This is a genomic window from Embleya sp. NPDC001921 (assembly GCF_053594475.1).
On the sequence record NZ_JBSFEO010000018.1, the window covers coordinates 57,672 to 172,162 of the forward strand.

The 114,491-nt window shown below is 71.5% G+C and carries 101 protein-coding genes (2 of these 101 cut by a window edge); 39 read left to right on the forward strand and 62 right to left on the reverse strand.

The genetic code is table 11. The features are described 5' to 3' along the window. The 11 genes from ACWCPW_RS21830 to ACWCPW_RS21880 all read right to left on the reverse strand — a co-directional run. Positions 1–1,149 carry the 5' end (the start) of a hypothetical protein gene (locus ACWCPW_RS21830; RefSeq protein WP_449763252.1) on the reverse strand. 2,109 nt of this gene lie to the left of the window's left edge, so only the first 1,149 of its 3,258 coding nucleotides appear in the window; it begins with the start codon at positions 1,147–1,149; its stop codon lies beyond the left edge, outside the window. Then, positions 1,146–2,306 (reverse strand): Kelch repeat-containing protein, encoded by a 1,161-nt coding sequence (locus ACWCPW_RS21835; protein WP_449763253.1) that lies wholly within the window; start codon positions 2,304–2,306, stop codon positions 1,146–1,148. The genes ACWCPW_RS21830 and ACWCPW_RS21835 overlap by 4 nt, the downstream gene beginning before the upstream one ends. A gap of 28 nt (positions 2,307–2,334) precedes the next feature. After that, positions 2,335–6,969 (reverse strand): DUF6603 domain-containing protein, encoded by a 4,635-nt coding sequence (locus ACWCPW_RS21840; RefSeq protein ID WP_449763254.1) that lies wholly within the window; start codon positions 6,967–6,969, stop codon positions 2,335–2,337. 1 nt (position 6,970) lies between these two features. Then, positions 6,971–9,667, reverse strand: a complete 2,697-nt coding sequence (locus ACWCPW_RS21845) for a S8 family serine peptidase (RefSeq protein WP_449763255.1) — start codon at positions 9,665–9,667, stop codon at positions 6,971–6,973. 484 nt (positions 9,668–10,151) lie between these two features. Beyond that, positions 10,152–11,126: an alpha/beta fold hydrolase gene (locus ACWCPW_RS21850; RefSeq protein ID WP_449763256.1), complete on the reverse strand. Its 975-nt coding sequence runs from the start codon at positions 11,124–11,126 to the stop codon at positions 10,152–10,154. A gap of 879 nt (positions 11,127–12,005) precedes the next feature. Next, complete coding sequence (locus ACWCPW_RS21855) at positions 12,006–13,484, reverse strand: beta-N-acetylhexosaminidase (RefSeq protein WP_449763360.1); 1,479 nt, start codon at positions 13,482–13,484, stop codon at positions 12,006–12,008. A 357-nt stretch (positions 13,485–13,841) separates the two neighbouring features. Then, positions 13,842–14,117, reverse strand: a complete 276-nt coding sequence (locus ACWCPW_RS21860) for a DUF4873 domain-containing protein (protein ID WP_449763257.1) — start codon at positions 14,115–14,117, stop codon at positions 13,842–13,844. Continuing rightward, entirely contained in the window at positions 14,114–14,377 is a 264-nt protein-coding gene (locus ACWCPW_RS21865; protein ID WP_449763258.1) for a hypothetical protein, read from the reverse strand. The genes ACWCPW_RS21860 and ACWCPW_RS21865 overlap by 4 nt, the downstream gene beginning before the upstream one ends. Before the next feature lie 526 nt (positions 14,378–14,903). Further along, positions 14,904–15,773 carry an aldo/keto reductase gene (locus ACWCPW_RS21870; protein ID WP_449763259.1) on the reverse strand — a complete coding sequence of 290 codons (870 nt, stop codon included), beginning with the start codon at positions 15,771–15,773 and terminating at the stop codon, positions 14,904–14,906. Positions 15,774–16,006: 233 nt separating this feature from the next. After that, complete coding sequence (locus ACWCPW_RS21875) at positions 16,007–16,975, reverse strand: TauD/TfdA family dioxygenase (RefSeq protein ID WP_449763260.1); 969 nt, start codon at positions 16,973–16,975, stop codon at positions 16,007–16,009. Between the two features lie 135 nt (positions 16,976–17,110). Beyond that, positions 17,111–17,887 (reverse strand): helix-turn-helix domain-containing protein, encoded by a 777-nt coding sequence (locus ACWCPW_RS21880; RefSeq protein ID WP_449763261.1) that lies wholly within the window; start codon positions 17,885–17,887, stop codon positions 17,111–17,113. Positions 17,888–18,365: 478 nt separating this feature from the next. On the opposite strand from ACWCPW_RS21880, the gene ACWCPW_RS21885 reads away from it, so the two are divergent. Both ACWCPW_RS21885 and ACWCPW_RS21890 read left to right on the forward strand, forming a co-directional pair. Continuing rightward, on the forward strand, positions 18,366–19,667 hold the full coding sequence (locus ACWCPW_RS21885) for a phosphatase PAP2 family protein (RefSeq protein WP_449763262.1): 1,302 nt from the start codon (positions 18,366–18,368) through the stop codon (positions 19,665–19,667). A 249-nt stretch (positions 19,668–19,916) separates the two neighbouring features. Further along, a complete protein-coding gene (locus tag ACWCPW_RS21890) occupies positions 19,917–20,429 on the forward strand; it encodes an NUDIX domain-containing protein (RefSeq protein ID WP_449763263.1) in 513 nt (170 codons plus the stop codon). Between the two features lie 120 nt (positions 20,430–20,549). Here ACWCPW_RS21890 and ACWCPW_RS21895 read toward each other — a convergent pair whose 3' ends face one another. Continuing rightward, positions 20,550–20,912: an AQJ64_40280 family protein gene (locus ACWCPW_RS21895; RefSeq protein ID WP_449763264.1), complete on the reverse strand. Its 363-nt coding sequence runs from the start codon at positions 20,910–20,912 to the stop codon at positions 20,550–20,552. 416 nt (positions 20,913–21,328) lie between these two features. Next, positions 21,329–21,628: a putative quinol monooxygenase gene (locus tag ACWCPW_RS21900; RefSeq protein WP_449763265.1), complete on the reverse strand. Its 300-nt coding sequence runs from the start codon at positions 21,626–21,628 to the stop codon at positions 21,329–21,331. A gap of 168 nt (positions 21,629–21,796) precedes the next feature. Between ACWCPW_RS21900 and ACWCPW_RS21905 the strand changes: the two genes are divergently transcribed. Beyond that, complete coding sequence (locus tag ACWCPW_RS21905; RefSeq protein ID WP_449763266.1) at positions 21,797–22,687, forward strand: helix-turn-helix transcriptional regulator; 891 nt, start codon at positions 21,797–21,799, stop codon at positions 22,685–22,687. Positions 22,688–22,891: 204 nt separating this feature from the next. Next, positions 22,892–23,245 (forward strand): VOC family protein, encoded by a 354-nt coding sequence (locus ACWCPW_RS21910; RefSeq protein WP_449763267.1) that lies wholly within the window; start codon positions 22,892–22,894, stop codon positions 23,243–23,245. 146 nt (positions 23,246–23,391) lie between these two features. On the opposite strand, the gene ACWCPW_RS21915 is transcribed toward ACWCPW_RS21910, so the two are convergent. The 4 genes from ACWCPW_RS21915 to ACWCPW_RS21930 all read right to left on the reverse strand — a co-directional run bounded on the left by ACWCPW_RS21915 (position 23,392) and on the right by ACWCPW_RS21930 (position 26,349). Further along, positions 23,392–24,192 (reverse strand): hypothetical protein, encoded by an 801-nt coding sequence (locus tag ACWCPW_RS21915; RefSeq protein ID WP_449763268.1) that lies wholly within the window; start codon positions 24,190–24,192, stop codon positions 23,392–23,394. 136 nt (positions 24,193–24,328) lie between these two features. Next, positions 24,329–24,835 (reverse strand): SigE family RNA polymerase sigma factor, encoded by a 507-nt coding sequence (locus ACWCPW_RS21920; RefSeq protein ID WP_449763269.1) that lies wholly within the window; start codon positions 24,833–24,835, stop codon positions 24,329–24,331. 264 nt (positions 24,836–25,099) lie between these two features. Beyond that, positions 25,100–26,209 carry a hypothetical protein gene (locus tag ACWCPW_RS21925; protein WP_449763270.1) on the reverse strand — a complete coding sequence of 370 codons (1,110 nt, stop codon included), beginning with the start codon at positions 26,207–26,209 and terminating at the stop codon, positions 25,100–25,102. A gap of 17 nt (positions 26,210–26,226) precedes the next feature. Further along, a complete protein-coding gene (locus ACWCPW_RS21930) occupies positions 26,227–26,349 on the reverse strand; it encodes a hypothetical protein (protein WP_331767677.1) in 123 nt (40 codons plus the stop codon). Between the two features lie 286 nt (positions 26,350–26,635). On the opposite strand from ACWCPW_RS21930, the gene ACWCPW_RS21935 reads away from it, so the two are divergent. Both ACWCPW_RS21935 and ACWCPW_RS21940 read left to right on the forward strand, forming a co-directional pair. After that, a complete protein-coding gene (locus tag ACWCPW_RS21935; RefSeq protein ID WP_395872493.1) occupies positions 26,636–27,031 on the forward strand; it encodes a PPOX class F420-dependent oxidoreductase in 396 nt (131 codons plus the stop codon). 352 nt (positions 27,032–27,383) lie between these two features. Beyond that, positions 27,384–28,331 (forward strand): hypothetical protein, encoded by a 948-nt coding sequence (locus tag ACWCPW_RS21940; RefSeq protein ID WP_449763271.1) that lies wholly within the window; start codon positions 27,384–27,386, stop codon positions 28,329–28,331. 88 nt (positions 28,332–28,419) lie between these two features. On the opposite strand, the gene ACWCPW_RS21945 is transcribed toward ACWCPW_RS21940, so the two are convergent. Then, positions 28,420–29,025, reverse strand: a complete 606-nt coding sequence (locus tag ACWCPW_RS21945) for a TetR/AcrR family transcriptional regulator (protein WP_449763272.1) — start codon at positions 29,023–29,025, stop codon at positions 28,420–28,422. Between the two features lie 100 nt (positions 29,026–29,125). On the opposite strand from ACWCPW_RS21945, the gene ACWCPW_RS21950 reads away from it, so the two are divergent. Then, the gene (locus tag ACWCPW_RS21950; RefSeq protein WP_449763273.1) at positions 29,126–29,560 is read left to right on the forward strand and encodes a VOC family protein; all 435 of its coding nucleotides are present in this window, start codon (positions 29,126–29,128) and stop codon (positions 29,558–29,560) included. 428 nt (positions 29,561–29,988) lie between these two features. Here ACWCPW_RS21950 and ACWCPW_RS21955 read toward each other — a convergent pair whose 3' ends face one another. Beyond that, positions 29,989–30,972, reverse strand: coding sequence for a threonine ammonia-lyase (locus ACWCPW_RS21955; RefSeq protein ID WP_449763274.1), 984 nt, complete (start codon positions 30,970–30,972; stop codon positions 29,989–29,991). 97 nt (positions 30,973–31,069) lie between these two features. Here ACWCPW_RS21955 and ACWCPW_RS21960 point away from each other — a divergent pair, with 97 nt between their 5' ends. Next, positions 31,070–31,225, forward strand: coding sequence for a hypothetical protein (locus tag ACWCPW_RS21960; RefSeq protein ID WP_449763275.1), 156 nt, complete (start codon positions 31,070–31,072; stop codon positions 31,223–31,225). Positions 31,226–31,367: 142 nt separating this feature from the next. On the opposite strand, the gene ACWCPW_RS21965 is transcribed toward ACWCPW_RS21960, so the two are convergent. Further along, a complete protein-coding gene (locus tag ACWCPW_RS21965; RefSeq protein WP_449763276.1) occupies positions 31,368–32,474 on the reverse strand; it encodes a hypothetical protein in 1,107 nt (368 codons plus the stop codon). A 2-nt stretch (positions 32,475–32,476) separates the two neighbouring features. Continuing rightward, positions 32,477–33,562: a hypothetical protein gene (locus tag ACWCPW_RS21970; RefSeq protein ID WP_449763277.1), complete on the reverse strand. Its 1,086-nt coding sequence runs from the start codon at positions 33,560–33,562 to the stop codon at positions 32,477–32,479. 581 nt (positions 33,563–34,143) lie between these two features. Between ACWCPW_RS21970 and ACWCPW_RS21975 the strand changes: the two genes are divergently transcribed. From ACWCPW_RS21975 to ACWCPW_RS21990, 4 genes are all read left to right on the forward strand, one after another. Further along, positions 34,144–35,397 (forward strand): methyltransferase domain-containing protein, encoded by a 1,254-nt coding sequence (locus tag ACWCPW_RS21975; RefSeq protein ID WP_449763278.1) that lies wholly within the window; start codon positions 34,144–34,146, stop codon positions 35,395–35,397. Positions 35,398–35,618: 221 nt separating this feature from the next. After that, on the forward strand, positions 35,619–36,374 hold the full coding sequence (locus ACWCPW_RS21980) for a class I SAM-dependent methyltransferase (RefSeq protein ID WP_449763279.1): 756 nt from the start codon (positions 35,619–35,621) through the stop codon (positions 36,372–36,374). Positions 36,375–36,668: 294 nt separating this feature from the next. Continuing rightward, entirely contained in the window at positions 36,669–38,192 is a 1,524-nt protein-coding gene (locus tag ACWCPW_RS21985) for a M1 family metallopeptidase (RefSeq protein ID WP_449763280.1), read from the forward strand. Positions 38,193–38,524: 332 nt separating this feature from the next. Further along, positions 38,525–39,742: a PP2C family protein-serine/threonine phosphatase gene (locus ACWCPW_RS21990; protein ID WP_449763361.1), complete on the forward strand. Its 1,218-nt coding sequence runs from the start codon at positions 38,525–38,527 to the stop codon at positions 39,740–39,742. Between the two features lie 388 nt (positions 39,743–40,130). Here the strand turns inward: ACWCPW_RS21990 and ACWCPW_RS21995 are convergent, their stop codons facing one another. Further along, positions 40,131–40,394: a hypothetical protein gene (locus tag ACWCPW_RS21995; protein ID WP_449763281.1), complete on the reverse strand. Its 264-nt coding sequence runs from the start codon at positions 40,392–40,394 to the stop codon at positions 40,131–40,133. Between the two features lie 243 nt (positions 40,395–40,637). Between ACWCPW_RS21995 and ACWCPW_RS22000 the strand changes: the two genes are divergently transcribed. Both ACWCPW_RS22000 and ACWCPW_RS22005 read left to right on the forward strand, forming a co-directional pair. Further along, the gene (locus ACWCPW_RS22000) at positions 40,638–40,805 is read left to right on the forward strand and encodes a hypothetical protein (RefSeq protein WP_449763282.1); all 168 of its coding nucleotides are present in this window, start codon (positions 40,638–40,640) and stop codon (positions 40,803–40,805) included. Between the two features lie 164 nt (positions 40,806–40,969). Further along, positions 40,970–42,199: an FxsB family cyclophane-forming radical SAM/SPASM peptide maturase gene (locus tag ACWCPW_RS22005; RefSeq protein WP_449763283.1), complete on the forward strand. Its 1,230-nt coding sequence runs from the start codon at positions 40,970–40,972 to the stop codon at positions 42,197–42,199. Positions 42,200–42,213: 14 nt separating this feature from the next. On the opposite strand, the gene ACWCPW_RS22010 is transcribed toward ACWCPW_RS22005, so the two are convergent. Further along, positions 42,214–43,260 carry an AraC family transcriptional regulator gene (locus ACWCPW_RS22010; protein ID WP_449763284.1) on the reverse strand — a complete coding sequence of 349 codons (1,047 nt, stop codon included), beginning with the start codon at positions 43,258–43,260 and terminating at the stop codon, positions 42,214–42,216. Between the two features lie 208 nt (positions 43,261–43,468). Here ACWCPW_RS22010 and ACWCPW_RS22015 point away from each other — a divergent pair, with 208 nt between their 5' ends. Then, on the forward strand, positions 43,469–44,338 hold the full coding sequence (locus ACWCPW_RS22015; RefSeq protein WP_449763285.1) for an aminoglycoside N(3)-acetyltransferase: 870 nt from the start codon (positions 43,469–43,471) through the stop codon (positions 44,336–44,338). A gap of 27 nt (positions 44,339–44,365) precedes the next feature. On the opposite strand, the gene ACWCPW_RS22020 is transcribed toward ACWCPW_RS22015, so the two are convergent. From ACWCPW_RS22020 to ACWCPW_RS22030, 3 genes are all read right to left on the reverse strand, one after another. Continuing rightward, on the reverse strand, positions 44,366–46,069 hold the full coding sequence (locus ACWCPW_RS22020) for a type IV secretory system conjugative DNA transfer family protein (protein ID WP_449763286.1): 1,704 nt from the start codon (positions 46,067–46,069) through the stop codon (positions 44,366–44,368). A 314-nt stretch (positions 46,070–46,383) separates the two neighbouring features. Beyond that, entirely contained in the window at positions 46,384–47,037 is a 654-nt protein-coding gene (locus tag ACWCPW_RS22025; protein WP_449763287.1) for a response regulator, read from the reverse strand. Further along, on the reverse strand, positions 47,034–48,284 hold the full coding sequence (locus ACWCPW_RS22030) for a sensor histidine kinase (protein ID WP_449763288.1): 1,251 nt from the start codon (positions 48,282–48,284) through the stop codon (positions 47,034–47,036). Before ACWCPW_RS22030 ends, ACWCPW_RS22025 begins: the two co-directional genes overlap by 4 nt. A gap of 129 nt (positions 48,285–48,413) precedes the next feature. Here ACWCPW_RS22030 and ACWCPW_RS22035 point away from each other — a divergent pair, with 129 nt between their 5' ends. Continuing rightward, positions 48,414–49,391, forward strand: a complete 978-nt coding sequence (locus ACWCPW_RS22035) for an SDR family NAD(P)-dependent oxidoreductase (protein ID WP_449763289.1) — start codon at positions 48,414–48,416, stop codon at positions 49,389–49,391. A 118-nt stretch (positions 49,392–49,509) separates the two neighbouring features. Here ACWCPW_RS22035 and ACWCPW_RS22040 read toward each other — a convergent pair whose 3' ends face one another. The 16 genes from ACWCPW_RS22040 to ACWCPW_RS22115 all read right to left on the reverse strand — a co-directional run bounded on the left by ACWCPW_RS22040 (position 49,510) and on the right by ACWCPW_RS22115 (position 65,091). After that, positions 49,510–50,559 carry an alpha/beta hydrolase gene (locus ACWCPW_RS22040; protein ID WP_449763290.1) on the reverse strand — a complete coding sequence of 350 codons (1,050 nt, stop codon included), beginning with the start codon at positions 50,557–50,559 and terminating at the stop codon, positions 49,510–49,512. Positions 50,560–50,586: 27 nt separating this feature from the next. After that, on the reverse strand, positions 50,587–51,303 hold the full coding sequence (locus tag ACWCPW_RS22045) for an ABC transporter ATP-binding protein (RefSeq protein WP_449763291.1): 717 nt from the start codon (positions 51,301–51,303) through the stop codon (positions 50,587–50,589). Continuing rightward, entirely contained in the window at positions 51,296–52,051 is a 756-nt protein-coding gene (locus ACWCPW_RS22050) for an ABC transporter ATP-binding protein (RefSeq protein WP_449763292.1), read from the reverse strand. The genes ACWCPW_RS22045 and ACWCPW_RS22050 overlap by 8 nt, the downstream gene beginning before the upstream one ends. Continuing rightward, positions 52,048–53,106 carry a branched-chain amino acid ABC transporter permease gene (locus ACWCPW_RS22055; RefSeq protein WP_449763293.1) on the reverse strand — a complete coding sequence of 353 codons (1,059 nt, stop codon included), beginning with the start codon at positions 53,104–53,106 and terminating at the stop codon, positions 52,048–52,050. The genes ACWCPW_RS22050 and ACWCPW_RS22055 overlap by 4 nt, the downstream gene beginning before the upstream one ends. Beyond that, on the reverse strand, positions 53,103–53,966 hold the full coding sequence (locus tag ACWCPW_RS22060) for a branched-chain amino acid ABC transporter permease (protein ID WP_449763294.1): 864 nt from the start codon (positions 53,964–53,966) through the stop codon (positions 53,103–53,105). Before ACWCPW_RS22060 ends, ACWCPW_RS22055 begins: the two co-directional genes overlap by 4 nt. A 10-nt stretch (positions 53,967–53,976) precedes the next feature. Beyond that, positions 53,977–55,221, reverse strand: a complete 1,245-nt coding sequence (locus ACWCPW_RS22065) for an ABC transporter substrate-binding protein (protein WP_449763295.1) — start codon at positions 55,219–55,221, stop codon at positions 53,977–53,979. Between the two features lie 110 nt (positions 55,222–55,331). Beyond that, the gene (locus ACWCPW_RS22070; RefSeq protein ID WP_449763296.1) at positions 55,332–56,081 is read right to left on the reverse strand and encodes a maleate cis-trans isomerase family protein; all 750 of its coding nucleotides are present in this window, start codon (positions 56,079–56,081) and stop codon (positions 55,332–55,334) included. Positions 56,082–56,099: 18 nt separating this feature from the next. Next, a complete protein-coding gene (locus tag ACWCPW_RS22075) occupies positions 56,100–56,579 on the reverse strand; it encodes a MarR family winged helix-turn-helix transcriptional regulator (protein WP_449763297.1) in 480 nt (159 codons plus the stop codon). 65 nt (positions 56,580–56,644) lie between these two features. Beyond that, positions 56,645–57,487 carry an alpha/beta fold hydrolase gene (locus ACWCPW_RS22080; RefSeq protein WP_449763298.1) on the reverse strand — a complete coding sequence of 281 codons (843 nt, stop codon included), beginning with the start codon at positions 57,485–57,487 and terminating at the stop codon, positions 56,645–56,647. Further along, on the reverse strand, positions 57,484–58,161 hold the full coding sequence (locus tag ACWCPW_RS22085) for an isochorismatase family protein (protein ID WP_449763299.1): 678 nt from the start codon (positions 58,159–58,161) through the stop codon (positions 57,484–57,486). Before ACWCPW_RS22085 ends, ACWCPW_RS22080 begins: the two co-directional genes overlap by 4 nt. After that, on the reverse strand, positions 58,158–58,880 hold the full coding sequence (locus ACWCPW_RS22090) for an SRPBCC family protein (RefSeq protein ID WP_449763300.1): 723 nt from the start codon (positions 58,878–58,880) through the stop codon (positions 58,158–58,160). Before ACWCPW_RS22090 ends, ACWCPW_RS22085 begins: the two co-directional genes overlap by 4 nt. Continuing rightward, the gene (locus tag ACWCPW_RS22095; protein WP_449763301.1) at positions 58,880–59,386 is read right to left on the reverse strand and encodes a (2Fe-2S)-binding protein; all 507 of its coding nucleotides are present in this window, start codon (positions 59,384–59,386) and stop codon (positions 58,880–58,882) included. Before ACWCPW_RS22095 ends, ACWCPW_RS22090 begins: the two co-directional genes overlap by 1 nt. Next, positions 59,383–61,818 carry a xanthine dehydrogenase family protein molybdopterin-binding subunit gene (locus ACWCPW_RS22100; protein WP_449763302.1) on the reverse strand — a complete coding sequence of 812 codons (2,436 nt, stop codon included), beginning with the start codon at positions 61,816–61,818 and terminating at the stop codon, positions 59,383–59,385. The genes ACWCPW_RS22095 and ACWCPW_RS22100 overlap by 4 nt, the downstream gene beginning before the upstream one ends. Then, positions 61,815–62,687, reverse strand: coding sequence for an FAD binding domain-containing protein (locus tag ACWCPW_RS22105; protein WP_449763303.1), 873 nt, complete (start codon positions 62,685–62,687; stop codon positions 61,815–61,817). The genes ACWCPW_RS22100 and ACWCPW_RS22105 overlap by 4 nt, the downstream gene beginning before the upstream one ends. A 40-nt stretch (positions 62,688–62,727) precedes the next feature. After that, a complete protein-coding gene (locus tag ACWCPW_RS22110; protein WP_449763304.1) occupies positions 62,728–64,011 on the reverse strand; it encodes an FAD-dependent monooxygenase in 1,284 nt (427 codons plus the stop codon). A 51-nt stretch (positions 64,012–64,062) separates the two neighbouring features. Beyond that, positions 64,063–65,091, reverse strand: coding sequence for a hypothetical protein (locus ACWCPW_RS22115; protein ID WP_449763305.1), 1,029 nt, complete (start codon positions 65,089–65,091; stop codon positions 64,063–64,065). A gap of 702 nt (positions 65,092–65,793) precedes the next feature. On the opposite strand from ACWCPW_RS22115, the gene ACWCPW_RS22120 reads away from it, so the two are divergent. Further along, positions 65,794–65,928, forward strand: coding sequence for a hypothetical protein (locus tag ACWCPW_RS22120; RefSeq protein ID WP_449763306.1), 135 nt, complete (start codon positions 65,794–65,796; stop codon positions 65,926–65,928). 75 nt (positions 65,929–66,003) lie between these two features. Then, positions 66,004–66,675 carry a FadR/GntR family transcriptional regulator gene (locus tag ACWCPW_RS22125; protein ID WP_449763307.1) on the forward strand — a complete coding sequence of 224 codons (672 nt, stop codon included), beginning with the start codon at positions 66,004–66,006 and terminating at the stop codon, positions 66,673–66,675. 182 nt (positions 66,676–66,857) lie between these two features. Here ACWCPW_RS22125 and ACWCPW_RS22130 read toward each other — a convergent pair whose 3' ends face one another. After that, positions 66,858–67,700, reverse strand: a complete 843-nt coding sequence (locus ACWCPW_RS22130; RefSeq protein ID WP_449763308.1) for a fumarylacetoacetate hydrolase family protein — start codon at positions 67,698–67,700, stop codon at positions 66,858–66,860. Between the two features lie 350 nt (positions 67,701–68,050). Between ACWCPW_RS22130 and ACWCPW_RS22135 the strand changes: the two genes are divergently transcribed. The 3 genes from ACWCPW_RS22135 (at position 68,051) to ACWCPW_RS22145 (ending at position 71,238) form a co-directional block, all read left to right on the forward strand. Then, positions 68,051–69,421, forward strand: coding sequence for an enolase C-terminal domain-like protein (locus ACWCPW_RS22135; RefSeq protein WP_449763362.1), 1,371 nt, complete (start codon positions 68,051–68,053; stop codon positions 69,419–69,421). Beyond that, on the forward strand, positions 69,418–70,191 hold the full coding sequence (locus ACWCPW_RS22140) for an SDR family NAD(P)-dependent oxidoreductase (RefSeq protein ID WP_449763309.1): 774 nt from the start codon (positions 69,418–69,420) through the stop codon (positions 70,189–70,191). Before ACWCPW_RS22135 ends, ACWCPW_RS22140 begins: the two co-directional genes overlap by 4 nt. A 102-nt stretch (positions 70,192–70,293) precedes the next feature. Continuing rightward, positions 70,294–71,238 carry an aldo/keto reductase gene (locus tag ACWCPW_RS22145; protein ID WP_449763310.1) on the forward strand — a complete coding sequence of 315 codons (945 nt, stop codon included), beginning with the start codon at positions 70,294–70,296 and terminating at the stop codon, positions 71,236–71,238. A 206-nt stretch (positions 71,239–71,444) separates the two neighbouring features. On the opposite strand, the gene ACWCPW_RS22150 is transcribed toward ACWCPW_RS22145, so the two are convergent. Next, on the reverse strand, positions 71,445–71,756 hold the full coding sequence (locus tag ACWCPW_RS22150) for an L-rhamnose mutarotase (protein WP_449763311.1): 312 nt from the start codon (positions 71,754–71,756) through the stop codon (positions 71,445–71,447). Positions 71,757–72,087: 331 nt separating this feature from the next. Here ACWCPW_RS22150 and ACWCPW_RS22155 point away from each other — a divergent pair, with 331 nt between their 5' ends. Both ACWCPW_RS22155 and ACWCPW_RS22160 read left to right on the forward strand, forming a co-directional pair. Next, on the forward strand, positions 72,088–73,014 hold the full coding sequence (locus ACWCPW_RS22155) for an amidohydrolase family protein (RefSeq protein WP_449763312.1): 927 nt from the start codon (positions 72,088–72,090) through the stop codon (positions 73,012–73,014). A 245-nt stretch (positions 73,015–73,259) separates the two neighbouring features. Continuing rightward, positions 73,260–73,946: a hypothetical protein gene (locus tag ACWCPW_RS22160; protein WP_449763313.1), complete on the forward strand. Its 687-nt coding sequence runs from the start codon at positions 73,260–73,262 to the stop codon at positions 73,944–73,946. 211 nt (positions 73,947–74,157) lie between these two features. Here ACWCPW_RS22160 and ACWCPW_RS22165 read toward each other — a convergent pair whose 3' ends face one another. The 5 genes from ACWCPW_RS22165 to ACWCPW_RS22185 all read right to left on the reverse strand — a co-directional run bounded on the left by ACWCPW_RS22165 (position 74,158) and on the right by ACWCPW_RS22185 (position 79,019). Continuing rightward, a complete protein-coding gene (locus ACWCPW_RS22165) occupies positions 74,158–75,405 on the reverse strand; it encodes an arginine deiminase (RefSeq protein WP_449763314.1) in 1,248 nt (415 codons plus the stop codon). A gap of 136 nt (positions 75,406–75,541) precedes the next feature. Then, positions 75,542–76,174 carry a hypothetical protein gene (locus ACWCPW_RS22170; RefSeq protein ID WP_449763315.1) on the reverse strand — a complete coding sequence of 211 codons (633 nt, stop codon included), beginning with the start codon at positions 76,172–76,174 and terminating at the stop codon, positions 75,542–75,544. Between the two features lie 338 nt (positions 76,175–76,512). Further along, positions 76,513–77,463 carry a slipin family protein gene (locus ACWCPW_RS22175; protein ID WP_449763316.1) on the reverse strand — a complete coding sequence of 317 codons (951 nt, stop codon included), beginning with the start codon at positions 77,461–77,463 and terminating at the stop codon, positions 76,513–76,515. 322 nt (positions 77,464–77,785) lie between these two features. After that, complete coding sequence (locus tag ACWCPW_RS22180; RefSeq protein WP_449763317.1) at positions 77,786–78,568, reverse strand: hypothetical protein; 783 nt, start codon at positions 78,566–78,568, stop codon at positions 77,786–77,788. A gap of 214 nt (positions 78,569–78,782) precedes the next feature. After that, positions 78,783–79,019 carry a hypothetical protein gene (locus tag ACWCPW_RS22185; protein ID WP_449763318.1) on the reverse strand — a complete coding sequence of 79 codons (237 nt, stop codon included), beginning with the start codon at positions 79,017–79,019 and terminating at the stop codon, positions 78,783–78,785. Positions 79,020–79,133: 114 nt separating this feature from the next. Here ACWCPW_RS22185 and ACWCPW_RS22190 point away from each other — a divergent pair, with 114 nt between their 5' ends. The 5 genes from ACWCPW_RS22190 to ACWCPW_RS22210 all read left to right on the forward strand — a co-directional run bounded on the left by ACWCPW_RS22190 (position 79,134) and on the right by ACWCPW_RS22210 (position 85,841). Then, a complete protein-coding gene (locus tag ACWCPW_RS22190; RefSeq protein WP_449763319.1) occupies positions 79,134–79,973 on the forward strand; it encodes an SDR family oxidoreductase in 840 nt (279 codons plus the stop codon). A 19-nt stretch (positions 79,974–79,992) separates the two neighbouring features. Then, positions 79,993–81,375 carry an NAD(P)/FAD-dependent oxidoreductase gene (locus ACWCPW_RS22195; protein ID WP_449763320.1) on the forward strand — a complete coding sequence of 461 codons (1,383 nt, stop codon included), beginning with the start codon at positions 79,993–79,995 and terminating at the stop codon, positions 81,373–81,375. Beyond that, positions 81,372–82,862 (forward strand): cytochrome ubiquinol oxidase subunit I, encoded by a 1,491-nt coding sequence (locus ACWCPW_RS22200; RefSeq protein WP_449763321.1) that lies wholly within the window; start codon positions 81,372–81,374, stop codon positions 82,860–82,862. Before ACWCPW_RS22195 ends, ACWCPW_RS22200 begins: the two co-directional genes overlap by 4 nt. Then, positions 82,859–83,878 (forward strand): cytochrome d ubiquinol oxidase subunit II, encoded by a 1,020-nt coding sequence (locus ACWCPW_RS22205; RefSeq protein WP_449763322.1) that lies wholly within the window; start codon positions 82,859–82,861, stop codon positions 83,876–83,878. The genes ACWCPW_RS22200 and ACWCPW_RS22205 overlap by 4 nt, the downstream gene beginning before the upstream one ends. A 169-nt stretch (positions 83,879–84,047) precedes the next feature. Then, positions 84,048–85,841, forward strand: a complete 1,794-nt coding sequence (locus tag ACWCPW_RS22210) for a cation:proton antiporter (protein ID WP_449763363.1) — start codon at positions 84,048–84,050, stop codon at positions 85,839–85,841. Between the two features lie 84 nt (positions 85,842–85,925). Here the strand turns inward: ACWCPW_RS22210 and ACWCPW_RS22215 are convergent, their stop codons facing one another. Genes ACWCPW_RS22215 through ACWCPW_RS22225 form a run of 3 tightly spaced genes read right to left on the reverse strand, consistent with a single transcriptional unit; the run spans position 85,926 to position 90,372 of the window. Further along, a complete protein-coding gene (locus tag ACWCPW_RS22215; protein WP_449763323.1) occupies positions 85,926–87,506 on the reverse strand; it encodes a GMC oxidoreductase in 1,581 nt (526 codons plus the stop codon). A gap of 57 nt (positions 87,507–87,563) precedes the next feature. Continuing rightward, entirely contained in the window at positions 87,564–88,535 is a 972-nt protein-coding gene (locus tag ACWCPW_RS22220; RefSeq protein ID WP_449763324.1) for a cyclase family protein, read from the reverse strand. Positions 88,536–88,551: 16 nt separating this feature from the next. Further along, a complete protein-coding gene (locus ACWCPW_RS22225) occupies positions 88,552–90,372 on the reverse strand; it encodes a glycoside hydrolase family 15 protein (RefSeq protein WP_449763325.1) in 1,821 nt (606 codons plus the stop codon). A 239-nt stretch (positions 90,373–90,611) separates the two neighbouring features. Here ACWCPW_RS22225 and ACWCPW_RS22230 point away from each other — a divergent pair, with 239 nt between their 5' ends. The 3 genes from ACWCPW_RS22230 (at position 90,612) to ACWCPW_RS22240 (ending at position 94,222) form a co-directional block, all read left to right on the forward strand. Beyond that, entirely contained in the window at positions 90,612–91,577 is a 966-nt protein-coding gene (locus tag ACWCPW_RS22230; protein ID WP_449763326.1) for a DUF389 domain-containing protein, read from the forward strand. Between the two features lie 187 nt (positions 91,578–91,764). After that, entirely contained in the window at positions 91,765–93,216 is a 1,452-nt protein-coding gene (locus ACWCPW_RS22235) for a chloride channel protein (protein ID WP_449763327.1), read from the forward strand. Positions 93,217–93,301: 85 nt separating this feature from the next. After that, positions 93,302–94,222 carry an aldose 1-epimerase family protein gene (locus tag ACWCPW_RS22240; RefSeq protein ID WP_449763328.1) on the forward strand — a complete coding sequence of 307 codons (921 nt, stop codon included), beginning with the start codon at positions 93,302–93,304 and terminating at the stop codon, positions 94,220–94,222. A gap of 48 nt (positions 94,223–94,270) precedes the next feature. On the opposite strand, the gene ACWCPW_RS22245 is transcribed toward ACWCPW_RS22240, so the two are convergent. Then, entirely contained in the window at positions 94,271–95,023 is a 753-nt protein-coding gene (locus tag ACWCPW_RS22245; RefSeq protein WP_449763329.1) for a TetR/AcrR family transcriptional regulator C-terminal domain-containing protein, read from the reverse strand. 258 nt (positions 95,024–95,281) lie between these two features. Between ACWCPW_RS22245 and ACWCPW_RS22250 the strand changes: the two genes are divergently transcribed. Further along, a complete protein-coding gene (locus ACWCPW_RS22250) occupies positions 95,282–96,883 on the forward strand; it encodes a CocE/NonD family hydrolase (protein ID WP_449763364.1) in 1,602 nt (533 codons plus the stop codon). Between the two features lie 271 nt (positions 96,884–97,154). On the opposite strand, the gene ACWCPW_RS22255 is transcribed toward ACWCPW_RS22250, so the two are convergent. After that, positions 97,155–98,156: a hypothetical protein gene (locus tag ACWCPW_RS22255; RefSeq protein WP_449763330.1), complete on the reverse strand. Its 1,002-nt coding sequence runs from the start codon at positions 98,154–98,156 to the stop codon at positions 97,155–97,157. A 309-nt stretch (positions 98,157–98,465) separates the two neighbouring features. Next, entirely contained in the window at positions 98,466–99,359 is an 894-nt protein-coding gene (locus ACWCPW_RS22260) for an NAD(P)-binding domain-containing protein (RefSeq protein WP_449763331.1), read from the reverse strand. A gap of 96 nt (positions 99,360–99,455) precedes the next feature. Between ACWCPW_RS22260 and ACWCPW_RS22265 the strand changes: the two genes are divergently transcribed. The 5 genes from ACWCPW_RS22265 (at position 99,456) to ACWCPW_RS22285 (ending at position 108,145) form a co-directional block, all read left to right on the forward strand. Next, positions 99,456–99,812, forward strand: coding sequence for a winged helix-turn-helix transcriptional regulator (locus ACWCPW_RS22265; protein ID WP_449763332.1), 357 nt, complete (start codon positions 99,456–99,458; stop codon positions 99,810–99,812). A 308-nt stretch (positions 99,813–100,120) separates the two neighbouring features. Continuing rightward, a complete protein-coding gene (locus tag ACWCPW_RS22270; RefSeq protein WP_449763365.1) occupies positions 100,121–101,371 on the forward strand; it encodes a nucleotide disphospho-sugar-binding domain-containing protein in 1,251 nt (416 codons plus the stop codon). Between the two features lie 783 nt (positions 101,372–102,154). Next, complete coding sequence (locus tag ACWCPW_RS22275) at positions 102,155–103,573, forward strand: tetratricopeptide repeat protein (protein WP_449763333.1); 1,419 nt, start codon at positions 102,155–102,157, stop codon at positions 103,571–103,573. A gap of 546 nt (positions 103,574–104,119) precedes the next feature. Beyond that, positions 104,120–106,594 carry a hypothetical protein gene (locus ACWCPW_RS22280; RefSeq protein ID WP_449763334.1) on the forward strand — a complete coding sequence of 825 codons (2,475 nt, stop codon included), beginning with the start codon at positions 104,120–104,122 and terminating at the stop codon, positions 106,592–106,594. Between the two features lie 183 nt (positions 106,595–106,777). Continuing rightward, positions 106,778–108,145, forward strand: a complete 1,368-nt coding sequence (locus tag ACWCPW_RS22285) for a hypothetical protein (protein ID WP_449763335.1) — start codon at positions 106,778–106,780, stop codon at positions 108,143–108,145. Positions 108,146–108,214: 69 nt separating this feature from the next. Here ACWCPW_RS22285 and ACWCPW_RS22290 read toward each other — a convergent pair whose 3' ends face one another. The 5 genes from ACWCPW_RS22290 to ACWCPW_RS22310 form a co-directional block, all read right to left on the reverse strand. Further along, on the reverse strand, positions 108,215–108,616 hold the full coding sequence (locus tag ACWCPW_RS22290) for a hypothetical protein (RefSeq protein ID WP_449763336.1): 402 nt from the start codon (positions 108,614–108,616) through the stop codon (positions 108,215–108,217). A gap of 699 nt (positions 108,617–109,315) precedes the next feature. Continuing rightward, complete coding sequence (locus ACWCPW_RS22295) at positions 109,316–110,071, reverse strand: DUF4389 domain-containing protein (protein ID WP_449763337.1); 756 nt, start codon at positions 110,069–110,071, stop codon at positions 109,316–109,318. A gap of 92 nt (positions 110,072–110,163) precedes the next feature. Continuing rightward, a complete protein-coding gene (locus ACWCPW_RS22300) occupies positions 110,164–110,307 on the reverse strand; it encodes a hypothetical protein (protein WP_449763338.1) in 144 nt (47 codons plus the stop codon). 57 nt (positions 110,308–110,364) lie between these two features. Further along, positions 110,365–110,667 carry a hypothetical protein gene (locus tag ACWCPW_RS22305; protein WP_449763339.1) on the reverse strand — a complete coding sequence of 101 codons (303 nt, stop codon included), beginning with the start codon at positions 110,665–110,667 and terminating at the stop codon, positions 110,365–110,367. A gap of 84 nt (positions 110,668–110,751) precedes the next feature. Then, positions 110,752–110,913 carry a hypothetical protein gene (locus tag ACWCPW_RS22310; RefSeq protein ID WP_449763340.1) on the reverse strand — a complete coding sequence of 54 codons (162 nt, stop codon included), beginning with the start codon at positions 110,911–110,913 and terminating at the stop codon, positions 110,752–110,754. 518 nt (positions 110,914–111,431) lie between these two features. Here ACWCPW_RS22310 and ACWCPW_RS22315 point away from each other — a divergent pair. Next, on the forward strand, positions 111,432–111,788 hold the full coding sequence (locus ACWCPW_RS22315) for a cyclic-phosphate processing receiver domain-containing protein (RefSeq protein WP_449763341.1): 357 nt from the start codon (positions 111,432–111,434) through the stop codon (positions 111,786–111,788). Here the strand turns inward: ACWCPW_RS22315 and ACWCPW_RS22320 are convergent. Together ACWCPW_RS22320 and ACWCPW_RS22325 are read right to left on the reverse strand one after the other, a co-directional pair. Then, entirely contained in the window at positions 111,743–112,096 is a 354-nt protein-coding gene (locus tag ACWCPW_RS22320; protein WP_449763342.1) for a transcriptional regulator, read from the reverse strand. The genes ACWCPW_RS22315 and ACWCPW_RS22320 overlap by 46 nt on opposite strands. After that, positions 112,093–112,554, reverse strand: a complete 462-nt coding sequence (locus ACWCPW_RS22325) for a hypothetical protein (RefSeq protein ID WP_449763343.1) — start codon at positions 112,552–112,554, stop codon at positions 112,093–112,095. Before ACWCPW_RS22325 ends, ACWCPW_RS22320 begins: the two co-directional genes overlap by 4 nt. 380 nt (positions 112,555–112,934) lie before the next feature. Between ACWCPW_RS22325 and ACWCPW_RS22330 the strand changes: the two genes are divergently transcribed. Further along, positions 112,935–114,491, forward strand: the 5' end (the start) of a protein-coding gene (locus ACWCPW_RS22330) for a hypothetical protein (protein ID WP_449763344.1). The gene runs 2,892 nt beyond the window's last position; only the first 1,557 of its 4,449 coding nucleotides appear in the window; the start codon lies at positions 112,935–112,937; the stop codon falls past the right edge of the window.

Genomic DNA, 114,491 nt, shown 5'->3' on the forward strand with positions numbered 1-114,491 from the left:
GTCGTCGGCCAGGTTGACCAGGTGGGCGAGTGCCTGCTGGAACGGATGCGGGTAGGGCAGTGGCACCGGCGGCGCGGGCAGCGGTGGGGGCGGGGGCGGCGGCGGGGGGAACCGGCCGTCCCAGTTGTCCCACAGGTCCTGCTCGCGGTCGGGAACGCGCAGCGCCCCGCCGAGTTTGAGCACCCCGCCCAGCGCCGCGGGCGTGGTGATCCCGGGCAGGCCGGGACCGGGCGGACGCTGCACGTCGACATCGCGCCGGCCCACCCGTTCGTCGGCGTGCCCCGGTTGCAGCAGCCGGACCAGGTACTCGAAGTCGCCCGCGGTGCCGGTGGCGAAGAACCACCGGTGGTAGTAGGGCAGTTCCCCGGGTGCCCGGCGGTTGGGGTAGCTCGGTCCCCAGGCACAGTGCGCCGCGGTCGGCGCGCCGGCCGGGTCGAAGCCGAGGCCGGCCAGCCGCCCGGTCTCGAACGCGGGGACCAGGAACGCGTGATACCCCGTGTCGGGCCGCAGATGGCGCGGACAGATCAGCCGGGAGCAGGCCCGGTCGGGAGTGGCGGCGAGCACACCGCGCAGCGCGGACAGCGCGGCGGGCATGTTCTCCGAGACGATCGGGGCGTCGAGTTCACCGTCGACGTGCACGTGCGCCCACGCGCCGAGGTGCTCGGGCGGCGGCAGCGTGCCCGCCGGGTCGGCGACGCCGATGTACGGCAGCGGTCGCCCGGGGAGCTTGCCCTCGGTGAACTCGCCCGGCTCGCCGGAGTCCTCCGGCGCCTCCAGCACGACCAACGCGAGCCACGGCCGCAGCCGCCCGGTGTCCGCCTCGGGGGCGAGCGGACTGTACTGCCAGGGGAAGTCCTCGTCGTAGAACTCGATGTGCGCCAGGTAGTTGGGCTCGGCGTTGGTGACCCAGGCACGCGGCTCGGTCCGCGAGACCACGCGCGGATCGATGCCGACGATGTCGCCGGGACCGTAGAGCTGGACCTTTTGTTCCACGAAGTGCTGGGGCGGCGGGCCGCTGATCGGCTCGACGGTCAACTGCAGTTTGACCGGGATCTCGGCGCGAGTGACCGGACCGGTGGGATCGGCGGCGATCCGGGTGGCGATCCCGCCGCGCAGCCAGGGCAGGAAGGAGTAGGCGTTCGCCGTCACGAACCGCTCCCGAACACCTCGGTGGTCGCAGTGAGTTCGTTGCCGGTCGGGTCGGCGGCGGCGAGTCCGGCCCGGACGGTTCCGCCGGTGACGAGCACCCGGCCGTCCGCCAGCGCGGTGGCGGCGAACGCCCAGCGGCCGAGCGCCGGTCCGGTCGCGGGGCTCCACGTCCTGGTGCCGTCGTCGAAGATCAGCGCGCTGCGATAGCCGACGCCGTCGCGCACCTCGGCGGTGCCGCCGACGAGCAGGAATTTGCCCGAGCCCAGCGGGACGACGCGGTGGAAGCCCCGGCCGCCGGGAGTCGCGGGCATGGCCGTCCACTTCCCGGTCGCCAGGTCGTAGCGCTCGGTGGTCAAGGTGGTGAACGGGTCGTAGGTGCCGTCACCGGGGACGCCGGGGGTGGCGCCGCCGAAGGCGAGCACCGCGGTGTCGGCCGCCTGCACGGCCTGATGCCGGCTCCGGGGCCGGAGCATGCTGCCGGTGGGCACCCAGGACTTGTCGCCGGGATTGAACAACTCGCAGAACGCGAGGGACACTTCGTCCTGTCCGGAGATCGGGGCGGTACCGCCGCAGACCAGCACCTGGCCACCCTTGAGCCGAACCGCGCAGTGGCCGGTCCGGGCGTCGGTCATCGTCCCGCCGTCGCTCCAGGCGCCGGTCAGCGGATCGTAGATCTCCGCCGAGCGCAGGGCCTTGAGCGAATCCCCGCTTCGGAGCGCGACACCGCCGGCCACCAGCACCGTCTTGTCGGCCAGCAGTACGGCACTGTGCCCGAAGCGCGCCTCGCGCATGTCGCCGACGGCCTCCCAGGTGTCGTGTTCCGGGTCGTAGACCTCGGCGGCGGCCAGGCCCGGGGACAGCGGCGAGGATCCGCTGGTGCCGCCGGTGACCAGGACCTTGCCGTTGTCCAGTCGCGTCACGGTGTGCAGTCGGCGCGGGAAGCGCAGCGGGACGGCGGCCGACCAGGTCGCGGCGGTCGGGTTGTAGAGCGCGGTCCTGGTGAGCACGACCGACGTGCCGTCCGTACCGCCCACCAGCAACACCCGGTTGTCGGGCAACAGCACGGCGCCGTCGTATTGTCCGTACCAGGCGGCCGGTGCCGGCAGGTCGCCGGTCTTCGTCCACGTTCCGATGGCCGCGGCTGCGGGACTGGTCATGGCGTCGAACCCTTCGTGGTGGCCGGGGTCATGGCGTGAGGATCTCGGTGCCGGCGGTGGCGACGGCGGCCTCGGTGGGCGCGGCCGGGCCGGACAGCACGACGCCGCCCGCGGCCAGCACCCGGCCGTCGGCCAGTTCGATCGCGGCGAAGTCGCCGCGGCCGACGGCCAGGCCACCGGTGGGCGTCCAGGTGCGGTGGGCCGGGTCGTACACGGTCGCGTTGCGAAGGCCCGCGGCGAAGGGCGGCCCGCCGGTGCCGCCGAGCACCAGGACCTTGCCCGAGCGCAGCCGCAGCGCGCGGTGCCCGGCCCGGCCGGCGGGCATGCCCGGGACCGCGGTCCAGGTGTCGGTGCCCGGGTCGTAGCGTTCCGCCGACGCCAGGGGGGCGAGGGTGAGCCGGCCGGCGGCGGGGATCTCGGTCGCGTCGCCGCCGGTGACCAGGACGGAGCCGTCGGCCAGGACGGTGGCCTGATGCCCCTTGCGCGGTGTGTTCAGGGTCCCGGCGGCGGACCAGGTGCCGGCCACCGGTTCGTACGACTCGCAGAACGCGAGCGCCGCCGGCCGCCCGCCCGTGGCCAGCGCGCCGCCGACGACCAGGACCCGACCGCCGGGCAGGACCGCGGCCCGGTGGCCGGATCGCGCGTCGGTCATCGGCTTCGCGGGCGACCACTTGCCGGTGCGCGGGTCGAACAACTCCGCCGAGGACAGCGCGGTGCTGCCGGTGCCGCGGACTCCGATACCGCCGGCAACGAGCACCGAGCCCGTGCTCAGCAGCGTCGCCGAGTGCTCGGCTCGGGCCGTCTTCGGGCCGGTCCCGGCGGGGGACCAGGTGCCGGCGATCGGATCGAGAATCTCGGCCGAGGCCAGTGGCGCCCCGTCCGCGCCCCGGCCGCCGACCACCAGCACCCGGCCGTCGTCGAGCAGCGTGGTCGAGTGCCCGCGCCGCGCGGTGGCCAGGTCCTTGCCGGCCGACCAGGTCTTGCGGGCCGGATCGAACAGCGCGGTCGCCTTGAGGGCCAGGCCCGTGGCGTCCGCGCCGCCGGCGACGAGCACGCTGCCGTCGCCGCGCCGTACCGCCTCCAGGCCCGAGGCCACGACCGGCAGCGCGGCCGTCTCCGACCAGGTGCCGGGCGTGGCCAGCGGGGCCGCGACCTCGGACACCGGAATCACGTGCAGCGTGTTCGCCAGACTCGGGTCGGCGTCGATCCAGTCGACGAGCGCGTCGGAGGCGGTCGCGTGGCTGCGGAAGCTGGTCACGCCCCGGTCGACGTCCGAAGTCGGCGCGAACGCCTGGAGGTTGTCGCGTCGGTGGGCGACGGCGAACCGCTGCCCGGTGATCCGGACGGTGTCCTCGGCGGCGAACGGTTGGCGCTGTTCGGCGTCCCGCCTGGACAGGGCCGATCGGCTGGTACTGCTGCCCTCCAGGAGTCGGTCGTAGATCGCGCTGCCGACGTTGTGGAACCGCTCGCGGCGGGTCGACCCCGGGGCGGCGGTTCGCCGGGCCCGCGAAGCGCCCGCGGGTTGTGCCCGCGCGGCGCCGGCGGTGCCGCTCTCGCGGCTGTCGAAGATGTGCAGTTCGTAGCGGGTGCTGCGGCGCACCACCCGGGCGGAGGCGAGCGCCGCGCGCTCCGCGCTCAACTCCAGCCCCGCGTCCTGGTCCTGGTACGCGGCGGCCGACAACTTCGCCGCGTCGTCCATGTCCTGGAACTGGGCCATCGCGAACTTGTCGTCGGGCTGCGACAGTTGCACCAAGCCACTGTCCGACGCCGGGGCGACGCCGAAGCGCCTGCCGTCGCTCGGCCGTTGCGAGCCCACCCGGTCGATCCGCACGTTCAGCGGGATCGCCCGCTGTTGCACGAACAAGGTACCGAGCGGGTGCAGTACGAGCCGGTCCGTCTCGGGCAGCGCGCGCAGCGTCACCCGGGTGTCGCCGCCGCCCGGAGGCAGTTTCGTCCGCCAGCCCTCGACCTTGGTGATCTCGCTCGCCAGCAGCGGCAGTACCGCGATCGGCGGCAGCGTGGTGTTGCGCTCCTCGCCCCAGCCGATGTCGAAGTCGGCGGAGATCTCCAGGAGCAGCAGGGAGATCGAACCGCGACCGCGGGCCCGCCACGGCGACGGCCCCTCCAGACGGAACCGCAGGTCGATGGTGAAGACCCCGACCCCGAACGCCTTCAGCGCGACCCCGGCGGTGATCTCGATCAGGAACGCGAACGGCGAGAACCGGAACAGCGCGTCGAAAGCGAGATGCCCCTCGATGCCGAAGTCCGAGAAGCCGAAGCGCAGTTCGGCGGCGGCGCCGAACTGGGCGGTGTTGCTGGTGACGGCGAAGTAGCCGGACACCCGGATCAGGCCGCCCGGCCGGTTGAGGATGTCGACCGACAGCCGGTCGGGTACCGGGAACGGCAGCGGCGGCGGCTTGAACGAGGGGTGGAAACCGCCCACGGTCAACACCAGATTGGGCTTGTCGCCCCAGTCGACGAGCAGGCCCAGGCCGCCGTCGAGGGTCATGGTGAGGATGCGCGACTCGAAGAGCTGCGCGAAGAACCACAACCGCGACTTGTCGAACTCGACCGCGCCGATGAAGGCGACCTTCAGCACCAAAAGCGCGAGGTCCTCGGTGGGCAGCGCGCACTTGAGCACACCCAGGACCGCCAGGTTGCCCGGGATCTCGATCACGACCCCGAGCGAGACGCTGACCAGCGTCGGCGTACCCCAACCGATCTTGGCCATCGGCCCGATCAGGAACTTCCCCTGCTCCGGCGGGAAGAAGGCGCGCAGGTCACTGAGGATCCGAGGCGCGTTGGCGACCACGTCCTTCGGGAACATCACCGACTCGACCCGGCCGGTGCGCACCCCCTCCGCGAGCGCCCGCAGGTTCATCCGGCGGTTGAGGCCGATCAGGCCGCCGACGGCGAGCAGGGTGAATCCGTAGCCCAGTTGCAGGCCGCCGGCACCGAACTCGGTGGTGATCACGATCAGCATCGAGAAGCCGTCGGACCCGTCCGGCATCCGGGTGCTGATCAGGCCGATCGCCTTCAGGTCCAGGAAGCCCGCGAACTTCAGCTCCAACGCGCCGGCGTACTCCCCGCGCGCGGAGTCCACGGACAGGAAACCACCGCCGGAGATCACCCCGGCGTCCACCGCGAGCCCGACGCCGGTGGGCGGCTTGAACGCGAACCCGAGATCCAACGGGCCCAGGTTGCCGCCGTCGCGGAACCGCGCCTTGACGATGACACCGACGCGGTCGACCGTCGCCTTGATCGGCCCCAGCTCCGCCGTGAACGCCGTGGAGATCTCCAGGGGCAGCGAACCGTCGGCGTCCAGGCCCACACTCAGGTACAGCGTGGTGACCTCGACCGGACCCAGTTCCAGGTGGGTGGGGATGGCCAGGTCCAGGGACCCGCTGCCCTCCAGGCGCAGTCCCCGGGACGGCGACCACAGGCCGCGCACGGTGAAGTCGGACTCGACACGTCCGCCGCCGGTGATCGTGGCGATGAAGCCGTCGCCCTCGGCGAGGTCGATCAGTACGTGGCCGCCCACCAGATCGACACGCGCGGTGGGCTCGAAGGTGGCGGTGCCACCGGCGCCGGCCTCCGCGGCGAGGCCGATCGCCGCGGTGAACCTGCCGATCTCCAGGCGCGATCCGCCGGCCTTGCCCAACAGCACGATGGGTGTGCCGTCGGCGTGCTCGGCGCTCGCGCCGACGGAGGCATCGAGCTGCAAGGCACCCGTCGACGGCCGGAGTTCGATGCTCAACGGGGGCCGGATGTGGCCTTCGAGCCCCGGCGCGAATCGGGTCCGTGCCTCGACGGCGAGTTTCCACAGCGGGCTGGGCGTGTACGAGCGGATGTAGTCGTCGGTGGCCGCCACGTCCACGCGGGTGGCCAGGGTGGGCGTCGTTCCGGTCGGATCGACGGCCAGCCGGAGCACGTACATGTCCAGCTCCTGCGGCCCACCGGGCGGCGCAGCGTACGTGAAGTGCCGGCCGTGGGCGACGAGATGCTCGATCAGGCGTCGGAACAGCTCGCTGCCGTCGAAGCCGGGTTTGCCGAAGTCGAAGACGTCGCCGAAGAGTTCACCGGGCGCGGTGAACAGGGTGGGCAGGCGATCGAAGCGCAGTGTCCGTCGGCGGGTCGGCACCACCGTGGGGTCCTGGGGATCGGGGATCACCTGGACATCGGTGAAGATCCCCAGCAGCGACAGCAGGTCGAGCGCGTTGCGGCTCTTGCTCTCGATGTGGGTCAGCAGCGCGAAGTCGAGCAGCCGTCGGGGAATTTCCTGGACCTCGGCGCGCAGCCGTACCCGCTGGGCCTCGGTCAGCCCGGTCCCGCCGACCACCGCGACGTCCAGAGCGGGCGCCAACGCGGTGATCGCCTGGAAGACCTGCCGCAACGCCCCGAGCAGGGCGACGCCCTCCAGGGTGATGCGCTCGGCGACGTCGTCCCCGATGGCCGCGTCGAGCCGCAGCACGATCGGCCCCAGGCCGCCCGACTGGATGGCGACCGTGCCGATCGCGCCCGACGCGGCGTCCAGCCCGCCCGGCAACCACAGGCCCAGTTGGGCGAAGAACACCTGCCGCCGGTCCGCGGCGAGCCGCTGCTCCAGCGGCCGCAGCGCGTTGGCGATCTCCCGGGCGAGCAATTCCACAGTGCCGGCGCCCATGTCAGCTCAGCCCCGCTCGCTCGTCGAGATCGGCCAGTCTGGTCCCTGGTAGCTCGAGCAGGAACTCGCGGTGCTCGACGATGGCTTCGCGCAGGGCGGGGCTCCCGGCGGCGGCGAGTTCGTCGAGCAGGCGGGCCAACCCGTCGGCCACGAGCCGTCCGCCGAGGGCCCGCGGCACGGGTTCGTCCTGGGCGAAGTCGCTGAGCAACAACCTGCGCAGGAGCAGCGGCCCGTGCATGCGCTGCCACGCCACGACCACGCGCCGCTCGGTGTCGACCAGACGTCGCACCTCTTCGTGGTGCGTGGAACTCAGGTCGGTGATGCGCCGCCCCGCCGGGCTCTGCGCCATCCGGGCCAGGACCTGGCGCACCCGCGTGACCAGGGGTACATGCGAGCCCGGGTAGGCGGCCGCGGGCAGGACGAGGGGCTCGCCGCGCTGCGCGATCTCCTGCGCGAGCGGGGCGGGCATCGCGGCCAGGATGGCCGCCTCGGCGTCGACCCTGCCATAGCCCCAACCACTGTCGAGCTGCGTCGGGGGGACCGGGGGGACGGGGTGTTTGCAGGTGCCGGTGAGGTGTCCGACGATCGTGGTGTGGTCGAGGTTGTTGTTCACCTCGAACATCAGGGCGATGACGCCGGTCACGAACGGCGCGGCCTGACTCGTCCCGTCCAGGGGCGTCAGGTGTTCGGGGTTCTGTGCGCCGGCCGCGACGGAGAAGATGCGGACACCGGGTGCGCACACCTCCGGCTTCATCCGAAAGTCGGTGGTCGGTCCCCGGCCGGAGAACTCCGCGAGAACGTCGCCATGTCCCGTGTCGTAGGCTCCCACGGTGATCGGGAGGCGGGCGGTGCCGGGGATGGTGACGGTCCGCGTGCGGTTTTGCTGCGCGGGGGCGAATCGCGCGGGTTGGTCCGGGTCGTTCTCGAGCGACCACATATCGAACAAGGTGGCGGTGCCTTGTGTTTCGTGCAGGGTCATCGTCCAGGTGCCCAGGCAGATCTGCCCGGAAAGCGGGGGATTGCCGCTGGGGGCGGGAGGATTGATCCGGACGATGATCTGACGTTTTCCGCTCGGCGCGGCCGACAGGTACGAGGTGACGGATACCGCGTGCTCGTTCGGTGGCTGCCCGAAGACGTGCGGCACGGCCGATGGATTCGCGCTGGGGGAGACCGGGGGCATCACCGGCCCGCCCACCAAGGGTGGCGGGGTCAGGGTGAAGTCCAACCGCCCAGGCCCCTGGTACCAGCAGACGAAGGTGTCCGTGACGAGGTCGCTGAAGATCACCGGGAAGCTGCGGGTGGTCGTGCCGAAGGCGGACACCTCACCGAACGTGTGTTGCCCGGGATGGTGGATGGGCGGAAACCACGGCGGCGGATTGAACAGCCCGCCGTTGTTGCCCGCGGAGACCACGATCGACCGTCGGGTCGCACCGATCAACAGGTCGTCGAGGGCCGCCTCGAAGGGGCCCGTGCCGTCGTGCGCGTGCCCGCTGCCGCCCAGGCTGATGTTCAGCACCGTGGGCGGCCTCGGGACGCCGTCGGCGAGCCATGGCTGCGCGAAGACGTGTTCGGCGCCCTGGATGTTCTCGGCGTCCGTCATCGTCGTGCGCACGATGGCGAGATCCGCGCCGAAGGCGAGGCCGACGGTGCGATCCGGAGAGCAACAGCCGGGTAGGCGGAATCCGGCCGCGATGCCCGCGACGTGGCTTCCATGGCCCACCATGTCACGCGAGACGAAGGCCGGCGGAGGCGGTGGGGTCGCGGGCGGCGGAGGCGGGGGCGGCACCGCGGCCAAGGCGGCGTTGATCTCGTCCCGGGTGATCATCCGGCCGCGGATGACGCTGACCTTGGGCTGGGTCCCGCCGGTCAGGGTGACGTCGGTCAGGCGGATGGGGTTGATCAGCCTGGTGTCGAACCTGGTGCCGTCGTACTGGCCGACGAAGTCGATTTCCACGGATTTGGCGGGAAGCGGTCCGCCGGTGACGACCAAGTCGGCCGGCGTGAGCCCGCCCAATTGGCCGAGCGCCGTCTTCACGGTGGCCGCGGTCAGGGGGAAGGTCAGCGCACCGGTCGCCTGGTCCTTGCCGGTGGGCGGTTGCCAGCGCAGCACGAGGGATCCGCCGGTCGGGTCCCCTTTGGTGGTGATGGTCTGACGTAGTGTCAGGTCGTAGAGCGACACGATTCGGGTGGTGCCGTCGAGCTTGCGGAACGCCCGGTGATGGATGTCGATCCCGCTGTCGAGGATGCCGACGACCACGCCGACTCCGGTCAGGTCGGGTGGGATGGAGTGGATCGGGTTGGCGGGGGCGTCGCCGGGGGTTTCGGCGGGGGCGTTGGAGAGGGCTTCGGTAGGGGTTTCGGCGGGGGTTTCGGTGGGGGCGGGGCCGGCGGCGTCGGGCGACGTCTCCGTCGGTGGCCCCGAGGGTCCGGTCCGGTGATTGCTGTGGATCGAAACCACGTTGTCGAGTTCGGCGACCCGTTCGAGGTCGATCGCGGTGATCGTGCCGACCGCGATGCGTGTGGTGTGGAACTCGGCCCAGAAACCGGCCTCCTCGACGGCGTCGAGGTCACCGGTGAAATGGAGCAGAACCTTGATCCGCTCCAGCCGGTCCAACCTCGCGGTCTCGTCGTCGCGCGGGGCCGCACGCTTGACCTCGTGCACCCGTGCGATCAGGGGCTCGTCGAGTTTTGTGCTCACCATCCGGCACCTCACACCCGATCGTCGACGTTCGCAGCGACGGTGCGGCCGGCATGTCGTACCAGCGGTCCGCGGAGTTCCTGCCGTCCCGTGGACGCGGGCTTGCAACCAGCCACCGATGGCCCCAACTTGGCGGCTGGAGCCCAGCATGAGCCGGGAGAAAATACGCTGTCAATCATCCGAATCCCCGGGTGTCGCACCCACGAGGACCGGCATTCCCCAGGACTGCGGCCCTCCATGGGCGAACATCCCGGCGCGAATCCACCGTCGATGTCACCCGCCCGGACCAACCCCGTGGCGCGCCCCGTCGCGCGCGCCGGTTCCGCCGCGTCGGCTCGCGGGCCGGATCGTCTCGTCGATCCCCGTGACGAGCCCGAGGACGTCAAGGAGACTCGGCCGCGATTGCCGACGGCACCGGTGGGCCGTCGGCGCGGGGTGGTGTGTGGCACCCCGCGCCGGCGTGGGGGTGGGGTGGGGGTGGGGGTCAACCGTCGAGGAAGCGGAGCAGTTCCGTGGTGACGAACCGTGGGTTCTCCTCGACGAGCCAGTGGCCCGCGTTCGGTACGTCCGCCGCTTGCACGATGTTGGTGATACGTGGGGTCGCGGTGGCTCGGATCGCGTCGAGTTGACCCTGCGCGGTCATGAGCAGGGTCGGGATGAGTACCGGTGCCGCGGCCGTGGTGTCGCGGACGTCCTTGTCGAGGGCGCGGTAGAGCTCGAAACCGCCCGACAGGACCTCGGGCCGGCGGTAGGTCCGCGCGTACTCGTCGATCTCGGTGTCGGTGAACGGGGAACGATCCGAAGTGCCGCCGAACGCCGTTCCGCCGAAGGAGACTTGGGGGTAGAACAGCGCCAGGTACTCGCGGACGTCGTCGCCGACCACGGCTTCGGGGACCCGGCGTTGGGAGTGGAAGGCGATGTGCCAGCTCAGTGAGCGGTAAGTGGGCGCGTCGACCGCGGGCCCGGGGAGCGGTAGGTCGAGGTAGCCGAGGCGGGCGGTGTCGGCGGGGAATTGGGCGGCGTACTGGAATGCCACCGCGGCACCGAAGTCGTGTCCGACGACGCGGGCGTCGCGTACGCCGAGCCGATCGGCGACGAGCGTGTGGACGTACCGCGCCAGGGTGGCTTTGTCGTAGCCGGTCGGGGATCCGGTGCTGTCGCCCAGCCCGGGAAGGTCGACCGCGTAGACGGTGTGGCGTTCGGCGAGCGCGGGCATGACCGGCCACCAGCCGAACCAGGTCTGAGGCCAACCGTGTATCAGCACCACCGGCGGGCCACTTCCGCCGGTCACGTAGTGCATGCGGACGTTGTCGACGTCGGCGAACTTGTGTTGGAAGGTGCTCGTGAACTTCGGGTCGTTGCGAGTGGCGGCGGCGTGGGCCGGAATGTCGTCGGCGGCCTGCGTGCCGCAGGCGGCGGCGCCGATCGTCAGGAGGAGGGCAAGGACGACGGTCGCCATCGTCCGCGCCGATCGGAGGGCGTGTCGCGCTGGTGAGCGGGATGGGGGAGCCATGTGTTCCTGTCCTGGAGGGGCGGTGGGTTCGGCGTCCGGTCGCGTTGATCGGTTCGTGGCGGATGTCCGCCCGGCGGGTGTCGCAGCCGGGACGGTCCGGAACACCGCTTGGTAGGTGGTGACTTCGTTCCGGTGAACGCTGGGCGCTCGACGAACGGCCACGTCGCCGAGGCCGGATCGATACCTGCGCGGGATGGCCCGCGGATGCGGTCATCGGAGTCGGCATGCCGGTGGCGCTCACTGAGGTTCCTCGCGTCGGGACACGCTCAGTCTTGTCAGGCCCAGCGGATGCGGCACGAAAACTTGCGGTTCCGGCAAGCTGATCTCGCGGACGACCTACCGGAGTCCGTCTCGACGCCGCCCTGAGCGCGGGTCGGGCCCGCACAGGTGCACAGGTGCACAGGGACTCGGCGAGCGCGTTCGCCCTCGTCCCCGTTCGGGGAGTCACCGCCCCCGGCTCCTGGAAACCGCCGCCGCCGGGGTGTTCTCGAGTTCGCTGCGCGGATCGACATCGCACAACGGCTTGCGGACCGGGTCGCTTCGGCCGGCGGCGACGTCGGCCGAACCGTCCGCATCGGCGCCGTGATCGTCTCGCGCGACACCGATCGCGCGACTTCGAGTTGCACTCCGCCGCTCGGGTGCCCGACATCGGCGGCGGGTTCGGGCCGCAGTAGCCCGTGGTCCTGTTGCGTCGACCTCGGGGCGACGGCTCGGCCGAGTCGAGTCGAGTCGGGTTCGGTCGGGCCGAGTCGGGTGGTCTTGGGTTGCGAATCGGGCGCGCGGGTCCAGGTGTTCGACACCGTGCGGAGGTGGGAGGGGTGGCGCTCAGGCCGTGTGCCAGGTGCGGCGGGGTTTGTGGTGCATTCGGCCGGGGATGCCGGGGCGTTGTTGCCACGGGTGTGGGCCGGCGGGGGGTCGGTAGGCGATGCCCATCGCTTCCAGGCGGGCGTAGTGCGCTTCGCGCATTCGCCGGTCGAAGTCGGCGAAGTCGCGCTCGTCCGGGTGCGCCGGCGTGGACCATGTCGCCTCCGCGAAGGCGGCGAGGCGGGGGAACGCCTGATAGTCCACGCGGGCGCGATTCTCGGTGATCTCGCTCCACAGGTTGGCTTGGGCGCCGATCACGTGCGCCGCGTGCGAAGTGCCGCTGAGCCGTGGCGGAACGGGCTCGAACCGGTAGACGTCCTCCAGCGTGTGCACCCACCCGAAGGGAACGGGCTCACCCGCGTCCGCCGACTGGACGTGGTCGAGGTAGACCTCCTGCTGCGGACACATCACGACGTCATGACCGGCCTCGGCGGCGGCGATGCCTCCCGCGTACCAGCGCCAGCACATGACCGCCGCGCCGGGGGCCAGGCCGCCTTGCCGGATCTCGTCCCAGCCGATCAGGCGGCGTCCCCGTGCGGCCAGCCAGCGGTCGAAGTGGCGGATCATCCAGGACTGGAGCCCGTCCTCGTCGCCGACGCCGAGTTCGGCGATGCGGGCCTGGGCGGTGGGCGACTTGCGCCATTGGTCCTTGAGGCACTCGTCGCCGCCGACGTGCACGTACCGCCCGGGGAACAGCTCCAGGAGTTCGGTGAACACGCCCTCGTAGAACTCCACCACCGCGTCGGTGGGGGCCAGCACGTGCGGGCTGACGCCCCAATCGGTCCACACCTCCAGCGCGCCGGTGTCCACCACGTCGGAGTTGCCCAGTTCCGGGTACGCCGCGACGGCCGCTTGTGAATGCCCGGGCAGGTCGATCTCGGGGACGATCCGAACATGCCGCTCGGTCGCGTAGGCGACGATCTCCCGCAGGTCGTCCTGGGTGTAGAAGCCGCCGTGCGGACGCTCGTCCCAGAGCGCCGGCTCCCCCCGGCCCAGCCGTGTGCGGGGCCGCCACGCACCCACCTCGGTGAGCCGTGGAGAGCGCTTGATCTCGACGCGCCACCCCTGATCGTCGGTGAGGTGCAAGTGCAGCACGTTCAGCTTGTGCGCGGCCAGCGCGTCCACATAGCGCAGCACGTCGTCCTTGGCCAGGAAGTGCCGTGCGACGTCGAGCATCAAGCCGCGCCAGGCGAAACGGGGCGCGTCCTCGACGGTCAGATAGGGGACGGCGACCGGATCGCGGTTCAGCGGCGCGCTCCGGAAGGCATCCGGGCCCCGCAGTTGACGCAGCGTCTGCCGCCCCCAGAACACACCCGCTTCGTCACCACCGACGATCTCCACTCGGTCGGCGGCCACGGTGAGTCGGTACGCCTCCGGCCCGAGTTCCGGGTCGATGCGACACTCCACCGTGTCGCCGATCGGCCCCGAGCCTCCGGTCATCTCCAGTCGACGTGGGGCGGGGATCAGGTTCGGCCTGTCGTTCACGCGCCCTCCGCTTCGAAGAAGTCGTTTGTGCGCCAGGAGGATTCATCCCCCGAAGGCAGTACGCCCAACCGGCATCCGAGCCGAGTCCACGCGACGTGCGACACCGACCGAGGCGAGCAACGAGCGTGGTGCGCCGCGCAGTTCGTAGACGAGGCGGTACATCGGCGCCCGGCTACGCCCCGGACCTGCGAGGGGCGCACAGGTGCACTGACGCACGGATGCACAGGCGCCCGAGCAGGCGCACGGCCCAACTACGTTGCGCGGCCGACTTGTTCTCGCCCTCGCCCGCTCGCGCGCGGCGCGTGGTTCTGCTCAGAAGGGCGGGATGCCGGTGCCGGTGATGTGGGCGTGGTGGTCCAGGACGCGGTCGACGGTGAAACTCGCCGCGCGTTGGTCCACCCGCAGGAGGCGGACACGGGCCGAGGTGATCCGGTCGAGATCGACGGAGGGGTCGTCGGTCCACACGTGTCCGTGCCAGGCACCGTCGGTGCTCAGGCGCAGGTGGGCCTCGACCGGGATGCTCGCGCCGTCGGCGGCGACGATCGCGGGGCCGTCGTAGTGGTCCCCGGCTCGTGAACTCCCGGTCACGATGCCTCGTGTCCGATGATCTGTGAGACGTGGTTTCCGCCGGCGGCGACGACGAAGGGGTGGCCGAGGGCCGTGGGCTCGGTGTCCAGGTGCAGGACGCCGTGCGTACCGGCTTCCATGATCGGGCCGCCGTCGACGATCGCGCTCCAGGTTCGGGGGAGGGTGTCGCCGTCGACCGGCCAGTCGAACAGGTCGAGTGTGACCTCGGCGTCGCCGTGGCCGGGGACCGTGACGTATCCGTGGGCCTGGTGGATCTCCATCCTTCGAGTCTGCGTCGGCACGCCGGATACCGCCGGCGAACCGGGCGAGCTTCAGCGGAAGCCGGTGTCAACTGTACGGTTGTCTCATGGAAGATCAAGGCTGTTTTCGCGCGGGAGACGGGCTGTGACCCGGCTCCGGGTCAATGGTTGTCCCCAGGGGGCGCGTCGTGGCGATCGGGGGTGGCCGCGGGCGCGGCCCGGGGTGGGAATGATCCCGGGGTGGCGTCGGTTGTGATGGAGGTCGGTGAGGGTGTGCCCCCGGGCCCAACCATTGCCTCCGTGGAATACCGCTCGGCTGGAGCCACGGTGTGCCTTCCGCCGTGAGGCGGCCACCCTCACCGGCCTTCGACGTTCGGTGGCGCCGTTTCCGCATCGGGAGAGGCGCCTTTTTCGTTTCCGAGTACCGCTGCCACGGACGTGGCGAGGCCGAGGAAGGCCTTGCCACGTCCGTGGCAGCGGCTTGGGCAGCTCCTCGCGGCGGTCTCGACGGTCACCGCCGGAGGAGCCGGGAGGCACCGGCCCGGGGTCACCGGGTGGGAGGAGCCGTTTCGTCGAGGCGCTTGCGCTGGGACTCGGTCAGGTCGATGTCCGCCGCGGCGAGGTTCTCGTCGAGGTGGGCGATCGAACTCGTGCCGGGGATCGGCAGAACGACGGGGGAGCGGGCGAGCAGCCAGGCGAGCAGGACCTGGGGTGTGGTGGCGTCGTGTTCCGCGGCGATGGCATCGAGGGCGGCCGCCGGCCCGGGGGCCGCTGCGGCTACGGGGCGCCAGGGAAGAAAGGCGATCCCGGCGGCTTCGCAGGCGTCCAGGACGGGCTCGTACTCCCGCTCGAGGAGGTTGTAGCGGTTCTGCACGCTTGCGATCTCTGCGGTCTGCCGGGCCTCGGCGAGTTGTGCGGCGGTGACCTCGGACAGGCCGATATGGTCGATCTTGCCTTCCTGGCGAAGCTCGTGAAGCGCGCCGATCTGCTCGGCCAAGGGAACGTCCGGGTCGATCCGGTGGAGTTGGAGCAGGCCGACGCGTTCGATCCGGAGGCGGCGCAGGCCCTGCTCGACCTGCGCACGCAGGCTCTCGGGCCGGGCGTCGTACGCCCATCCCTCCGGGCCGGTCCGGGTGACCCCGACCTTGGTGGTGATCAGCAGGTCGTCCGGGTACGGATGGAGTGCCTCGGCGAGGAGTTCCTCGTTGGCTCCCCAGCCGTAGAGGTGGGCGGTGTCGATCAGGGTGACACCCGCCTCGACGGCGTGTCGGGCCACCGCGATGGCGGCATCGCGTTCGGGGCCGGCGCCGGTCGACAGACGCATGGCGCCGAACCCGATCCGGGATACCCGGAATTCGCCGCCGACGGAGAAGGTGCCGCTTGCCGTGCCGGCCGTGCCGGGCGTTTGGGAAGTCATCGGCCACAGCCTTCCCGATGGGGCACCGGGGGACAACCCCATGCGAGCGGCGTACGACAGCCGACGCACGCCGTCCGTCGTGCATCGACCCTCCGGATCCGTTCCTGCCGCCCCGGACGGCACGGACCGGGTGCGCGCCGTTCTCCCCGCCGGAGATGCGGGCCGCACCCGGTGACACCTCCCGCCGCGCGGATCGCGCCGCGCCGGCGGAATCGGCGGGTCGGATCGGCGGGTCAGGCGGGCCGATCGCCGACGATCGTCACGCGCTCCATGACGCGGGTGTGCGGGTGGTAGTCGGCACTCGCGTAGTGCTGGGTGGCGCGGTTGTCCCAGAAGGCGACTGTGCCGGCGCGCCAACGCAGGCGGCACTGGTACTCGGGGTGGCGGGCCTGATCGTAGAGCAGGTCCAGGAGTTCGCGGCTCTCCGCGGCCGGGAGGCCGGTGATGTGGCTGGTGAAGATGCGGTTGACGTAGAGGAGCCTGCGGCCGGTCTCGGGGTGGGTGCGCACGACCGGGTGGTGCATCGGCGGGTGGGCGATCCGGCTGCGCGCGAGTTCGTCGGCGGGCAGTCGGCGGCCGAAGGTGTGGGTGAAGTCGTGTACGGCGGTGAGCCCGTCCAGCCGTTGCCTGAGGTCGGCGGGCAGGCCGTCGTACGCCGCGCCCATGTCGGCCCACAGCGTGTCTCCGCCGACGTCGGGGATGTGTACGGCGCGCAGGATCGAGCCCATCGGCGGGGTGGTCTCGAAGGACGCGTCGGAGTGCCAGACGTTCTCCACCGCGGGGGAGTCCGCGCCCCGGGTGAACCTGACCACCTCGGGAACGTCGGCCTTGGGCAGGAACGGATGCACCTCGGGCGTACCCCACCAACGCGCGAGATCACGGTGCGCGGGCGCGGTGAGCCGCTGGTCGCGGAAGAAGAGCACCTTCCATTCGAGCAGGGCGCGATGCAGTTCGGCGTGCAGTTCGGCGGTGAGCGGCCGGCCCAGGTCGACCCCGTCGATCTCGGCGCCGATCACGGGTGTGCATGGGTCGAGGTCGAACAGGCGGTAGGGGGCGGTGGGTTCGTAGTCGCCGGTGGGGCTGAGCTCGCGGACGGGCACGGCGGAGAGACCGTTGTCGAAGACCGGTCGGGTGGTGGGGTCGGCGGGTGTGGGCAGGGCGGGAGTGGGCAGGGCGGGTGTGGGCATGGCGGGAGTGGGCATGGTGACGAATCCCTTGTCCGGTGCGGGAAAGTGGGCAGGGCGGAGCCCTGATCGGCGAGCGCGGTGGGAGGGCGAGCCCGGGTCGGGGCGCGCCGCTGTGCCTGCCGTGCCCGTCGAACCGGTGGGCGGATGCGATCAGTTCGGTGTCGACGCGCCGAGCCGCAGGGTGGCGGGGCGCGCCGGGGCGGTCAGGATGCCGACCGCGGAATCGACGAGGTCGGACACGAAGAACTCCGGCGCGACGAGTGCGTCGGGTGCGCCGGGTGTGTCGGAGGCGTGCGGTGCGTCAGGTGCGTGCGGTGCGCGTGGTGCGTGCGGTGCGTCGGCGGCGAGGTTGCCGCGGGCGTCGTGGCCGCCGCACTCGCGCAGTTCGCGGTCCGCGAGGGCGTGGATGACGAATGCGCAGAAGTGCTGCCAGCGGCGCGAGCGTACCGCTTCGGGGAGTTCGGGGGTCAGCTCGGCGGCGCGCCGGTGCAGGAGCAACAGGCCTTCGGTGTAAGGCCGTTTGCCCAGTTCGTCGAGACGGATGACGGCTGCGTCGGGGTGGATCGTGTAGGTGGCCTGGACGCAGAATCGCAGGTACCAGCTCGGATGTTCGCGGTCCGCCGGCAGTTCGGCCAGCGGGAGCGTGAACGCCTCGGCGAGGGCGAACGGGTCGCGTGCCCTCCCTTGGCGGTCGAACGTGTCGATCAGGTCCAGCCGACGCGCGTTCAGCGGCGGCATGCGGTGCTCGAAGACGGCGTGGACCAGGTCTTCCTTGGTGCCGAAGTGATAGCGCACCGCATTGGTGTTGCGCTGGTCGGCCGCCGCGGCGATCTCCCGGACCGACACCGCGTTGATGCCGCGCTCGGCGAACAGCCGCTCGGCCGCCGCGACGAGTCGGAGTCGGGTCGACACGTTCGAACTCTGCATGCGGAAGAAGTTAACGCACCTGCGTTAACGTTTCAAGAAGCTTCTTTTCTCGGGGATTTCGTCCCGACGTCGAGGCCGGTGGTCGCCTCGCCCTTCGAGGACGTCGCACCACGGCCGGTCGGGGACGATGCGGGCAGGCACGTCGGCGTGAGCGGAGCCGCCGTCCCAAGACGTCGCCTCGGCGCGCTCCCGAGCGGTCGGCGACGGCGGCCACCAGGGCAGGGGGCGCCTCCTACCACGCCGCCGCGAGCGCAACCAAGCCACCGGCGTGGAAACACGAGAAGAACGCCTTCGGACTCGCCCGTGGCGCTCCGATAACATGATCGATCACATGACGATCACCCCAAGCGCCGTCCTTCACCAAAGAACCACGCAATCAGGCACGAAGGGTGATCTATTTACTGGAATCCAAACAAAATTGGCCAAGTAATTGATATTCATAAAATTGCGAAAGTTTTCGCGAATACGTCGCGAAAGCATGGTCGCCGTGCAGCGTCGGTCGCGGGCGATTCTGTGGGCCACGGTGAGTGTGGCGGCCCTCGGATTTCTCATCACCTTGGAGATCATCGCGCGGCACTACGGCCCCGCGGGGCCGATCACCAATCAGGCGCGGGAGGTGATATTCGCTCCCGCTTCGGGGCCGTTGCTGTACGCCGGCCTGGCGCTGACGATGGTGGTGCTCACCTGGCGGCAACGGTTTATCGCGGCCGGCGCGGCGATCGGAATCGACCTCGCCTTCTGGTTGGTGCGCTGGGTGGTCGACGCCAGGATGAACTTCGGCAACGGCGCGCTTTGGGTGATTCTGGGTTGCGCGGTCATCGCCCTCACGCGCCGCACCGGCCGGGAACGTGTCCTGCTGCTGAAGGGCGCGGGGCTGGGACTGCTGTTGGTGGCGGGCCACAAGACCGGCGATACCTGGCTGCTGATCACGTCGATGACCCGCCCGACCGTGCTCGATCAGTACGTGGCAACCGCCGATCACGCGCTGGGTGACCCGTCGTGGTTGGTCGGCCGGATGCTCGAGGCCACCGACCCGATCGGCTCCCATGTTCTCGGCGCCGTCTATGGTCAGCTACCACTGGCAGCGGCCATCGTCGCGCTGTACCAACTGCGTCATGTGGCCGTCGAGCGCCGCTTCCCGGGCCACCACCTGGTGCGGACCTTTCTGGTCATCGGTTTGCTCGGGCCCGGCATCTACATGATCTTCCCGGTGGTCGGACCGGTCTACGCCTACAGCGCCGAGGGCGGGCAGTGGGCGGTGGCCAACCTGTGGCCGGATACGCCGCCGTCGATCAGCACCCCGCACCCGATACGGTTCGACGAGATCACCCCACGCAACTGCATGCCCAGCCTGCACACGGCGTGGGCCACCACGATCTTCATTCATTCCCGCAAGGGATCGCGGTTCATCCGATTCGCGGGATCGTTCTGGTTGATCGCCACGCTCGCGGCCACGCTGGGATTCGGCTACCACTACGGCGCGGATCTCGTCGCCGGTGTGGTGTTCGTGCTCACGATAGAAGGGGCGCTGCGCTCGGTCGACCGTGGCTGGGACCGGTCCGGAATTCGGTTGGTCATCTACGGCGCGACGGTTTTCGCGGTGCTCTTGGTGTCATATCGCTATCTGCCGATGGAGATGGCCAGACACCCGTGGATGTTCGGACCACTGCTCATTCTGGCGATGGCCTCGGTTGTCTACTGCTATGTGCGGACGACCAGGTTGTGGGATCCGAAGGCTGCGCCGGCGGAGCAACTGGAACCGCAACTCCTGCCGGCGTGATCGCCGCACGCCGCGGCCGTTCGAACCCGTCCCACACCGCTCTTCGCGTCGGACGAGCCCACCCACGTCGGTGCCGGCCGGTGTACGAGCCCGCCAGGGGTGCACCGTTCGACCGGCAGGCATGACCCCTCACCACAGGTATGGCCCCCGGTAGGGGGCCATACCTGTTCGGTGGCGTCGGTGTCACACGCTCGTCGCAACCCCGCGCCGCCGCACCCCGGCACTGGTACGGCACTAGCGTTCCTTCGCATGACCCACCTGCCTCCCGCCGAGTACTACGCCACGCTGCCCCGCCACATCGGCGGCGCCGGGGTGATCCTGCACGACAACCGCGGCCGCATCCTCCTGGTCGAGCCGGCCTACGGCGACGGCCACTGGGAGATTCCGGGCGGCGCCATGGACGACGGCGAATACCCCTGGGACACCGCCCGCCGCGAGATCACGGAGGAACTCGGACTCGACGTCACCCCCGGCCGACTCCTGGCCGTCGACTGGGTCCCCCCTCAAGCCGACGGCCGTCCCGCCCTCGCGAACTACCTTTTCGACGGCGGGCCCGTCACCGAAACGCATGCCCACACACACATCCGCCTCGCCGCCGGCGAACTCACCGCCTGGCGCCTCGCGACCCCCGCCGAGTGGAGCACCCTCATGGCCCCCCACATGGCCCGCCGCCTCGACGCCTGCGCCAACGCCCTCACCACCCACACCACCGCCTACCTCCACCACGGGTTCGCCCCCGCCTCCGCCACCGACCATCGTTGAGCCGGACGGCACGCTCGCGCCGGCTGCCCGACACTCCCCGCCGGTCATCGTCGACGGGCGGAACGATCGCTTGTCGGACGGCGGGATTCATGCGCGAGCGCGAGGAGTTGGATGCCTTCCCTATCCCAGGGCGTTGCGCAGGGCCGTTCGCACATCCTCGCCCAGCAGGGTGTGCACGGTGGTGCCGGGCAGCGTGGGCAGCGCCGCCCAATGGGTGACGGGTTCGGCGCAGGGGCGGCCGTAGGGGAGTCGGATGACGCGGTCGGAGTCGATGAAGCAGTCGTGGTGTTCGGTGCCGTCTTCATCGATGTGGTGGGCGGCGAAGCGCATCGGCATCACCAGCCAGAAGTCCCTCCCGGACTCGGTGTCGTCCGGCTCCGCCCCGTTGTCGGACGGGTAGCGGCCGGTCGTTGCCGCTGCCACGGGCATGCCGTCGTTCGGCAGCCTCTCGCGTGCGTCCACCCACTCCACCGCCGCGTCCATTCCCACTCCCGATTTCGGTCCTGCTCGGACTGGTTGTTCTCGCCGTTCCCGGTTACCGCGTGGCACGGGAACGCACGATTTCGCGTTCCGCGGCCGGCAGACAACCGGGTGCGGGAGTGCCCGGGTGCCCGGGTGCCCGGACACTCGAACACCGGTCGATGCGCGGTCGGATGACTCCAACGAAGCAGCCCGGTCGCCGGTTCCCCTCCCCGGGGCGGCGGCGGATCTCGCTGCCCGGGGCCCGCGGCCGTCGTACGGGTGGTGGAACGGACCCGGTTCACCGGCCTGCCGATCCGACGGCGGGCGGCGGGCGGCGGACGGCGATCCATCGTTCGCGCCCGCCGCAGGACCGGCGGCGCGGCCGTTCCCCCCTGAGGAGGGAACGGCCGTGTGCGACGGAAGGCGAGGCCGACTGGTCAGGCGGGGATGTCGGTCAGTCTCCGCAAGGTGAACGGCTCGGCGAGGATCTCGTCCAGGACCTTCGCCACGTGCCGGAAGTGCGGCAGCGTGAAGTGGTGGTCCAGGGCATCGCTGTCGACCCACTCCTCGAGGATGATCATCCGCTCCGGGTGCTCGGGGTCGGCGAACGGCCGGTATCCCAGGCAGCCCTCCTCCGCCACGGACGGTGCGATCATCGCGTTCAACGCGTCGCGCAGGCGCTGCTCCCGACCCGGCTTGGCGACGAAGCCGGCGACGAGGATGAGGGTATTCGGCATCAGAGAACTCCAGGTGTCACGGTCTCGCGGTGGCTGTTCGTCGAGCGAACGACGCCCATCCTGCGAGCCGTTCGCCGCCCCGACCAGGGCTCCGGTCGACCACGGTCCGGCCTGCCTGGGTCTGCCGGGACCAGGCACCACGAGCCGGTCGTCCGCAACACTGGACCCATGGATCGTGCACAGCAGCTCAGCGAGTTTCTACGGGTCCGGCGTGCCCGTCTCAATCCCGACGACACCGGCGTCCCACATTTCGGCGGCCGGCGACGAGTGCCCGGCCTGCGCCGCGAGGAACTCGCCCTGCTGGCCGGCGTCAGCGTCGACTACTACACCCGCCTCGAACAGGGCCGGGCCCGCAACGCCTCCTCCGACATCCTGGACGCGGTCGCCCGCGCGCTGGGCCTGGACGACGACGAACGCGCGCACCTGCACAACCTGGCCCGCCCGACCACCACCCGCAAGCGCCCGAGCCGCCCGCAGCGGGTCGGGTCCGAAATGCGCCAGGCCCTCGATGCCCTTGCCGGCGTCCCCGCCTACATCATCGGCCGCCGGCTGGACATCCTGGCCTGGAACGCCATGGCCTGCGCCCTGATCGCCGACTTCGCCGCGATGCCGGCCGCCGAGCGGAACATGGCCCGGATGGTCTTCCTGGACGAGGCGTCCAAGGACCTCTACCCCGAGTGGGAGGACAAGGCCCGTACCACCGTCGCCAACCTCCGCCTCGACGCGGGCCGCCACCCCGACGACCCTCGGCTGGCCGGCCTCGTCGGCGAACTCTCGCTGGGCAGCGCCGACTTCCGACGTCTGTGGGCCGACCACAACGTCCGCGGCAAAACCCGCGGCAAGAAACGCTTCGCCCATCCCCGACTCGGCGACCTCAACCTCGACTATGTCGCGATGCGGGCTCCGGACGACCCGGACATGACCATGATGATCTACAGCGCACCTGTCGGCTCGGACGCCGCCATCACCCTGCAACTCCTCTCCACCCTCAGCGCCCGCCCCCACTCCAACCCTCCGCAGAACGACCACGCCACTCAGCCCGTCCACCTCGAACACTGAAGGTCGGCCCGAAGCACCACGCGCCGAAAGCCCGCCAACCACCTTCTCGACACCACCCCCGTCGCCTCGCCTCGGAACGCCTCGAAGGCATGCGATAGGTCTGGTCGCGCACATCGGAGTCCGCGACCGGTCCGGGCCCGCCGCGGGGCCGCGGTGTGCGTGTCGCCTGCCATGGGCGGGTCGTCGGGCCGGCAAAATCGCGGCATGGAACGCGTGCTCGGAATCGGTGGATACTTCATTCGCGCTTCGGCTCCGGCGGCTCTGGGGGCCTGGTACCGGGACTTCCTCGGCTTGGACGCCGACGAGAACGGCGTGTGGCACCAAGAGGCGGGGCTCACCGTCTTCGCGCCGTTCGAGGTCGGGACGGACTACTTCGGTTCCCGTACCCAGCAGACCATGTTGAACTTCCGGGTCCGCGACCTGGACGCCATGCTCGCGCAACTCCGGGGCAAGGGCGCGGATGTAGCCGACGAGACCCAGGACATGGAGGGCGTCGGCCGCTTCGGCTGGGTTACCGACCCCGAGGGCAACCGTATCGAACTCTGGCAGCCCGCCTAGGCGGAGCGCCGGCCACGGACGTTGGCGTGGTTTGATCGTGCCGTGTCGGCGCGGGCGGGGTGGTCGGCGTGGCCGGAGGTGCCTGTGACGATGGTGTGCGAACGGTGCGCATCGGATCTTGATCGGGTGGGCCGAGGGTCATCGCGCTAGCGTTGCTCGCGGGTCAGGGCGTTCAGGCCGTCGATGACGTCGCGGTTGGCGATGAGGGTGAAGAGTTCGTCGGCGGTGAGGGGTTGGGCGCGTTCGGGGATCTGGGCGGGAATGTCCTCGGAGACCAGGTATCGGGACTTTCCTTCGGGGGTCAGGATGCTGACCCAGACGAACGTGATGCCGCTGTCGGGATCGGTATAGCGTGCGGCGACGGCCCTGCCGCCGCCGGGCAGCGTGCGTCGGTCGCAGGCGTCGCCGGGGACGTCCGGACCCCCGGGCAGGCCGGGGGGTTGGCCGCACAGGTCGAGTCGTCCGGGTTTGCCGTGGAACGGACGTACCGCTTGGTCGGTGGCTCCCAGTCGGAGGGTGAGCCCATCCCGCTTCGTCAGCAGGTACCAGGGCCCGTGGTCGTCCCGGTCCCGGTCGATGGACTCGACCGCGTCGGGGAGATGGCGGGCGAGGATCTCCCGTAGTCGTTCCTGGGCGGCCTCGGCCGGCGCGGCGTGCTCGGCGTCGTTCGCGGCACCGGACGCCATCGGTTCGGGCGTCGCGTGGGCCGCCGTCGCGGGTCCCGTGGTCCGGTCGGCCGGTCCCTGTAGCCAGGCCGGGTGCATGACGATTCCGGTGACGAGGCCGGCGGCGGCCAGTGTGCCGATGCCGGCGGCCAGGCGACGGCGTCGGCGGATGACTCGTCCTCGGTTGCGGGCCGGGGCGCGGAAATCGGGAAGCGCGGGTTCGTCCTCGAGGTCGGGCAGCGCGCGGCTGAAAACGTCTTGCAGTTCGGCTTCGGTGAGCATGGGCTCGTCCCCTCGTCGTGTCGTCACATCGGTCCTGTTCGAGCGGGCTTCGGAGTGCGTGTCGGGTCGCCGGGGCCGGGGCTGTGGCTGTGGTCGTGCTTGTCGCCGTGGCCGCGGCTTCGGTCGCACGTCGGCGTCAAGGGCGCGACAGCTCGGCGAGTTCGTCGCCGAGGAGGGCTCGCAACCGGACGAGACCACGCGCCGTGCCCGACCGCACCGCGCTCGGCGACCTGCCCAGCAACGCGGCGGTCTGTTCGATGCTTTGGTCCTCCCAGAACCGCAGCACCAAGAGCGCGCGGTAGCCCGGAGACACCCGCGAGAGCGCGGCCATCAGCGCCACGCGTACGTCCGGGTCCCCGTCACGGGCCGCGGGCGCGTCCGGGAAGTCCGCGGTCGGCGCCTCGCCGTTCGACTTCTTGCGCGTGGTGTCGATGTACGCCCGGATCAACACCTTGCGCGCGTACTCGGCCCGCGCACCGGGCTCGCGAATGCGCTTCCAGCGGATGTACACGCTGGTCAGCGACGTCTGTACCAGGTCTTCGGCGGCATGCCAGTCACCGCACAACAGGTACGCGGTCCTCCTCAACGCCGCCCCGCGTGCGACGACGAAGGTGTCGAAGTCGACCTCGTCGTTCGTTCTCATCACCTGCTTCGGCCCTCCTGCGAGATCCACCTGTGAGATCCGGTGTGAGATTCGCTGTCATGAAGAAGGACGGAGCCACGCCCGGCAAACGCTGCGTCGGAACCGGTATGGGAAGAACGCGTGGACGGTGGTACGTCGTACCTTGGTACGTCGTATGGCGGTACGTCGTACGGCACTTCGCAGGGGAGCATGATCGGCACGTTCACGAGCACCCGTGACCTTCGTGTTGCGGCGCGGCCCCCGGAGCGCACGTCCGCCTCCGCCTCACATCCTCCAGCGTTCGTTCGGGGTCCCGGCCCAGGCCCATTGGGCGTCCGGTTCGACGGTGATGCCGAAGTCGTAGGCGTGTACTTCGGCGTCGTCCTGCCAAGCGATGATCGTGGCTGCCTCGTCCCACAACCTTCTGGGGCCGCCTTGGAGGGCGTGTCCGGCGTCGGGAGTGTCGTCGACCAGGGCCCATGAGTCCCGGTGGTCGTGAAGCCACCATTTCGCGCCGCCCGCGCCGGTGGCGCGGTGGACGTCGGGCAGTTTGAGCGCGAGCGCTTGAGTGTAGTTGCCGTCTGCGGACAATCCGGCAAGGTGCCAGTCCACGGGGGTGCTGTCGTGAACCGGGTTCGCGGTCCGGATCTCGTCGAATACGTCGTGCCCGAGGTTGCGCTGCCCGCGCAGGGGCAAGAACGCCACGCTCTTGACGAACCGCCCGCTTGCCACGCCTTGTTCGCCCGCGACCAGGCGCAGCAGGCTCCCGGACTCGAACGGGGGAGAGAACGGCAGCACCAACACCGCGCCCGGCACCGTACGTTCGACCCAGGCGTGCGGGATGCGCCGGGTGACGGCGGCGGTGACGTGAACACGATCCCAACACCCACCCACCCCGGCAGCCGAGGCGCCGTCCTCGCCGTCGCCCGCGACGACCCGGACGGTGTCCGCCCAGGGAGCCAGACGCGCGCGGGCGGCGTCGGCGAGGGCCCGGTCGATCTCGACCGTCACCACACAACCACTCGGGCCGACGCGATGGGCCAGCAGCGCGGCGGTCCACCCGGAACCGGTGCCCACCTCCCACACCCGCTGCCCCGGGCGCACGTCGAGGGCGGACAGGAAGTTCGCGACGGCGAGGCGGTCGCTGATCGAGCTGGTCGCCACCTCGCCGTGATCGGCGTCCACGCCGTCGTCGATCCGAGTGACCACCGGCCCACGGCCATCCACCACGGCCGACCACCCGGCAGGGTCGGTGCGCCGGTTCACGCGGGTGTAGACGTCACCGTCGTCGCGCCAGATCACGTCGGGCGCGAAATCCTCGCGTCGCACCGCGCTCATTGCCGCACGTACCCAAGGAGCGCCGGAGAACGCGCCCAGCGCGTCGAGTTCGCGCATCGCTACTTCGTGGCGGCTCACGGTTTCTTGTGCTTGCCGCCGCCGGGCTTTTGCACGTCCGGGTTCTGCCCGTCCTGGTCTCGGGTCGGCTGTGGCTTGTCGTCAGGCTTCCCGTCGTTCGGCTTTTCGTGCTCGCCCATGACGACCCCCTCGGATACCGGCAGTGATCACAGCATGGCGCACCGTACTTGCCGAAGCAATCCGCTCGCCGGCGACGGTGGCCTGACTGCGCCTACTCGATCGAGGACGTCGACGAGTCCACCGGGCGCGCCCGGGTGGATTCGGGCGGCTCCGTTACATGGATGTTCCGCTGTGACATGGAAGTGCCTTCTTCCGTCGGGTTCCGAGGGCGCAGAGGATGGGTTCCGTAACAGGAAGTGCCCCAACGGGCGCGCGGGTCGGATGAACAGAACCAGGAGCACCCCCATGTCCACGACGCTCGACGAGTCGACGCGCAAGCTGCTCGACGGCCGGAACTTCGCCACCGTGTCGACGCTCAACGCCGACGGAGGGCCCCAGGCCTCGGTGGTCTGGTACCAGCGGGACGGCGACACCGTGGTGTTCTCCGCGACCGAGGGCCGGGCGAAGGTACGCAACCTTCGTCGTGATCCCCGGGTCAGCGTCACGGTCTTCGACTTGGACAACCCCTACCACTCGGTCGAACTGCGGGGCACCGCCGAGATCGTCCCGGACCCGGCGAAGGAGCTTCCGCTCGCGCTCTCGCTCAGGTACCTCGGTGAGGCTCCGCCGCCGGAACCCGACGAAATCGCCCGGGTGATCGTCCGCGTGACACCGACCCGGGTGAACAGCTTCTCGGTCTAGGCCGTGACCGGACGGCCCGCGGTATCGATGTGCGGGACGGCTGCCCCTGGCCACGGGCAGCCGTTACCCCTTCCGCGCCCCCGAGTTCGGCTGCCGGCCGGAGGGCGAGGACATGTACGAGGACTTCTCCTCCACAGTGTGTGGGCCGGGCGAGACCTTCTCCCTGTTCGATCATGGTAGTCCGCCGACCGGAGCGCGGTGCGGTCGAGCCGTTCCGCATGTCGGCGAACCGGTTCCCGGAACACCGGTGACCGGTTGAAAGTCCTTGTCCTGAAGGCGCCTTCGACACCGATACGGGGAACGGCCCGCGGGGCCATCGCGGTCGAGTCCGAAATTGCGACGCCCGGGCGCGATGGTTGAATCTGTCGTCACGGATCGCATCCACGACCTGACCCGTCCCGAGGAGGAAACCGCGGTGGCCAACCTGGAGAACACCCGTTGGGAGCGAGCGAAGGTGATGGTCTCGCGTGCCCGGGAGATCGCCGGTCAACCCGTGGCCGCTCCTTCCGACAACGTTCTGAGGGACACGCGGCTGTTTCGTCGACAACTGAGCGACCTCGAACGGCCGGACTACTGGCGGACTCTCGACCAAGGCCTGCGCGAACTGCAAACGTTGCGGACCACCGCGATCCGCGACGGTGACACCAAGACGCTCGCACAAGTATCCGCCTGGGCGGCCGCCCGTGGCCGCTTCCCGCATCGCACCCGGGCGGCACTGGCGCGCCCGGGGGTGACCGCGGCCGAGGTCGAGGTCCGCGAGTACCCGTCGCCCGGATCCTCCAAGGGCTTCCACGAGGTGCAAAAGCTGATGGTCGACACCTTTCGCGACGCGGACGCGGATGCCGCGGCGGACCGGCAGGAGCCCCGGACCCAGCCGAGCAGCCCACAGGCCAAGTCCACCCTTCGACTCCTGGACGAGCGACTGGCCCCGCTGCGTACGCTGCTCGACAGCGCCAATCCGCGCTATTCCGCAGCGGCATCGGCGAGACTGGGCGAGTTCCGCGCCCGGCGCGAGACGACGTCCGCCGGACCCACGCGGGACGACACCCCCGCGCCGTCCCGTACGGCGGCGCAGCCGGCCCGTGGTACGGAAACCGGCACCGGGGGCAGGGAGGCGGCGAGCACGGCGCGCCTGGGCCTGGGCGCCGCACGCGGGGACGCCGCGTCGGCGGGCTCCTCCGACCCGCAGCCCCAAGAGCGCGGCACCGGTCACGGTCTGGGACGAGGCAATCCCGGCTCCACGTCGGCCGGTCCCGCCCAATCGCCGACGAAGCGTCACGTCCGGGGCAACGACGTCTGACCCCGAGCATGGCGGGCACCTGGGCCGCCCTCGGCGGCACCGCCGTTCACGTGCGCGTCGTCGGCATCCTCCACGCAGGCCGACCGCGTCACCCGGGACCATCGGTGTTCGGGGATCGCAACCCGTTCAGCAGCCGGTCCAACGCCTGCTCGGTCTGCCCCAGCGCTTCCGCGTTCGCCGACCGGGCCAGCCACAGCGCGGCCTCGTTCATCGCCCCCGACAACAATCGCGCGAGCGGCTCCACCGGTTGGTCGGCGATGGCTCCGGCCTCCACCAGGGCATCGAGCGCCTCGGTCAGATGCCGCGCGGAGGAGTCCTGGTCCATGGCCCGCCATTCGTCCCAGCCGAGTACGGCCGGCGCGTCGATCAGCACGATGCGGCGCACCGTCGGATCGCACCCGGCGGCGAGGAAGGCCCGGCAGCCGGCCCGCAGTTGCTCCCATGGGTCGTCGTACGGCTCGGCGGCGTCCGCGACCCGTTCGCCGAGTTCGTGCTGTACCTCGGCGACCACGGCCCGGAAGAGCCCGGCCTTGCTGTCGAAATGGTGATACGCGGCCCCCTTGGTGACCCCTACCGCCTGCGCCACGTCGGTGAGAACGACGTCGTGATATCCGTCGGCGGCGAACCTCCGGCGCCCCTCGACCAGCAGCGCCCGTCGTGTCGCCGCCCGCTGCTCGGCCCTCGTGACGGCCATCCTCGGAGATCCCTTCTTTCGCATACCCGGGGTATGTTATCGTTCATTTCACATACCGAGGGTATGTGAAAGTCGGCCCACAGGCAGATGGAGACGTGTCATGAAGGTCAAGCTCGGCAGCTTCTACCCGGTGATCGCCACCCGCGACGTCGCCGCGGCACGCCACTTCTACACCCGTCACTTCGGATTCGAGGTGTCCTTCGAGGCCGACTGGTACGTGAGCCTCCACCGCCCGGACGCCCCGCAGTACGAACTCGCCCTGCTCGACCACGCCCATCCGACCATCCCGGATGGGCACCGCACTCCCCTCCGGGGCGGCCTGCTGCTCAACTTCGAGGTCGACGACGTCGACGCCGAACACCACAGGCTGGTCACACTGGCGGGCCTGCCCGAACTCCTCTCCCTGCGCACGGAGGAATTCGGGCAGCGCCACTTCATCGTCGCTGCGCCGGACGGCGTCATGATCGACGTCATCACCGTTGTCCCGGCCACCGGGGAGTACGCCGAGCAGTACGCCCCGGGCCACACTCCGTGAGCGAGGTGCGCGACCGACGGTCACCGTGACTCGTCGACAGTCGAGACGAAGACAACGGCCCCCGGCCACACGCCGTTCCGGGCCACACGCCGTTCCGAGCCGCTGGCCGCTCCCGGCCGCGGGTCCCCGGGTCGGAGCCGGCCGGAGCCGTGGGATCAGTGCGTCCGCCCCGAATGCCGGGGAGGTTCCGTGCATGCACGGAGGATGAGGGGTTCGACGCCCGCCGTACCGCGCGGGAGTAGCCGAGGGTGAGAGTCCGATGCCCGGCCTGTGTTCCGGGCGGCTCCGTCCCGACGGCCGGCGCGAAGGACCAGGGCGGGGCCGGGCGTTGGTGGAGCGTCGTTCGGGCAGTCCCGGCCGGCCACACAGCCGCCCCGCCACACAGCCGCCCGGTCCCGGCGGCACCGCGTGGTGTGACTCGGCGACGTCTATCGCGGTTTGTGGGCGGGAGCGGTGTCGATCCAGCGGCGGTAGGCGTCCACGTCGACGTTGCCGCCGCACACGATGGTGACCACGTGTCGGCCGGCGAAGCGGTCGCGGTCCTCGAGGATCGCGGCGATGCCGAGTGCGGCCGAAGGTTCGACGACGAGGCCGGCGTGGTCGAACAACATCCGCATGCCGGCGATGATCGACGCCTCCCGGACCAGGACGGCGTCGTCGGCGACCAGGAGGAGGTCGTCCAGGACGGCCGGGATGGGACGCCGCCCGGCGACGCCGTCGGCGATGGTGTCGGTCGAGTCGGTGGTGACCACGCGCCGTCGGTGCCACGAATGGGTCATCGCCGGTGCGCCCAGCGGCTGGACGCAGATCACCTCGACGTCGGGTGCCAGGGCCTTGAGCACGTGCCCCACACCTGTGGCCAGCGCCCCGCCGCCGAGCGCGACCAGGACGGCGTCGAACGACGGTACGGACTCCACCAGTTCCAGAGCGATGGTCGCCGCGCCCTCGCAGGTCTCGAGATCCAGGCTGTCCTCGACCAGCCGGATCCCCCGGTACCGCGCCACGGCCGCCGCCCGCTCGCGAGCCATCTCGAAGTCGCCGTCCACCAGCTCCAATTCGGCGTGCAACGCGCGGATGCGAGCGAGCTTGGCCACGGGGGCGAAGCGGGATGCCACGACGGTGACGTCGAGCCCCCGGCCGCGACCGGACCAGGCGAGGGCTTGGCCGAGGTTGCCCGCGCTGGCGCACACCACGGCTCGCGAGCCGTGGTCGACGAGCAGGCTGGTGACCACCTCGGTGCCGCGAGCCTTGAAGCTGCGGACCGGGTTCGCCGTTTCGAGCTTGACGCTCACCGTGCACCCGAGTTCGGGTTCCAGACCCTCACAGCGGTACAGCGGAGTGTCGAGAAAAATGGGGTCGATCACCCGGCGGGCCGCCCGGATCCGATCGGTGTCGAGGCGCGTCTCCTGCACGACACAGCAGCGTAGCGTCGCGTGCGCTGGTCCGCATGGACGACGACCGGGCGATCGCGCCGGAGCGGGTGTTCACGCGGATGACCTACGAACGCCCGTGTTCACCCCCGAAGCCGTCGCCGCTCAGTGCCGGTTGCCCGAACTGGACCCCGACCGGGCCGCGTTCGCGGGGGAGTACCACGGCTGGGGCTTCCGCGCGGGTGGCTGCCGCGCGGGCCTGGCGGCGGCACAGTCGTTCGGCGGGCGGTGGTGACCGCGCCCTCGACGCCGGCCACTTCGCCGGCACCGGGCCGGTCCGCGCGCGGCGTGCCCGTGGTGCGGCACAGGACCGAAGGCAACCTGCGTCGACCGTGGTCGAGTCCCTCCGTTTCGCAGGGAACCTTGTGTCTCGTCTCTCAGCCGAATCGCAGGATGCGTGGGGCGAAGGTGCCCTCGGGACCGTTGGCGCGGCCGACCGACCACACCGTCGCGGTGCCCGGCACCGGCGCCAGTCGCAACACCCACGAGTCACCCTCCCCGGCCACCGCCGGTTCGCTGTGCTCGGTGAACGACTGTCCGTTCCAGGCGAGGAAATCCGGCCCGGGGAGCAGCGGCGGATAACTGCCCGGCGGGCCCCACTTCTGCGAGCGGGCCACCGAGACCCAGGCAAGCGCGCCGGACGTCCCGGGCGCCAGCGAGTCGATCGAGCCGAAGTCGGTGGGCACGGCCACCCGGCTCCAGGCCTGCCCGTCCCAACGGACCAGCAGTGGCGGAATCGGCTTGCCCGGAGGGCCGCCGACGAACCCGGCGGTGCCACCCGCCCACACCTCCGTCGGCGAGACCGCCAGTACGCTGCCGACGGCCGACCGCGGGAACCCGTCCACGATCGTCTGCTGCCAGGCCTGCCCGTTCCAATGCGACACCGCCGCACCCGAGTCGGCGGCGCCCGCGGCCCAGACGTCGTCGGCCGCGAGGATGTGCAGGCCGTACACGAAGCCCGGCGGCACCGGTACGTCCCGCCAGCCGCGCCCGTCCCAGCGCAGCAAGACCTGCGCGCCGCCCCGCGAACCGATCAGCCAGGTCTCACCGCCGCCGGCGACGACTCTGGTCAAGGCGACGCCTCGCGGCGGTCGGCTCTCGAACCAGGCGGTGCCGTCGGAGCGGAGCAGCCGGGCGCCGCCCGCCGCGTCGCGGCCGACCGCCCAGATGGCGGTCGGCGAGGTCGCGGCGATGGACAGCAGTTCTCCCTGCCGGCCGACCCCGGGCAGGCTCCGGCGCTGCCACGCGGTTCCGTTCCAGCGCAGCACCAGCGGGAAGCCCGGCGCCTGGCGTCCGACGGCGTCGGTACCCACCGCCCACGCGTGGTCCGGTCCGAACGCCACGGCCTCGTTCAGCCCGGCCTGCGGGCGTACCTGCGCCGGGACCGGGACGTGTTGCCAGGACAGGTCTTCCGCCGAGGCCGAGGCCGAGGTCGTCAAGGTCATGGCGACAGCGAGGGCCGCGACGAGCAGTCGGCGTGCCATGGTCAGCCTCCCAGCCGCTCGCTCATCAGGTTCGGTTTCGAGCCGTAGATCTCGACGGTCCCCAAGGACAGCAGCGAGAACCCGGCGGTTGCCAGTGCACGCGGTTTGACGTCGATCGCGTTCGTGCGCACCGGGCCGTAGGAGAAGGTGGTGCGGGAGCCGCCCACCCGCGCGTACTTCGACTGGAACGCGCGGTCGCTGCGCACCGGCAACCACAGCGCACCGTCCGGGCCGCGCACCATGGCCCCGGTGTAGGTGTCGCCCAGTGGAGGGTAAGTGGTGTGCCAGGCCCGCCCGTTGCGGGTCATCAGGTAGGTGCGGGCCAGGCCGTCGGTGTACCGGCTGCCGCCGATCGTGACCCGGCCGGACGGTTCGAGCAGGATCGTGTGTACGTTGCTGTTCGGTGGCAGCGACACCTTCGCGTCCCGCCACACCGTGCCGTTCCAGCGCAGGATGGTGGTCCCGGTGTCGGTGTCCGCCCAGGCCCAGGCGTCGGTGGCGGTGCGCGCGGTGATCCCCATCAGGAACAACACACCGTCCGGGGTGGATTGTGCGGTCCAGCCGGATCCGTCGTAGTGCAACACCTTCAGCCCGGTGTCGTCCTCGCCGACCACCCACGCGGCACCGGGTACCGCGGTGAAGTCCTGGTAGGTCCACAGGGTTTGCGGCAGCGGGACGGTACTCCATCCTCCCGACCCTCCGGGCCCTCCCGCCGACCGGCGCAGGATCTCCCCCGCTCCCGCGTGGTTGCGGAGGATCCACACCTCCTCGCCGACGAGCTGGACCTTGCCGAGCCAACCCGGTTCACCGGCGCCGGGGAAGGTGGTGTCCCGGCTCCACGCCGTGCCGTCCCACCGGTACAACATCGGCCGCGGTCCATCGGCGGTCTGCTCGTACCCGGTCGCCCACGCCTCGCCCGGCCCGCGGGCGGCGAGATCGGACACGGTCACCGGCGGGGCGGCGGCCGGTATCGGCAGCGCCGACCAACTCGGCGCCACGGCCGCGGCCGGCGACGCCACCGCAGCCGGCGACACCGCTGCGGCACACGTGATCACAAGGCAGACGAGGAGCGCACGGAGACCGTTCACGAGACCTCCCGAGAACGCGAAGGTCGCTCAGCCTATGCGCGCTCTTCCACTCGTGAACAGGCGGCATACGGCCAATCTCCGGGACAAAGTCGGCGCGTCGGCACGGGACATCAGCGCTCGCGTTCACGGGTTCGGCGCGAACGGGTGGGCCGGCGGGGTCCGTTGGTTCGGTTCTGCGCCACGCACATGACGTGGGCACCGGGCGGGCGGCCCCGGCTCGGTTACGGATAGAGCGCGCAGGCGCGAGGGATCCGCTTCCGTTTGGGGTTTCATGGTCATCTGCGGTAATCGTCACGCCGTCCGCGCGAAATGGCCACCGTGTGCGGGCCGGGGTCGACCTCGACCGCGACCTTGTCCGGGAGGCCGAGCGACGCCTTCCCCGGTGGGAGGAGTTCACCCGCTTTGGGGATTTCGTGTTCGGTGTGCGTCCGGCTACGGTGGGTGGTGTCATCGGTTCTGCACGAGGGGGCGACGGTGCCCGGACGTCATCGTGGTGGGGGCGATCCGATCGAGGGCGACGGTCAGCAGCCCGGGAGGCCGGTCCCTCCGCCGGAGCCGAACCCGCCCGCCCCACCGGAGAAATGAGCACACCTCCCGGCGTCGATGCCCCCGGCGCCGCCTCCTCGACCGGCGCCGTGATCGTGCCCGGTGCCGACGCTCTGGCGGCCGAGTTGGCCGCGGGTGATTGGCTCACGCCGGACTGGGTCGATGCGTGGAACCGGGTGGACCGTGAGGCGTTCGTACCCGACCGGGTCTGGGTCCCGGCACCCGACGGCTACCACCGCCTGGATCGCAACTCCGACCCCGCACGCTGGCGCACCCTCGTCCACACCGACACCGCGTTGATCACCCAGGTCGAGGACGGCACCCGCGCGCCGGAGTTCTCGCTGCGCCCGACCAGCAGCGCGAGCATGCCGCGCATGGTCGCCTCCATGCTCGCCCACCTCGACGTACGCGAGGGACAGCGGGTCCTGGAGATCGGTACCGGGGTCGGCATCAGCGCCGCGCTGCTCGCCACCCGACTCGGCGACGACGCGGTCGTGTCGATCGAACTCGACCCCGCCGTCGCCGCCGACGCCCGCGCCGCACTGCACCGCGCGGGACACCACCCCCACCTGGCGGTCGGCGACGGTACCTGCGGCAGCACCGAACACGCCCCGTACGACCGGCTGTTGTCGACCTTCTCCGTCCACACGATCCCGCACGCGTGGATCACCCAGACACGCCCCGGGGGTCGGATCGTCACCCCGTGGGGGAGTGCCCTGTACAACGGCGTGCTGCTCGTACTGGACGTCGACAAGGACACCGATACCGACGCCGACGGCGGCCCGCGCGCGTCGGGACCGGTGGTGGGCGACGCCGCGTTCATGTGGGAGCGCGGTCAGGGCGTGCGCGGCGCCGTCATGGACACCGTCCGCGAAGAGGACCCCGGCACACCCGGTACCACCACCCTCGACCCCCGGCTTCTGATCGACGACCGCGACGCCGCCTTCTGCACCGGCGTGTTCGTCCCCGGGGCGCGCCGCTCGGTCGGCCGTCCCCCGGGCACGGCGCCGCACGACGGCGAGTTCACCTTGTGGCTGGTCGATGCGGACACCCGCTCGTGGGCCTGCGTCGACCACACCCCGGGCGCGGACGTGTCCGCGACGGCGGCACACGGCCCCCGCCCGATCCTCGCCGAGGTCGAGGCCGCGCTCACGTGGTGGAACGACCACGGCCGCCCCGAACGCACCCGCTTCGGTCTCACCGCCACTCCCCACGGACAGACCCCGTGGCTGGACGACCCCTCGAACGCCCTCCCCATCGCCAAGTCCCGCTCCGACCCGCGCCCTTGAACCACCCCGCGCCCACCTCGGGGTCGAAGCGCAGCCCGGGGCATCGTCGTTGCCCCTGCGTCCCTGCGTCCCTGCGTCCCTGCGTCCCCGCCCCGTGCCCCGGGCGCGCTCGCGGCCCAGGCGCGGGCCGACGCCCGTGCGAGGTCGTTGTTCGCGCGCCGGGTGCGCCGTATTCCCCTGGTAAACGGCGGCCGTTGCGGGCAGCATGCGGTGGCATGGACATGCGTGAGCTTGCTCGCCGGGGGTTCGGGTCCGGCGCCGATCGCTACCACCGGGCCCGGCCCGCGTACCGTCCCGAGGTGGTCCCCTATCTCCGTGACGCGGTCGGCCTCGGTCCCGGCCGCGAGGTGCTCGACCTCGCCGCCGGGACCGGCCGGATGACCGCCGAACTGGTCGCGCTGGGCGCCGGCGTCACCGCGGTCGAGCCGTCCGAGGCGATGCGGGCCGCCTTCGCCGCGGCACTCCCCGAGGTCCCGCTGCACAGCGGCACCGCCGAGGAAATCCCTTTCCCCGACGAGTCGTTCGACACGGTCGTGGTCGCGCAGGCGTTCCACTGGTTCGACGGCCCCGCCGCACTGCGCGAGATCGCCCGCGTGCTGCGCCCGGGCGGCGGCCTGGCGCTGGTGTGGAACGAGCGCGACGAGTCGGACGCGGAGGCGCTCGCGCTGAGCGCGGTCACCGAGTGGAAGGAGTTCCAGCCCTACGAGGTCGGCCGCGACTTCCGCACCGACCTCGACGCCTCGGGCCATTACGTCCCCGCGGTGCGCCGCGGCTTCCACTGGACCGAGACGCTCACCCACGCGCAACTCGCCGACCGCATCGCGACACTCAGCTACGTCAACGCGATGCCCGAGGCCGAGCACGAGGCCTTCTTCGCACGACTGCGCGAACACCTGGCCGCACGCCCCGACCCGATGGACATCCCGTACGTGACCGACACCTTCGTCACGCACAGGCACACCGCCCGACGCGCCTGACATCGTGATCGCCGCGTCGACGGGCGCGAGTTCGAACGCCCGCGTCAGTCGAAGTCTGTCGAAGTCAGTCGAGGTCGTCCGGGTGGAAGTCTCCCGAGACGCGGGCGGCCGGCGGCGTGTGACGTCGAAGGGGGCCTGAGGGGTGATCGCGCGGAGGTGCGTCACGGGGGTGCGGCGCCGTCATTTCGGCTCGCTTTCGTCTCATGAACCTTTGTTCGTTCGGGCGCAGGGCGGGATCCGTTGGGACAAGGATCGATCCGACCCGTTTTCCCAGTGACCCTGTGGAGGACCACTGTGCGCAAGAGGCTGATCGTCTCTGCCGCTGCCGGCGCGTTCGCCCTGCTCCTGTCCGTCCCCGCCTCCGCCGCCAACGTCGGCCCGGGAGCGGCAGGCATCGGCGACCCCTATTACCCGTACGCCGGCAACGGCGGCTATGACGTCTCGCACTACGACATCCGGCTCAAGTACCAGCCCGCCACCGACGAGTTAGAGGGCACCACCACCATCCTGGCCACCGCCGGCCAGGACCTCACCCGCTTCAACCTCGACTTCGTGCTCGAGGTGAAGGAGGTGCTGGTCAACGGCCGCACCGCCAGGTTCGCCGCCACCGGTGAGCATGAGCTGGAGATCACTCCGGCCCGGGTGATCGCCAAGGGCAGCCCGATCACCGTCGTCGTCCGCTACGCCGACAAGCCCGGTGAGGTCGAACGCGCAGGCCAATCGGCCTGGCTGCGCACTCCCGACGGCGGCGTCGCCGCCAACGAGCCGGAGGGCTCGGCCTGGTGGTACCCGAGCAACGACCACCCGACCGACAAGGCCACCTTCGACGTCTCCGTGCTGGTGCCCGACGGCACCCAGGTGGTCAGCAACGGCACCTCGACCCGCAGCTCGCGGGCCGGCTGGACCCGCTACAACTACCGGCAGACCAAGCCGCAGGCCACCTACCTGGCCACGCTGGCGATCGGCAGGTTCGACATCCGCACCGACACCACCCCGGGCGGGCTGCCCGTGATCACCGCGTACAGCAACGACCTCGGCGACAACGCCGGTGCGGCGCGGGCCAGTGTCGAGCGGACCGGCGAGTTGGTCGACTGGCTGAGTGGCTACTTCGGCGCGTACCCGTTCGGTACGGTCGGCGGCTATGTGCCCAACGTGCCCACCGGGTACGCGCTGGAGACCCAGGGCCAGATCTTCTACAGCCCCGCGCAGTTCGCCCGGGGCTCCAACACCTCCGTCGTGGTGCACGAGTTGGCCCACCAGTGGTACGGGGACAGCGTGTCCGTGCAGCGCTGGAGCGACATCTGGCTCAACGAGGGCTTCGCCCGGTATTCGCAGTGGCTGTGGTCCGAGCACGAGAACGAGGGCACGGCCCAGGAGTTGGCCGATTACGTCTACAATCTCTACCCGGCCGACCACGCGTTCTGGACCGTCAAGCCCGGCGACCCGGGCGCGGACCACCAGTTCGACATCGCGGTCTACGACCGGGGCGCGGTGGCGGTGCAGGCGCTGCGCAACGCCGTCGGGGACGAGAAGTTCTTCCGGATCCTGAAGGGGTGGCCGACCGAGCGCAAGTACGGCAACGCCACCATCCAGGAGTTCCAGGCGTTCGCGGAGCGGATCTCCGGCAAGCCGCTGGGCGAGCTGTTGAACACCTGGCTGTTCACTGCGGCGAAGCCGGCGGCGGGATCGGCCGGAGTAGCGGCGCCGAGTGCGGCGAAGTCGCGTCCGGCGCCGAGCGCCACGGCGGATGTGCTGCCGGAACCGAAGTCCTGGAAGAAGATCCAGGAGACCAACACGGTGCACGAACACAAGGATTGATGATGCGTCCGAGGTGAACTCCCGAACGGCCCGGTCATCCGCACGTGAGCGGACGGCCGGGCCGTTCGGCGTGCTCGGCGCGCAGCGGCCGGGCCGCCGGTGTGGGCCGACTCCTTCACGCCGTCAGGGAATCGTTCCTTCGCGAGGAGGACGTGGACGGACGGGCGAATCGCGCGTTCGACGGCCGGGACGATCTCGACGATGGAGCTCTCGGGGTCGAGGATCGTGCCGGAGGCGATGTCGGGTGCGTCGACCTCCCGCCCGGAAATCGACGGCTGATAGGGGCTGAGGTGAGGGAGGACGGGATCGGTGTGAAACTGGGCACGGAAGGGGTGATCCCCGTGTCGGACACACCGCACGCGTTCTCCGGCCCCGACACCGCCGTCGACGAGCATCGGCTGGAAGAGCTGATCCTCGAGGCGCAGACGGCCCTGCCGGTAGAACTGCCCGCCTTGGCGATCCGATGCGCCCGCGCCCTCGGCCTGAATACCGCGCTGATCTACCTTGTCGACCTGCAACAGCAACTGCTCATCCCCCTCGACGAGGCCCTGGAGCCGCTGCCGGTGGACGGCTCGACGGCCGGTTGGGCCTACCGCGCGGTTTCCCCGCGGGTGGCCGAGGACGACGACGGCCTGATCCTGTGGGTGCCTCTGGTCGACGGCGCGGAGCGGCTGGGCGTGCTGGCGGTGCGGACCGCCTCGCTCGACGGGGTGCTGATGCGCCGCAGTCGGATGCTGGCCCATCTGTTCGCCATGCTGATCACGTCCAAGCGCGCCTACAGCGACTGGCTCGCCGCCCGTACCCGCACCGCAACCATGCGGTTGCCCGCCGAGATGCTGCGAGCCTTCCTGCCACCCCGCACCATCGGCAGCGCCCGGTGCGTATCGACCGCGGTCCTGGAACCGGCGTACGACGTCGCGGGCGACGCCTTCGACCACTCGGTGGTCAAGAACATCCTGCACACCATGATCCTCGACGCCATGGGTCACGATCTGACCGCCGGCCTGACCACGTCGGTCGCCATGGCCGCGGCGCGCAACGCCCGCCGGGGCGGCGCCGACCTGGCCGATGTGGTCGGCTCCGTCGACCAGGCGCTCGCCCAGTGGCTGCCCGACCATTTCTGCACCGGTGTGTTGTGTCGGCTCGACGCCGAGACCGGGGTGCTGCGCTGGGTCAACTGCGGTCACCCCCCGCCGCTGCTGATCCGTGCCGAGCGGGTGCTCGACCGGGCGCTGGACAGCCCCCCACAGCCTCCGATAGGCCTGGCCGGCCCGCTCGCCCCGGCGGCCTGGCAGGTCCACGAGGCGACCCTGGAACCGGGCGATTGCGTCCTGCTCTACACCGACGGTGTCGTGGAGGCTCGGGACGCGGACGGCGCGGAATTCGGCCTCGACCGGTTCACCGACTTCATCATCCGCTCCTCCTCCGCCGGACAGCGCCCGGCGGAGGTGCTGCGCCTGCTCATCCACGCCATCCTCGACTACCAGCGCAACCAATTGCGGGACGACGTGACCATCCTGCTCTTCGAATGGAGCCCGCAGCGCCGGTGACGCGGCGCCGCGCCGAGCCTCGCGCTGTTCGTGGTCCGTCTTCGGCCGGGTCGGACACTCGCAAGTCGGATGACGTTCCGGGCGCGACGCGACACGAAGAGCGACGAAGAGCGACGAGTGACGACGAGCGGCGAGCGACGACGAGCGACGTCGAGAGGTCGGCACGGGTTGGACGCGTGGGCCTCGCCTCGTACGGTGCCGCGCGCTCGTGTGGTCTGCGCCGTCCGGGTGAAGCCCCGTTCCGGCCGGGGAGCGGCGCGCACGCCCCCGAGCGTCCGCGCGGAGCACTCGGGCGCGCGCCCGAGGACCGGCTACCGCGCCACCGACCCGGTTCGCCGTCGCGTAGCCGCGAGGGCCGCGACGAGTGTGCCGTCACCTGCGGGGCGCCTCACCCTTCGCATGCCTCGATCACGTCGCCGCGAAGACAGGCAATGCCCTTGATCATGGCGTGCGGCGACGGGCCGCCTTCCGCGTCCGCTCCCGCGTCCGCCGCGGCGAAACCGAGTTGGATCACCGCCTCGCCCAGGAGACTCGCGTCGCGACTCACTCTGACCCGTTGTCCCCGGGTGAACCGTCCGTGCTCGACGGTCATGAAGACCGCGGAATCGCCGTTCGAGAAGGCGAACGAGTCCGTCACCACTGCTCGCGTCATGGTGTCCTCATCTCCCTCGGCCGCGGACCGATCGGCGGGGTCGCGCGAACGGCCTTCGACACGCGACAACGGAGCCTACCCAAGGGCCGCCCGGATCGGGGTCCCGGCCTCCGGGGGCGGGTGGGGGGTGTGGGAGCGCGGTGGTCGGGTCCGATCGCGCGAGTTCCTTTCGCGATCGGAGCCGGCGGAGATTCGTTTTCCTAACCTGGGGTCGCCCCACCGGATCGAACACAGGAGCCATTCGTGAACCCCGTGAACTCGACGCCCATCATCACCGATTCCCCGGCCACCCCCGCCGCGTTCGACCGCACCGGCGAATCCCCGCTGGCCATGGCGCTGCGTCGGGTCGCCGCCGAGTCCGAGGCGAGCGGTCCGCGCATCGGCTACAACAGCTTCGTCGGCGGCGAGTAGCAGTCGCCCTCGACCGCCCGGCACGTGACGCCGGGCGGTCGACGCAACGGCTGATGCCCCGGCGGACCTCGGACACCCCCGAGGTCCGCCGGACCCGGCCGGGAACACCCCCACCCGCACGGATCGCGCCGGTGCAATCCTCGGAACCACCCGGAGCAGACACTGTGGTCAACCTCGAAGCCCCCGTACGCAGACCGGCGGAATGGCCGGCCGACCTGCTCGATCCCGACAGCCTGGGCACGATGTGGCAGCCGGTGCCGTTCACCCACTTCGTGGTGAAAATGCACAGTCGCTGCAACCTCGCGTGCGACTACTGCTACCTGTACGAGATGGGCGACGAATCCTGGCGATCGAGCGCCAAGACGATGTCGACGGAGGTCGTGGACCGCACCGCCGCCCGTATCGGCGAGCACGTGCGCGCCCACGGGCAGGAGCGCGTGCAGTTGATCGTGCACGGCGGCGAGCCGCTGCTCGCGGGGCCGGCCCTGATCACGCGGATGGCCGAGGCCGTGCGCCGCGAGGTGCCGGCGAGCACGCACGTCTCCTTCGGCGTGCAGACCAACGGTCTGCTCCTGAACGACCGCATGCTCGACACCCTGCACGCACTCGATTTCCGGGTCGGCGTGAGTGTCGACGGCGGCGAACTCGCCAACGACCGCCATCGGCGCTTCGCCGACGGGCGGGGGAGCCATGCGGCGGTGACCGAGGCGGTCGCCAGGCTGCGGGATCCGTCGCGACCGGGATTGTTCGGCGGGCTGCTGTGCGTCATCGACGTGGCGAACGATCCGGTCGAGGTGTACGAGTCGCTGTTGACGCACGAGCCGCCGATGCTCGACTTCGTGCTGCCGCACGGGAACTGGACGTCCCCGCCGCCACTTCGTGAGGAGGGGTCGAGCCGCACACCCTACGGCGACTGGATCGTGCGGGCCTTCGATCGCTGGTACGACGCACCGCGCCAGGAGACCCGGGTCAAGCTGTTCGAGGATCTGCTGAGTCTGGTGCTCGGCGGCCACACCCGGTCCGAGCAGGTGGGGATCGGACCCGCGACCACCGTCACGATCGACACCGACGGTGGGATCGAGCAGGTGGACACGATCAAGTCGGCGTTCGACGGCGCGGCGGCCACGGGATTGTCGGTGCTCACCGACCCGCTGGACGCGGCGCTGCGACACCCGGCGGTGGTTGCTCGCCAGATCGGGATCGAGGGCCTGTCGCCGACGTGTCGCTCATGCGCGATCCGCAATGTCTGCGGTGGTGGATTCTTCATCCACCGCTATCGCGCGGGCAGCGGGTTCCTCAATCCCACGGTGTTCTGCCCGGACATGAAGCGGGTGATCGCGCATGTGCGGACCAGGATCGCCAAGGACCTGGCGAGCGCGCCGCCGGGTGGGTGAGGACACGCCGTGACTCATCGGGGTGGCGCGGGACGGTGCGGATCCGTCACGCGCCCGCCGATGGTCTGTGAGGGAGGCCGGTGATAGGTGGCCCGGTAGTGGGCGGCGAAGTGTCGGCGCTCCGGGAAACCCCACGCGGCGGCGACCCCGGTGACGGTGCCGCTTGCCCGGCCCTGGGCCACGGCCACGAGGTCGGCGTGCGCGCCGGCCAGGCGGATTCGGCGCAGGTGACCCATCGGGGTGGTTTCCAGGTGGACGCGGAACTGTTCCTGAAGGGTGCGCACACTCACCCGGGCGGCAGCGGCGATATCCGCGACCGAGATCGGCATCCCGGCGTGTGCCTCGCAGTACGCGAGGGCGCGTTGTAGCGGGCCGGTGCCCCGGACCGGGGCCGAGCGCCGGATCGGTTCGGAGAGGCGATGCGGTTGGGTGGCCAACAGGCCGTGCACGAGTGCCAGTTCGAAGTGTGCGACGGCCAAGGGGGATTCGGCGAACAACCCGTTGCCGGCCTCCTCGGCGAACTGTCGGGCGACCCGCAGCCAGGTGCGTGCCTCGGGGACGCGAGGGTCGAACGTGGCCTGGAAACCGAGCGATTCGTCGGTGGCCTCGCCGATCTGGTCGCGCACCGCTCGAGCCACCACCTGCCGGGGGATGCAGAGCATTCGGGTGGCGGTGTCGGCGTCCCAGCGGGCGACCACGACCTGTCCGGGGTTGACCACGCTCGGGGAGAACGGCTGCATGCCGCCTTCGATGTTGAGGGAGGCCCGCCCGCGGTGTTCGAGGCGAATGATGTAGACATCGGGTGGCTCGGCGGGACTGATCACCACGTCGGTGCCGTAGCTGAGGTCGTACGCCTTCACCGCTCCCTGGTGCAGTACGCGAAAGCGAGCGTCCAGCGGCCTGCGGCCCACCACCTCCATCGCGTGGCGGGTGAAGTGGGCGTCGAGCAAAGGGTGCAGCAGCGACTGGTCACCGCCCCGGTAGAGCTCGTGCCCCTTCGCGGAAGCGGGTACGACCGCCTCGGTTCTCGCGTCGAGGTACGCGGCATCGGAATGGGCCACCTTGCTCTCCTCCGCCGGTTCGCGTGCACGCGTGGCGCGGGATGGGGGACCCCGCGGCCACATTCGCTCCGATTCTCAGGCGCGACACGTGCCTGAGGCGAGGCCGAGGACCGCACCTGATCAGCCAATTCGCGCGGTTCGGCGGAGCCGACCCGCCACGCGCCACGAACGGCGCGCCACGCCGAGCCGATTCCCCGGAGAGGCAGCAGTGTTCGCCACATCGACCTCCGACGGGTCCTGGTACACCGACTCGACACCGCACCGTGCCGAGACGGCCCGGGTCGTCGAACTCGCCCGAGACCTGACCGAGTTGGGCCTGCGACCGGGCGACACGGTGATGGTGCACAGTTCCTTGCGCGCCGTGCGCGGTCGAGGCCGACCCGGGGCCGAGTCGCGGGATCTCCGCTCGGCGTTCCGGGCCGTGCTCGGAGTCGACGGAACCCTGGTGGTGCCCGCGTACACGCCGGAGAACTCGATCACCTCCCAGGCGTTCGCCGACGCGACCGCCGGCCGGACGGTCGAGGAGTTGGCCGACCATCTGCACCGGCCGTTGGACCCGCACGCGTCGGTGTCGACGGCGGTGGGCGCGTTCGCCGAGTCCATTCGTGCCGACCGCGGGGCGCTGCGCAGCGAACATCCGCTGGCCTCGGTCGTGGCCTTGGGCGGCCGGGCCGAAGAGGTCACCCGAGGCCACGGGAGAACGCATTTCGGCCCGGATTCACCGATGGGCCGGTTGTACGACACGCGGGCCGGGGTGCTCGCGATCGGCGTCGGGTGGGGCGTCGTTTCCGTGGCCCACCTGGCGGAATACCGACACCCCCACCGGTCGCAGCGCCGCTACACCTGCAAGATCGCCGCCTCGGGCGGGAGCGCGTGGTTCTCCTTTCCCGACGTGGCACTGAGCGACCACGACTTTCCGGAGCTGGGACGGGACTTCGAGGAGCGGCATCCCGAGGCGATCACTCGCGGTCGGGTGGGCGCGGCGCACGCCTTCCTGGTACCGGTCCGGCCGTATGTGGACTTCGCGACCGCCTGGATGGGCGTCCATCGCGCACCGACGCCGGGCGCCGGCGGCTAGCGGACCGGTGTTCGCGCCGCGGCGCCGTCACGGGCCGTGCAGGGCGATCGAGGCTCGGATCGCGTCGGCGTGCGGACCCTCCCACCACGGTATGGAGCGCACCAGCAGCGGTCTACCGCCGCTGATCTGCACCAGCATGCGATCACGCGGCAGCGCGGCCAGGTCCGCCACGTCGAGCACGACCTCGGGCCGGGTGGCCCTGGTCACCGTCGAGCCCCACCCGGCCGAGGAGGCGTGCGTGACGGCGGTGGTACGCGCCTCGAATCGGCCCGAGAACACCGATTGGGCCCGGAGCATCGCGCTCTCCGAGCCGCCCGCCCCGTAGACCCGCACCGAGCACGAGTTCCAGATCTTCGCCATGCCGGCCTCGCCCCACACGTGGACGCCCTGTGCCCAGGACTGGAGCATCATCATCACCACCACGCCCCGGGACCCGTAGTGGGAGAGCCGATCGGGCAGGATCGGCAGCGGCGCGGTGTTGGCGGCCTCGTCCATCACCACCAGGAAGGGGACGGGCAGTCGGCCGCCCGAGCACGCCGCCGCACGATATTCGGCGGCGACCAGCATGGCCCCGGTCAGCAGCGTGGCGGCGGGATTCGAACGGGCGTCGTCCACGCCGGAAAGAATGTAGAGCGTGTCGGTGCCGACGGCGAACTCCACGAAATCGAACTCCTCACGCCCCTCGCCCGGAGTGATCCAAGGCAGCACCTCGGGAGCCGCCAGCCAGGACACGAGTTGCACGGCCGCTCCGTAGACGCCCGCCCGCTGGTCCGCGGGGAGACCGCGGCTCGTCGCACACGCCTCGGCGGCCAGGAAGCTGCTCGCGCCGCGCAGGATGGTCTCCGGCTCGTCGTCGTCGGGGCGCAGCAACCAACGTCGCACCACCGTGATCGGTTGCTTGTCCAAGCTGGCGGCGAGCAGGAACATCGCCAGCAGGTTCTGTGCCGCCGGCTGGAAGTACCCGTCCGAGCGCATCTGTAGGTCGCGCTGGGTGAACGCGATCAGACCCGCGACGCCCACCGCGTCCTTCAGGTTGCCGGCCACCATGCCCAGTGGATCCCAGAACCAGGTGGGAGGTTCGTGTGCGACGTCGTGTGGATCGAAGACCCACACCCGACCGTTTCGTCGACGCACCTCGCGGGTGGCGTCGACCACGTCCCGCTTGCACGAGGTGACCACCAGCGCTCCCGGGGCGGAGACGATGTTGGGGATGACCCGGCAGGTGGTCTTGCCGGTGCGCGGGCCGCAGATGTCCACCTGGACCTCCTCCCACGAGCCCCACACGTCGCGCCCGTCGCGCACGCTGCGGCCGACGTACACCCCGGGCGTCGACACGGGGTACGCGATCCGCGCCGCCGAGGCGCGCACGCTTACGGTGGAGACCCGCCGGACGTCGGCACGACGTGTCAACAGCCGAGCGGTGGAGTCCACGTGCCGGCGTCGCTCGCGGTCGCGGAGGTAGGCGAGCAAGGGCACGTCGATCGCGGAGAGCAGCAGCAGGAGGCCGACCGCGAGCGCGATCACGCCCGGCGATGGGAGGCGCGAGACATCGAAGTCGCCATAGGCGCGGAGCAGTTCGGCTCCGGCCGGTTGTCGGCCGGTGAGGGTGGCCACGAGTTCGGCGGCCAGGGGCGGGAGCAGGAGCACCGCGACCAGATTGCCGATGAGAAGGAGCGCGGCCAACAACGTGCCGGTGATGTCGGGGCCGCGGCGTCGGATGGTGCCGGTCATCTGTCTTCCTTGTCCGGACGTGGCGAAGCCAGGTCCAGGGGATCCGGCCGGGGCGGGCCGGAGCGATCTCGACGACGGGCCTTCGACCCGCCGCGAACCGCTTCGCGTCGCGAGCCGCCGAACCCGGTGCGAGCGAGGCGCGTGGGTGGAAGCGTGGACGCACAGCGCAGCACGACGGTCTGGCGCAGGGCCGTGTCGACGAGGTGTTTCGCGTGAATCGGTACCTCGCCGCGCTGTCGTACCCCCTCGGCCGCGGGCAGCGAACCGGGTACCGCCGGGGGACGCCGGGCGCCACGTCCCGGTCGGCGGGGGCGTCACTTTGTGAGCAGGCCCATGCGTGCGGCCAGGACGGCCAGGCGTACGCGGTTGTTCGTGCCGGTCTTGCCCATCATGGTGGCCAAGTGCGACTTGACCGTCGTCACGCCCACGTGGAGGCGGTCGGCGATCTCGGGGTTGGAGAGACCGTGGCCCACCAGGGTGAGTACTTCCATCTCGCGCCTGGTCAGCCGCGCCCCCTCGGTCGGGGCCGTCGGGTCCGGCGTGGTCTCGGCCGCGACGGCCCGGGCGACCACGCGGCGCAGCGTCGCGGGGCTGAAGGGCGAATTCCCGGCGGCCGCGCGGCGGATCGCGTCCAGCAGTTCGTCCGGGGCGACGTCCTTGGCCAGGAAGCCACAGGCGCCGGCGGTCAGCGCGGGGTAGAGGTGATCGTCGTCGTCGAACGTGGTGAGCACCACCACCTTGGTCGTCGGCCGCTCGGCCAGGATGCGGCGGGTGGCCTCGGTGCCGTCCATCCCGGGCATGTGCAGGTCCATCAGGACGACGTCGGGACGCAGGCGCGCGGCGAGCCGGGTGGCCTCCTGGCCGTTGCCGGCCTCCGCGACCACCTCGAGGTCGTCGGCCGGCGCGCACAGCATGCGCAGGCCCGCGCGGACGAGCCGTTGATCGTCGACGATGAGGAGCCGGATCATCGGGCCGCCCCCGCTTCGACCGAGGCGGCCGGAGAGCGGCCGGCGGGACCGGCCGGCAGCGTGGCCACGAGCAACCAGCCCTCCTCGGCCGTCGGGTCGGGCCCGGCTTCGGGGCCGGCGCGCAACGTACCGCCGAGCAGGGTCATCCGCTCGCGCAGCCCGACGAGACCCAGTCCCTGCTCCGGTCGGGCGCCGTCGTCCCGGGCTCCGGCCGGCGCCTTTCCGCCGTGGTTCGCGATCTCGACCCGGGTGGCGCCCGAGAGGTCGGGCCCGACGACGACCCGGACCGTCGGATCCGCCCCGCCGTGCCGGGCGACGTTGGCCAACCCCTCCTGGACGACGCGCAGCAGGGCCAGCGCCCGCAGCGGGTCCACCTCGCGCACGCTCGGGTCCATCTCCACCCGCATCCGGGCGCCCACCGGTCGGCCGCGCTCGATGGCCTCGTGCAGGGCCGGGAGCAGATCCTCGGGTGCCATCGACCGGTTCTCGGTGGCGGCGCCCGGGCCGGAGTCGCGCAGGAGCCGTACCAGTTGGCGGAGATCGTCCATCGCCTCGGTCGCCGTTTCGTGGACGTCGTCCAGTACTTCGCGCACGGCGGCGTCGCGGGCCGGGATCACGTGCCGGGCGACGCCCACGCGCAGCACGATCGAGGCCACGTGGTGCGCCACGAGGTCGTGGATCTCTCGCGAGATCGCGGTCCGCTCGGCGGTGCGGATGGCCTGATCCGCGAGTTCGCGGCGGCGCTCCGCCTCGGCCGCGTGCTCCCGGGTCTCGTGCAACAGCCGACGGGTCGAGTGCACGTACACGCCGAGCATCAGCGGCGCTCCGACGATCACCGCCATCCGGTACAGCGAGCCCGCGACGTCGACGCTCGACCGCTCCAGGAGGATCGCCGCGTAGACGAGGGCCACCACGAGCGTGCCCACCACGACGTCGCGGTCGCGGCGTCGACACGCGGCCAACTCGAACAGGGCGACCGCGACGAGCACCTTCGCGGTGATCGGGGGCGCGTCCCCGAAGACCTCGGCGGTGACCAGGAGCAGCGATTGGGCGATCGTCACCGCGAGCGGCCTCACCCGGCCGCCCGGACTCGCCGCCAGACCCGCCAGCCCCAGACTCCAGTCGACCGCCGAGGGCTGCGACCCGGAGTGGCCGAGAGCCAGCCAGCCGATGCCGACGAGCACCAACGCGAGATGGGCACACAGGTATCGGTCGCGGACGAGAGGCGATGTCGGGAAGGAGCGCACAGCCCCACATTAGGTGGCGGCCGACGGCCCGACGTACTCCCGGGGAAGACGGTCCCACCGGCCGATCGGCCGAGGAATCACGGCCGTCCGGGGGGTGCTCGCGCCGGTCGCCCGGTCGACGGTTGGATCATGACATCGCAACCGGACCACGGCACCGCAACCTCCTCCCGGCCGAGCCGGCGCTTCCTGATCGGCGGCACCGTCGCCGGCCTGGCCGCCGCCGGCACCGCCGCGAGCGCGGCGAGCCCGGCCGCCGCCGCGACCCGGGCCGCCGCCGCGCGCACCGACGCCCGGCCGGGCGCGGCACGGCGCGGACGCTTCGCCGGCAAGGTGGTCGCGATCACCGGCGCCACCTCGGGCATCGGCCGGGCCGCCGCCCTGGCCTTCGCCGCCGAGGGAGCGCGGGTCGGCTTCTGCGGACGCCGCGTGGAACAGGGCGCCCAGGTCGAGCGGGAGATCCGCCGGGCGGGCGGGGAGGCGTTCTACCAGCGGGCGGACGTGCGCGTGGCGGAGGATGTGCGCGCCTTCGTCGACCAAGTGGCCCACCGATACGGGGGATTGGACATCGCCTTCAACAATGCGGGGATCGGGCGCACAGCGCCCCTGCACGAACTCGCGGTCGAGACCTTCGACGACGTATTGGCGACGAACGCGCGCGGAGTGTTCCTGGCGATGAAGTACGAGATCCCGCACCTGATCGCGCGCGGGGGTGGGGTCGTGATCGTCACGTCCTCCTCGGCGGTGGACGTGGCCCGCCCCGCCGGTGCCGCCTACTCGGCGAGCAAGCGTGCCCTGCAGGGCCTGGTGCAGGCCGCGGCATTGGACTACGGCGCCCGGGGCATCCGGGTCAACGCGATCATGCCGGGCACCACCGACACGGCCTTCGTCCGCCCGCCGGGCATGGACGACGCCACGTGGGCGCAGGCGAAGGCGTGGCTGGGCCGACACAATGTCGACGGCCTGCACCGCCTCGCCGAACCCGCCGAGATCGCCGCCGCCGTACTGTCCCTGGCCGCGGCGGAGTTCTCGTACATGACGGGCGCGTCGGTCAACGTCGACGGGGGCGCAACCGCGGGTCGCCCCCTGCTGATGCCACCGACTCCCTGACCCGGCTGATCAGGATGCCGCGGCCGAGGATCCGGTCGCGGCTCTGCGACGCGGTTCTGCGACGCGGCGGCCGGCCGGGGCCCGGGGGCACCGGCCGGCGCTTCGGGATCTGTCCGGATCAGCGGCGGCGGGCGCCGACCGCGGACATGAGCATCGGGAACGCCTCGACCAGGCCGCGCCGGAAGTACGCGGACGTGTGCGTCCCGGCCCCGGTGGACTCCGTCAGGTCCAGACGCAGCCGCCGGGCCCGGTCCGCGAACATCCGCGACATGGTGCCGCACAGCCGCTCGATGTCGTCGACCGCCGCCCCCGCCGGGTCGAGCGGCCCCGGCTGCCCGGTGCCCCACGACGCGAACAGGCGTACGCCGCGCAGCAGCCGGGCCAGGTCGTACGGGTTGAACGCGGCCCACAGGTGGCGCTGCGCCACCGGGTCGCCCCACAGTGCCGTCGGATCGGCGCCCGTGAAGCCGACGAACTCGGTGATCACGTCGGGGCCGGACAGGTCGCCCTCGACCATCGCGGTGTGCAGCACACCGCTGAACGACGCCGCGGCCCGGAACATCCCCGGGTTGCGTGCCGCGTACGCGAACGCGCCCTGTCCGCCCATCGACAGTCCGGCGGCCGCGCGCGAACGGCCCGCCCGATAGTCGCGTTCGAGCAGTGCCCGCAGCTCACTCAGGTGGAAGGTCTCCCACGCGGGCGTGCCCCAGGCGCCGTGGTTCCACCAGTTCGAGTAGTAGCCGGTGGCGCCGCCCTCGGGCATGACGACCAGGACGTCGGTGTCCCCGACGATGTCCCGGACGCCGTACTTCGTCCAACTCGTGTGGTTCCCGAACGCGCCGTGCAGCAGGTACAGGACCGGCCACGTGCGGCGTGCCGCCGGGGACCACCCCGGCGGCAGCAGCAGGCGCACCCCGGCGGTGCGGCCGAGCGCCGGGGAGTCCACGGTCAGGTCGAGAGTGCGCTCGTCCGGGCGCCGCTCGCCGACCACCCGGGCGGGTCGCCCGGGCAGTGCGCCGGGAACCGACCGGGGGATCGACCCCGGGGCGCCCGTGCGGGAGGCGGCGAACGCCGGCGTCGGCACCAGTGCCAGTGCCAGGGCCGAGACGGCGGTTGCCGAGACGACGGTTGTTGTCGAGGCGATGAAGCCTCTGCGAGAGACGGACATCAATGACCTTTCCTTGCCCGCGTCATGTCATGTCCCGGCCGTTCCGCCCACCGCCAACAGCTCGCGCAACGCGGCTGTGTCGGTGCGCAGTTCCCGGGGTTTGTCGGTGCTGTGCACGACGCGGCCGCGGCCGAGCACCACCGCCCGGTCGACCCGCCGCAGCGCGAAGTCGACCTTCTGCTCGACGAGCACCGCCGACGTGCCGCGGCGGCGCAACTCGTCGACCACGTCGCCGACCCGGGCGACCGTCTGCGGGTCCAGGCCCTCGGTCGGCTCGTCCAGCAGGACGAGCCGACCGTTGCCCACCAGCGCGCGGCCGAGCGCGAGCATCTGCTGCTGGCCACCCGACAGCAGCCCGGCGGACAGCCCCCAGCGCTCGCCGAGCACCGGGAACCGGTCCACGACGTCGTCGGTCGTCCAGCCGTCGGGCCCGCCGCGCCGCACCGCGACCTTGAGGTTCTCCTTGACGGTCAGTGACGGGAAGACCCGGTGGCCCTGCGGCACCAGCGCCATCCCCGAGCGCGAGACGCGCTCCGCCGACCAGCCGCCGATCTCGCGGCCGCCGAACCGCACCGAGCCGCGGCGCGGGCGCAGGAGCCCGGCGACGGTGTGCACGAGCGTGGTCTTGCCCATGCCGTTGCGGCCCAGCACACCGAGGACCTCGCCCTCGGCGACGTCGAGCGAGACGCCCTGCAGGACGTGGCTCGCGCCGTAGTAGGTGTGGACGTCGCGTAGTTCAAGCATCGGGCGCCTCCCCCAGGTACGCCTCGAGCACGCGGTTGTCGGTGGCGACCTGATCGGGGGTGCCCGCGGCGATGACCCGGCCCTGCTGGAGCACGCTGACCCGGTCGGACAGCGTGAACGCCACCTCCATGTCGTGTTCGATCATGACCACCGTGATGGTGCGGGGCAGCGCCGCGACGAGCGCGGTCAGCCGGTGCGCGTCGGCGGGTGACAGGCCCGCCGTCGGCTCGTCCAGCAGCAGCACCTTCGGCTCGCGGGACATCACGAGGGCGATCTCCAGCACGCGCTGTTGGCCGTAGGCCAGTTCGCGCACCGGACGGTCGGCGGAGGCGGCGAGGTCCCACTGTTCCAGGACCGCCGCCGCCCGCGCCGCCAGATTCCCGACCGACCCGAGCGGCCGCCAGAAGACGCGGTGTGCGCCGCCTTGTGCCGCGAGGGTCAGCTCGACGTTCTCTCGCACGCTCAACTCGGTGAGCAGGTCGGTGAGTTGAAAGGTGCGGGCGAGCCCGAGCCGGGCCCTGCGGTAGGCCGGCAGCCGGGTGACGTCCCGGCCCAGCAGCGTGACCCGGCCCTCGGTGGGGCGCAGTTGCCCGGCCAGCAGGTTGAACAGCGTGGATTTGCCCGCACCGTTCGGCCCGATGAGCGCGTGTCGCTCCCCCGCCGGGACCGCCAGGGTGACGCCGTCGTTGGCGCGAAAGGCCCCGAACCGCACGGTCAGGTCGGTGCCCGCGATCGCGTAGTCGGTCATGCCCGCACCTCCGCCGGGAGTTCGGCCGGTCCGCCGCCGGGCGCCGGCGCCGCGGCGCCCGGGTCCGGGCCGATGCCGGCGTCGGGGCCGGCGCCCGTGCGCCACGCCCTGGCGCGCCGAGCCGCCCAGCCCGCCCGGCCGAGCACACCGTCGGCGAGGAAGAGCGCGATGGCGACGTAGACGATGCCGAGCACCGTCGTCCACCGGTCGGTGTAGGTGCTGACCCACACCTCGAGGCCGGTGACCAGCGCGGCGCCCAGGAACGGGCCGAGGAAGTGCCGGGCGCCGCCGAGGATCGCGAACACCAGCACGTCGGCGCTGATCAGCCACGACATGTTGGCGGTCGAGACGGAGCCCTGGAGGTAGACCTCCAGCACCCCGGCGACCGCGGAGAACGCGCCGGACACCGTGAAGGCGATGACGCGCAGCCGCCCGGTGCGGTAGCCGGTGGCGCTCATGCGCGCCTCGCTCTCCCGCACGCCGACCACCGACATGCCCAGCGGCGAGCGCTGATACCGCCACAGCAGCACGACGCACACCGCGACGACGGCAAGGGTCAGCAGGTAGTACCCGTCGCCCTCGCGCACCGACGACGGCAGGCCGTCGCGCGCGATGTTCGGGATTCCGTTGTCGCCGCCCGTCCATTCCGTCTGGTAGAACGCCAGGCCCGCGATGGCCTGGGCGAGCGCGAGGGTGAGCAGCAGCAGGTAGATGCCGCGCACCCGCCGGCACATCAGGCCGAACACCGCGGCGACCGCGGCGCCGAGCACGATCGCGACCGGGAGGACCACCATCGGCGGCCAGTCCCAGCGGGTGACCCCGATGCCGACGGTGTAGCCGCCGATGCCGAAGAACGCCGCGTGGCCGAGCGAGGACATGCCGCCGAAGCCGAAGACCGTGTTGTACGCGGTCGCGAACAGCCCCAGCAGCAGCATGCGGGTGGCGACGAACGTGTAGAACGAGTCCGTGAAGGTGGGCAGCAGCACGAGGGCGACCGAGGCGGCCGCGAAGCCGCCCGCGACCGCGAGCCCACGACGGGTGGACAGCGCTTTCACCGGGTCACCGCCTTCCCGAACAAGCCGCGCGGGCGCACCGCGAGGAGCGCGGCGACCGACGCGTACAGGGTGAACAGCGCCCATTCCGGGAACCAGACCTTGCCGTACTGATCCACGAGCCCGACGAGGAACGCCGCGAGCAGCGCGCCGCCGATCGAGCCGAGCCCGCCGACCACCACGACGATCAGGGCGAGCAGCAGCACTTCGAAGCCGCTGTCCGGGGCGAGCGAGGTGAAGGCCCCGCCCCAGACCCCGGCGAACGCCGCGAGCCCGGTGCCGCAGCCGAAGACCAGCAGGAACACCAGCGGCACCCGGATACCGACCGCGCGGGCGATCTCCTCGTCGTCGACCGCCGCGCGCACCTTGGCGCCGGTGGGCGTGTACTTCAGCAGTGCGCCGACGATCACGGCGAGCGCCACGGCCACGCCGACGAGCACCAGCCGGAACCTGGGGAAGACCCAGTCCCCGACGGTGACCGGCCCGGCCAGCCCGGGCGGGGTGGGCGGGGCGACCGGATCGCCGCCGTAGCCGGCCAGGATCTGGTCGCCGATGATGTACGCGACGCCCAGGGTCAGGACGATCTGCGGGAGTTCGCTGCCCGCGAGGCGGTGCAGGAACGCGCGCTCGACCACCATGCCGCCGACCGCGGCGGCCGCGACTCCCGCCGACAGTGCCAACCAGTAGTCGGTGCCGCTCGTGGTCAGGTCGTACGCGAGGTATCCGCCGAGCAGGTAGAAGGCGCCGTGCGCGAGGTTGATCGTGCGCATCAGGCCGAAGGTGATGGTCAGACCGCAGGCGACCAGGAACAGCAGGGATCCGTACGCCAGTCCGTTGACCGAGTGGGTGAGCCAGGTCAGCATGACGAGCCCCTCACTTGGCCCACGAGCCCTTGAGCTTGTCGTAGCCCGGGAAGGCCAGGTACGTCGCGGGGTCGTAGCCGCCGAACTGGTCGACGTCGGGGATGGTGCCCACGATCGTGTTGACCCGTTTGCCGTCCTTCTCCTCGACCCTGCGGATGTAGACCGGGTGGACGGCCTGTCCGTAGGCGTCGAACGAGAGCGGCCCGCGCGGCGCGTCGACCTTGACCGCGGCGAGCGCGGCGCGGATCCCGGCCGGGGTGGGGGCGCCGTCCACCCGGGCGAGGGCGGCCTCCAGTGCCATGCCGGCCGCCCAGCCGTCCTCCAGGTACTGGTTGCCCCTGCCGCCGTGGGCGTCCAACAGGGCCTTGTTGGCCGGCGAGTCGATCTGCGGCGTGTAGTGCAGCGAGGAGACGACGCCCTCGGCGGTCGCGCCCTCGGTGGGCAGGATCGTCTCGTCGACGGTCGAGCCGTGCGCCACCACGGGCAGCTTGACGCCGAAGTCGCGGTAGGCCTTGAGCAGACGCACGCCGTCCTGGCCGGGCGCGACGACGTGGACGACGTCGGCGTCCTTCGTGATCCGGTTGACGTAGGGGCCCCAGTCCTGGGTGCCGAGCGGCGCGTAGATCTCCTGGACGACCCGGCAGCCGGCGTCCTCGTAGCTGCGCGCGAAGCCGCCCGCGGCCTCCCAGCCGAAGGAGTAGTCGAGTCCGAGCACGACCGCCTTCCGCTTGCCGAGTTCCTTGCAGGTGTACGGGCCCAGCGGCATCGCGTCCTGCGAACTGGTGTAGGAGAGCCGGAAGGTGTTGCCGTTCCGCTTGCGGGTCAGGCCGTCGGCGCCCGCGACGGTGATCAGCAGCGGGACGTCGGACTGCTCCAGGTACGGCGCGACCGCGTAGGCGATCGCCGAGTTGACCAGGCCGACCACGACCTGGGCCTTGTCCCGCTCGACCAGTTGCCGCGCCTTGGTGGTGCCCTGCGCGGCGTCGGTGCCCTCGTCGGCCTTGGCGACCTTGACGCCGTAGCCGGACAACACCCCGCCCCTGGACTCGAGGTACGCCTCGAAGCCCGCGTTGACGTCGGTTCCCAGCGCCGCGAACGGCCCGGTCGTGGGGTTGAGCAGACCGACGGTCACGGTGCCCTTGCCGCCGGAGGCCGCGGCGTCGTTCCGCGGGCCGCCGCCCTTGGTCGACGGGTCCTTGCCGCCGCACGCCGCGAGCACGAGCAGCGCCGACGCCGCGACCGCGGCCGTTCTCACCCCGGATCCCGTCTTTGCCATGTCAAATTGCACAGTTCGCTCCAAGTCTCGTGCGAGAACCACTGATGAATCCGGACAAACCCGGATGTTCGCCTGGTCCGGGGCGAGAACTACCGGCCGCTCAGCAGCGCGCCCGCGCCCGGGACCCGCGGGTCGAGGCCGAGCTCGGTGAGCAGGCAGTACGCGGTCGCCGTCGCGGCGGACAACACCGGCAGGCGGACCTCGTCCTCGATCGCCTGCAGCACGGGCAGGGACGGCATCTGCACGCACGCCGAGAGCACCAGCGCGTCCGCCCTCGACAGGTCCAGGCGTCCGACGTGGTCGTGCAGGCCCTTCGGGTCCAGGCGCGCGACGGCGATGTTGTCGGGCACTTCGAGGCTGACGGAGTCGACGACCTCGATGCCGGTGTCCTCGAGGTACGCCACGACGAGTTCGGTCAGCGGACGCAGGTAGGGCGTCACGACGGCGACCCGCCGCGCGCCGAGCGCGCCGATACCGGTGATCAGCGCGCCCGCGCTGGACACCACCGGCGCCGCGGCGCCCTCTTCCCGCAGTACCTCACCGATCTCGGCCTCGGCCGCGCAGTGCCGGCCGGGGCCCTGGGCCATGATCGCGACCAGGCACGCGGTGGCGACCGCGTCCGGCCGGGCGTCGGCGAGTTCGGCCGCCGCCCGGCGGGTCTGCGCGTTCATGCCGCGCAGTTCCTCGGGCGTGACGTTCTTCATGCGCATCCGGCTGCTGTGGAACACGAAGCGGTCGTCGGGCGCGACGGCCTCGCGGGCGCGCGTCATGCGCGGCAGCTCGGTCTCCATGGTCAGGTTCGAGCTGGGGACGATCAGGCCGATGTGGTGGTCGGTCACGGGCACTCCATGCGGCGGCTACAACGCCTCGTTCAGGCCCTCCCAGTGACCTGCGAGGGCGGCCAGCAACTGCATCAACTGCTCGCGCTGCTCGGCGTCGTAGGGCTCCAGGAGCCGCTGGTCGAGCGCTCGTGCGCGCGCGTTGGCCTCGTGGAGAGACCGCTCGCCCTCTTCGGTGAGGTAGAGCAACTTGCGGCGGCCGTCGTCGGCCGCGGTCTTGCGGACGATCAGGCCCCGGCCTTCCAACCGCCGGGCGACGTCCGCCATCGTGGAGGTGTCCAGGGCGACCGCGGAGGCCAGCGACCGCTGGTCCTGTCCGGGGTGCGCGTCGATGGTGGTCAGGACCGCGAACTGCGGGCCGGTGAGCACCGGGTCCACCGCGCGGAACCAGGCGGCCAGGTACGCCTGATGGAGGCGCCGTACCTGGTAGCCCGGGGCCGCGACCAGGGCGGCGGGCGGTGCGGGCGTGGACGGTGCGGACGCGGTCTGATCAGCCATGCGCCCATTTGAGCACGCCTCCCGGCCGGGCCGACGCCGACGCCCGCCTCGCGCCCCCGCCGAGGTCAGCTCGCCGGGCCGGGCAACGCGTCACACAACGCGCCGACGGCCGCGGACGGGTTGTCCCAGAACACCATGTGGCCCGCGTCCGGCACCGCCCGCAGGGTCGCCGCCGGGTTCCGCGCCGCGGCCTCGGCGGCCCCCTCGGCGGTCACCACCGGGCTGTCCGCGCCGTACACGAACACCGCCGGCCCGGGCACGCCCGGCCACCACCGGAAGAAGTCCTCGGCCTCGAACCCGCGGTGTGTCGCGGCGATCGCCTCCGTGTCGCAGCCGGCCAGCCAGCGGGCGCGCAGTTCCTGCTCGCGGCGCGGCCAGCGCGGCCACGCCGCGGCGACCTCGTCGGCGGTGGTGCCGCGCCGGGCCTGGGCGAGCTGGCCGAGGAAGGCCTCCGACGTGGTCGGATACGGCGCGCGACCGGGCCCGCTGAGCGGCGGGTCGACGACCACGGTGGCGCCGACCGCGACCTTGCCGCGAGCCGCGGTCGCGGCGGCGATACGCGCGCCCATCGAGTGCCCGACGAGGACCGGCCGGTCCAGGCCGAGCCCCGCGACGACGGCCTCGGTGTCCTCGGCGTAGTCCTCCAGCGTGTACGAGGGCCCGGAGTCGGACAGCCCCCGCCCGCGGACGTCGGCCACCAGCACCCGGTGGGTGCCGGAGATCTCGCGGGCCACGAAGTCCATGCCGACGGCGGGCATGGTGATGCCGGGGATCAGGAGCAGCGGCGGCCGGCCGCCGCCGTAGTCGAGCACGTGCAGGCGCAGGGGCCCGGACCGCACCCACCGGCTCACCGCCGGGATGTCGGCCAGGTCCGCGACCGCGGCTTGGGGCAGTGCACGGCCGGTCATGTGCGGCCTCCTGGGGATGTGGCGGCCGGAGCGAGCGAGCGCAGGTACCCGACCGTGTGGTCGAGGCCCGTCACATCGCCGTACTTGGCCTGGATGTCGAACAGCGCGGCCTCGTGCGGACCGGCCGCCCGGTCGCCGCAGCACTCGCGCGGGACCAGGACGGCGAACCCGGACTGCACGGCGTCGACGGCGGTGGCCCGGACGCAGCCGCTGGTCGTCGCGCCGCACACGATCGCGGTGTCGCGGCCGAGTCCGGTCAACAGCGCGGCGAGCGAGGTGCCGAAGAACGCGGACGCGCCCTTCTTGACGACGAAGTGGTCGCCCGCGACGCGGGGCAGCCGCGGGTCCGGTGCCACCGCCTCGGAGCCCTCGCGCAGTCCGCGCAGGCCGGGGGCCTTGCGCAGCCACGCGACACCGGTCCCGGCCGCTTCCGCCGCGGTGTAGGCGATGGCCGTGAACACCACCGGTACGTCCACGAGCCGTGCCGCGTCGATGAGTTCGGTGGTCGCCTCGACCACCGCGCTCAGGTCCGCGCCGGTGGGGTGGGCGGCCTCGGTGAAGCCGCGGGTCAGGTCGACGACAACCACCGCGGGGCGGGTGCCGACGCCGGCCGGCGCCCCGAATCCGGCGCGGTCGTAGACGTCGTCGGTCGGCGAACCGTAGAGGCCGTTCACGACCCGGCCCCCCGCGTCGCGCGCAGTCGGCGCTCGACGGTCACGAGGCGGCCGAGCAGCCAGCCCTCGAACAGGCCGAACGCGAAGGCCCCGACGAGTGGGCCGTACTTGGCCAGTACCGGGCCCGCGACGACCGCGAGGCCGTCCAGTTCGGGTCCGGCGACCGGCTGGAACGCGGCCGGGGGCGAGGTGTGCGGCCCGGCTGGTGGGGGTGCAGCGGTGCGGGCCGTGGTGGCTTGCGGCGGGGCCGACCCGTTCCGCGCGGGTGCCGTCGCCACCTCCAGCAGGCCGCCCAGGTTCCCGGCGAACTGCTGGAGGATGCGGTCCGAGACGGCGGTGATCGCGCCCTTGCCGAACTGCGCGATCTTGCCTCGGATCACCAAGTCGGTGGACAACTCCAGTCGTGCGCCGCCACCGGGGGCGTCGACGACGGCGACGGTGACCTCGGCCTCCGCGTCGCCGCTGCCGTGCGTGTCCACGCCGCGCGCCTGGACGCGCAGCCGGCGATTGGCCGCGTCGACCTCCAGGAACCGCACGGTCCCGGCGTACGCGGCGGTGACCGGGCCGACCTTGACCTTGACGCCGCCGCGCCACTCGTCGCCGTCGCGGCCCTCCAGGACCGCGCCGGGCATGCACGTGGCGACCCGTTCCACATCGTTGATCAGTGCGAACACCGCGTCGGGCGCTGCCGCGACGGGCACAGAGCCGGTGAACCGCATCACTTCTCCTTCCGGCGCCGCGCGGCGCACGCGCCGATCGCCTCGACGATCGGCTGGTAGCCCGTGCACCGGCACAGGTTGGCCGCGACGACCTCGCGGATCTCGTCCCCAGTGGGTTCGGGGCACTCGGCGAGGAAGCCCTCGGCGAGCATCAGGAAGCCGGGCGTGCAGAACCCGCACTGCAGCGCGTGGTGGTCGGTGAACGCCTCTTGCAGGTCGCTCGGTTCGCGGCCGTCGGCGAGCGACTCGACGGTCCGCAGGGGCATGTCCTCGGCCTGCGCGGCGAACATCAGGCAGGCCCGTACCGGGCTGCCGTCGGCGAGGATCGTGCAGGCGCCGCAGATGCCGTGCTCGCAGCCCACATGGGTGCCGGTCAGCCCGAGGTCGTGGCGCAGCACGTCGACGAGCGTGCGGCGCGGTTCGACGAGGACCTCGTACTGCTCGCCGTTGACGTCGAGGGTCACGAGCAGGTGTGTCTCCCGGGATACCGGGCGGGTGTTGGTCATGGGCGGGCCTCCAGGGCGCGCTGCACCGATTCGGGGGTGATCGGGGTGTCGTCCAACTCGACGCCGGTGGGCGCGAGCGCGTCGTTGACCGCGTTGAGGACCGCCGCGGGGGCACCGATGGTGCCGCCCTCGCCGGCCCCCTTCGCACCGGTCGAACTGAACGCGCACGGGGTCTCCAGGTGGTGGATGGCCACGTCCGGGATCTCCCACGCGGTGGGGACCTTGTAGTCCATGAAGCCGGTCGCCGAGGGTTCGCCGAGGGCGTCGTAGGTGACCTGCTCGAACAGGACCCCCGCGATGCCCTGGGCGATCCCCCCTCGGCACTGGCCCTCGACGACCTGCGGGTTGACCGCGACGCCGCAGTCCTCGACGCAGACGTAGCGCAGGATCTCGACGCGGCCGGTGCCCTCGTGGAGTTCGACGACGACACCGTGGGTGGCGTTGGAGAAGGTGCCGTCGTCGAAGACGTCGAAGCTCGCGGTGGCGGACAGCCCGGGCTCGATCCCGTCGGGCAGCAGGTGGGCCCTCAGGTAGGCCACGTCGGCGAGTTCGGCGTGGGAGAGCCCGCGTTCGGGTGCGTCGCGCAGCCGGACGCCGCCGGGGACCCGCTCCACGGCGCCGGGTTCGACGCCGAGCAGGTGTGCGGCGAGCGCGGCGAGCTTGTCGCCCAGTGCCGCGGCGGCGCGCTGGACGGCGCTGCCGCCGACCACGATGGACCGGCTGGCGAAGGTGCCCCAGCCGTAGGTGACGCGGTCCGTGTCGCCTTGGTGGATGCGCACCTTGCCGAGGTCGAGCCCGAGTTCGTCGGCGACGATCTGGGCCATCGTGGTCTCGTGGCTCTGCCCGTGGCTCTGGGTGCCGGTAGTCACGGTGACGGCCCCGGTGGTGTCCATGCGGACTTCGGAGATGTCGAAGCCGGGCACCACCCGCATCCTGCGGGCGGCGAAGGCGGCGGAGCCGTATCCGGTGCGTTCGCTGAAGCACGAGTAGCCGATGCCGAGCCGGCGGCCCTCGCGGGTGGCGTCCTCCTTGGCGGCGTACCAGCCCTCCTCCTGGAGGACGCGTTCGCACAGGTCGAGCGACTCCAGGTAGCTGCCGGGGTCGTAGGTGATGTTGTTGACGCCCTTGTAGGGGAACTCGGTGATCACGTTGCGCCGCCTGATCTCCACGGCGTCCAGGCCGAGTTCGCGTGCGGCTCGCTCCATGAGGCGCTCGACGACCAGGACGTACTGGGGGCGGCTGACGCCGCGGTACGGCGCGGACGGCGCCTTGTTGGTGGTCACCGCACGGCCGCGGACGCGGTAGGCGGGCACGCGGTACACGCTCGGCATCTCCGCGCAGGCCATGAGCGGCTCGATGCCCGCGGTGAACGGGTAGCACGAGTACGCGCCCATGTCGCAGACGACGTCGGCGTCGAGGCCGAGGATCGTGCCGTCCGCCGCGAACGCCGCGCGCGCGTCGTAGCGCTGCTCGCGGGCCAGGAAGGACGCGGTGAGCGCGTCCTTGCGGTCCTCGATCCACTTGACCGGCCGGCCGAGCCGCAGCGCGGCGGCCGCGGCGGCGATCTCCTCGCGGCCGACGACGCACTTCTGGCCGAAGCCGCCGCCCATGTCCGGGACCACGACGCGTACCGCGCGCTCGTCGAGCCCCAGGCAGTGTGCCGCCACCGTGCGGACCTGATGGGGTGTCTGGGTGCAGGTCCGGAGCAGGAGTTGCTCCTCCTTGTGGTCCCAGGAGGCGACCGCGCCGCGGGTCTCCAGGGGCAGCGCGTTCTGCCGGCCGGTGCTCGTCCGTACGGTGACCACGCACGGTGCGGCGGCGAAGACCTCGTCGATGCCTTCCGTGGCGAACATCGCCACGTCCACGAGCGTGTTGTGCGCGGCGTCCTCGTGGACCAGGGGTGCGCCGGGGGCGAGCGCCTGGGTGTCGGAGACGACGGGGACGAGGCTTTCGTAGACGACCTTGGCCGCCTCGACGCCGTCCTCGGCGGCATAGGGGTCGCGGGCCACGACGACGGCGATGGGCTCGCCGACGTAGCGGACCCGGTCGCGGGCCAGGATCGGCATGTCGGTGGGCACGAACTCGGACGTCGGCCGGTCCAGCAGGGCGCGGATGTCGCCGAGCCCGAGGTCGGCGGCGGTGTACGCGGCGACGACGCCGGGGACCGCGCGGACGCCGGCCAGGTCGACGTCGGTGACCACGGCGTGCGCGACGGTGCTGCGCACGAACTGGGCGTGCAGCAGGCCGGGCAGGCTGATGTCGTCGACGAAGCGGCCGCGGCCGGTGAGCAGCCGGGGGTCTTCGCGGCGGCGCACCGAGCGGCCTACCAGGCGCCCGGGGGTCGGCTCGCGGTGGCCGGTGCCGGTGTCGGTGTCGGGGTTGGTGTCGGGGTTGGTGCGGGGCGCGTCGTGCGGCGCGTGGGTGGCGGTCATCGGGCGATCGCCTCCTCGCAGGCGCGTCGGACCAGGGTGCGGATGAGCGTGCGGCGGTAGTGCGTGCTGCCGTTCGCGTCGGCGGGCGGGTGCACGGCCTCGGCCGCGCGGGCGGCGCAGGCCGCGAACAGGTCGGCGTGCGCGTGGAGCGGGGCGCCGGCCGCGAGCACGGCCTCGGCCTCGGGTACGCGGACGGGCGCGGGGGCGACGCCGCCGAGTGCGACGCGGCCGCCGCGGACCGTCCCGGCCGGGTCGGCGTCGAGGTCGACGGCCGCCGCGACGATGGCGAAGTCGCCGCGCCGCTGGGCGAATTCGGTGACCGCGGCGTGTGGTGCCGGTTGCGGGAAGGCGACTTCGACGACGATCTCGTCGGGGTCGAGCGCGGTGGTGTAGAAGCCGTGGAAGAAGTCCTGTGCGGCGATGCGGCGTTCGCGGACCGGGCCGGTCGCGGTGATCTCGGCGTCGAGAAGGACGGCGAGAAGGCACCACTCGGCGGTGCTGTCGCCGTGCGCGATGCTGCCGCCGATCGTGCCGCGGGTGCGGATGGGCAGGTGGCCGATCCAGCCCATGGCGTCGCGCAGGACCCGGAAGCCGGGGCCGAGCACGGTGTCCGGCGCGGTCTCCACGGTGCGGTGGGTGGTCAGCGCGCCGATGCGCAGCGAGCCGTCGGATCCGTGGTGCAGGTAGTCGAGTTCGCGCAGTCTGCCGATGTCGACCAGATGCCGGGGGCGGGCGAGGCGGAAGCTCATCATGGGGACCAGGCTCTGGCCGCCGGCGACGACTTTGGCGTCGTCGCCGAGTTCGGCCAGCAGGCGGGCGGCGCCCGCGACGTCGCGGGCGCGGTGGTAGGTGAAGGATGCGGGTTTCACCGGCGGGCACCTCCTTTCCTTACATCGGTACTTGCTCGATTCAGCGGGCGAACTGGTAGGCGAAGGCGCCCGGATCGGGGTCGTGCAGCGGGGTGCCGGACCACAGCCAGTCGTACGAAAGGTCCGACTCGCCGCTGAAGCCGCGGCGCAGGAGTTCGTCGCGGGCCTCCTGCTCCGGCCCGTCGGGCAGGTGGTAGAAGGCCATGTTGCGCAGCGAGGCGTCCTGCACCATGCCGGCGTGCCTGGCGCGGCGGTCGACGTAGCGGCGCAGCGCGGTCTCCACGCCCGCCCGGGTGACCCGGCCCAACTCCTCGGCCAGCACGGCCGCGTCCTCCATCGCCTGGGAAGCCCCCTGCGCCTGGTAGGGCAGCATGGCGTGGCAGGCGTCGCCCAAGAGTGCCGTGTGCCCGTCCATCCACACCGGGTCGCGGCGGCGGTGGTAGAGCGCGAAGCACGACACGTCGTCCTTGGCTTTGCCGAGCATCGCGGCGACGCGGTCGTCCCAGCCGGGGAAGGCGTCCACGAGTTCGCGCGCGGTCGAGGCGACGGTCCACCGCTCGCGGACCTCGTCGGTGCACGGTACGCAGCCGACGACGTTGAGGAACTCGCCGCCGCGGATCATGTAGTGCACCAGATGGCGGTCGGGGCCGTACCAGATGGTGCTCTGGTAGCGGTCCACGAGCCAGCGGGTGGCCGGGTCGGCGGCGATCAGATCGCCGGGGATCAGCGCGCGGAACGCCATGTCGCCGGAGAACCGCAGGGTGTCGGGGGCGCCCATGAGGTCGCGTACCGCCGAGCGGACGCCGTCTGCGCCGATGAGCACGTCGGCGGCGTACCCGGTGCCGTCCGCGGTGACCGCGACGGGTCGGGTCGGGTCGCCGCGGTCGAGCGCGGTGACGCGGCTGTCGGTGCGCAGGTCGACGACCGGGCCCGGGCCGTCCGGGTCGACGCACGCGTCCATCAGGACGCGGTGCAGGTCGGCGCGGTGGTAGTGCCAGTACGGGGCGTTGTAGGTGCGCTTGCAGAACTCGCCGAGCGGGGTGAGCCCGATGATGCTGCCGTCCTGCCAGCGCCTGCGCACCTGGTCGAGCGGCTCGGTACGGATGGCTTCCAACCGGCCGCGCAGGCCGAGCCCGAGGAGGACGCGGCTGGCGTTGGGCGCGGTCTGGATGCCCGCGCCGATCTCGCCGAGGCGCGGCGCCTGTTCCAGCACGGTGACCCGCAGGCCGCGCAGGCGCAGCGCCAATGCGGCGGTCAGCCCGCCGAGTCCGCCGCCTACGACGGTGACTTCGAGCGACTGGGTCGACGAGTGGGGGGAGGCCAAGGTTCTCCGTCTCCTTCGGAATGGTCCGGCGGTGGGCCGAACGGTCGTGCGTCAGGCGGCGAGGCGGCCGGACACCACGACGTCGGCGCCGTCCACGGACACGGTGCAGCCGCGCATGGCGATGTCGAGGTGGGCGTAGGACTCGCGGCCGAGCACCGGGTGCGGTCCGGTGGACCACAGGAAGTTCCCGGCGAACGCGCGGGCGTCCATGCCCATCAGGTCGCCCTTGCCGTACATCGCGGTCGCGAACCAGTCGGCGGTGCGCATGAGTCCCCAGCCCATGTGGGAGAGGCTGCGAGCCCATTCGTCGTCGGCGTCCTCGAAGAACGTCGCGAGCAGGTGCGCCTCGGCGCCGCCCGACACGTTCGTGATGTGGCCGCCCGCGACGGTGAGCGTGACCGGGTCGCGGACGTACTCCTTGAACGGCAGCAGGATGTCGCCCGGGGCGAGCACGATGCGGCCGTCGCTCAGCTCGGGCCAGCACAGCACCATGGTGCTCGGCCAGTGGTCCCACCGGCCCGGATCGTCGGCGAATCCGCACTGGAACTCCGGCTTCGAACCCTGGAGTCGCACCTCCAGGTCGGTGCCGGCGGCGGATCCGACGCGCATGGTGCGGGCGGACGCGAGCAGTTCGACGCCCTTGAGCACCTCGTCCTTGTCGGACTTTTTGGGCAGGTTGCGGATCAGGACGTCGGGGGCGTCGCAGACGAAGATGATGCGGGTGCCGCCGCGCAGGATCTCCTGCTGCACGGGTGCGTGGATGAAGCCTTCCCTGGTCAGGTCGACCACCAGGTCGGCGGACTTGAGCAGGTCCTGCGCCGCGCGGTCCTCGAGCACCGAGGTGAGCCCGGCGCCGGCGCCGGTGTGCGTGCTGGGCATGGGGGCGGGGCTGCCGCCGGGGACAGTGGCCGCGATGACGTGCGCGCCACAGGCTTTCGCGGCGCCGAAGGCGGCGGCGACGTAGTCGCCCCGGCTGCCGGGCTCGGCGAGCACGACGACGTGTTCGCCGGGGACGAGCTTGCACAGGCGCAGTTCACGGGTGAAGGCGTCGAGCAGGTCTGCGGAGGTCAGGTCGAACACGGTGACGCTCCAGGGGTCGGGTCGGGCACCGTCCGCTGCCCGCCTCGGGCGAGCGGGGCTCGCGGGGCGGGTGCGACGGGGATCCGTGATGGGTGGGCAGGCCGGATCGGCCCTGGGGCAGGGCTCGGCCGGGAGTTCCGGTGCGGGCGGCGGACCGTCCGACAGAGATAATCCGAACACGTACTATCTCTGTCGTGCAAGGCCTTCCCGGTGAGTTAACCGGGTTGTTTCATACGCGCCGGCCGGCAATCGGATCGCAACCATCCGGTAGCTCGGGTGTTCGAGACCGGTCATTCGCGGTCGCGTGATGACGGAATCGGCCACTCCGGTGGCCGGGCGGCGGCGATCCCGGACACGGTTCACCGAAGCCCGGCAGGCTCGTGGGGGCGGTCGTCGCGCGCCCCACACCAGGGCGGCCGGCGGGAAGTGCCCTACCGACAAGGCGCGTTCCGTCGTCCTTGGCACGAGTCGGGGGCGTGGCCGGCGGTCGATGGGGAGTGACGTCGTGTACGGGAGTCGTTCCTGGCCCGTCGCGGAAGATCGGACGGCTGAGGGCCTGCGGGTGCGCGACACCGCGTGCGACGGTGACCTTTACGTGACCTTCCTGGATCGGCCCGGCGCGGGGGCGCCGGTCTTGCCGCCGCTCGCGGTCGCGCGGACGCCACGTGCGCCCGGCTCGGCGGGGACGGTGGGGTGTGCGTCGTGGAGAACCTGTCGAGCCTGCCGCTGCCGCCCGTTCGAGCCGGTGCGCCCGAACCGGTGGTGCTGAAGATCAGCCCCGCGCCGGATCCGGTGTGGCCGGGTGCGCGGGTGCGCGGGCAGTGCTCGACGCGCTGAGACCCGGCCGCACTGTCTTCTTGATCCCGGGGCCGTCATACTGGTAGTCATCGGACCTCTGGAAGGATCATCGGCGTGGCTGTGACGGACGAAGCCATCGACAGGATCAAGGAGATGATCGTCTCCGGGGAACTCAAGCCCGGCGACAGGCTTCCCAAGGAGGCCGACCTGGCGACGAAGCTGGGGCTCTCGCGCAACTCGTTGCGCGAGGCGGTCAAGGCGTTGTCGCTGATCCAGATCCTGGACGTGCGGCAGGGCGACGGTACGTACGTGACCAGCCTGGAACCGGGGCTGCTCATGGGCGCGATCGCGTTCGTCGTGGACTTCCACCACGACAAGAGCGTGCTCGACTTCCTCCAGGTCCGCCGGATCCTGGAACCGGCCGCCACCGCGCTGGCGGCGGAACGCGTCGACGCCGCCGGGATCGCCCGGTTGCGCGCCCTGGCACGGGTCGACGATCCGAGCCCGACGCCCGAGCAACTGATCGACCAGGATCTGCGCTTCCACCAGGCGATCGCGGGCTTCAGCGGCAATCTGGTGCTGTGCTCGTTGCTGGACTCGCTGTCCAGCCCCACGATGCGCGCCCGGGTCTGGCGCGGCCTGACCCAGGGCGATTCGTGGGCGCGGACGGTGCGCGAACACCAGGCGATCGTGGACGCGTTGGAGAGCGGCGACGCGGAGGCCGCGCGCGCGTGGTCGACGGCGCACATCGCGGGTGTCGAGCAGTGGCTGCGCAAGATGGCATGACGCGCCCGCGGGCCGCGCGATGGTGCGACGGGCCGGGCGTCGGCGCGAATCCGCCGACGCACCGGACACGCCGCACACGCGCGAGACAACCCGTGCGCCCCGCGGGCCCCACAGGTCCCGCGCGCCCCGCGGGCCGAACGGGCCCGCCGGACGGGTCCGGCGGGCGGGACGGATCCGCGGGATCAGGCGTCGGCGAAGGTCTGTCGCTGTGTGCCCAGCCCGGTGACGGCCAGTTCGACCGTGTCGCCGGCGCGCAGGTACGGCTTGGGTTCGGGCTGCCCGAGGGCGACGCCCGCGGGAGTCCCGGTGTTGATCACATCGCCCGGGTACAGCGTCATGAACTGCGACAGATAGGCGACCAGGAACGCGACCGGGAAGATCATGTCGGCCGTCGACCCGTGCTGCCTGAGCGTGCCGTTCACGCTCAGGGTCAGCGCGAGCGCCTGTGGGTCGGGCACCTCGTCGGCGGTGACCAGCCACGGGCCCAGCGGATTGAACGTCGCGCAGTTCTTGCCCTTGTCCCACTGGCCGCCGCGCAGGAGTTGGAAGTCGCGCTCGGAGACGTCGTGGCTGATCGCGTAGCCGGCCACATACTCCAACGGGTCCTGGTCCGCGGTCAGGTACGCGGCGGTACGGCCGATCACGACCGCGAGTTCGACCTCCCAGTCGGTGGCCGCGGAGGCGCGCGGCACCAGCACCGTGTCGTCGGGACCGACCACCGTGTCGGGGGCCTTCATGAACACGATCGGTTCGGCGGGTGTCTCCGCGCCCGTCTCGCGCGCGTGGTCGTGGTAGTTCAACCCGACGCACACGATCTTGCCGGGGCGGACCAGTGGCGGCCCGAACCGCACGCCGGCGGGCACGTCGAGCACCGGCAACGACGCCGGATCCGGCAGCACCGACAGATCCGCGAGCAACGCCGCGTCGATGTCGCCGACCACGCCCGACAGGTCGCGCGGGACCCCGTCCCGGTCCAGCACGGCCGGGCGTTCACAACCGGGCTCGCCCACGCGGACTAGCTTCACAGCGGTCTCCTCTGGCATCTCGAATGCGCCGTTTGTCTGGGGATGGCCGACCCACACCAGTCGACCGAGTAATCATCCGATGTCTATGTTAGATGAGGCGATGAAACAAGTCGATTGCGGTCAATGATCGAACAGAAATCAAGCATTGATCGGACGAATGCTGGACGCACGGGCGTCGGGCACGGTATACATCGGATGTCTGGAGCGTCAGAGCCACGCCCGCCCCGGACACCCGCCACCGGGAGCCCACCACCGGGAACCCGCCCCAGGGAACCCGTCCCGTTCGCGGCGGCCGGGCCGCACGGCCGAGAACCGAGGAGCCACACGTGACCCCGCAGCACCCGAACGGCGTGAGCCGGCCCACCCGGCCCACGCCACGGACCCCACACGTCGTCACCGAGCTCGCGACGGTCGACATCCGCTTCCCGACCTCCCGGGAACTCGACGGGTCCGACGCGATGAACCCGGACCCCGACTACTCGGCGGCCTACGTCGTGCTCCGCACCGACGCCGGCGACGGCCACGAGGGCCACGGCTTCTCCTTCACGATCGGACGCGGCAACGACGTACAGGTCACCGCGATCGACGCGCTGCGCCCGTACGTGGTCGGCCGCCCGCTCGACGACCTGCTCGACGACCTCGGCGCTTTCTCCCGATCCCTGGTCGGCGACAGCCAGTTCCGCTGGCTGGGCCCGGAGAAGGGCATCATGCACATGGCCATCTCCGCCGTGGTCAACGCCGCGTGGGACCTCAAGGCCAAGCGCGCCGGCAAACCCCTGTGGCAACTGCTCGCCGACCTGACACCGGAACAGATCGTCGACCTCGTCGACTTCCGCTACCTCGGCGACGCGCTCACCCGCGAGGACGCGCTGGAGATCCTGCGCCGCGCCGAACCCACCCGCGCCGAACGCGCCCGGGCGCTGCGCCGCGACGGGTATCCCGCGTACACGACCTCACCCGGATGGCTGGGCTACGACGACGAAAAGCTCGCCCGGCTGTGCCGCGAGGCGGTTGCCGCGGGCTTCACCCAGATCAAGCTCAAGGTCGGTGCCGACGCGGCCGACGACATCCGGCGCTGCCGGATCGCCCGGGAGAGCGTCGGCCCGGACATCCGCATCGCGGTGGACGCCAACCAGCGCTGGGACGTCGACGAGGCGATCGAGCGGATGCGTTCGCTCGCCCGGTTCGACCCGCACTGGATCGAGGAACCCACCAGCCCGGACGAGGTGTTGGGCCACGCGGCGATCCGCAGGGCGATCGCCCCGGTCAAGGTCGCCACCGGCGAGCACGTGCAGAACCGGATCGTCTTCAAGCAACTCCTCCAGGCGCAGGCGATCGACTTCGTGCAGATCGACGCCTGCCGGGTCGGCGGCGTCAACGAGAACATCGCGATCCTGCTGCTCGCCGCCAAATTCGACGTCCCGGTATGCCCGCACGCCGGCGGCGTGGGCCTGTGCGAACTCGTGCAGCACCTGTCGATGTTCGACTACATCGCGGTCAGCGGCCGGATCGACGACCGGGTCATCGAGTACGTCGACCACCTGCACGAGCACTTCGTCGACCCGGTCGTGATCGCCGACGGCAACTACCGGGCACCGCTCGCGCCCGGATTCTCCGCGACCATGAACCCCGCCTCGATCGCCCGATTCCGCTACCCCGACGGCGAATTCTGGGTCGCCGACCGCGCCGCACAGGCGCTTCCCGTGGAGGTGTCCGCGTGAGCAACGCACAGCCGGCAGGGGACTTCACCGGTCGCACCGCCCTGGTCACCGGCGGCGCGTCCGGGATCGGCCTGGCCACCGCCCGGATGCTGACCGCCCGCGGCGCGCGCGTGGCGATACTCGACCGCGACCCCGCCGCCCTCGCCGGCGACCGGGAACTGTCCGCGTTCACCGCCGACGTCACCGACGACGCCTCGGTGACCGCGGCGGTCCGGGCCGCCGCCGAACTCCTCGGCGGCCTGGACATCGTGGTCAACAACGCGGGCATCGGCGCGGCCGGCACCGTCGCCGACAACGACGACGCCGAGTGGCACCGGGTGCTGGACGTCAACGTCGTCGGCCTGGTCCGGGTCACCCGCGCCGCGCTGCCGTACCTGCGCGCCTCCGCACACGCGGCCGTCGTCAACACCTGTTCGATCGCCGCGACCGCGGGCCTGCCGCAACGCGCGCTCTACTCCGCCTCCAAGGGCGCGGTGCTGGCGCTGACCCTCGCGATGGCGGCCGACCACGTGCGCGAAGGCATCCGGGTCAACTGCGTCAACCCCGGTACCGCCGACACGCCCTGGGTCGGCAGGCTGCTGGAGGCGGCCGACGACCCCGCGCGCGAGCGGGCGGCCCTGGACGCCCGCCAGCCGATGGGCCGACTCGTCGGCGCCGATGAGGTCGCGTTCGCGATCTGCGCGCTGGCGAGCCCGCTGGCCGCCTCCACCACCGGCACCTCGCTCGCCGTCGACGGCGGCATGCAAGGTCTGCGCCTGCGGCCGGAGTAGCACCCGTAGCGAACACGCCAGGATCGTGGAGTCCGGGCAGGCGAAGCCGACGCTTCGCCCGCCCGGACTCCACGCCCGTTTACCGGACAAGGAGCATCGTTCGTGGAAACCAACCGCATCGGCGACACGCGCGTCGTCGCGACCTCGATCGGCCTGGGCGCGGCGGCGTTCGGCAACCTGTACACCGCCGGCAACGCGGCCCAGGCGCACGCGAGCGTCGAGGCCGCGTGGGCGGCCGGGATCCGCTGCTTCGACACCGCCCCGCACTACGGCGTGGGCCTGTCCGAGACGCGTCTCGGCGCCGCCCTGCGCGGACACCCGCGCGACGCGTACACGCTCTCCACGAAGGTCGGCCGCCTCCTGGTCGACGACCCGGCCGCGCCCACCGCCGCCGAGGGGTTCGTCGACACGCCCCGCCGGCGCCGCGTGCTCGACTACTCCGCCGACGGCGTGCGCCGCAGTCTCGAGGCCAGCCTGGAGCGCCTGGGCCTGGACCGGATCGACATCGCCCTCGTGCACGACCCCGACGAACACTGGGAGCAGGCCGCGCACGAGGCCGTGCCCGCCCTGGCGGCACTGCGCGACCAGGGCGTGGTGGGCGCGATCGGGGTCGGGATGAACCGGTCCGCGATGCTCGATCGCTTCGTCGCCGAGACCGACGTGGACTGCGTGTTGCTCGCCGGTCGGTACACCCTGCTCGATCGCAGCGGCGCCGCACTGCTCGACCACTGCGCCGAGCGCGGCGTGTCGGTGCTGGCCGGCGGTGTGTACAACAGCGGTCTGCTCGCCGACCCACGCCCCGGCGCCCGTTTCGACTACGCGCCGGCCGACGCCGGTCTGCTCGCCCGCGCCCTGCGGCTGAAGGCGATCTGCGCGGGGTACGACGTCCCGTTGCGCGCCGCCGCGATCGGCTTCGCCGCCGCGCACCCGGCCGTCGCCACCGTCCTGGTCGGCGCCCGCACGGCGGCGGAGGCGACCGACGCGGCGGCGATGGGCGCGTGGGACATCCCGGCCGCCCTGTGGGCCGAACTCGCCGCCGCGACCTGAGAGCCGACTCGTCCCGCATCGAGGCAGGGCGAGCCGAAGGGCCCGTTTCCCGGTGGGGAAACGGGCCCTGTTGCCGCACCGCGGACGGTTCCGTCGCCCGGGGCTCGGACCGACCCCGTGACCGAAGCGCGCGGGGCGCGTTTTGCCACCGTGCCCCCGGCGGTGTCTCCGGCTTCGGAATCACCACCAGGGGCGCGGTCGCGAGGTCACAGGCTCCAGATCAGCGGCAGGCCCGCGTCGGCCCCTTCGGTCGAGTAGTCGTGCGCGACCTCGGTCAACTCGCCCATCCGGGCCTGCCATTCGATGTTGACCGGCAGATCGGCAAGGGACGCGAGCAGCGCGGCGTAGTCGTCGCACTCGATCACGTGGAAGAGGTCCCGGCCGCTGCGCCAGATGTTCCACTCGTGGGCGCCGCCCGCCTTGATCGCGGCGATCAGGGGCTCCGGTACCTCGCGGTGGGCTTGCTCGTACTCGCTCTCGCGGCCCGCCGCGAGGCGGGTGTGCAGGGCTACGCGCATGACTTCGAACTCCTTGGTGCCGGTGGCGATTCGATGGCGCGCCGGTGAGTCGGACGCGATCGGACCACAGGTATCCCGTGGGGGCGGCGCGGCGTCAAGTCTTGACAGCGGACCGAGCATGGCGTTTCAGTGGTCCCATCAATCCGAGGTGGCAATCGCAGAAATTCCGGCAATTCGGGCTTTATGCCCTCATTGATCCGATGAATGACTGTCGTGTGTGGGAGATTCACGAGATCGGGAGTGGCGTTTTTGTGAAAGACCCGCGTGCAGGAACCCCCGGCGCCGCGCGCCCCGAACTCGGCGTCGTGCCGCGCGTTCCCGCGGGGGCGGTGTGAAGGCCCCCGTCCGAGTCGACGCGCACCACCACCTGTGGGACACGAACGAACGCGAATACGGCTGGATGGACGGTCCCTGGGCCGATCCGCTGCGCGGTCGGTTCGGGTCGGCCGAACTCGCGGCAGCCGTACCGAACCCGGGCGAGATCGCGACGATCGCGGTCCAGGCGGTCACGGACACCGCGGAGAGCGCCGAACTCCTGGCCGTGGCCGCCGATCCGACCACGGCGGTCGCCGCGGTGGTCGGCTGGGTGGACCTGACCGCGCCCGACGTCGCCGATCGGGTGGCCGAGTTGCGCGCCGGCCCGGGGGGCGGGCGCCTGGTCGGGATCCGGCACCTGGTACAGGACGAGCTGGACCCGCGATGGCTGCTGCGCCCGGATGTGGGCCGCTCACTGGCCGCGCTGACGAGCGCCGGCCTCGTGTACGACCTGCTCGTCAAGCCACCCCAGTGGGCCGCCGCGGGCCGCGTCGCCCGGGAGCATCCGGAACAGTCCTTCGTGCTGGACCACATCGGCAAGCCCGATATCGGCGCGGGCGCCGACGCCTGGGAACCCTGGGCCGCCGCGCTGCACGAGATCGCCGCGCTGCCCAACGTCGCGGTCAAACTGTCCGGCATCGTCACCGAGGCCGACTGGCGGGCGTGGACGGTCGAGCAGGTGCTTCCCTACGCACGTCACGCGTTGGAGATGTTCGGCCCCGCACGCACCATGTTCGGCTCGGACTGGCCGGTGTGCACCCTCGCGGCGTCGTACGACGAGGTTCTCTCGCTCGCGGAGCGCACCTGCGCCGGCCTGTCGGACACCGAGCGGGATCGGGTCTTCGGCGCCACCGCCCGTGCCGTATACGGCGTCCGAGGGCCCGATCAAGGCGGCGGGGGAGGGCCGCGAACGGGCGCGAGGACCCCGTCCCCGCCCACGTGATGCCGGCGGCGACCACGCCGGGCGGTGGCGACACCGCCCGGGGGCCGCGAACTGCCGACGTGCGCTTCGAGGGCCGCATCACCCGAGCAGCCCGACGGCGGCGGTGAGCCGCGGCCCGACATGATCGTGGTGGCCACGATCGGTGCGGGGGAACGGCCGGCAGCGCATGGGTCGCTCGCCCACGCTCGCCGGGTGCGGACGCTACGGTGGGCGCCGGGCAGGCGCGCGCGACGATGGGAGCGGACATGGCGGATCGACCCGGGCTTCCGGAAAACCTCGACCCTCCCGAGCAGTTGTGGACGCGCGCCGCCGCCACGGTGTTGCTCGCACTCACCAAGAGCCCCCGACTGTCCTCCGACTACTCGCACGACGAGGGCGAACTCGGGTTCTGGCACTCCAACGGCACGTGGACACTGGTGCTGCGACCGGACGGGCGGGCCCTGCTGTACGGCCAGGACGTCGACTGCAGCGATACCACGTACGTGGGGGACGAGCCCGTGGATCTGTTGGCGGGCGCACCCTCCTGGCTGCCGGCCGAGACACTGCGGCCCTTGATCGACGGCTACGAAATGGGCTACCTCTACTGGTGGGAGCCCGGTGCGCTCGCGTGGGGACGCGCGTCCTATCCGGACTTCGTCGAGGACGACGGACTCGCGGCCTCCTTCGACGCCACGCCCGGAGTGCTCGACGCCGAGGAGTTGCCCGAGGTCTTCGACGAGTGCGGCTACCGGGACCGGGAGGTCAACGCGCGCTTCCTCGGCCGCGTCCTCGCGCGCGATGTGGACGGGGCGGTGCTCGCGGAGCTGATGAACTCCGATCCGGGAGCGAGCACCGACGACCACGAGTCGCTGCACGCGGGAGCATTGGCCTGGGCCGGGAAACTCGGTGTCGCCGCAGACGGCTCGACGGTCACCGGCGACGGGACCGCCTGACCCCACCGCTTCCGCACCGAAGCGTGCGCTCGACGGTCGTACGCAGTCGGTGTGGGTCACACACCGGCCGGGGCGGGCGGCCCGTGCACCGGGCGATGATCGTCACCGCGTGCGTGGTCGCCGCGGTCGGGTACGTGGGCGGCGGCTTCGACATGCGGTTCGCAGAGCCGCGGGAGGAGACCGGGGATGTGCCGGCGCCCGCGGTCCCGGGTCAGAATTCGACGGCGTCGCGGGAAATGGGGCAGGTCATGCAGTGTCCGCCGCCGCGGCCTCGGCCGAGTTCCGCGCCGACGATGGTGATGACCTCGACGCCGGCCTTGCGCAGGAGGGCGTTGGTCTGGGTGTTGCGGTCGTAGGTGAACACGACGCCGGGTTCGACGGCGACGGCGTTGTTGCCGCTGTCCCATTGCTGGCGTTCGGAGGCGTACGCGTCGCCACCGGTCGCCACGACGCGCAGTTTCGGCAGCCCGAGGCCTTTGGCGACGACGTCGACGAAGGCGGTGGCGCCCTCGTCGATGACGTCCAGACCGGTGGGGTTGTCGGCGGGGCGCAGGGAAAAGGTGCGGACGGCGTCCATGATGGTCGGGTAGAGCGTGACCAGGTCGCGGTCGGCGAAGGTGAACACGGTGTCCAGGTGCATCGCGGCGCGGAGCCTGGGCATGCCGGCCACGATGACGTGCTCCGCGGTGCCTTGGGCGAACAGGGCGGCGGCGACCCGGGTGATGGCCTGGCGGGAAGTGCGTTCGCTCATGCCCATCAGGACGACGCCGTTGCCCACCGGCATGATGTCGCCGCCTTCGAAGGTGGCCTGGCCCCAGTCCTGTTCCGGGTCGCCCCACCACACCGTCGAGCCGACGAAGTCGGGGTGGAAGGTGTAGATCGCCTTCATCAGGAGCGTCTCGTCGTGCCGCGCGGGCCAGTACAACGGGTTCAGGGTGAGGCCGCCGTAGAGCCAGCAGGTGGTGTCGCGGGTGTAGAGGGTGTTGGGCAGCGGTGGCATGAGGTACTCGCGCACGCCGGCGGTCTCGCGGGCGAGGGCGAGGTAGCCGTTGCGGAAGTCGTCGGGCAGGTCCGCGGTGGCCAGTCCGCCGATGAGGAACTCGGCGAGCTTGCGGGGTTCGAGGGATTCCAGGAACGCACGGGTGGTGTCGACCAGGCCCAGTCCCACCTCGTTCGTGACGATCTTGCGTTCCAGTAGCCAGGACCGCGCCTCGGGGATCGCCATCGTCTGCGCGAGGAGGTCGTGCAACTCGACGACGTCGACGTCGCGCTCACGGAGCTTGTCGACGAAGTCGGCGTGATCGCGTTGCGCACTGTCGACCCATATGACGTCGTCGAAGAGAAGGTCGTCGGCGTTGGTCGGGGTGAGCCTGCGGTGCGCGAGACCGGGTGCGCACACCAGGACCTTGCGGAGTTTGCCGACCTCGGAGTGGACGCCGTACGTGGTGGATGCGCTCACGTCGTTTCCTGCTTTCCGGTGATCCCGAGCGGCTGTGCGGGGTTGGCAGCCCATCGTGCCCGGAAAAGCACCGGGGCGGCTCGGATGATCTCCGGACGGACGGTGTCCGCCGCCGTGCGGTCGCCGAGGCCGTGCGTCACGGGGTCGACGCGGACGGCGAGCGTGCGGGCGTGGTGCCGGCGCTCTGCGGCAGGGCGCCGGTGAACGTGGCGTCCGGCAGCGCCGACGGGAGCGGGGTCATGGCGACGACGACGCGGAAACCGGGACGGAGGGAGTCGGGAACGTCGAAGAGCTGCTGGGCGAAGACCGACTGCCCCGGTGCCACTGTGCCGGTGAAGTCCTGCTGCGGCAGACTCCCGTGCGCGATGCGTTGTGCGCTTGCTCCGCCGACGCGGTTCATCTCGCTGACATGCACTCCGGAGACGTCGTACGGGGTTTGCGACCGGTTGGTCACGGTGATCGTGACCAGCGCAGGGAAGGAACCCGGCGCGGCGCTCGCGGCGGCGGGCGCGGGTTCCACGCGCGCCACCGACACCACGACGCCGTTGGGCATCGCCACCCAGCCCCCCACCGGCGCGGTGTTCGCCGGCCCGGTGTCGCGACCTGATCCGGGCCCGCACAACCGCAACCACTCGTCCTGCGGCAGGCCGGGAGGATCACAGCTCACCGACGGCGACGCCGACGCGGCACCCGAACCACTCTTCCCGTCGTCGTCGTCGCCGCAACCGGCCGACGAAAGAAGAGCGGAGACCACGAGGCAGACAGACATGACCCGACGCGACATGACAACCCCTTGAGACCAATGCAGTTCGGGGAAGAGTCGTCCTTTGCACAATCCTTCAAACAGGGCCGGACGTTCATGTGGGCCATTCGATGTTCTCGGGATGTGTGGTGCGGGGAGACCAGGCGGGCGGCGGAGGGGCTGATGGGGTGTGGCGGTTCGAGGCAGTCCGAGGCAGTTCGAGGCAGGCTTGGTGGCCCGAGATGAGTGCGGCGAAGAGTTCGGCCTCGGTCGGCTCGGTTCGCGAGGGGGAGGCACGGAGACCGGGCCGGTCGCCCGCGCGGGAGGCTTGGGGACCGCGCCGGGTCCCCCGGCAGTGTCGCGCCTCAGTGGTTCGCGGAGGCCACCGAACCGCCCGGTGTCATCGGCGGTACCGCCGCCCGCCGGAACCCGCGGTTCTTCACGTGATGCGGACGCGGACGAGCAGGGGACAACATGGGTGAGCGTACGAAGGTCGGCGCCTTCCCCGTCCGCGTCGCCGTGTGGTGGGCGACCGGCGCGCTCTTCGAGACGGACGTGGCGGTCGCGTTCTCCAGGAATCGCAGGAGTTCCACCGGGAAGGGCAGCACGATCGTCGAGTTCTTCTCGGCCGAGACCTCGACGATGGTCTGGAGCAGCCGCAGTTGCAACGCCGCGGGACTGCGGGCCATCACATCCGCCGCGGAGGAGAGCTTGCGCGACGCCTGAAACTCGCCGTCGGCGGTGATGATCCGCGAGCGCCGCTCGCGCTCGGCCTCGGCCTGCCTGGACATCGACCGTTTCATCGACTCCGGCAGAGCCACGTCCTTGATCTCCACCCGGTCGATCTCCACGCCCCAGCCCACCGCGGGCGAGTCGATCATGAGTGCCAGGCCCTGATTGAGCGCCTCGCGGTTGGACAGCAGGTCGTCCAGGTCGCTCTTGCCGATGATCGACCGCAACGATGTCTGGGCGACCTGCGACACCGCGAACTCGTAGTTCTGCACCTCGACCGTGGCCTTCACCGGGTCGTGCACCCGGAAGTACACGACGGCATCCACGCGGACCGTGACGTTGTCCCGGGTGATGCCGTCCTGGGCGGGGACGGGCATCGTCACGATCTGGGTGTTGACCTTCCGTATGCGGTCCACGAACGGCACGATCCGGGTCAGACCCGCCTCGCGGATCGGTTCCTGTACCCGGCCCAGGCGGAATACCACTCCGCGCTCGTACTGGCGGACCACCCGCAGTCCCGTCCCCGCGAGCAGCGCGGCGAGGGCGGCGACGCCGATGACAATGACAACGAACAGCAGGATCATGGCCCACTCCGGTACCGAGCGACTACCCCGAGCAGACGAGCGTGCTCGAGCGTCCCCTGAACCTCCACTGTATCTCCGGCCGGCCGCGATCGACGGCGAGCGGCTCCGGGCGTCGACCGGCGCCGGCCGGGCCTCGTGGAGCGCTCCGACCAGGACGTCACGGGTTGTCGCAACGGAAGGCCGATCGACGAGACCGCGGCAGGACGCGGGGCGCGTCCCCACCGAGGACGTCGACGTCGCGGACTTCGTCGGGCTCCGGCCCGGGGCGTGTCTTCAATCCCCGCCGGGCGTCGTGGAGCTCGGCGGGGATTGAAGACACGCCCTAGACCACGCTGCTGCGGAAGCCGCGGCCCGCGCCGCGAAGACGTTGAATCTCCAACACGCTCAGGGCACTCACGCCGCCGACGGCCGCGATCGAGACGACGTCCTGGACCGCTTCGGGGGTCGCGATGACGCCGTCCGAGACACGCCCCGCCACGACCGCCGCGATCATCATGAACGGGGCTGCCAGCGGAGGCAGGATCGGATGCGCGTTGCCCGCGTTGAACACCGAGCCGACCGCGAATACCGGCACCGTCAAGGCGAATCCGACCGTCGGCGGCACGAGGATCATGATCACCGGGATCCGGAGCGGGCTGTTTCCGCCCAGGTCCGCCACCACCTGCGTCCAGGCGAGCAGCACACCGGCGGCGGCCAGGACCAGAGCGGGCACCGTGGCCACCGGGCCGATCCCCTCGCTGCTCCACACCAGCCGACGCGCGCGATTCCACCGTTCACCGGGCCTGGCCAGGGACACGATCACGACGCCGAGCAGGGGCACGAGCGATGCGGCGACCAGCGCCATCGCCGCGTACTTGTTCGCCACGAGCATCAGGAACTCGCGCGCCCCGTGCGGCTCGAAGCCATAGCGCCAGGCCAGGAACAGGGTCGATACGGTGGTGACCACCGAGCGAACCACCCCGTACCAGGTCCACCGTGACCAGCGCGCCTTCACCGCCAACGACATGCCCACGAACGCGAACACCCAGGCGAACACGACCTGCGCGAGTCCCCAACCGAACTCCAACGACCACGCCGGCACCGCGAATCCGCCTCCCGGAGCCAACGGACGACCGGATCGAACCCGGCCCGAGCAATCGGAACTCAGCGAACCCTAACAGCGCCTCCAACGCCTGGACTTCGCCCCCGGGCCCGGACACGGAGGACTGCGCCGACCGCGGCTCCGGCGCGCTCGTCGGCACCGTGATCGCGGTGCTCACGTCGACGGGGCGGTGATCGCGGTGCTCACGTCGACGGGGCGGTGGTACGGCCCTCGGCGCTCACCGGGACGGACACCCGAGCGGCCACGGCCTCCACCAGGGCCGGATCCGGGCCCTCGGCCCCGCGCACGGTGGGGTGTAGCCCGCCGGCGTGGTCGCCATCGCGTCCGCGCCGGCCTGCTCCGCGGCCCGGGCCTCGACCTCGGTGGCCGCGTCCGCCAAGACGAGCGCGCCGGCCTCCCGGCAGTGCGCCCGGCCCGCCGCGACCGGGGTCGATTCCGCGCGGGGTTGCGCCATCCGATGGGCGCGGCTGTTCCGATCGGGTGGGCGGTGCGCGTCGCTCGGCCGCCCGCGGCGTGCCGCCGGAGAGGGTGATGCTTCGGTACCACGCGGGCGATGACGGGAGACGCGATGACCACAGGTGTGGACGGGCCCGGCCGGCCGGTGCTGCCGCCCATTCTCAGAGGACAGAAGGCGTTGGTGACGGGGGCGAACTCCGGCATCGGCAAGGCGACCGCGATCGGACTGGGACAGGCGGGTGCCGACGTCGTCGTGAACTACGTCTTCGGCCGTGAGACCGCCGAGGAGGTGGTGCGCGAGATCGAGTCCTTCGGCGTACGGGCGTACGCGCACGAGGCCGACGTATCGCGGGAGGACCAGGTCGTCGCGATGGTCGCGCGCATGGTCGAGGAGTTCGGCACGATCGACATCATGGTGGCCAACGCCGGGCTCCAACGCGACGCCGCCTTCACCGAGATGTCGCTCGCCCAGTGGCAGAAGGTCCTGGACGTGAACCTCACGGGTCAGTTCCTGTGCGCTCGGGAGGCCACCAAGGAGTTCCTGCGCCGCGGCGTCGTCCCGGAGGTCTCGCGCTCGGCGGGAAAGATCGTCTGCATGAGCTCGGTGCACCAGATCATTCCGTGGGCGGGCCACGTGAACTACGCCGCGTCCAAGGGCGGCGTCCTGATGCTGATGCAGACTCTCGCGCAGGAACTCGCCCCGCGCGGCATCCGGGTCAACGCGGTCGCCCCGGGCGCCATCCGTACCCCGATCAACCGCAGCGCGTGGGACACTCCCGAGGCCGAGGCCGACCTCCTCACACTGATCCCCTACCGTCGGGTCGGGGATCCGGTGGACATCGCCGACGCGGTGACCGTCCTGGTCTCCGACCTGATGGACTACGTCGTCGGCACCACGATCTACGTCGACGGCGGCATGACGCTCTTCCCCGGCTTCGCCACCGGAGGGTGAGGGCGTCGTGGAGGACCACGTGACCCCTCGTCGGGTGGTGATCCTCGGCGGTGGTTTCGCCGGGTTGTTCGCCGTACGTGCCCTGCGCAGCGCCCCGGTCGCGGTGACCCTGGTCGACCGCTGTGCGCACCACCTGTTCCAGCCCCTGCTGTACCAGTGTGCCTCCGGCATCCTGTCCGAGGGCCAGATCGCGCAGCCGCTGCGTGCCGTCCTGCGCCGGCACGACCAGGTACGTTGCCTGGAAGCGACCGCGACCGACGTCGACGTCACCCGCCGGGTGGTCCGGGCCGAGCGACCGGACGGCCGGATGCTCGAGCTGCCCTACGACGACCTGATCGTGGGGATCGGCGTACGCCAGTCCTACTTCGGGCACGACGAGTTCGCGGCCCACGCCCCGGGCATGAAGACGCTCGAAGACGCGTTGAACGTGCGGAGCAAGCTCTACCGCGCGTTCGAGACGGCCGAGGCCGCCGAGGACGAACGCGAGCGCGCGCAGTGGCTCACCTTCGCCCTGGTGGGGGGCGGCCCGACCGGGGTCGAACTGGCCGGCCAGATCCGTGAGATCGCCGGCCACACGCTCAACCGGGAGTTCTCCACCATCGACCCGAGTCGGGCCCGGGTACTGCTCTTCGACGCGTCGGACGCGGTGCTCGCCGCCTTCGGTCCCGTCCTGTCCCGTCGGGCCGCCCGCACCCTGGCCGACCTCGGCGTGGAGGTGCACCTCGGCTCGATCGTCACCCACGTGGACGACCGGGGCCTGACCGTGCGCCACAAGGACGGCGGCACCGAGCGGGTGGACGCGCGCACGGTGCTGTGGACGGCCGGGGTCGAGGCACCGCCGCTGGCGACGGTGCTGGCCAGGGCCACCGGGGCCGAGCAGGACCGGGCGGGCCGCATCCGGGTCGAGCCCGACCTGACGATCGCGGGCCATCCGGAGATCCGGGTGGTCGGCGACCTGATGAGCCTGGACAAGCTGCCCGGTCTGGCCGAGGTCGCGATGCAGAGCGGCGCCTACGCCGGCCGCCGGATCCGCCACGCCGTCGAGGGCAGGACCGGCAAGGCGCGTCCGTTCCGATACCTGGATCTCGGCAGCGCCGCGTACATCTCCCGCGGCAAAGCGGTCGTCAAGATGGGCCGGTTCCACGCATCCGGGCTGATCGGCTGGCTGATCTGGCTGTTCATCCACATCGTCTTCCTCACCGGCTTCCGCAGCCGGATCGGGGCGCTGCTCAGTTGGGCGGTGGTCTTCGCCACCGGATCCCGCCGCGAACGCGCCTTCGTCGCGACCGACCCGCGGCCCGACCCGCAGCCCGCTCCTCAGGCCGCCCCGCCCTCCGCCGCGTCCTCCCGCGCGCCGAACGCCCCCGAGGACGCCCGGCACCAGCCATCGAGGCCCGTATGAACCCCGCGACCCAGATACTGGCCGCAGCGCCGGAACAGCTGCTTCCCGCACGGGAGTTGATGGCGTTCACGCTGGCCGCGCACATCACCCTGGTGCCGTTGGGCGTGGCACTGCCGTTCATCACGCTGGTGATGCACTACCGGGGCCTGCGCAAGAACGACCCGGTGGCCATGCTGCTGGCCCGGCGCTGGTCCGCGGTCATGGCCGTGCAGTTCGCGGTCGGCATCGTCACCGGCACGGTCCTGTCGTTCGAATTCGGACTGCTGTGGCCGGGCATGATGGGTCGATGGGGCGACGTCTTCGGCATCGGATTCGGCGTGGAGGCCTGGGCGTTCTTCCTAGAGGCGATCCTGATCGCGATCTACCTGTACGGCTGGCGGCGGCTGAAGCCGTGGACGCACTTCCGGCTCGGCCTCCCCCTGCCGCTGGCGGCGCTGCTCGGCGCGTTCGGGATCATCGCCGCCAACGCCTGGATGAACACCCCCGCGGGCTTCACCCTCGACTCGACCGGCAAGCCGGTGGACGTCGATGTGCGATCGGTGATCTTCACGCCGATGTTCGGGCCCCAGTACTGGCACTTCGTGGTCGCGATGTACCTGACCGCGGGCTACGTGGTGGCCGGTGTCTACGCGGTCGGCTGGCTGCGGGGCCGCCGCGACCGCTACCACCGGCTCGGGTTCCGGGTGCCGTTCACCATCGCCGCCGTCCTCACCCCCGTGCAGTTCGTGCTCGGCGACTCCATCGCCCGGTCGGTCTTCCACAAGCAGCCCGTCAAGTTCGCCGCCACGGAACTCGTCTGGGACACCGACACCCACGTACCCGAGTACATGTTCGGCCGCCTGCAATCGGACGGAAGCGTCAAGGGGGGTCTCAAGATCCCCCAACTCGACTCCATCCTGGCCGGCTTCAGCCCCGACACCACAGTGACCGGGCTGACCGCCGTACCTGCCTCCGACCGCCCCACCCCGACCCAGGCGACGATCGCGCACTGGGCCTTCGACATCATGGTGACCATCGGCAGCCTGCTGATCCTCCTGGCGCTGTGGTACGGCTGGTGCTGGTTGCGCCGCCGCGACCTGCCGCGGTCGCGCTGGTTCTTCCGAGGCGCCGCCCTCGCGGGTGCGGCCGGCGTGGTGACCGTCGAGTGCGGCTGGATCACCACCGAGGTGGGTCGACAGCCCTGGATCGTCTACAACAACATGCGGGTCTCCGAAGCGGTGACCCCGACCGGGGCCGGCGCGCTGTGGACCGTGTTCGCCGTCGTCGTGGTGGTCTACATCCTGGTCTTCGGGGCGTTCCTCGGCGTACTGCTCAAGATGCGCAGCCGTTGGCGGCTCGCCGACTCGGGAGCCGGCCGGGCGATCGCCGACGGGCCCGAGAACGACACCCCCTACGGTCCGCGCGCCCAACTCGTCACCACCGGCCCGAAGTCCCCGGCACCGCTCGCCGAACCGGGTAGCGGACCCGACCCCGGGAGCGTGCCGTGACCGTCGACGTCGTCGCCTGGATCCTGCTCCTGGTCATCGCCGCGTACGCCTGCGGCGGCGGTGTCGACTACGGCGCCGGGTTCTGGGACCTGCTGGCCGGCGGAGCCGAGCGCGGGAAGGCCCCGCGCCGGCTGATCGACCACGCGATGGCACCGGTGTGGGAGGTCAACAACGTCTGGCTGATCTTCGTCCTGATCCTGATGTGGACCGGCTTCCCGGTGTTCTTCCAGACGGTGTTCACCGCGCTGTGGCTGCCGCTGGCGCTGGCCGCCGTCGGCATGGTCCTGCGCGGCGCCGGGTTCGCGTTGCGCAAGCCCACCCGGAGACTGGCCGAACGTCGAATCTACGGTGCCGCGTTCGCCATCTCCTCCCTGCTCACTCCGTTCTTTCTGGGTGCCGCCGCGGGCGGCGTCGCCTCCGGCCGGGTCAAGCCGGGGACCACCGCTTCGGCCGACGCCTGGGCCAACCCGACCTCGATCTTCGCCGGTCTGCTCACCGTCGCCGCCACCGCGTTCCTCGGCGCGGTGTTCCTCACCTCGGACGCACGCCGCTTCGACGCCCGCGGCCTGATCGGCTACTTTCGGCTGCGCGCCCGGATCAGCATCGGAGCCCTCGTGGTCCTCGCGGCGCTCGGCCTGGCCGTGACCGACGAGGACGCCTCGTACGTGCATCACGGCCTCACCCACGGGATCGGGCTCCTGCTCGTACTGGTCGCCGCGGTCGCCGTGGCCGCCACGGCCTGGCTGGTCTCCGGCCGCTACGCCGGATGGGCGCGGTACACCTCGGTGGCCTCGGTGGCCTCGGTGGTGGCCGCCTGGGGATTCGCGCAGCGTCCCTACCTGGTGCCCACCTCGCTGACCGTACGGCAGGCGGCGGGAGCGACCGCGTCACTGCGGTGGATGCTGTTCGTCGCGCTCATCGCCGTCGTGCTGATCGGCCCGGCACTCGTGGTGCTGTATCGCCTCGACACACACGGAGTGCTGGAACCGCTGACCGACGAGGACGTCGGGGAGTGACGGCCTTGCCGCACCGGACCGTGCCGGGTCGCGGCGGCGCCGAGCGGCCCACCGGTAGGCCCGATGCCCCAGGCAAGCGGCGGCGATGGTCGGCGACCTGATCCCGATCGCTTCGGCGACCATCCTCGGACCGGTGCCGATGACCGGACCGGATCCGGCGGACGCGACGGTGACCGCGGACCAGGTGCTGGCCGGCGTGGGGCTGATCCTGGTGTCGGCCGTCGGCTCCCAACTGCTGGCGAGCCGACTGCGCGTTCCCGCGCTCCTGGTCCTGCTGCCGACCGGGTTCGTCGCCGGAACGCTGACCGACGACGTCGATCCCGAGCAGTTGTTCGGCGTGGCCTTTTCCCCGCTGGTCTCGCTGGCGGTCGCGGTGATCCTCTACGACGCGGGTCTCGGCCTGGACATGAAGCGGCTCCGAGGCCACACGCGGCGCGTGGTGATCAGGCTGATCTGGCTCGGAACGCTGCTCACCTCGGTGGCCGCGACACTGTTCGCGGTGCCGGTGCTGGACATGTCCAAGCGCGCGGCGGTGATGTTGGGGGCGATCCTCGTGGTCTCGGGGCCCACGGTCGTCGGTCCGCTGCTCAACTTCGTGCGCCCGACCGAGCGGCTGCAACGAGTGCTGGTCTGGGAGGGATCCTTGATCGATCCGGTCGGCGGCATCCTGGGCGCGCTCGTCTTCCACGCCGTCGTCTCGACCCGCCGGCAAGGCCTGGGCAGCCAACTGGGGCAGTTCGGCGCCAGCGCGGCGGTGGGTGTCGCGGGAGGCGCGGCGGGGGCCTGGCTGCTGTGGCTGGCGCTCCGACACCTGCGGCTCGGCGAGGTACCGGGAACCACGGTGCAACTCGCCGCCGTGGTCGGCGTGGCCGCGGCCTGCGACGTGCTGCGCGACGACACCGGCCTGATCGCCGCGGTCGTCATGGGGATGGCGCTCGGCAACCTGCCGGGACTGGACCTGCCGGCCCGTCGACCCTTCTTCGAGACACTGGTCTCGCTGATCATCGGAGTGCTGTTCATCTCCATCTCGGCGACCGTCACTCCGCAGTCGCTGCGCCACGTGGTGCTCCCGGCCCTCGCCCTGGTCGCCCTCCTGGTGCTCGTGGTCCGGCCGCTGGTCGCGCTCCTCGCCACCGTCGGCACCGATGTCCGGGGCGGGGAAAGGCGGTTCATCGGCTGGATGGCACCGCGCGGCATCGTCGCCGCGGCCACCGCCTCCACGTTCTCCGTCGCGTTGATCCGCAAGGGGATCGCCGGTGCCGAACGGATCCTGCCGGCCACGTTCGTGGTGATCGTCGCGACCGTCACGCTGTACGGCCTGACCGCTCTTCCGGCGGCCCGGCGGTGGGGAGTGCTGCGTCCCGCGCGCTCGCGCCCCTTGGTGGTGGGCGGCGACCCGTGGGTGGTCGACCTGGGCCGCGCCCTGCGCTCGGCGGGGTTGGACGTCCTGATGTGGGCCGGAGCCGAAGACCAGCGCACGCGGATCGCGGAAGCGGGACTGCAACTGGCGCCCGGTGAACTGCTCGCCGCGGCGACCGGGGCCGGCGCGGAGTTGGAAGGCATCACCGGGGTGTTGCTGCTCACCGAGGAGGACGACTTCAACGCACTGGCCGCGATGACCCTTCGGGAGAGCGTCGAAGGACCCGTGCACCGCCTGGGGCCGCGGACCGGCAGCCACGGCGCGGTGGCGCCGTACACCGGGGGCGAGGCGCTCTTCGGTTCCGGGCTGACCCGGCCCGAGCTGGCCGATCGGTACGCGGGCGGCTCCCGGATCGTGACGCACCGGGTCGACGGCGGCATCCCGGACGGACACGATGTGCTGTTCCTGGTGCGCGCGGAGGGGCAACTCGCGCCGGTCACCGAGGCCCGCACCCCGACCCCGCGGGCCGGGGACATCGCGATCCTGCTGAGTCCGCCCGATCGGCTCCCCTCGGGCCCCAGGCGCACGCCCGAAGGGGGTTGACCCGGAACGTCGTTGCCGGCCGACCACCGCAACGCCGTTCGTGCGCACGGGCGTTCCCCGGTTAGCCGTTCGGCGCCGGGGCGCTCAGCCCAGGCGCTCCGCCAGGTGGTCGCCGACCCGCAGGGCGTTCGCGATGGCGGTCAGCGAGGGATTGACCGCGCCGATGCTCGGGAAGAAGCTCGTGTCCACGACGTACAGGTTGTCCAGGTCGTGGGCCTTGCAGTTGACGTCGAGCGCCGCACGCCGCGGATCGGTGCCGAAGCGCACGGTGCCCGCCTGGTGCGCGGTCGCGCCGATCGGCATTCCCTTGTGCAGGTAGAGGCTGTGGGGGAGCAGGTGGTGCGGGTGCATCCCCAGGTGTTCCAGGTTGCCCCGGAGCTTGTGCTGTAGGCGCTCGAGTCCCTTGATGTTGTTCTTCTCGTCCAGGGTCAGGTGGATCTCGCCCTGGTCGTCCAGGGTGACGCGGTTCTCGGGTCGCGGGAGGTCCTCCCCGCACAGCCAGAAGTCCACGGCGTGGTGGGCCAGTACCTCGAAGGGCATGTCCGGCGAGGCCATCCCGGCCCAGCGCGGCGCCTCGCCCCGGATCTGGTCGGAGTCCGACTTGCCCAGCATCTGGACGCCGCCGAGGGGATAGTCCCAGTCGTCCGCGCCCAGATACCAGTCGTTCATGGCGAGGGTCTTCTGGAACAGGGTGTCGTTCGGTTCCTTCGAAACCGCCATCAGCGCAAGGTTGTTGTGTCGCATGTAGTGGCGACCGACCACGTCCGAGCTGTTCGCCAACCCGCCCGGATGCCGATCGTTCGCCGAACGCAGGAGCAGCGCCGCGGAGTTCACCGCTCCGCAGGCGACCACCACGATGTCGGAGCGGAACCGGACGATCGTGCCGTCCGCCGACTCGGCCACCACCGTCGTGACGCTGCGTCCGCTCGGATCGGTCTCCAGCCGCCGCACGTTGGTGCCCGTCTCCATCCGCACGTTGGGGTGCTTCAGCGCGGGATCGACGCAGATCACCTGTGCGTCCGCCTTGCCGCGCACCAGGCAGGGGAAGCCGTCCACCCGGTTGCAGCGGATGCACACGCTCTCGTGGGTGGCACGGCCGTGCTCGTCCTGCGTGAGGTTCACGCCGATGGGCAGGTGGAACGGGTGCAGTCCGCGTTTCTCCATGTCGTCGCTGAGCTGCTGGATCCGCGGTTCGTGGCGTACCGGTGGATAGGCGTACTGGGCACCGGCTTGTCCCTCGCTCGGATCCTCGCCGTGTCGGCCGTGCACGAGGTAGAGGTGCTCGGCCCGCGTGTAGTAGGGCTCCAGGTCCTCGTAGCGGATCGGCCACGCGGGGGATATCCCGCCGTGGTGGCGCAGTTCGCCGAAGTCCTGGGGGCGCAGGCGGAACAGCGCCGCGCCGTAGAACTTGGTGTTCCCGCCGACGTAATAGTTGACCTCCGGCGGGAACCGGTCGCCGTGTTTGTCGAACCAGAACTCCGGGGCGCGGTACTTCCCCTTGACGAAGACTGCGGTCGATTCCCAATTGTCCCGCTCTCGGGGGAGGTAGTCGCCGCGTTCCAGGATCAGGACGCGCTTGTCGGTGGAGGCGAGCCGGTGCGCGAGGGTGCCGCCGCCCGCGCCGGTGCCGATGATGATGACGTCGTAGTGCTCGTTGTCTGCCATGTCGCCACCTGGAGGTCGTGAGTGGTCGGGCGAACGCGTCCGCCGGCGGGCCGGCGGTCACAGGATCGCGATGGGGTTGACGGGTGAGCCGGTCGCCGCGGGAAGCCGCAGTGGCGCGATCACGCAGAGGAAGGACCAGCGGCGCTCCCGCTCGCAGAGCGGAACCAGGTCCTCGAACTGCAGGTAGTCGAGGAGGTGGAGCCCGAGGGCGTGCACGGCCAGTACGTGCACGGGGAAGTCGACGCCCTCGGTGACGCTCGGTGCGGTGTCGTTGTTGCTGTCGCTGCCCAGGGCGGCCACCCCGCGCGCTGCCGGGAACTCCATCGCGTTCGGATGCAGGCCCGCTCGGCTGCGCGCGACGTCCCACGGTCCGGTCTCGGCGCGTCGGCGACGGTGGCCGACCCGGACGAACAGCAGGTCGCCCGGGCCCACGCGCACCTGCTGGGCGCGCTCGGCGGCGACGAGGTCGTCGGCGCTGACGTGGTCGCCCGGTTCGAGCCAGGGCACCTCGCGCAGCCGCGGGATGTCGAGCAGCACGCCGCGGCCGACGATCCCGTTCCGGGCCTGCTCGACGGAGAGCGCCGTGGCGCCGTCGCCGGTGATCGTGGTCGCGGGGACACCGCCGTGCAGGGTGCCGTCGTAGACGACGTGGCACAGCGCGTCCAGATGGCTGTCGGCGTCGCCGTGCACGTGCATGTCGAAGCGGTCGGTGGCGAAGTGGAGCCCGGTGCCGTCGGTCGTCGCCTCGGGCGGGCTGGTCATCCGGTGGCCCGCCGGGTGCGGGTCGTCCGGTGCGAGCCGCGTCTCCACCGGTGAGGCGAGGGTGACGGTACGACCGGAGCGGACCTCCGCCGCCGCGGCGCGGACCCTGTCCGGGGTGAGGCCGGCCAGGGCGCCCCGCCCGCCGCTCGGGTCGACGGCCCGCAGGCGCAGGCGTTCGTACAGGGCCTTGAACTCGATCCGGCTCTGCCGCGGATTCCGGTTCCGGTGAGGCCGGCGGTCGGGTCCGCTCGGTATGCCTGTGCACATCGTTGCCCGCCCCGTCTCAGCCGCGCCGGTGGTCGATGGCCTCGTCCAGCGTGCAGGCGGCCGTGATGAGGGAGAGGTGGGTGAACGCCTGCGGGAAATTGCCCAGTTGCTCGCCGCTGGGGCCGACCTCCTCGGCGAAGAGGCCGACGTGGTTGGCGTAGGTGAGCATCTTTTGGAAGGTGTACCGGGCGGGACGCAGGCGTCCGGCCCGCGCGAGCGCGTCCACGTAGAGGAAGGTGCACAGGCTGAACGTGCCCTCGGAGCCGCGCAGTCCGTCCGGAGAGGCGGCCGGGTCGTACCGGTAGACCAGGCTGTCGGAGACCAGCGTGCGGTCCATGGCATCCAGCGTGGAGAGCCAGGACGGGTCCTTGGGCGCGACGAAGCCGACCCGGGGCATCAGCAGCAGCGACGCGTCCAGGACGGCGTCCCCGCCGTAGTGTTGGACATAGGCCTGAGCGGACTCGCTCCAGCCGTGCGCCATGACCTGTTCGAGGATGCTGTCGCGGGCCTCGGTCCAGCGGTCGGTGTCGGCGGGTCGGCTGAACTGGGTCGCCATGCGCAGGCCGCGGTCGAAGGCCGCCCAGCACATGACCCGGCTGTAGGTGAAGTCCTTGCGCCCGCCGCGGGTTTCCCAGATGCCCTCGTCGGGCCGGTCCCAGGAGTCGGCCAACCAGTCCAGGGCGCGGGAGAGGATCTGCCAGCCGCGGTAGCCGGCCTGGATGGCGACCTCGCGCCCCTCCGACAGGGCGTAGAGGGCCTCGCCGTAGATGTCCAACTGCAACTGGTCGGAAGCCGCGTTGCCGAGCCGCACCGGCGCGGAACCTCGGTAGCCCTCGAGGTGGTCGAGGATCTCTTCCGTCGACAGCGGCTCACCGTCGACCCGGTACATGATCTGGAGCGGCTCCCCCTCCTGCCCGGCCGTGGCACGGAGTCGGTCGCCGAGCCAGTGTGTGAAGTCCGTCGCCTCCTCGACGAACCCGAGGTCGAGCAGCGCCCGGACGGAGAGCGACCCGTCGCGTACCCAGGTGTAGCGGTAGTCCCAGTTGCGTTCGCCGCCGACCTGCTCGGGCAGGCCCATCGTGGCCGCGGCCACCGGTGCGCCGCTGGGGGCGTAGGTGAGCAGCTTGAGGGTGATGGCGGAGCGATTGACCATGTCGGGCCAGCGGCCTCGGTAGTTGGAGCCGTGCACCCATTGCTGCCAGAAGTCGGCGGCGTTCCAGAGCTGCTCGGTTCCCCCGGTGACGGTGAACGGTTGTGGAGCCTCGCCGTCGCCGTCGCAGACGGTGAAGACGGCCCCCGCCTCCTGGCCCACGCTCAAGGTGATCGAACCCCGCAGATCGTCGCCGTCGCGCTCCAGCGGGAAACTGCTCTGGAGGTACGCGGTCACGCCCGGGGCCCGGAACACGCCGCCGTCGGATCCCAGATCGAGTCGGTGGGCGGCCCGGCCGTAGTCGAAGCGCGGTCGGCACTCGAGGTCGAACCGCACGGTGCCGCGCACCGTGCGCACGGCGCGGAGCAGGGCGTGCCGGTTGCTCGGGGTACGGCTGCTGTTCGGCGGCATCCAGTCGATCACCTCGCCGACCCCGTCCGGGGACATGAATCTGGTCACCAGAATCGCGGTGTCGGGGTAATAGAGCTGCTTGCAGGTGCCTTCCGAGGAGTCGGGGCTCACGCGGAAGAAGCCGCCTCGATCGTGATCGAGCAGTGCCGCGAAAATGCTGGGGGAGTCGAACCGGGGTGCCGCGAACCAGTCGACGACGCCTTGTGAGGAAACCAGGGCGGCGGTCTGAAGGTCGCCTATCAGGCCGTGCTCCGCGATGGGAGGGTAGCGGTCCATGAGCGTCCAATCTCAGACGGATCCCTACTCGATCCACTATCCGGCAGGCGCCGGCCCGCTGCCTTTCGGGGCAGCGTGGGCGCGGCCGGTGCGCCCCTGGGGCAACGAGGGCCCCGATTGCCGAACCGGGCGGCTGCTGCGTTAGCTGGAGAGAACCACACGACGGACCCGTTCCCCGCCGATCCGGTCGGCGACCGGCGGGGTGAGAGCGGGCGTCCGAAAAATCCCGGAGGTTCTGGATGGACATGATCCATGTCCGTGCCGTGAGCCCGCCCGACGTCACCGGCGAGGCCGTCGCCCTGCTCGCCGGCGATCCGTGCGTGCTCAACCTGATCGTCCAGCCCGGCGCCGCGCGCAACCCGGACGGCGACGCGATCGCGTGCGACGTGCTCACCGGAGCGGCGAACGACGTCCTGCGCGGCCTGCGCGCGCTGCGGCTCGACCACCGGGGCTCGATCGTGATCGAACCGGTGGACATGGCCTTCTCCGGCCGGGCCGCCGACGCCGGACCGCGGGATCTGGGGCCGTTGGCCGGGGCGCCCGTCTGGGAGCAGGTCGAGGCGCGGATCCGCGCCCAGGGCACGTACCCGCCGAGCTTTTTTCTCTATCTGGTCATCGCGGGGCTGATCGGCTGTGTCGGGATCGTCACCAATTCGCAGATCCTGATCGTCGCGGCCATGGTCGTCGGCCCCGAATACGGGGCAATCGTCAGCGTCGCGCTGGGCATCGACCGACACGATCGCAGGAGAATCCGGCAGGGTCTGCGCGCGCTGTCCGTGGGCTTCGTGCTGGCGATCGTCGCCACGCTGTTGTTCAGCCTCCTCATTCGCGCGTTCGACCTCCAGTCGAGGGCATTCGGCTTGGGGCTGCGGCCGGTGTCCAATCTCATCGACACCCCCGACTTCTTCTCGGTCGCCGTCGCGACACTGGCCGGGATCGTCGGCATCGTCTCGCTCACCGAGGCCAGGACGAGCGCTCTGCTCGGCGTGTTCATCTCGGTCACCACGATTCCGGCGGCCGCCGACGTCGGTGTCTCGGTCGCCTTCGCCGCCTGGAGCGAGGCATGGGGATCGCTCGTCCAGTTGCTGGTCAACATCGTGGTACTGGTCGTGGTGGGCACCGCCACGCTCCGCCTCCAGCGGCGGATCTGGCGGAGGGTCGGCCTGCGCCGCGGGCAATTCGGCCGACCGCCCCGCGACGTGTAGCAACGCCCGCGGGCCGAAGTCCGGGCAGTGGTTGCGCCGCGGTGCGATTGGGCTGGGGGTATGACGGTGCGGGACATGCCGGAGTTCCGCGGGCCGGGTACGCGGGGCTCGCTCCTTTCGGGTGGTATCACGAGACAAAGGCTTGTGAGCCGGTGCCTTCGGGTGGGGTTCCGACGCTGAGGAGACGATGAGAGTGTCGGCCACGCCTGCCGGAGGGCCCGAAACCGTGCCACCGGATCCCTTCGCGCCCGTTCGCGCCCGCGGGTACTTGGGTCTCTTGGTGATGACGGCGGTTCTCGGGGTCCCGATCTCGGCGGCGGCGTTCGGATTCCTCGCCCTGGTCTCCCGACTCGAGTCGCTGACCTACACCGATGCGCCCAAGGCCCTGGGCTTCGACGACACGCCCTCGTGGTGGCCGGTGCCGTTGCTCGCCGTGGCGGGTGTGCTGGTCGGGCTGATCATTCGCCGGCTACCGGGGGAAGGCGGGCACAAGCCGGCCGAGGGCCTCGCCTCGACGGGAGCGCCGTCCGCGGCGGCACTGCCCGGTATCGCGCTCGCGGCACTGGCCTCCCTCGGGCTCGGCGTCGTGCTCGGGCCCGAGGCGCCGCTCATCGCCCTCGGCGGCGGCCTCGCCGTGTTCGGCGCACGGCTGGTGAAGCGGGACCTCGAGCCGAAGGCGAGCGCCGTGGTGGGCGCCGCCGGAAGCTTCGCCGCGATCAGCGCGCTGCTGGGATCGCCGCTCCTGGGGGCGTTCCTGCTGATGGAGGCGTCAGGCCTCGGCGGACCGATGCTCGGGATGGTGCTGGTGCCGGGCCTGCTGGCGGCCGGTATCGGTTCGCTCGTGTTCATCGGCCTGGGCTCGTGGACCGGCCTGGGCACGTACTCCCTGACCCTGCACGATGTGCCCGCCGCCGATCTGCCGGATTTCGCGTCGTTCGGCTGGGCCCTGGTGATCGGACTCGCGGCGGCCTTTCTCGGCACGGGGATCCGTCGGGGCGCCCTCTATCTGCAGGTGCGGGTGGAGCAGCGGCGGATGCCGGTCACCGTGGCGATGGGTGTGATCGTCGGAGTGGCCGCGCTCGTGTATGCCGAAGGGTCGGGGTACGACGCGTCGGGGGTGCTGTACTCGGGGCAGCACGCACTGGACCCGCTGCTCGCCGGAAGCGCCGGATACTCGGTGAGTGCGCTGGTGCTGCTGATCTTCTGCAAGTCGGTGGCGTACTGCGTGTCACTGAGCGCCTTTCGGGGCGGCCTCGTCTTTCCCTCGATGTTCGTGGGCGCGGTGGGCGGGATCGCCCTGTCCCATCTTCCCGGGCTGGACCTGACCTCCGGATTCGCGATGGGTATCGGCGCGATGTGCGTGGTGATGCTGAGACTCCCGATGACCTCGGTGCTGCTGGCCACGCTGCTGCTGGGCTCGCAGGGGCTCACCGTGATGCCGCTGGTGATCGTCGCGGTGGTGGTCTCGTATGTGGTCTCGCTGAGGCTCACCCCGGTGCCCGGCGTCGCGGCGGGTGCGCCGACCGGCTCCACGCGGCTCGGGGCTTCGCCGCCTGGCTCATCGTCTGCCGGCTCCGCGCCTGCCGGCTCCGCGCCTGCCGGCTCCCCGCCCGCCGGTGGGCAGGTCGATCCGTCCTAGTCCGACGCCCGTTCCGGTGCGCGGGTGGCGTTCGCGCCGTTGTGCGACCGGATCCGGAATCCCGATGTGGAGGCCGATTGTGTCCGTGAGTCCGACAGGCCGGCAGATCGTGCTGCGCAAAGACGAACAGACCGCCGTCATCGTGGAACTCGGCGGTGCGCTGCGCAGCTATTCGGTCGGCGGACGGCCGGTTCTGGACGGCTTCTCCGCCGACGAGCGGATCGTGGGAGGCCGTGGTCAGGTGCTCGTACCGTGGCCGAACCGGATCGGCGGGGGGCGGTACCGGTGGAACGGCGAGGAGCACCGACTGCCGCTGACCGAGCCCGAGAAGGGCAACGCGATCCACGGGCTGCTGCGCTGGACGTCCTGGCAGGTGGTGGAAGAGCACGAGGATCGCGTACTCCTCGGCGCCACGCTCTGGCCACAGCCGGGCTACCCCTTCCATCTCCGGTTCCGGGTGGAGTACGCGCTCGGGCCGGCGGGGCTGGCGGTCGCCGTGGTCGCCCGAAACCTCGGTGGTGGCACGGCGCCCTACGGGGTCGGCCAGCACCCCTACCTCACCGTGGGTACCGACCGGGTGGACGACGCGGTGCTCACCCTCCCGGCTCGAGAATGGCTGCCGGCCGACCACCTGGGCATGCCCGCCGCGGCGGAACCGGTGGCCGGTTCACTCTTCGACTTCCGCACGCCGAGGGCGGTCGGCACCCAGCGTCTGGACACCGCCTTCGCCGCATTGGAGCGGGGCTCCTGCGGTCTTGCCGTGGTGCGGCTCGCGCACCCTTCGAGGTCGTACGGCACCGACCTGTGGCTCGGTGAGGGAGTCGAGTTCGTGCAGGTGTACACGGGGGACACGCTTCCCGAGCCGGCTCGGCGCAAGGGCATCGCGGTGGAGCCGATGTCCTGCCCGGCGGACGCGTTCCGCAGCGGCGCCGGTCTGGTGGCACTGGAGCCCGGCGCGGAGCACGCCTTCCGGTGGGGCCTGCGCGCGTGGACCGAGGGCCGCTGACACCGGTGGCCCCGTGCCGCCACTCATACGACGCGAAACCGCCGATCGCTACCTCTCGTGGGTACCGTGAGTCGCGGCCAGTCCGTCCAGGAGGTGCCGCAGCAGGCGGTCGAACGTCGCGTCCGGGTCGGCGGAACGGCCCGGTTCCGTCATCATCTTGGACAGGCGCGGGTAGTCCGGGCTCGCCGCCACCGCCCGCAGGTAGCGGCCCTGGGCCTCGGCCAGTTCGCGCGTGGTCCGGCCGGCGCGGGCCGCGGCGCGGTCCTGGGCGACCTCGTATCCGACGTGGCTCGCCACGAATCCCACCACCAGGCTGATCACTTCGAGTGCGCCGTGTCCGCCGAATCCCGCCGGTTCGAGCACGGCGAGCGCGTGTTCCGTGAAGGCGAGCGTGTTCGGGCCGAGCGTCTGCCGTTCCGACAGGGCGGCCGGCAGCCACGGATGACGTCGCATCAGGTCCCGTTGGGCATGCGCCAGTTCGCGCAGATCCTCGGCCCATGCCCCGGTCGGGGCGGGTGGATCCGGCTGGTCACCGGCGACCAGGTCGATCATCAACTCCAGCAGGGTCTCCTTGTTGGGCACATAGGAGTACAGGGACATCACCCCGACACCGACGCGCGCCGCGACGCTGCGCATCGTCACGGCGGCGAGCCCGTCGGCGTCGGCGATCGCGACGGCCGCGGCCGTCACCTCGGCGCGGCTGTGTGTGGGCGGGCGGCCACGACGCGGTTGCGGCCGATGCAGCCACAACGCCTCGGGGTCCACCCCACCGCTCCGTTCGGCTGAGTCCGGACCGGCCACGGCGGCTCCTTTCACAGGCGGGTGCTCGGTGGGTGCTTGGCACGTCCATCCAAGCATGCGCTATTCTCGTACTTAGTACCGGAATGGCGACCGCAACGCAGGCCCGGCCCGCCGGCGCATCGGCCACCCAGCGCATCGGCGTCCGACCGCGCGAGTTCGGAAAGCGAGAGCACCATGACGAGCACCACCTCCCACCCGACGTCCCCGGACCGACCCCCGCGCAAGCCGCCACGTCGAGTACGGGCGATGCGGCGCACCATGCGCGGTATGCCCGCCGCGCCATATCGGGTGGCGTACGAGGCCGACCTGCGCATTCCCGCCGCCGACGGCAGTCCGCTGGTGGCCGACCACTACTTCCCGGCCGCACCCGGTGACTTCCCCACGCTGCTCGTGCGCTCGCCGTACGGGCGCGGCTTCCCCTGGGCGTCGATGTACGGACTCGCCTTCGCCGAACACGGGTTCCACGTCGTCCTGCAGAGCTGCCGGGGCACCGGCGGATCCGGCGGCACGTTCGCGCTCTGGGACAACGAGGCCGCCGACGGGCGGTCGACCCTCGTGTGGCTGCGCGAACAGCCATGGTTCACAGGGGACTTGGGCACGATCGGCTCCAGCTACCTGGGCTACACGCAGTGGGCCACGGCGCTCGACCCGCCCCCGGAGTTGCGTGCGATGGTGTTCCACGCCGGCTTGCACGACCCGCACGCGTACTTCCACGCCGGCGGCGTCTTCCACCTGGAGAACGCGCTCGCCACCACCGCGGGCTTCGTGCACCAACACCGAAGCAACCGGCGCTTGGTCATGGCGGCCATCCGTCTCCAGCGCACCCTGCGGCGGGTCGCCCGCACGCTCCCGCTGCCGGACGCCTGCGCCCTCGGACTCGGTGAGCGGGTGCCGTTCCTGGAGGCCGCGCTCGCTCACCCCGACGCCGCCGACCCGCACTGGACCGGCGCGGACGCGGGCCGCGCCGCCGACACGCTCTCCGTGCCGACGCTCCTGGTCGCCGGCCGGCACGACGTCATGTTCGAGCAGAACCTCGGCCAGTACCACCGACTCCGAAGCGCCGGTTGCGAGACGGCACTGCTCGTCGGGCCGTGGACGCACACCTCGATGCTGCAACAGGGGTGGCCGCGGGTGTTCGCGGACAGTCTGGCCTGGCTGCGCGCGCACCTGTACGACGACCGGTCGGCACTGCGGGAGTCCCCGGTGCGGGTGCACGTGGGCGGCGCCGACGAATGGCGGGATCTACCGGAGTGGCCACCGGTCGAGGCGGAGGCGCAACGCCGGTACATCGCGGCCGACGGCACGCTGAGCCGGCGGCCCGCCGCGGCCTCGGCGCCCTTGACACTTCGCTACGACCCCGCCGACCCGACACCCTCCGTCGGCGGCGCGACACTCTCGCCCAAGGCCGGCCCCCGTGACAACACCGCGTTGGAGGCTCGCGACGACGTCCTGATCTTCACCACACCGCCGCTGACCGAGCCGCTGGAGGTGTGTGGTCCCGTACTCGCGGAGCTGTACGCGGCCACCGGCACCGATCACATCGACGTGTTCGCCCGCCTGTGCGACGTCGACGAGCGCGGCCGGTCGAGCAATGTGTGCGACGGCATCCTTCGGCTGACCCCGAACGGCACCTCACCGGCGCGGGTCGACGTCGGGATGATTGCCACCGCGTACCGCTTCGCGGCCGGGCATCGCGTTCGCCTCCAGTTGAGCGGCGGCGCCCACCCGCGCTTCGCCCGCAACACCGGATCGGGGGAGCCCGCGCATACGGCGCGGGAGATCGTGCCGACGAGCGTGGCGTTGCATCCGGAGTCGGCCCTGGTCCTGCCCGTCGTCCCGACTCGCCCGGACGCCGGATGAGCTGCTCCCGGGCCCGTTTCACCCGCTCCGACCCGCCACGAACATGACCCGCGGGCCAAGGGCACACAACCGCCTGTTCGGAGCGAGCGGGAGGATGTTGCCAAGGCGTCGGTGTCGGCTGCGCCTCGTCCGATCGCGTCGGCGGCGCGCGGCGAACTCCGTCCGCTCGTTGCGAAGCGGCGGTTCGGCCCCGGGGGCCGACGGCGGCTGCTCCTCCCGACCCTGGTTCGACCGTGGTTCGGGGAGCCCCGTCGGGGCCGGCGCCGGTCGGTCAGGGGCCGCTCGTCTCGCGGCCGGCGCGCACCGAGCGGATGACCGCCGGCACCGTCGGCACGCCGTGGTTGGTCTCGCCCTCGACGTTCGGGGCGACCTTCGACGGGACGTCCTTGGCGGGGGTGAACCCCGTGGCCGTCACGAGGGCGCGCGTGTTCACCGTCTCGGCGCGGGAGGGGGCGCTCGCCGGCGCGGATCGCGCACTCTGCTCGGCGGCCGGCGCGTAGCGCTGCCACTCCCACGCGGGCGTGCGGGCGGACGATCGCAGGCTCGCCAGGTCACGGGCCAGGACGGATTCCACCCGGCCCTCCACCGGCGGGATCACGCGATGGCCGGACATGTGCTGCTGGAAAACGCTTCCGCGCCGGGCGTAGACCTGCTGGATCCGAGGATCGACCTCCGCGCCCGGTTCGCGCACCAGATGTGAGGCCATCGCGTCGTAGAGGTGGGCGTCCATCGGATTGCCCACCGGGGCGTCCAACCGGATGTGCGAGCGGACGGTGTTCTCGATCACGGCGGGCAACCGCGCGGCCGGGACCGCGTCCCCGTGTTCGGCAACCGCCCGACGCACCTCGTCCGCCATCGGTCTCGCGTCGGCGATTCGGTCGACGGGGAACGTCCGGGGCGGGAACGCGTAGCCCTCGACGTTGTTGCCGTCGGGCGTCCGCATCCAGCCGTCGAAGCGGGCCGCCTCGTCAGCCGTCATCGGCCGATCGTGATCCATCTCCAAGGAGGTGCTCACCTCGTGGCGCATGAAGTCGCCGAGCACCGTCCGTGCCTCCTCGGCGCGCGCCGCGGCCGACTCCCCGAGTTCGCGTGCCCTGGCCTCCAGGGCACGGTTGACGTCCGGCGCCAAGCGATCGTCCGAGATCGCGGCCAGGACGGAACCGGTGAATGCCGTCGCCACCGCGTCCTGCAGCAGATCGTCCAATCGGTATCTCCGATTGATCTGCTTCTCGTCGTCCGTCAGTTCCGGCTCCGCCGACCCGGGCTCGGTCATCTCGTCATCTCGTCCCACTCCGGTTCGATCCACCCGACATCGCCAACCCTACGGACGCGGGGCACCTGCGCGGACCGAGCCCGACCACCGCACATCACGCGCCCGCGGACGGCTGTGTGTACCGTACCCGGCGCCGCGCGGGCAGGCTCGGGTGTCCGCACCCGTTTCGCGAACGCCCGCACGTGCGGCAATCGCGTCACGCATCCCGTCGGCCCCGGCGGACAGTCGGGTATCGGGCCGTGAGGCGTGAGCGATCGCCGGCGGCGGCCGGCGACAATGCGCGGTGCGTGGCGCCGCGAACACCACGTTCTAGGTCGTCGGTGTCGGGATGCGGAGCGCGGCGGTCGGGTCGGGCTCGCCGAGTGAGATCTGTCGTTCCATCAGTTTGAAGTAGGGGTCGATCAGTTCGGCGCTGACGCCTTGCTCCGTGGCGGTGCGCGAGAGCGTACGGCTCGCCTCCAGTTGCATCTCCAGCTTCGCGTCCTCCCCCGACGCGCCCGCGGCGTGGTAAGCCCCGGCCATCGCGGTCATCCACCCGGTCAGCAGCCCCGCGAACTCGTCCCGGTCCACGGCTTCTCCGGCGACCAGCGCGTGGGCGTGCGTCATCCCGCCGAACAGTCCGTACATCGCGCTCAGAAGCGCCACGTCGATCAGCGCGGCGGCACCGGCGTCTTGGCCGACGTAGCGGGCGCCGGTCGGGATGCCCAGGATCGCCCGGTGCCGGTCGAACACGTCCCGGGCGCCGCTGTAGAGGGTGTATCCGCCGGCTTCCGGGACGCCGACCATCGGCGGCACGGCCATGATCCCGGCGTCCAGGAAGCGCGCCCCGCGATCCCGCGCCCAGACGGACCGGGCGCGGCCCTCGGCCGGGGTGCCGGTGGTGAGGTTCACGACGTCCTTGCCGGTCAGGTCGATCCCCTCCAGGGTCTCGGTGACCGAGGCGTCGTCGAGGAGGCAGAGCAGCACGAGGTCGCTCGCGGCCACGGCCGCGGCCACGTTCGGCGCGGCGGCGGCGCCGTACGCGGCGGCCATCGTGTCGGCCTTGGCTCCGGTGCGGTTCCACACGGTCAGCGGCTGCCCGGCGGCCAGCCAGGCACGGGCCCAGGCGGTTCCCATGGAACCGAGGCCGAGCAGGGATACTCGGGTGGTCGAGGAGGCGTCGTCGGGCAGGGAGGAAGTGGGGTTCGTCGCGGGGTTCGTCATGGCCCCAGCCTCGATCCGTTCGGCGCCGAGCTCAAGAACGCACTTCGAAGTAGGCGCTTACACCGGGGTAAGTATGCAGGTCGGAAAGGGTACGTCATGGGCACGGGGCAGCGGCCGGGGGCGGCACACTGCGGGATCGACGCCGCGATCGAGGTCATCGGCGGCAAGTGGAAGGTGCTTGTCGTCTGGGCACTGGAGGTGCAGGGCCGTGTGCGGTTCGGGCAGCTGCGCCGGATGATTCCCGGTGTCACGGAGAAGGTGCTCGCCGCACAACTGCGCGAACTGGAGGCCGCCGGCATCGTACGGCGTGAGGTCTTCGACGAAGTCCCGCCGCGGGTCGAGTACTCGCTGACCCCGCGCGGCCGGGAACTGAGCGACGCCTTGGCCCCGCTCGGCGAATGGGGCTGGAAGCACTTCGTCCCGGACGCGGCCGGTGGCCCGGAGCCGGCATAGCGTGCACCACCGCGTCACCGCCGTGAAGGAGCGTTGTGTCCCGGGCCGAACATCGCGGAAGGGTCCGGGCGGCGGGCCGAGACGTCGGATGCCGGCCGACCGAATCGGTTGACCGGTTCGTCCCGGCTCGAGCCCCCGGGGATCGAGGCCGCGGTGGCGGGTTCCCGGGAGTACGCGGGCGCGAAGTGGCGCTGTGCTCAACGGCTTTGCCTCGGCCGGCACGGTGTGTCGGGAGGCGGTCCGCGTTTGCATCCGTCGTTGTGCGGGCGGGTGGTGCGGGGGATACTGTTGCGATGCGTGTTGCTCTCATGACATCGGGTTCTCAGGGTGACGTTGCTCCGTTTACCGGATTGGGTGCCGGCCTCGTCGGTGCCGGGCACAAGGTGACCCTCGTGACCCATGGGCGGTTCGAGCCGCTGGTGGCCGATACGGGGATGCGATTCCACGCGCTGCCGATCGATCCGCATGAGCAGATGCATACGGAGAAGGGTCGGGCGCTGCATCGCAGCGCCACCGGCGCGGGGAAGCTGGTCCGCGTGTTGGCGCTGGCCCGCTCGCTGGCGTGCGAGATGGCCGACGGCCTGGTCGAGGCCGCACCGGGCCACGACGTGATCGTGGCGTCGGCGTCGCTGGCGCCGGCGGCCTGCACGATCGCCGTGGGGCTGGGTGTGCCGTGTGTCGGTGCCTACCTGCAACCTCTGCACCCCACAAGGGAGTTCGCGCCGGCGATGGTGTCGGAGCGTTCGCTGGGAGGGGTGGGCAATCGGCTGGCCGCGCACGCCGTCGACTTCGCCGTCGACCGGGTCTACACCGACGTGTCCCGTGACCTGCGAAAGCGCCTGGGTCTGCCGGCGGCCGGTCCGACCACGGCTCGCAGGGCGCGGGAGCGCCGCGGCTGGCCGGTGATGTACGGGTTCAGCCCCACGGTCGTGCCACGCCCCGGGGACTGGCGTCCGGGCCTGGAGCCGGTCGGCTACTGGTGGCCGCACGATCCACGCGAACTTCCGTCAACCGTAGAGGAGTTCCTCCAGGCCGGGCCGCCTCCGGTGTTCGTCGGCCTGGGCAGCGCCACCGTCCCCGACCCCGGGCACGTCAGCGGCCAGGTGGTACGGGCACTGCGTGCCGCGGGCCTGCGCGGGATCATTCAACGGGGGTGGGCCGACCTCTCCGCCACAGGTGACGACATGCTCACCGTCGACGACGTCCCGCACCACCTGCTGTTCCCCCGTACGGCCGCGGTCGTCCACCATGCCGGGGCCGGCACCGCCGCCGCCGGGCTGCGCGCGGGCGTGCCGAGCGTACCCGTCCCGATCCAACTCGACGGCGCCTTCTGGAGCGATCGACTCGTCCGACTCGGCGTCGCACCGGGCGCGGTGCCGCTACGCCGGCTCTCCGCGGACACTCTGCACGCGGCGCTCGTCGAAGCCACCAGCCGGCCGCGATACCGCGAGCGCGCCGGCTCGATCGCGGCGCGTCTCGCCGCGGAGGACGCCGTCGGACCCGTCGACGCCCTGGTGAACCGGCTCGGCGACACCGCCCCGGGGCGTCGCCGCGGTTGACGGCGATGCCGTGGGGTTCAGCCCTGCGCGTATCGGCCGACACGTCGTTTCGAGCGGCGGTTTCGGCGTCGCCCGGCACATCCACCCGGGCCACGTCGTCGCCGCGTTCTGCGACGCCTGCCGCGACGGTGACACCGCCGTCCTCCCGCGCCGGGCGGACCCCGGGTACGTCGACGGCCGCTCCGGACGGACCGACCGCGACGCGCTCGTGGCGGCGCGGACCGGGAACCGACCGGCCGGTCGACGCGGGTCCGCCCGGGTGGCTGACGTGCGCCGTACAAGGTCGACCAGGACCGTCCGATAACGCGGAGGAATTTCCCCGCATCCTTTCGGCAGCCAACTCGTTGGCAGTTGGGGTGTGGCTCGGGCCCCGGTGCGCGGTGTGGATTCCCGCTCCCTCGCGTGGGGTGGGTGAGTGGAGACAGTGGTGGAAACGATGGGCACGACTGTGCGGACGAGCGGCGGTCGGTGACCGGTGCGGTGCGGGGTACGGCGAAGTGGGCCGCGGTGGCCGGCGCCGCGGCGGGGGCGGCGTCGGTGCCGGCCGGGGTGGCGCAGGCCGGTGTCGTCGGTAGGGGGAACGGGACGTTCGGCAACGGTTGCCTCGATGCCGACGGCTCCGCCCGGGCGGAAGGGGCACCTTCGCGAGCGAGGGCACGGCCAGCGGCAACCACGCGGCGCTGCCGTTGACGCTACCCGGGAACAACCGTGGGAACGGCGGCGTCGTCTGTTTCGCTCTCTTCCGCTGGTCGTTCCAGCAATCCGCAGGCCGAGGAGGTTGGGATGTCGTTCGGGCCGGTGACGGGCGTGTCGTTGGGCGACGCGCCGGTACGGGAGTTGGCGGCGCTGAGCGGGCGCGCACTGCCGCTGCTGCGGGCATGGGTGCGCGAACAGCCGCGCTTGGGCGTGGCGCGGGCGCTGCTGCTGTTGGCGACCGCGGACGACCTCACGGATCAGGCGTTGACATCGGAACTCGCCCTTGCCCATGAGCACGCGCGGGGGAGCGACGCGCGGTCGGCGAGTCTGGTGCACGCGGTGTTCCTGCACACCCATCGCCGATACCGGATGACGGCCGACCATCTGATCACGCACTTCGCCGCCTGGCCCGGCGACGAGGTCGCAGCCCTGATGATCGGCGCGTTCACCGCGAGCGACGATCCCTGGCACCGCGCCTGCGGCGACGCCCTGATCGAGCGCCACCACGAACTCGCCGGAGGCGACGACTGGTTCTGGACGAGCCTGGCGGCGTGGAGCGCGGTGGAGCGGGGCCGCGTCGAGCGGGCCCACGCGCTGGCCCGGCATGCCCTGACGCTGCACCCGCGCTCGGGCGTCGCCGCCCACGCCCTGGCCCACGCCGAACACGAATCGGGCGCGGGCCCCGACGCGATCGCCTTCCTCGACCGATGGCTGGCACAGGACCCGCGGGCGCCGCAGACGCGGCATCTGAACTGGCACGCCGCCCTGCAGGCGCTGGCCTGCGGCGACTTCGCCCAGGCGCGCCGGCGCGCCGACGAGGCGCTGGACCGCGCGGACGTGGGCATGCGTTCCGCGACGAACTGGCGTCTGCTCCTGGCCGGGCAGTCCCCCGCGGGGCGGTGCGATCTCGATCACGTGCGCGCGCTGCTGGCCGCGCCGGAAGGGACGGCGGAGGTCTTCCACACCTTCAACCTCGCACTCGCACTGGCCGTCGAAGCCGCCGGCGACGATCTGGACGCCCTGGCCGCCCGCGCCGCCGCCGACCGACGCCCGGAGTACCGGGACGTGTTGGCCCCGGTGGTGCGCGCCCTGGCCGAGATCACCGCCGGCCGCCCACATGCCGCGGTGGAACTCCTGACAAGCCTGGGGGAACGGGTGGAACGCCTCGGCGGAGTCCGCGTCGAACGCGAGATCGTCCAGGACACCCTCGCCCGCGCCCTGGTCGACTGCGACGAACACGCCCGTGCCGTACGACTGTTGAACCGCCGCCGCACCACTCGCCGCCACCACGCGTACGAGGACCATCTCCTCATCCCCACGGGCCCCGCGCCGACCGAGCCCCCGACCGGCCCCACCAGCGCCGCGGCGGCGCCGCGCGACATCCCCGCGGCCCGCGCCGCCCCGACCGAACGCCCCCACCCCGCCGCCACGGCGCCGGCAGCCTCTCCCGAACACACTCGGCCCCACTCGTCGGGACCCCCGCGCCATCCGGGAGACACCTCATGAGCACACCGCAGGTGATCGTCGTCTCGCTGCTCGGCAGCGGCACGGTGTTGCCGCTGCGGATCACCGACGCCCTCGGCCACACCCGCACGGCACGATGAGCGGCGCGGGCGACACGCCCGACAACGGCCCCGGCCCCGGCTCCGGCGAGGCCGAACCCCTGTTGCACGCCGCCCGCGGACGCGAACGCGCCGGGCGACTCCTGCGCGGGGAATTTCCTGAATCGAGCGCAGAGGCGCCGCGTGGAGGCGGACATGCCGACCCGTGTCATTTCCCCCGAATTCGGGATTCGGAATTTCATATTCCGGTTGACGCGAACCTCAGATGTTGCTCAAGTGCGATTCCCGGCCGCATTCGTCGCCGGTAACTTCGCTGCCGAGCCGCAGGGCTGAACACGGGATGTCCTGTGGGTGTCTACCCGCGATCCCCACTGATCGTTTTCCCGGACAAATGGCGCGCCGGCGGTCGAATTGCAGAATTTCCGACGCCAGCCGAGCCCGCGGGCAAACGACCGGGTGGTCCCGACCTCGTTGTCGAAAGGACACCAGGATGGCATCTGGCATATCTGGCAAAAATGCGAAGCGCCGACCCGTCAAAGGGACCCGGATCGCGGCCGGGCTCGTTTTGGCCGTGGCCGGGATCCAGGTGTTGGAGGCGGCCACCGCGGTGCGGGCCCACGCCGACGAGCCGAACCTGCCGGAACCCGGCAACAAGCGAGGGCCCAGCTTGTCCTGGCGTGTCATGGACGCGCTGCAGCGGAATGTTCCCATTACGCCGGACATGTTGCCGCGCGACGCCAAGTTCTTCATGCCGAAGCTTTTTGTGGCTTCGATCATCCAGACGACCATCACCGAAGCCCGGCTCGGCGGCCCTTTCATCAACCCGCATCCGCATAGTTGGGTTGTCACCGCCAAGGACGTCGCCGCCGGTGTCAACTTGTTCATGGCAGAGCGCGCACTGACGATTCAGGGGGCGGAGAACGAAGCCCGCGCGATTCTCCAGGAGCGGAGCACGGCGGTGGCGGACTACGTCGCCGAGCTGCGCAACGGACCGGTGAAAAACCCCGATATCTTGCGGAATCTCGCCCTGACGGAGGCCGCGTACCAGGGGCTCGACGACAAGTACAAGCATGTGGAGACCAACGAATTCGCCAAAAATATCGTCGACGAGCGGGAGCGGGTGAAACTCAGCCCGATCCGCGACGTGCGGAGCGACGCGGTGCTCCGCAGTCTCGCCGAGGAGACTTTCGCGAGGTCCAGGGTGGCCCCCGCGCTGACCGACGCGTTGGAGTACGAGGCGATCAAGGCGGTCGAGGCCACGGACCCGAACAAGTCGGTGAAGGAACTGCGGAGCCGGAGCTTCCTGGATTATCAGCTCTCCAAGTACAGCGGGCAGCTTCCCAAGCCCGGAACCACATCCGGCTGGCAGGAAGGACCCGAGAAACCCGGCGGCGACCCGGCGGGGAAGGGGACGAACGGCCCCAAACCGGTGACGAACGGACCCTCGGGCGGAGCGGCCGAGCTGCCGCGCGGGCAGGCGCCGGACACGGGCAAGCCCTCGACCGGCCAGGGCAACGGCGGGCCTGAAACGGGTCGTGGAGGCGGGACCGAATCGTCCGGGCGCGGCGGTGCCGCGGAGGGTACGACGACCCGTCCCGGGGCGGGGAAGCCGGCGGCAGGCGAAGGCAAGACGGCCGCGGGCGATCCGGCGCGTGGGCCGGCGCGTGGGCCGGGCGGCGGCACGGCGACCGAACCCCTCCGCGGACCTGCGGGAACCACCGCGGGCGAGCCCGAGGTCAGGCCCGCGCCCGCGGGGGAGCCCGAGACGAGGCCCGCGCCCGCGCCTGCGGGGGAGCCCGAGGCCAAGCCCGGGACCTGGGACGAGACGAAGCCGACCGTGCCGCGGGAAGCCCCCGTCGAACCCGCGAAGCCCCGCAGTGCCACGGCCGAGAAGCCGGTGGCGCCGCCGGAGTACACGCCGAAGACCGCCAGGTCGGCCACCGAGGACGCATTCACCCGCAACGTCAACGTCGCGGTGAAGCAGAATGCCGCGTTCGAGGTGGCGGTGTTCGCGCTCGAGCAGGTTCAGGGCCGTCTGACGTCGGACTACCTCAACTGGATGGTGCGCCGGGCACAGCAGGACCCGCAGTTCGTGGACCGGTACCTGACCCAGTACGGGAACTGGCAAAGCATGAGTTGGCTGGAGCGGCGCCGGTACGAGATCGACCACTTCTTCGGCGACGGCCTCGACTTCGTCAACTCGGTGGCCTTCTTTCCGGAGATGGCCAAGTACATGCAGGCGATGCAGAACTTCTACCGGCCGGTTTCGCCGGGTGACCCGGGCATGACGTCGACCGAGGCGACCGTCGAGCCGTACACCGGTGGCGGGCGGACCACGGACGCGGCAAACCGCATAACCCTGGGCCCGGACGGCCAATGGCACGACCGGTCGCGCGTCTACATGCTCAACGACCGCGACAAGGCCGCGCCGCCGCCGGCCAAGGCGCCCGCCGAAACGCGGGCCGAAACGCAGACCCCACCGCAGACGCAGAGCCGGCCTCCGGCCAAGGCGCCTGCCAAGAAGTCGGGTTCGCAAGCCCCCAAGTCGGGGGCCCAGCAGAGCGTCGACGCGAAGATGCGCGAGAAGGGCAACGGCACATCGAGCAAGTCGGGCACCAGCGGCAATAATGTCAACCCCGACCGCTCCAACGGCAGTTCGTCCGAATCCCACAACAACCGGCTCGGAGAGGGCGGTGGCCACAAGCCCTCCGGCGGCGGCTCGTCCGGGCCGTCCGGCGGCGGCTCGTCCGCGCCGTCCAACGGCGGGTCGGGCACGAGCCCCGGAACCGGCGGCAGCGGCAACGGCAGCGGTGGCTACGGCGACAACGGCGGTGGCGGCAGCGGCAACGGCGGCGGTGGCGGACAGTCCAGCGACCCCGGCGCCGACTCCGGGAACAAGGGCCCCGGCAGCTTCGGCGGCAAGTCCTCGGGAGGCGGCGGCGCGGACGCGTCCAAGCGCGTGTGACCGGTGGTCCGCCGTCCGGCTCGGGCAGGCCGGGGTGGGCGGCGGACCGTCGCAGCCGTGTTCGCCATCGTCAGGCGCGGACCGGATACTGCGGTCTTCCGACGCTCTTCCGACGGTCTTTCGGTGGCTTTTGGCGACCTTCCGGTTTTCGTCCGACCTTCGAGGCTTTGCGGGGAGCGCGGTATGTGGGCACCAGGGACGATCTTCGGCGGCCGATACACCTTGGCCGAACAATTGATCGACGGCAGTGCCGCGGAGGTGTGGTCGGCGGACGACGCCGTGCTCGGGCAGCGAGTCGTGATGAAGATCCTGCATCCGGAACTCGGCGCGCACGCCGTGGCCGTGGAGCGGTTCCGCAGCGAGGCACGACTCGCGGCGACGCTGCGTTCCCCCGGGATCGTCGGCGGCCATCGCAGTGCGGGAGTCGAAGACGTCGCAGAAATCCCTTACGTCGTGGTGCAGTTCGTAGACCGCAGTGCGCTGAGCGCGGGAGCCGTCGCGAACGGCTCGATAGCGTACGAACAAATCCCCGACATCGTGGCGCAGATGCTGGAGGCGTTGCACGCGCAACACCGCCACGCGATCGTGCGCCGCGACGTCGAGCAATCCGGCCCCACGCCTCGAACGCTCAGCCCTGCCACGCGCCGGCCCGCCCGAAGGCGTAGCCGAAAACACCGCGCGGCCGTCGCCGCGCTGCCGACCGCCGCCGTCATCGCGGCGGTCGCCACCGCTGTGTTCGTGCTGCACTCGCCTGCGGACACCACCCCCGAGGCACGAAACGGCGGACCGACGCACGCGCAGATTCCGGCTGCTCCGGGAACCACAACACCGCAGGCCGACACCGGGGCACCGACGGGACCCGGCGCCGCGCCGTCCGCCGCCCTGCCCGGGGATCCGACGACCGCGCCGGCGACCGGCCCGACCTCGGAGCCGAACGAGCCTGCTGCAACCGGGAGTTCGGCCCAGCTCCCGCCACCCCCGGCGGAGCCGGGCAGGCCGACGCCGCCCGGAGTGAAGCGCACCGCAGCCGGGAGCACCGGCTCCACGCAGGCCGGCGGCACCTCCGCGAACAGCGGCGCGCGGCAGCCCAGTCGCCCCGTCGCCAAGCCCGCCGCCGCGGCTCCGGCGGCTCCGCCCGCGGTGCCCGCGGGCTGCGGCGGCTCGGGCTGGGCAGCCATCACCAATGTCGGTGACGGCGTGAGGATCGGCATCGACACGGCGAGCCCCGGCGTCGGAAGCAGGCTGGTGATGGGGGGACACACCGAATACGGCTGGGTCAGGGCGCAGGTCGGCCCCTGGCAGAACATCCGGGCCTGCAACACGAGCGGCCCGACGATCGTCCCGCCCTCCGGCAACGGCGGATCGCCGTCACTCGGCACCGCCACCTTCACCGACGGACTGCTGAACATCAGCGCGGCGCCCACGCCGGGCGCTTCCCTGATAACCGGGTTCACGGGCATGCAGTGCCTGACCGACAACGGCCCGGGCCGCCAACTGACCTTCAACTACTGCGTTCCGGGAAACAAAGCCCAGCAGTGGTACATCCGGTAGCCGGATTGCCGGGGGTGCAACGTCGTCGAAGCCGACGACCCGCCCACGCGGCAACCGGCCGGCTCGGCGCTACATCCCCTCTTCGCGGGAGGCGTGCCTCGCTCTTTGTGTTCCGATGTTGTGTACCGGGGCCCCGGCCGCAGGCACCATGTAGTCGGCGCCGGCCGCGGGCGCGAACGCGGTGAACGAAAGACTCGCCGGCGACTTTGCCACGGTGAGCCTCCCCCCGCTGATTCCGGGGTGGCGGGTGGGGGCGACCCTGGGGGTGGGCGGACGGCGGGCGGGCACCGTGCGGATGATCTTGGGTGCCGCTGCTTCCTTCACCTTCAAGGCCTGCCAGGTGTCCGCCTTGTTGTGCACGACGGGCTTCATGTCCTCGGACAGCGATCGGTAGAATTCACTGGAGGCTTTCGCTCGCTCCAGCCTTTCTCTCCTTGCCATCAACTCGTCGCGCGAACGAACGTCGTTCATGTCGTCCACTTTGCGCGCGTTCCGCGACTCGCGATCGTGTGCCCGCTCCCGGGCTTGTTCTCGCTCGGCCTCCGCGGATCGGGTAGTCCAGCGTTCCACCGCGCGGTCCGGAGCCTTGCGCACCGCCGCTACGCCCCGCCTGACCGCGGCCCGCACGCGGGAAGGACGTGGCCCGACGTCGGGCGCGAATGCGGGCATCGGAGGTGCGATCATGGGAGTGTATGTCGGCTTCGGCGGCATCTCTCCCGCGTTCTCCCGTGTCGATCCGGACGGTCGCGCAGGCGGTTCGAGGGGCTGGGACATGTCGGACCTCCAAGGGATCGTCGGTCGAAGGACGCGACCCACAGGCGCTCGATCAACACCCTGGCGCGACGCGGATCCGATCATTTAAGCACTTTGCATCGATCGGGGATTCGATCAAGGCCCGTACTGCGGAATCCGGATGATCCACGAGGCGAACGCGAGGCCCCCGTCGGCGCCGCCGCACGAGAGTGCGATGGCCCCGCGCAGCTCCTCGTGACGAGTGGTCGGCATGTACGGTTTCCGCCGGTCGGGCGGCGTGCTCCGAGACCGCGAGTACGGTGACTTGTGCCTCCGGGTGGGGCGTCGCCGCCGTCGGCAGGGCGGTTCCGCGCGGCTCGGGCGCGCCGGGGTCACGTCACCGGAGCGTCGGTCACCGTTGCGAGGGCACGCGTTTGCCTAACCGTTCCCGACGGCGGGGATGATCGACGCGCTCGAGGCGCCCACCAGTCCGATCACCAGGAACAGCGCGATCAGGCCCCGCCCGAGTCCGCTGGTCAGCAGCGGGCGCGTCGCGGAGCGATCCGTGCCCGCCTCCCACGTGTGCGCGTCGCCGAACAGACCCTTCGGGTAGGCCGACGTCACGAGCAGGCCGTACGCCATGAAGCGCATCCGATAGCGCACGATCGCCGCGGTGGCCTCGAACAACGGATCCGGCATCCGGCCGGCGATCAACACGATCAGCCACAGCACGAAGGACACCGTGAACCACCCCGCCCACGCCAGGGCCTGAACGACGAGGGCGGGGATGATCAGGATGATGCGGAACAGTACGGCGAGTCGATTCAGCCGCCCCGGCCGCAGCCCCACCCGAACCGGATAGTCGGACGGGGGCTCCAGGGCGAAGGGCGGATACCGATCGATCAGCAGCATCTGACTCGCCGTCACGCGCGTTTCGTAGCCGACGAACCCGCACAGGAACGACGCGATCGGCCCGGGCAGCCGACCCATCACGAGCGCGGCGAACCAACCCACGAACACCAGGACGGTCGCCACCAGGCCCAACACCCACACGACGATGAACTGCGGGATCAGCAGGAGGTACCGGAACAGCACGGTGAGCCGCCGTTGCCGCCCGGGGGCGGGCATGTCCAGAACGGGCAACCACTCCCCCTGCTCGGCCACCGATGTGCTGCCCCAGGTCCCGGTTGTCATGGTGTGCTCCAGACTCGGCCGATGGTCACCATCCCCACGCTGACAGCGGGTGGCCGGGACGGCATCCGGGCCGATCCGCACGGGTGAACCCCTCACCCGTCCGCCCGGCGTTCGAGGCGAATCCAGGCGCACCACCCGGCACCGGCCGGCGCGGCCCGGTCGGCGGCCTCGCGGTCGGCGAAGCAGCGACGCGACAGGATCCGGGACACCTCCTCGCCGGGCTTGAGTCCGGCCACCACCGGGACGCAGTCATTCGGCGTCGGAGACCACACGGGGTGGTACAGGGGCGGGCGCTACAGCGACGGAATCGGTTGCAGCCGCGCTTCGATACGGTCGGCTATCCACGAGACCGTGGGGTGGGCATAACCCACGGCCCGGATGAAGGCGTCGGCTTCCTTCGGGTCCGCCCACACGATGCGGTGGCCGTTGACCAGGCACAGCACGGTCCCGGCCGTCAGCCCGGTGCGTTCGTTGGCGTTCTCGAAGACCGCGACCTGCGTGATGTAGCTCATCAACGCGGCGGCCTTCTGCGGCAGGGTCGGATTGAGGGCCCTTTTGAAGCCGCGACCGTACACGGCCGCTTGGAGGGAACCCAAGAGACGGGGGTCTCTTTCCCGGCCGGTTCCTCCAACGCGGGCGTTGATTCGGCGTAGATCGTCATCCGAAAGTGCGTACACGGGTTACAGGCCCGCATCCTCGAACAGGGGAAGGAGTTCGTCCAAGGTCCTCTGGAGAGACTGCTCGAACTCGTCCGCAGGCACGTAGTCGAGAGGCGGAACGGGAATGCCGTCCGTCCAGTCGACTTCGGCGGCCGGGCCGGATTCCGGGTACGCACTACTCATGGCCTCATATTTGCACGCCCACGGCAGATGTGTGGAGAGGTCCCGGAGAATTATGCGACCGGGGAGGCGATCGATGGCGTTGCGGCGGCCTCCAACAGCCCGACCGATGTGTCGCTCCCCCCCAGGGCTTGGGCCCGCGGGGGTCGCTCGGCAGGGTGGGGGATGGCGGTACGGTCGAGGAGGCGGCGAAGCTCGCGCGCTCGGTCCCCCGTGGATATTCACCACGGCAGTGTAGTGAGACCGCCGTGGTCGGCCCTCCGCGCTGTCGTCCGGTCCGGAGACACATCGGGAAGGTTTCGTCGGAGGCCGCTCCGCCTGCCGGCATGCGGGGATCAGGAGGGCAGCAGTCTTCCGTTGTACGCCGACACGGGATTGCGGAAGGACTCGACGTCCACGAGGAAGCACCGTGCCGGGCGGGACTGACGACGAACGCTGTGCAACGTGCGTGTGGTGCCTTGCCTTTGCTGCCTTTGCTGCCTTCCGCGCTTCCTCGACCGCTCTGCTGTGATGATGGTCGGATGCACGAAGACCCGCTCGTACCGGCGCCTGTCATTCTCGGCATCGACGACCTGCGACCACTTCCCTGGGCCACGCGGATCGCCCGCACCAGCGCCGAAGGCATCCGGCTCCTGCAGGAGCACCGCGACCGCTTCGTCGACGAACTCTGGCTCGACCACGATCTCGGCGGCGACGACACCATCCTGCCCGTGGTGACCCTCATGGAGGAAGCCGCCTTCCACGGACGGCCCTTCCGCATCGGAACGGTCTTCGTGCACAGCGCCAACCCCATCGGCGCCGAGACCGTCGTCCGGTCGCTCACACGCTGGAACTACCGAGTCCGGCGGGCAACGGCCCGGGAATCCAAACCGGGTTGAGACCTTTCGGTGGTTGTCGTGGCGCCGGCGACGATGGCCTGCAGTGCCGCGACGTGGCCGTCGAAGGCATCCCGGCCGGCACGGGTCAGGCGGGCGCGTACCTTGCGGCGGCCGCCGCTGGTGCGGCGCTCGGTGGCCACGTACCCGGCTTCCTCGAGGGTTGCGAGTTGCTTCGACAGTGCCGATTCGGACAGTCCCAACTGCTCCTTGAGGTAGGCGAACTCCGCCCAGTCGGCGGCGGCCAGTGTCGCGACCAGCGTCAACCGGGTGCTGGGGTGGATCAGTTCGTCGAACCGTGCCTTCGTCATGCCCGCGCCCAACGGCGCAGAACGCGCAGCATGTCCGGTCCGCCGAATCCGATGACGGCCGCGATCAGCGCCGCCGCCCAGATGCTCGCGTGGTCGGCGCCGTCGGCGTGCAGTGCGAGGGCGGCGGCCACGGTGACGGCGACGAGCCCGAGCAGCATGCCGATCACGATCAGCGGAGTGCGGCGCCCGGCGACGGCCGCGCCGACCCGCAGTCGGTCCGTGCGCCGGCGTCCGTCGAGCAGGCGCGTCGCGAAGACCGCGTGCCCGGTGCCGAAGGCCGCGGTCGCGGTGCCGGCCGCCCACGGTGCCACGCTGCCGAGCACGCCCAGCAGCAGCCAGCCGGCCGCCATCGCCCACCAGTAGCCGCGGGGCAGGCCCACTTCCTCGGCCACCCGGCGCCGGGCACGGTCGACGGCGTCCAGCGCGGCGAGGGCCTGTTCCGGAGCAGTGTCCGCCATGACGGAACCTCACTTTCCTGTCGGGAAAGTAAGAGTTCCACTTTCCGAGTGGGAAAGTCAAGGTGGCCGGCGAACCACGACGAGTGCACAGCGCTTCCCGAGGCGAAGCCAAGCGGGCACCAACCGTCGAAAGCCACGATCGGACGGGGCGACGATGATGCCCTCTCGGTGTTCCGCCCGGCACGACACGGGCATCGCCACATCGGTGATTTCCGCCATGGCACTCGCCGTTCGCCGCGCGGCACCGACGCCGCTTGATGGTGTCCACCCCTGGAACAAGGGATGGCTCCCGGGAGCCCAGCCGGGCCACCCTCGCGAACAGCGCGGTACGCGACCCGCGTTCGCGCTCCGCCGAACCCTTCGACCGAGAGGAAGACTCGATGACCTCCGATACCGACGGCGCCGCTGTCGTGAGCCCCGCAGCCGATGCCGACCCAGCCGGCTCCGCAGCCGCGGCGGATTGGTTCTACCTGCGGGACAGCATTCGCGTGAACACCGCGCTGCAGGCCGAGTTACAGGCCGAACACCCGGCTCCGGGAACCCGGTTGGTGCTGATCGCCCGGGAGATCACGCACGACCCGGGATTCGTCCTCCGCGCCTCGGGCCACCCGGTGCTGATCGTGGCCGAGACCTATCGGGGCGAGGGTGGCGCGATCGACACCACCGGCCCGGCCGGTGCCGGCGGTTCGACGGGCACCGGCGGGGGCACCGGCGGGTCCGGCCCCGACGGCACCAACGGCAGGTCGGGCGGGCCCGGCGGCAACGGCGCGCCCGGCGGCACGGCCACCCCGATCACGCTGTTCGCCGCGAAGGCGGCGGACGTGTCGTTGATCGCGCGTGGCGGTACCGGAGGACACGGTGGCAACGGCGGACCCGGCGGGGCCGGCAAGGACGGCGTCAAGCCGCCTCCGGGCCGCGACGGCCGGGATCCCGGATCCGGAGGGCGCGGCGGCAACGGCGCAAACGCGGCGGTCGGCGGCTCCGGCGCGCAGATCCGGGTCGAGACGGTCGAGCGCTCCGGGGTCCGGCCCGACGGCAGCGGCGGCGATCCCGGCGGCGCCGGCCGAGGCGGGAGCGGCGGGCCGGGAGGCGGCGGCTGGAACGGGCCCGGGGAGTCCGGTCCGGACGGCCTCGACGGCCTGCCCGGCTCGGCGGCGGGGCCGAGCGTACAGCCGGACCTGCGCACCCACACCGCCGATTCCTGGTGGGCCGCGGTGCGTGCGGAACTCGGTGACGCGTACAACCAGGTGTGGGCCGAATACCGCACCCGAGTGGGTGAGTTCCTGTTCCGTTCCTACGCGCCCGGCCTGCCCCGGCGGGCCGACAACCGGATCGCGGCCGGACACGAGTTCGGCCGGGCGCTCGTGTTGTGGCCCCAACTGGCCCGCGCGGCAGAGCTGTCCCGCCATCTCGCGCACAACCTCACCCCCATCGGGGTGCCCTACGACGTCGACATCGTGCCGGACTTTCCCGCCCAGGAGAAGTTCGTCGAGATCTACGCCCCGCTCGTGCAGGCCTCGCTCATCGCCGCGCGGGACCTGCTGCTGTTCGCCATCGGCAAGGCGGACAAGATCCAGTTGGTGGGCACTCAGGTGGACCACCTCACCGACCTTCAGCCCGTGCTCAAACTGGAGCGCGATGCCGCGAAAACGGGGCTCGATCACGCCCGGGGGCGGGCCGAGATCATCGACCGGCAGATGCACGAGGTGGAAGTGCAACTCGGCGCGGTGCGCGAGAAGATGATCCAGGAGAGTCTGGAGTTCCCGCCCGGCAACAACCTGGGCCCGGTGATCGGTGCCGCGATCGCGATCGCCGCCATCGGAAGCGCCGTCTACACGGGCGGCCTCTCGCTCGTGGCCCTGCTCGCGGTCGGCGACGTGCTCGCCAAGAACGCGGCGGTCCTGGAGGGGTTCAACGTCGAGACCGGGAAGTACGGC

What these genes read in the sequence shown, in the direction of transcription:
- ACWCPW_RS21895 (WP_449763264.1), bottom strand. Translation starts at nt 20,912, where the DNA reads ATGGACGCGGCGGTGGAGTGGGTGGACGCACGCGAGAGGCTGCCGAAC.
- ACWCPW_RS21865 (WP_449763258.1), bottom strand. Translation starts at nt 14,377, where the DNA reads ATGGAGATCCACCAGGCCCACGGATACGTCACGGTCCCCGGCCACGGC.
- ACWCPW_RS21880 (WP_449763261.1), bottom strand. Translation starts at nt 17,887, where the DNA reads ATGCAGAGTTCGAACGTGTCGACCCGACTCCGACTCGTCGCGGCGGCC.
- ACWCPW_RS21870 (WP_449763259.1), bottom strand. Translation starts at nt 15,773, where the DNA reads ATGACTTCCCAAACGCCCGGCACGGCCGGCACGGCAAGCGGCACCTTC.
- ACWCPW_RS22265 (WP_449763332.1), top strand. Translation starts at nt 99,456, where the DNA reads ATGGGCACGGGGCAGCGGCCGGGGGCGGCACACTGCGGGATCGACGCC.
- ACWCPW_RS21995 (WP_449763281.1), bottom strand. Translation starts at nt 40,394, where the DNA reads ATGACGCGAGCAGTGGTGACGGACTCGTTCGCCTTCTCGAACGGCGAT.
- ACWCPW_RS22035 (WP_449763289.1), top strand. Translation starts at nt 48,414, where the DNA reads ATGACATCGCAACCGGACCACGGCACCGCAACCTCCTCCCGGCCGAGC.
- ACWCPW_RS21965 (WP_449763276.1), bottom strand. Translation starts at nt 32,474, where the DNA reads ATGGCACGCCGACTGCTCGTCGCGGCCCTCGCTGTCGCCATGACCTTG.
- ACWCPW_RS22235 (WP_449763327.1), top strand. Translation starts at nt 91,765, where the DNA reads ATGAGAGTGTCGGCCACGCCTGCCGGAGGGCCCGAAACCGTGCCACCG.
- ACWCPW_RS22290 (WP_449763336.1), bottom strand. Translation starts at nt 108,616, where the DNA reads ATGAACGACGTTCGTTCGCGCGACGAGTTGATGGCAAGGAGAGAAAGG.
- ACWCPW_RS21875 (WP_449763260.1), bottom strand. Translation starts at nt 16,975, where the DNA reads ATGCCCACTCCCGCCATGCCCACACCCGCCCTGCCCACTCCCGCCCTG.
- ACWCPW_RS21905 (WP_449763266.1), top strand. Translation starts at nt 21,797, where the DNA reads ATGGATCGTGCACAGCAGCTCAGCGAGTTTCTACGGGTCCGGCGTGCC.
- ACWCPW_RS22325 (WP_449763343.1), bottom strand. Translation starts at nt 112,554, where the DNA reads ATGGCGGACACTGCTCCGGAACAGGCCCTCGCCGCGCTGGACGCCGTC.
- ACWCPW_RS22045 (WP_449763291.1), bottom strand. Translation starts at nt 51,303, where the DNA reads ATGCTTGAACTACGCGACGTCCACACCTACTACGGCGCGAGCCACGTC.
- ACWCPW_RS21890 (WP_449763263.1), top strand. Translation starts at nt 19,917, where the DNA reads ATGACCCACCTGCCTCCCGCCGAGTACTACGCCACGCTGCCCCGCCAC.
- ACWCPW_RS22215 (WP_449763323.1), bottom strand. Translation starts at nt 87,506, where the DNA reads ATGGCAGACAACGAGCACTACGACGTCATCATCATCGGCACCGGCGCG.
- ACWCPW_RS22230 (WP_449763326.1), top strand. Translation starts at nt 90,612, where the DNA reads ATGGACATGATCCATGTCCGTGCCGTGAGCCCGCCCGACGTCACCGGC.
- ACWCPW_RS21935 (WP_395872493.1), top strand. Translation starts at nt 26,636, where the DNA reads ATGTCCACGACGCTCGACGAGTCGACGCGCAAGCTGCTCGACGGCCGG.
- ACWCPW_RS22320 (WP_449763342.1), bottom strand. Translation starts at nt 112,096, where the DNA reads ATGACGAAGGCACGGTTCGACGAACTGATCCACCCCAGCACCCGGTTG.
- ACWCPW_RS21900 (WP_449763265.1), bottom strand. Translation starts at nt 21,628, where the DNA reads ATGCCGAATACCCTCATCCTCGTCGCCGGCTTCGTCGCCAAGCCGGGT.
- ACWCPW_RS22315 (WP_449763341.1), top strand. Translation starts at nt 111,432, where the DNA reads ATGCACGAAGACCCGCTCGTACCGGCGCCTGTCATTCTCGGCATCGAC.
- ACWCPW_RS22200 (WP_449763321.1), top strand. Translation starts at nt 81,372, where the DNA reads ATGAACCCCGCGACCCAGATACTGGCCGCAGCGCCGGAACAGCTGCTT.
- ACWCPW_RS22285 (WP_449763335.1), top strand. Translation starts at nt 106,778, where the DNA reads ATGTGGGCACCAGGGACGATCTTCGGCGGCCGATACACCTTGGCCGAA.
- ACWCPW_RS22250 (WP_449763364.1), top strand. Translation starts at nt 95,282, where the DNA reads ATGCGCGGTATGCCCGCCGCGCCATATCGGGTGGCGTACGAGGCCGAC.
- ACWCPW_RS22175 (WP_449763316.1), bottom strand. Translation starts at nt 77,463, where the DNA reads ATGATCCTGCTGTTCGTTGTCATTGTCATCGGCGTCGCCGCCCTCGCC.
- ACWCPW_RS22080 (WP_449763298.1), bottom strand. Translation starts at nt 57,487, where the DNA reads ATGACCGGCCGTGCACTGCCCCAAGCCGCGGTCGCGGACCTGGCCGAC.
- ACWCPW_RS22295 (WP_449763337.1), bottom strand. Translation starts at nt 110,071, where the DNA reads ATGACAACCGGGACCTGGGGCAGCACATCGGTGGCCGAGCAGGGGGAG.
- ACWCPW_RS22170 (WP_449763315.1), bottom strand. Translation starts at nt 76,174, where the DNA reads ATGTCTGTCTGCCTCGTGGTCTCCGCTCTTCTTTCGTCGGCCGGTTGC.
- ACWCPW_RS21940 (WP_449763271.1), top strand. Translation starts at nt 27,384, where the DNA reads ATGGTTGAATCTGTCGTCACGGATCGCATCCACGACCTGACCCGTCCC.
- ACWCPW_RS22185 (WP_449763318.1), bottom strand. Translation starts at nt 79,019, where the DNA reads ATGGCGCAACCCCGCGCGGAATCGACCCCGGTCGCGGCGGGCCGGGCG.
- ACWCPW_RS22310 (WP_449763340.1), bottom strand. Translation starts at nt 110,913, where the DNA reads ATGAGTAGTGCGTACCCGGAATCCGGCCCGGCCGCCGAAGTCGACTGG.
- ACWCPW_RS22075 (WP_449763297.1), bottom strand. Translation starts at nt 56,579, where the DNA reads ATGGCTGATCAGACCGCGTCCGCACCGTCCACGCCCGCACCGCCCGCC.
- ACWCPW_RS21980 (WP_449763279.1), top strand. Translation starts at nt 35,619, where the DNA reads ATGCGTGAGCTTGCTCGCCGGGGGTTCGGGTCCGGCGCCGATCGCTAC.
- ACWCPW_RS21910 (WP_449763267.1), top strand. Translation starts at nt 22,892, where the DNA reads ATGGAACGCGTGCTCGGAATCGGTGGATACTTCATTCGCGCTTCGGCT.
- ACWCPW_RS22050 (WP_449763292.1), bottom strand. Translation starts at nt 52,051, where the DNA reads ATGACCGACTACGCGATCGCGGGCACCGACCTGACCGTGCGGTTCGGG.
- ACWCPW_RS22275 (WP_449763333.1), top strand. Translation starts at nt 102,155, where the DNA reads ATGTCGTTCGGGCCGGTGACGGGCGTGTCGTTGGGCGACGCGCCGGTA.
- ACWCPW_RS22060 (WP_449763294.1), bottom strand. Translation starts at nt 53,966, where the DNA reads ATGCTGACCTGGCTCACCCACTCGGTCAACGGACTGGCGTACGGATCC.
- ACWCPW_RS22040 (WP_449763290.1), bottom strand. Translation starts at nt 50,559, where the DNA reads ATGTCCGTCTCTCGCAGAGGCTTCATCGCCTCGACAACAACCGTCGTC.
- ACWCPW_RS21840 (WP_449763254.1), bottom strand. Translation starts at nt 6,969, where the DNA reads ATGGGCGCCGGCACTGTGGAATTGCTCGCCCGGGAGATCGCCAACGCG.
- ACWCPW_RS21945 (WP_449763272.1), bottom strand. Translation starts at nt 29,025, where the DNA reads ATGGCCGTCACGAGGGCCGAGCAGCGGGCGGCGACACGACGGGCGCTG.
- ACWCPW_RS21915 (WP_449763268.1), bottom strand. Translation starts at nt 24,192, where the DNA reads ATGCTCACCGAAGCCGAACTGCAAGACGTTTTCAGCCGCGCGCTGCCC.
- ACWCPW_RS22220 (WP_449763324.1), bottom strand. Translation starts at nt 88,535, where the DNA reads ATGTGCACAGGCATACCGAGCGGACCCGACCGCCGGCCTCACCGGAAC.
- ACWCPW_RS21975 (WP_449763278.1), top strand. Translation starts at nt 34,144, where the DNA reads ATGAGCACACCTCCCGGCGTCGATGCCCCCGGCGCCGCCTCCTCGACC.
- ACWCPW_RS22260 (WP_449763331.1), bottom strand. Translation starts at nt 99,359, where the DNA reads ATGACGAACCCCGCGACGAACCCCACTTCCTCCCTGCCCGACGACGCC.
- ACWCPW_RS22100 (WP_449763302.1), bottom strand. Translation starts at nt 61,818, where the DNA reads ATGACCGCCACCCACGCGCCGCACGACGCGCCCCGCACCAACCCCGAC.
- ACWCPW_RS22160 (WP_449763313.1), top strand. Translation starts at nt 73,260, where the DNA reads ATGGCGGATCGACCCGGGCTTCCGGAAAACCTCGACCCTCCCGAGCAG.
- ACWCPW_RS21920 (WP_449763269.1), bottom strand. Translation starts at nt 24,835, where the DNA reads ATGAGAACGAACGACGAGGTCGACTTCGACACCTTCGTCGTCGCACGC.
- ACWCPW_RS22280 (WP_449763334.1), top strand. Translation starts at nt 104,120, where the DNA reads ATGGCATCTGGCATATCTGGCAAAAATGCGAAGCGCCGACCCGTCAAA.
- ACWCPW_RS21930 (WP_331767677.1), bottom strand. Translation starts at nt 26,349, where the DNA reads ATGGGCGAGCACGAAAAGCCGAACGACGGGAAGCCTGACGACAAGCCA.
- ACWCPW_RS21850 (WP_449763256.1), bottom strand. Translation starts at nt 11,126, where the DNA reads ATGGCGACCGTCGTCCTTGCCCTCCTCCTGACGATCGGCGCCGCCGCC.
- ACWCPW_RS22025 (WP_449763287.1), bottom strand. Translation starts at nt 47,037, where the DNA reads ATGATCCGGCTCCTCATCGTCGACGATCAACGGCTCGTCCGCGCGGGC.
- ACWCPW_RS22255 (WP_449763330.1), bottom strand. Translation starts at nt 98,156, where the DNA reads ATGACCGAGCCCGGGTCGGCGGAGCCGGAACTGACGGACGACGAGAAG.
- ACWCPW_RS21855 (WP_449763360.1), bottom strand. Translation starts at nt 13,484, where the DNA reads ATGACCGGAGGCTCGGGGCCGATCGGCGACACGGTGGAGTGTCGCATC.
- ACWCPW_RS22190 (WP_449763319.1), top strand. Translation starts at nt 79,134, where the DNA reads ATGACCACAGGTGTGGACGGGCCCGGCCGGCCGGTGCTGCCGCCCATT.
- ACWCPW_RS21835 (WP_449763253.1), bottom strand. Translation starts at nt 2,306, where the DNA reads ATGACCAGTCCCGCAGCCGCGGCCATCGGAACGTGGACGAAGACCGGC.
- ACWCPW_RS22095 (WP_449763301.1), bottom strand. Translation starts at nt 59,386, where the DNA reads ATGACCAACACCCGCCCGGTATCCCGGGAGACACACCTGCTCGTGACC.
- ACWCPW_RS21885 (WP_449763262.1), top strand. Translation starts at nt 18,366, where the DNA reads ATGGTCGCCGTGCAGCGTCGGTCGCGGGCGATTCTGTGGGCCACGGTG.
- ACWCPW_RS22270 (WP_449763365.1), top strand. Translation starts at nt 100,121, where the DNA reads ATGACATCGGGTTCTCAGGGTGACGTTGCTCCGTTTACCGGATTGGGT.
- ACWCPW_RS22150 (WP_449763311.1), bottom strand. Translation starts at nt 71,756, where the DNA reads ATGCGCGTAGCCCTGCACACCCGCCTCGCGGCGGGCCGCGAGAGCGAG.
- ACWCPW_RS22225 (WP_449763325.1), bottom strand. Translation starts at nt 90,372, where the DNA reads ATGGACCGCTACCCTCCCATCGCGGAGCACGGCCTGATAGGCGACCTT.
- ACWCPW_RS22090 (WP_449763300.1), bottom strand. Translation starts at nt 58,880, where the DNA reads ATGCGGTTCACCGGCTCTGTGCCCGTCGCGGCAGCGCCCGACGCGGTG.
- ACWCPW_RS21925 (WP_449763270.1), bottom strand. Translation starts at nt 26,209, where the DNA reads ATGCGCGAACTCGACGCGCTGGGCGCGTTCTCCGGCGCTCCTTGGGTA.
- ACWCPW_RS21950 (WP_449763273.1), top strand. Translation starts at nt 29,126, where the DNA reads ATGAAGGTCAAGCTCGGCAGCTTCTACCCGGTGATCGCCACCCGCGAC.
- ACWCPW_RS22020 (WP_449763286.1), bottom strand. Translation starts at nt 46,069, where the DNA reads ATGACCGGCACCATCCGACGCCGCGGCCCCGACATCACCGGCACGTTG.